General features: G+C 73.0%; 91 protein-coding genes, 2 tRNA genes and 1 pseudogene. 38 read left to right on the plus strand and 56 right to left on the minus strand.

Going from position 1 to position 83,875, the window contains the following annotated elements:
* The 6 genes from BAW75_RS13400 to BAW75_RS13425 all read right to left on the minus strand — a co-directional run.
* A partial coding sequence (locus BAW75_RS13400; protein ID WP_104113778.1) for a hypothetical protein occupies nucleotides 1-402 on the minus strand: 402 nt, incomplete at its 3' end.
* Nucleotides 403-475: 73 nt separating this feature from the next.
* Nucleotides 476-850, minus strand: coding sequence for a GntR family transcriptional regulator (locus BAW75_RS13405; RefSeq protein WP_104113779.1), 375 nt, complete (start codon nucleotides 848-850; stop codon nucleotides 476-478).
* Nucleotides 847-1,788: a YhjD/YihY/BrkB family envelope integrity protein gene (locus BAW75_RS13410; RefSeq protein ID WP_043326794.1), complete on the minus strand. Its 942-nt coding sequence runs from the start codon at nucleotides 1,786-1,788 to the stop codon at nucleotides 847-849. Before BAW75_RS13410 ends, BAW75_RS13405 begins: the two co-directional genes overlap by 4 nt.
* A gap of 56 nt (nucleotides 1,789-1,844) precedes the next feature.
* A complete protein-coding gene (locus BAW75_RS13415) occupies nucleotides 1,845-2,432 on the minus strand; it encodes a 2'-5' RNA ligase family protein (protein WP_043326796.1) in 588 nt (195 codons plus the stop codon).
* 17 nt (nucleotides 2,433-2,449) lie between these two features.
* On the minus strand, nucleotides 2,450-3,475 hold the full coding sequence (gene trpS, locus BAW75_RS13420) for a tryptophan--tRNA ligase (RefSeq protein ID WP_043326798.1): 1,026 nt from the start codon (nucleotides 3,473-3,475) through the stop codon (nucleotides 2,450-2,452).
* Between the two features lie 33 nt (nucleotides 3,476-3,508).
* Nucleotides 3,509-4,525, minus strand: coding sequence for a hemolysin family protein (locus tag BAW75_RS13425; RefSeq protein WP_208635244.1), 1,017 nt, complete (start codon nucleotides 4,523-4,525; stop codon nucleotides 3,509-3,511).
* A gap of 177 nt (nucleotides 4,526-4,702) precedes the next feature.
* On the opposite strand from BAW75_RS13425, the gene galE reads away from it, so the two are divergent.
* The gene (gene galE / locus BAW75_RS13430) at nucleotides 4,703-5,689 is read left to right on the plus strand and encodes a UDP-glucose 4-epimerase GalE (RefSeq protein ID WP_043326801.1); all 987 of its coding nucleotides are present in this window, start codon (nucleotides 4,703-4,705) and stop codon (nucleotides 5,687-5,689) included.
* Nucleotides 5,686-6,840, plus strand: coding sequence for a galactokinase (gene galK, locus BAW75_RS13435; protein WP_104113781.1), 1,155 nt, complete (start codon nucleotides 5,686-5,688; stop codon nucleotides 6,838-6,840). Before galE ends, galK begins: the two co-directional genes overlap by 4 nt.
* Nucleotides 6,841-6,940: 100 nt before the next feature.
* On the opposite strand, the gene BAW75_RS13440 is transcribed toward galK, so the two are convergent.
* The 10 genes from BAW75_RS13440 to BAW75_RS13485 form a co-directional block, all read right to left on the minus strand.
* On the minus strand, nucleotides 6,941-8,242 hold the full coding sequence (locus tag BAW75_RS13440) for a sulfate adenylyltransferase subunit 1 (protein ID WP_030501168.1): 1,302 nt from the start codon (nucleotides 8,240-8,242) through the stop codon (nucleotides 6,941-6,943).
* A complete protein-coding gene (cysD, locus tag BAW75_RS13445; RefSeq protein WP_030501167.1) occupies nucleotides 8,242-9,153 on the minus strand; it encodes a sulfate adenylyltransferase subunit CysD in 912 nt (303 codons plus the stop codon). Before cysD ends, BAW75_RS13440 begins: the two co-directional genes overlap by 1 nt.
* 79 nt (nucleotides 9,154-9,232) lie before the next feature.
* A complete protein-coding gene (locus BAW75_RS13450) occupies nucleotides 9,233-10,066 on the minus strand; it encodes an inositol monophosphatase family protein (RefSeq protein WP_069087186.1) in 834 nt (277 codons plus the stop codon).
* A gap of 39 nt (nucleotides 10,067-10,105) precedes the next feature.
* A complete protein-coding gene (pth, locus tag BAW75_RS13455; RefSeq protein ID WP_030501165.1) occupies nucleotides 10,106-10,696 on the minus strand; it encodes an aminoacyl-tRNA hydrolase in 591 nt (196 codons plus the stop codon).
* A gap of 100 nt (nucleotides 10,697-10,796) precedes the next feature.
* On the minus strand, nucleotides 10,797-11,492 hold the full coding sequence (locus BAW75_RS13460) for a 50S ribosomal protein L25/general stress protein Ctc (protein WP_013283957.1): 696 nt from the start codon (nucleotides 11,490-11,492) through the stop codon (nucleotides 10,797-10,799).
* 284 nt (nucleotides 11,493-11,776) lie between these two features.
* Complete coding sequence (locus tag BAW75_RS13465) at nucleotides 11,777-12,757, minus strand: ribose-phosphate diphosphokinase (RefSeq protein WP_030501163.1); 981 nt, start codon at nucleotides 12,755-12,757, stop codon at nucleotides 11,777-11,779.
* A gap of 116 nt (nucleotides 12,758-12,873) precedes the next feature.
* Nucleotides 12,874-14,379: a bifunctional UDP-N-acetylglucosamine diphosphorylase/glucosamine-1-phosphate N-acetyltransferase GlmU gene (glmU, locus tag BAW75_RS13470; protein WP_208635245.1), complete on the minus strand. Its 1,506-nt coding sequence runs from the start codon at nucleotides 14,377-14,379 to the stop codon at nucleotides 12,874-12,876.
* Nucleotides 14,380-14,442: 63 nt separating this feature from the next.
* Nucleotides 14,443-14,514 (minus strand) — tRNA-Gln (locus BAW75_RS13475).
* Nucleotides 14,515-14,529: 15 nt separating this feature from the next.
* A complete protein-coding gene (locus tag BAW75_RS13480) occupies nucleotides 14,530-15,282 on the minus strand; it encodes a helix-turn-helix domain-containing protein (protein WP_104113783.1) in 753 nt (250 codons plus the stop codon).
* Nucleotides 15,275-16,123, minus strand: a complete 849-nt coding sequence (locus tag BAW75_RS13485) for a helix-turn-helix domain-containing protein (RefSeq protein WP_104113784.1) — start codon at nucleotides 16,121-16,123, stop codon at nucleotides 15,275-15,277. Before BAW75_RS13485 ends, BAW75_RS13480 begins: the two co-directional genes overlap by 8 nt.
* A gap of 69 nt (nucleotides 16,124-16,192) precedes the next feature.
* Here BAW75_RS13485 and BAW75_RS13490 point away from each other — a divergent pair, with 69 nt between their 5' ends.
* The gene (locus BAW75_RS13490; RefSeq protein WP_174534858.1) at nucleotides 16,193-16,870 is read left to right on the plus strand and encodes a TetR/AcrR family transcriptional regulator; all 678 of its coding nucleotides are present in this window, start codon (nucleotides 16,193-16,195) and stop codon (nucleotides 16,868-16,870) included.
* Nucleotides 16,871-16,894: 24 nt separating this feature from the next.
* Here BAW75_RS13490 and BAW75_RS13495 read toward each other — a convergent pair whose 3' ends face one another.
* The 6 genes from BAW75_RS13495 to BAW75_RS13520 form a co-directional block, all read right to left on the minus strand.
* The gene (locus BAW75_RS13495; protein WP_104113785.1) at nucleotides 16,895-17,362 is read right to left on the minus strand and encodes a DUF4383 domain-containing protein; all 468 of its coding nucleotides are present in this window, start codon (nucleotides 17,360-17,362) and stop codon (nucleotides 16,895-16,897) included.
* A gap of 114 nt (nucleotides 17,363-17,476) precedes the next feature.
* Nucleotides 17,477-17,932: a DUF4383 domain-containing protein gene (locus BAW75_RS13500; protein ID WP_104113786.1), complete on the minus strand. Its 456-nt coding sequence runs from the start codon at nucleotides 17,930-17,932 to the stop codon at nucleotides 17,477-17,479.
* A 97-nt stretch (nucleotides 17,933-18,029) separates the two neighbouring features.
* The gene (locus BAW75_RS13505) at nucleotides 18,030-19,829 is read right to left on the minus strand and encodes an ABC-F family ATP-binding cassette domain-containing protein (RefSeq protein WP_104113787.1); all 1,800 of its coding nucleotides are present in this window, start codon (nucleotides 19,827-19,829) and stop codon (nucleotides 18,030-18,032) included.
* A gap of 63 nt (nucleotides 19,830-19,892) precedes the next feature.
* On the minus strand, nucleotides 19,893-20,846 hold the full coding sequence (locus BAW75_RS13510; protein ID WP_104113788.1) for a 4-(cytidine 5'-diphospho)-2-C-methyl-D-erythritol kinase: 954 nt from the start codon (nucleotides 20,844-20,846) through the stop codon (nucleotides 19,893-19,895).
* Nucleotides 20,847-20,930: 84 nt separating this feature from the next.
* Complete coding sequence (gene rsmA, locus BAW75_RS13515) at nucleotides 20,931-21,800, minus strand: 16S rRNA (adenine(1518)-N(6)/adenine(1519)-N(6))-dimethyltransferase RsmA (RefSeq protein ID WP_104113789.1); 870 nt, start codon at nucleotides 21,798-21,800, stop codon at nucleotides 20,931-20,933.
* Nucleotides 21,801-21,878: 78 nt separating this feature from the next.
* Nucleotides 21,879-22,784: a TatD family hydrolase gene (locus tag BAW75_RS13520; RefSeq protein ID WP_104113821.1), complete on the minus strand. Its 906-nt coding sequence runs from the start codon at nucleotides 22,782-22,784 to the stop codon at nucleotides 21,879-21,881.
* A gap of 81 nt (nucleotides 22,785-22,865) precedes the next feature.
* Between BAW75_RS13520 and BAW75_RS13525 the strand changes: the two genes are divergently transcribed.
* Both BAW75_RS13525 and BAW75_RS13530 read left to right on the plus strand, forming a co-directional pair.
* Complete coding sequence (locus BAW75_RS13525) at nucleotides 22,866-24,110, plus strand: hypothetical protein (RefSeq protein ID WP_104113790.1); 1,245 nt, start codon at nucleotides 22,866-22,868, stop codon at nucleotides 24,108-24,110.
* 61 nt (nucleotides 24,111-24,171) lie between these two features.
* Nucleotides 24,172-25,023 carry an alpha/beta fold hydrolase gene (locus BAW75_RS13530; RefSeq protein WP_043326820.1) on the plus strand — a complete coding sequence of 284 codons (852 nt, stop codon included), beginning with the start codon at nucleotides 24,172-24,174 and terminating at the stop codon, nucleotides 25,021-25,023.
* Nucleotides 25,024-25,080: 57 nt separating this feature from the next.
* Here BAW75_RS13530 and metG read toward each other — a convergent pair whose 3' ends face one another.
* The gene (gene metG, locus BAW75_RS13535) at nucleotides 25,081-26,883 is read right to left on the minus strand and encodes a methionine--tRNA ligase (RefSeq protein ID WP_043330658.1); all 1,803 of its coding nucleotides are present in this window, start codon (nucleotides 26,881-26,883) and stop codon (nucleotides 25,081-25,083) included.
* Between the two features lie 127 nt (nucleotides 26,884-27,010).
* Between metG and BAW75_RS13540 the strand changes: the two genes are divergently transcribed.
* Nucleotides 27,011-27,838 (plus strand): hypothetical protein, encoded by an 828-nt coding sequence (locus BAW75_RS13540; protein ID WP_244206111.1) that lies wholly within the window; start codon nucleotides 27,011-27,013, stop codon nucleotides 27,836-27,838.
* A gap of 60 nt (nucleotides 27,839-27,898) precedes the next feature.
* On the opposite strand, the gene rsmI is transcribed toward BAW75_RS13540, so the two are convergent.
* Entirely contained in the window at nucleotides 27,899-28,738 is an 840-nt protein-coding gene (gene rsmI, locus BAW75_RS13545) for a 16S rRNA (cytidine(1402)-2'-O)-methyltransferase (RefSeq protein ID WP_064447607.1), read from the minus strand.
* Nucleotides 28,739-28,830: 92 nt separating this feature from the next.
* On the opposite strand from rsmI, the gene BAW75_RS13550 reads away from it, so the two are divergent.
* From BAW75_RS13550 to BAW75_RS13560, 3 genes are all read left to right on the plus strand, one after another.
* Nucleotides 28,831-30,510, plus strand: coding sequence for a dolichyl-phosphate-mannose--protein mannosyltransferase (locus BAW75_RS13550; protein ID WP_104113792.1), 1,680 nt, complete (start codon nucleotides 28,831-28,833; stop codon nucleotides 30,508-30,510).
* A 286-nt stretch (nucleotides 30,511-30,796) separates the two neighbouring features.
* Nucleotides 30,797-32,092 carry a VWA domain-containing protein gene (locus BAW75_RS13555; RefSeq protein ID WP_043326826.1) on the plus strand — a complete coding sequence of 432 codons (1,296 nt, stop codon included), beginning with the start codon at nucleotides 30,797-30,799 and terminating at the stop codon, nucleotides 32,090-32,092.
* 2 nt (nucleotides 32,093-32,094) lie between these two features.
* On the plus strand, nucleotides 32,095-32,868 hold the full coding sequence (locus tag BAW75_RS13560; protein WP_043326828.1) for a hypothetical protein: 774 nt from the start codon (nucleotides 32,095-32,097) through the stop codon (nucleotides 32,866-32,868).
* A gap of 51 nt (nucleotides 32,869-32,919) precedes the next feature.
* Here BAW75_RS13560 and BAW75_RS13565 read toward each other — a convergent pair whose 3' ends face one another.
* Nucleotides 32,920-33,189: a hypothetical protein gene (locus tag BAW75_RS13565; protein ID WP_043326829.1), complete on the minus strand. Its 270-nt coding sequence runs from the start codon at nucleotides 33,187-33,189 to the stop codon at nucleotides 32,920-32,922.
* Nucleotides 33,190-33,318: 129 nt separating this feature from the next.
* Between BAW75_RS13565 and BAW75_RS13570 the strand changes: the two genes are divergently transcribed.
* The 4 genes from BAW75_RS13570 (at nucleotide 33,319) to BAW75_RS13585 (ending at nucleotide 36,439) form a co-directional block, all read left to right on the plus strand.
* Complete coding sequence (locus BAW75_RS13570; RefSeq protein ID WP_167435567.1) at nucleotides 33,319-33,975, plus strand: 4'-phosphopantetheinyl transferase family protein; 657 nt, start codon at nucleotides 33,319-33,321, stop codon at nucleotides 33,973-33,975.
* 75 nt (nucleotides 33,976-34,050) lie between these two features.
* Complete coding sequence (locus tag BAW75_RS13575; RefSeq protein WP_104113793.1) at nucleotides 34,051-35,283, plus strand: DUF4352 domain-containing protein; 1,233 nt, start codon at nucleotides 34,051-34,053, stop codon at nucleotides 35,281-35,283.
* A gap of 128 nt (nucleotides 35,284-35,411) precedes the next feature.
* Complete coding sequence (locus tag BAW75_RS13580; protein WP_104113794.1) at nucleotides 35,412-36,131, plus strand: VOC family protein; 720 nt, start codon at nucleotides 35,412-35,414, stop codon at nucleotides 36,129-36,131.
* Nucleotides 36,132-36,247: 116 nt separating this feature from the next.
* The gene (locus BAW75_RS13585) at nucleotides 36,248-36,439 is read left to right on the plus strand and encodes a hypothetical protein (RefSeq protein ID WP_043326835.1); all 192 of its coding nucleotides are present in this window, start codon (nucleotides 36,248-36,250) and stop codon (nucleotides 36,437-36,439) included.
* Nucleotides 36,440-36,664: 225 nt separating this feature from the next.
* Here BAW75_RS13585 and BAW75_RS13590 read toward each other — a convergent pair whose 3' ends face one another.
* Nucleotides 36,665-37,120 carry a hypothetical protein gene (locus BAW75_RS13590; RefSeq protein WP_146074840.1) on the minus strand — a complete coding sequence of 152 codons (456 nt, stop codon included), beginning with the start codon at nucleotides 37,118-37,120 and terminating at the stop codon, nucleotides 36,665-36,667.
* 103 nt (nucleotides 37,121-37,223) lie between these two features.
* On the opposite strand from BAW75_RS13590, the gene BAW75_RS13595 reads away from it, so the two are divergent.
* A complete protein-coding gene (locus tag BAW75_RS13595; protein ID WP_104113796.1) occupies nucleotides 37,224-37,688 on the plus strand; it encodes a DUF1579 family protein in 465 nt (154 codons plus the stop codon).
* A gap of 6 nt (nucleotides 37,689-37,694) precedes the next feature.
* Here BAW75_RS13595 and BAW75_RS13600 read toward each other — a convergent pair whose 3' ends face one another.
* Nucleotides 37,695-38,564 (minus strand): alpha/beta fold hydrolase, encoded by an 870-nt coding sequence (locus BAW75_RS13600; RefSeq protein ID WP_104113797.1) that lies wholly within the window; start codon nucleotides 38,562-38,564, stop codon nucleotides 37,695-37,697.
* Between the two features lie 109 nt (nucleotides 38,565-38,673).
* The gene (locus BAW75_RS13605; RefSeq protein WP_104113798.1) at nucleotides 38,674-40,779 is read right to left on the minus strand and encodes a cellulase family glycosylhydrolase; all 2,106 of its coding nucleotides are present in this window, start codon (nucleotides 40,777-40,779) and stop codon (nucleotides 38,674-38,676) included.
* Nucleotides 40,780-41,068: 289 nt separating this feature from the next.
* Between BAW75_RS13605 and BAW75_RS13610 the strand changes: the two genes are divergently transcribed.
* Complete coding sequence (locus tag BAW75_RS13610; RefSeq protein ID WP_244206112.1) at nucleotides 41,069-41,527, plus strand: lamin tail domain-containing protein; 459 nt, start codon at nucleotides 41,069-41,071, stop codon at nucleotides 41,525-41,527.
* Nucleotides 41,528-41,581: 54 nt separating this feature from the next.
* Here the strand turns inward: BAW75_RS13610 and BAW75_RS13615 are convergent, their stop codons facing one another.
* Nucleotides 41,582-42,589, minus strand: coding sequence for a saccharopine dehydrogenase NADP-binding domain-containing protein (locus BAW75_RS13615; RefSeq protein WP_104113799.1), 1,008 nt, complete (start codon nucleotides 42,587-42,589; stop codon nucleotides 41,582-41,584).
* Between the two features lie 94 nt (nucleotides 42,590-42,683).
* Here BAW75_RS13615 and BAW75_RS13620 point away from each other — a divergent pair, with 94 nt between their 5' ends.
* The 6 genes from BAW75_RS13620 to BAW75_RS13645 all read left to right on the plus strand — a co-directional run bounded on the left by BAW75_RS13620 (nucleotide 42,684) and on the right by BAW75_RS13645 (nucleotide 47,696).
* Nucleotides 42,684-43,622, plus strand: coding sequence for a helix-turn-helix domain-containing protein (locus BAW75_RS13620; protein ID WP_104113800.1), 939 nt, complete (start codon nucleotides 42,684-42,686; stop codon nucleotides 43,620-43,622).
* Nucleotides 43,623-43,694: 72 nt separating this feature from the next.
* The gene (gene rox / locus BAW75_RS13625) at nucleotides 43,695-45,128 is read left to right on the plus strand and encodes a rifampin monooxygenase (protein ID WP_104113801.1); all 1,434 of its coding nucleotides are present in this window, start codon (nucleotides 43,695-43,697) and stop codon (nucleotides 45,126-45,128) included.
* Nucleotides 45,129-45,161: 33 nt separating this feature from the next.
* Nucleotides 45,162-45,545 carry a hypothetical protein gene (locus BAW75_RS13630; RefSeq protein WP_208635246.1) on the plus strand — a complete coding sequence of 128 codons (384 nt, stop codon included), beginning with the start codon at nucleotides 45,162-45,164 and terminating at the stop codon, nucleotides 45,543-45,545.
* Nucleotides 45,546-45,597: 52 nt separating this feature from the next.
* Nucleotides 45,598-46,398 (plus strand): methyltransferase domain-containing protein, encoded by an 801-nt coding sequence (locus BAW75_RS13635; protein WP_104113802.1) that lies wholly within the window; start codon nucleotides 45,598-45,600, stop codon nucleotides 46,396-46,398.
* Between the two features lie 36 nt (nucleotides 46,399-46,434).
* Complete coding sequence (locus BAW75_RS13640) at nucleotides 46,435-46,878, plus strand: DUF3592 domain-containing protein (RefSeq protein WP_140946572.1); 444 nt, start codon at nucleotides 46,435-46,437, stop codon at nucleotides 46,876-46,878.
* Between the two features lie 122 nt (nucleotides 46,879-47,000).
* Nucleotides 47,001-47,696: an Ntn hydrolase family protein gene (locus tag BAW75_RS13645; RefSeq protein WP_069087203.1), complete on the plus strand. Its 696-nt coding sequence runs from the start codon at nucleotides 47,001-47,003 to the stop codon at nucleotides 47,694-47,696.
* A 57-nt stretch (nucleotides 47,697-47,753) separates the two neighbouring features.
* Here BAW75_RS13645 and BAW75_RS13650 read toward each other — a convergent pair.
* The 6 genes from BAW75_RS13650 to BAW75_RS13675 all read right to left on the minus strand — a co-directional run bounded on the left by BAW75_RS13650 (nucleotide 47,754) and on the right by BAW75_RS13675 (nucleotide 54,221).
* Nucleotides 47,754-47,827 (minus strand) — tRNA-Ala (locus tag BAW75_RS13650).
* Between the two features lie 193 nt (nucleotides 47,828-48,020).
* A complete protein-coding gene (gene sepX, locus BAW75_RS13655; protein ID WP_176722722.1) occupies nucleotides 48,021-48,803 on the minus strand; it encodes a divisome protein SepX/GlpR in 783 nt (260 codons plus the stop codon).
* Between the two features lie 169 nt (nucleotides 48,804-48,972).
* Nucleotides 48,973-49,614: a GNAT family N-acetyltransferase gene (locus BAW75_RS13660; RefSeq protein ID WP_030501124.1), complete on the minus strand. Its 642-nt coding sequence runs from the start codon at nucleotides 49,612-49,614 to the stop codon at nucleotides 48,973-48,975.
* A gap of 108 nt (nucleotides 49,615-49,722) precedes the next feature.
* A complete protein-coding gene (locus tag BAW75_RS13665; protein ID WP_104113803.1) occupies nucleotides 49,723-51,036 on the minus strand; it encodes a molybdopterin molybdotransferase MoeA in 1,314 nt (437 codons plus the stop codon).
* The gene (locus BAW75_RS13670; RefSeq protein WP_043326860.1) at nucleotides 51,033-52,022 is read right to left on the minus strand and encodes a UTP--glucose-1-phosphate uridylyltransferase; all 990 of its coding nucleotides are present in this window, start codon (nucleotides 52,020-52,022) and stop codon (nucleotides 51,033-51,035) included. Before BAW75_RS13670 ends, BAW75_RS13665 begins: the two co-directional genes overlap by 4 nt.
* A 9-nt stretch (nucleotides 52,023-52,031) precedes the next feature.
* A complete protein-coding gene (locus tag BAW75_RS13675) occupies nucleotides 52,032-54,221 on the minus strand; it encodes a GGDEF domain-containing protein (RefSeq protein ID WP_208635247.1) in 2,190 nt (729 codons plus the stop codon).
* An 83-nt stretch (nucleotides 54,222-54,304) separates the two neighbouring features.
* Here BAW75_RS13675 and BAW75_RS13680 point away from each other — a divergent pair, with 83 nt between their 5' ends.
* Both BAW75_RS13680 and BAW75_RS32890 read left to right on the plus strand, forming a co-directional pair.
* Nucleotides 54,305-54,952, plus strand: a complete 648-nt coding sequence (locus tag BAW75_RS13680; RefSeq protein ID WP_104113805.1) for a 5-formyltetrahydrofolate cyclo-ligase — start codon at nucleotides 54,305-54,307, stop codon at nucleotides 54,950-54,952.
* Nucleotides 54,949-55,155: pseudogene (locus BAW75_RS32890) on the plus strand (FmdB family zinc ribbon protein); the annotation flags it as partial. The gene BAW75_RS13680 and the pseudogene BAW75_RS32890, both read left to right, overlap by 4 nt.
* Nucleotides 55,156-55,169: 14 nt before the next feature.
* Here the strand turns inward: BAW75_RS32890 and BAW75_RS32895 are convergent.
* Nucleotides 55,170-55,436, minus strand: coding sequence for a hypothetical protein (locus BAW75_RS32895; RefSeq protein ID WP_244206113.1), 267 nt, complete (start codon nucleotides 55,434-55,436; stop codon nucleotides 55,170-55,172).
* Between the two features lie 296 nt (nucleotides 55,437-55,732).
* Here BAW75_RS32895 and BAW75_RS13690 point away from each other — a divergent pair, with 296 nt between their 5' ends.
* Nucleotides 55,733-56,212 carry a flagellar biosynthesis protein FlgA gene (locus tag BAW75_RS13690; protein WP_104113807.1) on the plus strand — a complete coding sequence of 160 codons (480 nt, stop codon included), beginning with the start codon at nucleotides 55,733-55,735 and terminating at the stop codon, nucleotides 56,210-56,212.
* A gap of 13 nt (nucleotides 56,213-56,225) precedes the next feature.
* Here BAW75_RS13690 and BAW75_RS32325 read toward each other — a convergent pair whose 3' ends face one another.
* Complete coding sequence (locus BAW75_RS32325; protein ID WP_166455806.1) at nucleotides 56,226-56,402, minus strand: hypothetical protein; 177 nt, start codon at nucleotides 56,400-56,402, stop codon at nucleotides 56,226-56,228.
* Between the two features lie 257 nt (nucleotides 56,403-56,659).
* Here BAW75_RS32325 and BAW75_RS13700 point away from each other — a divergent pair, with 257 nt between their 5' ends.
* Entirely contained in the window at nucleotides 56,660-57,292 is a 633-nt protein-coding gene (locus tag BAW75_RS13700; protein WP_409073733.1) for a hypothetical protein, read from the plus strand.
* A gap of 10 nt (nucleotides 57,293-57,302) precedes the next feature.
* On the opposite strand, the gene BAW75_RS13705 is transcribed toward BAW75_RS13700, so the two are convergent.
* Nucleotides 57,303-57,785 (minus strand): DUF2231 domain-containing protein, encoded by a 483-nt coding sequence (locus BAW75_RS13705; RefSeq protein ID WP_043330667.1) that lies wholly within the window; start codon nucleotides 57,783-57,785, stop codon nucleotides 57,303-57,305.
* Nucleotides 57,786-57,945: 160 nt separating this feature from the next.
* Between BAW75_RS13705 and BAW75_RS13710 the strand changes: the two genes are divergently transcribed.
* Nucleotides 57,946-58,374: a Fur family transcriptional regulator gene (locus BAW75_RS13710; RefSeq protein ID WP_030501115.1), complete on the plus strand. Its 429-nt coding sequence runs from the start codon at nucleotides 57,946-57,948 to the stop codon at nucleotides 58,372-58,374.
* Between the two features lie 73 nt (nucleotides 58,375-58,447).
* A complete protein-coding gene (locus BAW75_RS13715; protein ID WP_104113808.1) occupies nucleotides 58,448-59,299 on the plus strand; it encodes an oxygenase MpaB family protein in 852 nt (283 codons plus the stop codon).
* A 13-nt stretch (nucleotides 59,300-59,312) separates the two neighbouring features.
* On the opposite strand, the gene BAW75_RS13720 is transcribed toward BAW75_RS13715, so the two are convergent.
* The 11 genes from BAW75_RS13720 to BAW75_RS13765 all read right to left on the minus strand — a co-directional run bounded on the left by BAW75_RS13720 (nucleotide 59,313) and on the right by BAW75_RS13765 (nucleotide 67,554).
* Nucleotides 59,313-60,146, minus strand: coding sequence for a RecB family exonuclease (locus BAW75_RS13720; RefSeq protein WP_244206117.1), 834 nt, complete (start codon nucleotides 60,144-60,146; stop codon nucleotides 59,313-59,315).
* 123 nt (nucleotides 60,147-60,269) lie between these two features.
* Nucleotides 60,270-60,884 (minus strand): MarC family protein, encoded by a 615-nt coding sequence (locus BAW75_RS13725; RefSeq protein WP_043326872.1) that lies wholly within the window; start codon nucleotides 60,882-60,884, stop codon nucleotides 60,270-60,272.
* Between the two features lie 31 nt (nucleotides 60,885-60,915).
* Nucleotides 60,916-61,782 carry a PHP domain-containing protein gene (locus tag BAW75_RS13730; protein ID WP_104113810.1) on the minus strand — a complete coding sequence of 289 codons (867 nt, stop codon included), beginning with the start codon at nucleotides 61,780-61,782 and terminating at the stop codon, nucleotides 60,916-60,918.
* A gap of 10 nt (nucleotides 61,783-61,792) precedes the next feature.
* On the minus strand, nucleotides 61,793-63,010 hold the full coding sequence (locus BAW75_RS13735) for a TolB-like translocation protein (RefSeq protein WP_244206114.1): 1,218 nt from the start codon (nucleotides 63,008-63,010) through the stop codon (nucleotides 61,793-61,795).
* A 56-nt stretch (nucleotides 63,011-63,066) separates the two neighbouring features.
* Nucleotides 63,067-63,759 carry a SigE family RNA polymerase sigma factor gene (locus tag BAW75_RS13740; RefSeq protein ID WP_043326878.1) on the minus strand — a complete coding sequence of 231 codons (693 nt, stop codon included), beginning with the start codon at nucleotides 63,757-63,759 and terminating at the stop codon, nucleotides 63,067-63,069.
* A 93-nt stretch (nucleotides 63,760-63,852) separates the two neighbouring features.
* Nucleotides 63,853-64,707 (minus strand): PH domain-containing protein, encoded by an 855-nt coding sequence (locus tag BAW75_RS13745; protein WP_104113812.1) that lies wholly within the window; start codon nucleotides 64,705-64,707, stop codon nucleotides 63,853-63,855.
* Between the two features lie 6 nt (nucleotides 64,708-64,713).
* On the minus strand, nucleotides 64,714-64,872 hold the full coding sequence (locus BAW75_RS32330) for a hypothetical protein (protein WP_013283898.1): 159 nt from the start codon (nucleotides 64,870-64,872) through the stop codon (nucleotides 64,714-64,716).
* Between the two features lie 117 nt (nucleotides 64,873-64,989).
* Nucleotides 64,990-65,676, minus strand: coding sequence for a TFIIB-type zinc ribbon-containing protein (locus BAW75_RS13750; RefSeq protein ID WP_307189064.1), 687 nt, complete (start codon nucleotides 65,674-65,676; stop codon nucleotides 64,990-64,992).
* A gap of 99 nt (nucleotides 65,677-65,775) precedes the next feature.
* Nucleotides 65,776-66,399: a TrmH family RNA methyltransferase gene (locus BAW75_RS13755; protein WP_043326883.1), complete on the minus strand. Its 624-nt coding sequence runs from the start codon at nucleotides 66,397-66,399 to the stop codon at nucleotides 65,776-65,778.
* A gap of 34 nt (nucleotides 66,400-66,433) precedes the next feature.
* Nucleotides 66,434-66,925, minus strand: coding sequence for a hypothetical protein (locus tag BAW75_RS13760; protein WP_104113826.1), 492 nt, complete (start codon nucleotides 66,923-66,925; stop codon nucleotides 66,434-66,436).
* A gap of 95 nt (nucleotides 66,926-67,020) precedes the next feature.
* Nucleotides 67,021-67,554 (minus strand): MaoC family dehydratase, encoded by a 534-nt coding sequence (locus BAW75_RS13765; protein ID WP_338013367.1) that lies wholly within the window; start codon nucleotides 67,552-67,554, stop codon nucleotides 67,021-67,023.
* A gap of 528 nt (nucleotides 67,555-68,082) precedes the next feature.
* On the opposite strand from BAW75_RS13765, the gene trxA reads away from it, so the two are divergent.
* The 3 genes from trxA (at nucleotide 68,083) to BAW75_RS13780 (ending at nucleotide 69,931) form a co-directional block, all read left to right on the plus strand.
* Nucleotides 68,083-68,445 (plus strand): thioredoxin, encoded by a 363-nt coding sequence (gene trxA, locus BAW75_RS13770; protein WP_018789069.1) that lies wholly within the window; start codon nucleotides 68,083-68,085, stop codon nucleotides 68,443-68,445.
* Nucleotides 68,446-68,585: 140 nt separating this feature from the next.
* The gene (locus tag BAW75_RS13775) at nucleotides 68,586-69,026 is read left to right on the plus strand and encodes a hypothetical protein (RefSeq protein WP_064447585.1); all 441 of its coding nucleotides are present in this window, start codon (nucleotides 68,586-68,588) and stop codon (nucleotides 69,024-69,026) included.
* A complete protein-coding gene (locus BAW75_RS13780) occupies nucleotides 69,023-69,931 on the plus strand; it encodes an HTTM domain-containing protein (RefSeq protein WP_244206115.1) in 909 nt (302 codons plus the stop codon). Before BAW75_RS13775 ends, BAW75_RS13780 begins: the two co-directional genes overlap by 4 nt.
* Nucleotides 69,932-69,949: 18 nt before the next feature.
* On the opposite strand, the gene BAW75_RS13785 is transcribed toward BAW75_RS13780, so the two are convergent.
* Nucleotides 69,950-70,369: a thiol-disulfide oxidoreductase DCC family protein gene (locus BAW75_RS13785; protein ID WP_043326890.1), complete on the minus strand. Its 420-nt coding sequence runs from the start codon at nucleotides 70,367-70,369 to the stop codon at nucleotides 69,950-69,952.
* 91 nt (nucleotides 70,370-70,460) lie between these two features.
* Between BAW75_RS13785 and BAW75_RS13790 the strand changes: the two genes are divergently transcribed.
* Nucleotides 70,461-72,494 (plus strand): intein-containing Rv2578c family radical SAM protein, encoded by a 2,034-nt coding sequence (locus BAW75_RS13790; protein ID WP_104113827.1) that lies wholly within the window; start codon nucleotides 70,461-70,463, stop codon nucleotides 72,492-72,494.
* Between the two features lie 39 nt (nucleotides 72,495-72,533).
* Entirely contained in the window at nucleotides 72,534-72,941 is a 408-nt protein-coding gene (locus BAW75_RS13795) for a CoA-binding protein (protein WP_104113813.1), read from the plus strand.
* A 9-nt stretch (nucleotides 72,942-72,950) separates the two neighbouring features.
* Here the strand turns inward: BAW75_RS13795 and BAW75_RS13800 are convergent, their stop codons facing one another.
* Complete coding sequence (locus tag BAW75_RS13800) at nucleotides 72,951-74,147, minus strand: acyl-CoA dehydrogenase family protein (RefSeq protein WP_013283885.1); 1,197 nt, start codon at nucleotides 74,145-74,147, stop codon at nucleotides 72,951-72,953.
* A gap of 177 nt (nucleotides 74,148-74,324) precedes the next feature.
* On the opposite strand from BAW75_RS13800, the gene BAW75_RS13805 reads away from it, so the two are divergent.
* On the plus strand, nucleotides 74,325-74,726 hold the full coding sequence (locus BAW75_RS13805; RefSeq protein ID WP_043326898.1) for a DUF4190 domain-containing protein: 402 nt from the start codon (nucleotides 74,325-74,327) through the stop codon (nucleotides 74,724-74,726).
* Nucleotides 74,727-74,729: 3 nt separating this feature from the next.
* Here the strand turns inward: BAW75_RS13805 and BAW75_RS13810 are convergent, their stop codons facing one another.
* Nucleotides 74,730-75,620 (minus strand): SDR family NAD(P)-dependent oxidoreductase, encoded by an 891-nt coding sequence (locus BAW75_RS13810; protein ID WP_104113814.1) that lies wholly within the window; start codon nucleotides 75,618-75,620, stop codon nucleotides 74,730-74,732.
* Nucleotides 75,621-75,734: 114 nt separating this feature from the next.
* On the opposite strand from BAW75_RS13810, the gene BAW75_RS13815 reads away from it, so the two are divergent.
* On the plus strand, nucleotides 75,735-76,286 hold the full coding sequence (locus BAW75_RS13815) for a DUF4190 domain-containing protein (RefSeq protein ID WP_030501095.1): 552 nt from the start codon (nucleotides 75,735-75,737) through the stop codon (nucleotides 76,284-76,286).
* A gap of 44 nt (nucleotides 76,287-76,330) precedes the next feature.
* On the opposite strand, the gene BAW75_RS13820 is transcribed toward BAW75_RS13815, so the two are convergent.
* Nucleotides 76,331-77,287, minus strand: a complete 957-nt coding sequence (locus tag BAW75_RS13820; RefSeq protein WP_043326903.1) for an HpcH/HpaI aldolase/citrate lyase family protein — start codon at nucleotides 77,285-77,287, stop codon at nucleotides 76,331-76,333.
* A 124-nt stretch (nucleotides 77,288-77,411) separates the two neighbouring features.
* Between BAW75_RS13820 and BAW75_RS13825 the strand changes: the two genes are divergently transcribed.
* From BAW75_RS13825 to BAW75_RS32900, 3 genes are all read left to right on the plus strand, one after another.
* Nucleotides 77,412-78,236: an SDR family NAD(P)-dependent oxidoreductase gene (locus BAW75_RS13825; protein ID WP_167435568.1), complete on the plus strand. Its 825-nt coding sequence runs from the start codon at nucleotides 77,412-77,414 to the stop codon at nucleotides 78,234-78,236.
* A gap of 42 nt (nucleotides 78,237-78,278) precedes the next feature.
* Nucleotides 78,279-78,566: a hypothetical protein gene (locus BAW75_RS13830; RefSeq protein WP_043326906.1), complete on the plus strand. Its 288-nt coding sequence runs from the start codon at nucleotides 78,279-78,281 to the stop codon at nucleotides 78,564-78,566.
* A gap of 84 nt (nucleotides 78,567-78,650) precedes the next feature.
* Nucleotides 78,651-79,295, plus strand: a complete 645-nt coding sequence (locus BAW75_RS32900) for a hypothetical protein (protein ID WP_104113816.1) — start codon at nucleotides 78,651-78,653, stop codon at nucleotides 79,293-79,295.
* Between the two features lie 3 nt (nucleotides 79,296-79,298).
* Here the strand turns inward: BAW75_RS32900 and BAW75_RS13840 are convergent, their stop codons facing one another.
* Both BAW75_RS13840 and BAW75_RS13845 read right to left on the minus strand, forming a co-directional pair.
* Complete coding sequence (locus tag BAW75_RS13840) at nucleotides 79,299-81,434, minus strand: APC family permease (protein WP_244206116.1); 2,136 nt, start codon at nucleotides 81,432-81,434, stop codon at nucleotides 79,299-79,301.
* A gap of 66 nt (nucleotides 81,435-81,500) precedes the next feature.
* On the minus strand, nucleotides 81,501-82,493 hold the full coding sequence (locus BAW75_RS13845; RefSeq protein WP_104113818.1) for a DMT family transporter: 993 nt from the start codon (nucleotides 82,491-82,493) through the stop codon (nucleotides 81,501-81,503).
* Between the two features lie 108 nt (nucleotides 82,494-82,601).
* On the opposite strand from BAW75_RS13845, the gene BAW75_RS13850 reads away from it, so the two are divergent.
* Nucleotides 82,602-83,297, plus strand: coding sequence for an HAD family hydrolase (locus tag BAW75_RS13850; RefSeq protein ID WP_104113819.1), 696 nt, complete (start codon nucleotides 82,602-82,604; stop codon nucleotides 83,295-83,297).
* A 34-nt stretch (nucleotides 83,298-83,331) separates the two neighbouring features.
* Here BAW75_RS13850 and BAW75_RS13855 read toward each other — a convergent pair whose 3' ends face one another.
* A complete protein-coding gene (locus BAW75_RS13855) occupies nucleotides 83,332-83,865 on the minus strand; it encodes a hypothetical protein (RefSeq protein ID WP_208635250.1) in 534 nt (177 codons plus the stop codon).
* Nucleotides 83,866-83,875: the final 10 nt, after the last annotated feature.

Genomic DNA, 83,875 nt, shown 5'->3' on the forward strand with positions numbered 1-83,875 from the left:
CCCGGCCCGGATCTCCTCCCGGTCGGGCGCCTTCGCCGGCTCGGGCTCCGGCTCGCGCTCGGCGGCCCGTTCCAGCTCCTCGTCGATGACGTCCTCGAAGTCGCCGTACAGGTCAGCCTGGTCGATCTCGGCCGCCTCGTCCTCGGCGGCGATCTGCGCGGCGGCGATCTCACCCCGGATCTCCTCCGGCGTGAGCGCGGGCAGCAGCGGCTCCACCACCGCCATCAACTGCTCCTCGGCCACCACCGCCTCGGCCAGCGCCAGCGCGTGCGCCCGCTCGTACGGGCCGCATACCACCGGCTCCCACTCGTCGTCCGCGCCGAGCGGGCCGAACGTGATGATCCACGGCAGGCCGAGCATCGGCGAGTCGTCCGGCAGGTCGAGTGTCACGAGTGCGCCCACCGGCCCATCATCGTCGGACGGGATCCGCCCGGGGAACGCATCGGCTCGACTCTCCCCGCTCAGGGGACCACGCTCAGCCACGCGTGCCGGCGTCCAGCGCCGCGCGGACCAGGGCGACCGCCCGCTCCGACGGGACGCCCAGGCGGCGCGCCTCGGCGGCGTACCCGGCGGCGGCCTGCTGCAACCGGTCGACGGCGTCGTCCCGCCCCGGCGCGACCACCGTGCCGTGCCGGCCGCGCGTCTGGACCAGCCCGGCGGCCTCCAGCTCCCGGTAGGCCCGCGCCACCGTGTTCACCGCCAGCCCCAGGTCCGCCGCGAGCTGCCGGACCGCGGGCAGCCGGGTCCCCACCGGCAGCCGCCCGTCGCCGATCCGCGCCGCGAACTGCGCGCGCACCTGCTCGTACGGCGGCACCGCCGACGCGGCGTCGATCCGGATCCGCGCGCTCATCCCGCCCCTCCCGGCGTTCCCGGTTCGGTTTCCTCGTCGAGCACGTCCGCCTCCACGTCCACCTCCCGGGCGCCGCCCTCGGCCAGGTCCACCACCCGGCCGTACGGGCTGGTGGCGGCGAGCGCCGCGCCGAAGAGCACCAACTGGTTGAGCAGGTAGAGGTAGAGCAGCAGGCCCACGGCGGTGGCGACCACCGTGTACGCCGGGTTCCGCTCGGTGCGTACCACGTAGTAGCGCCCCACCGTGTTGAGCAGGGTGATGCCGATCGCGACGGCGAGCACCGCCGGGCGCAGCCGGCGCCGGCTCATCCGCAGCCGGGGCACTGCGAGCAGCAGCGCGGCGGCCAGCACGGCGTTGACGAGCACGCTCAGCACCGCGCTGACCGTGGTCAGGCCCACCGAGCCGGTGCTGCGCAGCAGGAAACGCAGCAGCGACTCCAGCGCGTCCACGGCGGCGACCGAGACGAACAGCAGCACGAAGACCGCGACCAGCACGCCCAGGTCGACCAGCCGCCGCATCACCAGGTTGCCGGGCTGCTGGTTGAAGCCGTACATCAGCCGCTGCGAGGAGCGGATCGCCTCCACCCAGCCGATGCCGGTGAACACCAGGATGACCAGGCCGACCACGCCGACGGTGTTGCTGCTCTCGGCGATCTGCGCCGGGTCGAGAAAGGGCAGGTTCTCTTCGAGGAAGTGGGCGGCCGCGCGGCTGACCTCCTCGTTGTCGCGCAGCACCGCGCCGAAGACCCAGTACGCGACGAGCGCGAGCGCGAACACGGCGAAGAAGCCGTAGTACGCGATGGCGGCGGCGAGCCGCCCGGCGAGCAGGTCGGCGTAGAGCGTCCCGGCCCGCCACACGTGGTCGAAGACCGACGACCGGCCCCGGGCCGCGTCGATGCGGCGCCCGACCGCCGCCTCGATCCGGCCGAAGACGTTCACCCCGTCATCCTCGCTGATCTCCGCCCGTGGCGGAGGAGCCCCGGCCGGTCGAATGTTCAGCTCGCCCCGCCGAGCCGGAAGTCGCGCCGGGGCTGCCACCGGGTAGCCCCGCTGTGCGAGAACAGCGTGAACGCCTCCACCTGGAACAGCGCGGAGAAGTCGGCCAGATCCTCGTACGCCTTGTCGAGCACCTCGGGTGGCACGTCCTGCGCCACTGTGACGTGCGGGTGGTACGGGAAACGCAGCTCGCGGCGCAGCTCGGGAGCGGAGTTGATGGCGGCGGCCAGCAGTTCGCACTCGCTGATCCCGGCCGCCACCGCCACGAAGACCACCTGGGTGACCGGGCGGAACGTGCCGGTGCCGCGCAGGTGCAGCGTGAACGGCAGGTGCGCGGCGGCGACCCGGTCCAGGTGCTCCTCGACGGCGGGCAGCGCGCGTACCGGAATCTCGGTGGGCCCGAGCAGGGTGACGTGCGCGGGGACGGCCGCCGGGTCGCCGGCCTCGACCCGGCGGCGGGTGAGCATCCCGCCCCACGGCTCGGGGATGTCGACGGCGATCCCGATCTGGATCGTGTCCGCGCCGCCCGGCGCCGCGTCATTGCCCGCCACGTCGCGCGCCACCCCTCCGGCCTCCGGCTGCGTCACCCGTCCCGCCCGGGCCGCTACTCGAACCGCACCGGCGGGAAGAAACCGACCCGCTCGTACGCCGCACGCAGCGTCGCGTCGGCCACCACGCGGGCCTTCTCCGCGCCCCGCGCGAGCAGCTTGTCCAGTTGGGCCGGGTCGTTCAGGTAGCCGTTCGTGCGTTCCTGGATCGGGGTGACGAACTCGCGCACCACCTCGGCCAGGTCCTTCTTGAGGTCGCCGTAGCCCTTGCCGTCGTACGCGGCCACCAGGTCGTCGATGGACCGGCCGGACAGCGCCGAGTAGATGGTGAGCAGGTTGCTGATGCCCGGCTTGCCCTCGGCGTCGAAGACGATCTCGCGGCCGGTGTCGGTGACCGCCGAGCGGATCTTCTTGGCCGAGCGGGCCGGGTCCTCCAGCAGGTCGATGATGCCGGCCGGGGAGGAGGACGACTTCGACATCTTCGCCGTCGGGTCCTGCAGGTCGGTGATCTTCGCGGTGTCCTTCACGATGTGCGGCGCGGGCACCGTGAAGGTGCGCCCGAACAGCGAGTTGAACCGCTGCGCCAGGTCGCGGGACAGCTCCAGGTGCTGCCGCTGGTCCTCGCCCACCGGCACCGCGTTCGCCTGGTAGAGCAGGATGTCGGCGGCCTGCAGGATCGGGTACGTGAACAGGCCGACGCTGGCCCGCTCGCTGCCCTGCTTCTGCGACTTGTCCTTGAACTGGGTCATCCGGCCGGCCTCGCCGAACCCGGTGATGCAGCCGAGCACCCAGGCCAGCTGCGGGTGCTCGGGCACCTGCGACTGGACGAACAGCGTGCTGCGCTCCGGGTCGAGGCCGAGCGCGAACAGCTGCGCGGCGGCCACCCGGCTGCGGTGCTTGAGCACCTTGGGGTCGTGCCCGGCGGTGATCGCGTGCAGGTCGACCACGCAGTAGTAGGCGTCGTGGCTGTCCTGCAACGCCACCCAGTGCCGCAGCGCGCCCAGGTAGTTGCCGAGGTGGAACGAGTCGGCCGTCGGCTGGATGCCGGAGAAGACGCGCGGGCGGGCGGGTACGTCGGACATGGCGGCAATTCTGTCAGCAAGCCCCGGCGTCCGTCATGACGGGCCGGTGGATCGGGCGGGTACGGGCGGAAGCGGACCGTTCACCTCACGCCGGGGCTCGGGCAGCCGCACGGCGGAGACCGCCAGGCGGGACACCCGCCGGCCGTCGAGCGCCAGCACCCGCAGCAGCCAGCCGGCCGGATCGGCGGGGACCGATCCGCCGTCCGGGTCGAGCGCCACCGGCACCTCGTCCCCGGCCACCGGCAGCCGGCCCAGCGCGGCCATCACGAACCCGCCCACCGTCTCGTACGGGCCGGCGGGCAGCGGCACCCCGGTACGTTCGGCGAAGTCGGTCAGGTTGAGCCGGCCGTCCACGACGGCGGGCAGCCCGGTGGATTCCGGTTCGGGCGGGCTGTGCTCCTCGTCGCGGATCTCCCCGACCAGTTCCTCGACCAGGTCCTCGCAGGTGACGATGCCGGCGGTGCCGCCGTACTCGTCGATGACCACGGCCAGGTGGTGGCCCTCCCGGCGCATCTCGGTCAGCGCCGCGAGCACGCGCTTGCTGTCCGGCAGGCGTTTCACCTCGCGGGTCAGCTCGCCGACCACCAGCGGCCGGTCGGGTTCCGGGCGCAGCAGCACGTCCCGCAGGTGCACCATGCCGACCACGTCGTCGTGGGTGCCGTCGACCACCGGGTAGCGCGTGTGCGGGTCGTCCCGGACCAGTCGCCGCGCCTGGGCCAGCGGCAGCGCCGCGCTGAGGAAGACCACCTCGGTGCGGGGCACCATGACCTCGCGGACGAGCCGGGCGCCGGCCAGCAGCACCTCGTCGATGATCCGGCGCTCGACGGCGTCGAGCAGCGTGTTCGCCGCGACCAGGTCCCGCAGCTCGGCCTCGCTGATCCGCTCCCGGCCGGCGACCGGGCTGGCGCCGAGCAGGTCGGTCACCAGGCGGGTGGCGCAGTCGGCGGCCCGCACCACGAGGCGGGCCACGGTGCGGGCCAGCGGGCCGGGTTCGCGTCGGAGCCGCCCCGGCGGACGCCGCCGGGGCCCGGGACCACCACCCTCCCGCATGAGAAGGATGGTAGACAGCGGCCACCGTAAGCTCGGGCCGATGTTCGGATCTGTTCAGTCATGAAGGATTGTGATGGAATGGAGGCGGGCTCAACTCGACAGCCGCGACACCGCCCCCGGCCGTAGGGTGATCGCGGGAAGGCCGCGGGACGCGGCCCAGGTAGGAGGACGACCGACGTGAAACTGCTCGTCACCGGCGGCGCCGGCTACATCGGCAGCGTGGTGACCCGGATGCTGCTCGACCACGGCCACCAGGTGACCGTGCTGGACGACCTGCGCACCGGTCACCGGGAAGCCCTCGCCCCCGAGGCGACCCACGTCGACCTGCCGGTGCACGAGGCCGCCCGGGTGCTCACCCCCGACGCCGGGTACGACGGCGTGCTGCACTTCGCGGCCCTCATCGCCGCCGGCGAGTCGATGATCCGGCCCGAGCTGTACTGGCACACCAACACCGTCGGCTCGATCGCGCTCATCGACGCGGTCCGCGCCGCCCGGGTGCCCCGGATGGTCTTCTCCTCCACCGCCGCCGTCTACGGCAACCCCACCGAACTACCCATCCCGGAAACGGCCGTCAAGGCCCCCACCAGCACCTACGGCGCGACCAAGCTGGCCGTCGACATGGCGCTCACCTCCGAGGCGATCGCGCACGACCTGGCCGCCGTCTCGCTGCGCTACTTCAACGTCGCCGGGGCGTACCTGCGCGACGGGCTGGCCATCGGCGAACGGCACGACCCGGAGACGCACCTCATCCCGATCGCGCTCGACGTGGCCGCCGGGCGGCGGGAGAAGCTCCAGCTCTTCGGCGACGACTACCCCACTGTCGACGGCACCTGCGTACGCGACTACATCCACGTGGAGGACCTGGCCCGCGCCCACCTGCTCGCGCTCGACGCCGCCACCCCGGGCCGGCACCGCATCTACAACCTGGGCAACGGCAACGGCTTCACCAACCGGCAGGTGGTCGACGTGGTCCGCGAGGTCACCGGCCACCCGGTGCCGGTCGAGGTGGCCCCCCGCCGCGAGGGCGACCCGGCCGAGCTGGTCGCGTCCTCCGCGCTGGCCCGCGACGAGCTGGGCTGGACGCCGGCCAAGCCCACCCTGCACGACATGGTCGGCGACGCCTGGGCGTTCTACCGGGCCCACGTCGCGGGGCAGCCCTCATGACCGTTGCCGACCGCGCCGCCGCCGGCTTCCGGCAGCGGTACGGCACCGAGCCGGCCGGCCGCTGGGCGGCACCCGGACGGGTCAACCTGATCGGCGAGCACACCGACTACAACGACGGCTTCGTGCTGCCCTTCGCGCTGCCACTGCGTACCGTGGTCGCCGCCGCGCCCGCCCCGGACGGACGCTGGACGGTCTGGTCGGAGCTGGACGACGAGCCGGTCGAGTTCGGCACGGCGGAGGCCGACGAACCCGGCGGCGTCGACGGCTGGGCCGCCTACGTGGCCGGGGTGGTGTGGGCGCTGCGCGCCGCCGGCCACGACGTGCCGGGCGCGCGGCTCGCCGTCGCCTCCGACGTGCCGGTCGGCTCCGGGCTCTCCTCGTCGGCGGCGATCGAGTCGGCGGTGCTGGCCGCGCTGGTCGACCTCGGCGGCCTCGACCTGCCCGCGCAGGCGTGGCCCCGGCTGGCCCAGCGGGCCGAGAACGACTACGTCGGCGCGCCCACCGGGATCATGGACCAGTCCGCCGTGATCCGCGGCCGGGCCGGGCACGCCCTGTTCCTCGACTGCCGCACCGAGGAGGTCGAGCAGATCCCGTTCGACCTGGACGCCGCCGGGCTGGCCGTGCTGGTGATCGACAGCCGGGCGCCGCACCGGCACGCGGACGGCGAGTACGCCGCCCGGCGCCGCAGTTGCGAGCGGGCCGCCGCGACGCTCGGGGTGACCGCGCTGCGCGACGTCGACGTGGCCGACCTCGACGCCGCGCTGGCCCGCCTCGACGACGACGAGACCCGCCGCCGGGTCCGGCACGTCGTCACCGAGAACCAGCGGGTGCTCGACACCGTCGCGCTGCTGCGCGCCGGCCGGGTCCGCGACACCGGTCCGCTGCTGACCGCCTCGCACGCCTCCATGCGCGACGACTTCGAGATCACCGTGCCGGAGATCGACACCGCGGTCGAGGCGGCGCTGTCCGCCGGGGCGTACGGCGCGCGGATGACCGGCGGCGGTTTCGGCGGCTGCGTGCTCGCCCTGATCGACGCCGAGGCCGCCGACCCGGGGGCCGCCGCCGTCACCGAGGCGTACGCGAAGCGCGGCTTCACCGCCCCCGGCACGCTCACGGTCCTCCCGGCCGACGGCGTCACCCGCCTGGGCTGAGGGTGTAAGGAAGGGCCCCTTATTAACGCCTGCGGTAGAGGAAGGGCCCCTTGTTAACAGCGCGCTGTTAACAAGGGGCCCTTCCTTACGAAGCAGGGGGTCAGCCGGCCTCGACGATCATGCCGGCGCCGACCGTACGGTTCGTGGCCTCGTCGATGATCACGAAGCCGCCGGTGGTGCGGTTGCGGCGGTACTCGTCGGCCAGCAGCGGCACCGTGGTGCGCAGCCGGACCCGGCCGATCTCGTTGAGCTTCAACTCGCCCACCGTCTCGTCCCGGTGCAGCGAGTTGATGTCCAGCCGGTAGTGCAGGCCGCGCACGATCGCCCGCGCCGAGCGGGTGGTGTGCTTGATCGCGTACCTGCCGCCGACCTGCAACGGGCGGGTCTCGTCCATCCAGCAGACCATCGCCTCGATGTCCTGCACGGCCATCGGGGCGTTGTTCGGCCGGCAGATCATGTCGCCGCGGGAGATGTCCAGCTCGTCGGTCAGCCGGACCGTCACCGACATCGGCGGGAACGCCTCGTCCACCGGGCCGTCGGCGGTCTCCACCGCCGCGATCCGGCTGGTGAAGCCGGACGGCAGCACCATGATCTCGTCGCCCGGCTTGAGCACACCGGAGGCCACCTGCCCGGCGTAGCCCCGGTAGTCGGTGACGGTGGTGGACTGCGGCCGGATCACGTACTGCACCGGGAACCGCACGTCGACCAGGTTGCGGTCGGAGGCGATGTGCACCCGCTCCAGGTGGTGCAGCAGCGACGGACCCTCGTACCAGGGCATGTTCTCCGAGCGGGTGACGATGTTGTCGCCCTTGAGCGCGGAGACCGGCACCACCGTCAGGTCCGGCACGTCGAGCTTCGCCGCGAACGCGGTGAACTCGTCGGCGATCCGCTCGTAGACCTCCTGCGACCAGTCGACCAGGTCCATCTTGTTGACACAGAGAACCAGGTGCGGCACCCGCAGCAGCGAGCAGAGGAACGCGTGCCGGCGGGACTGCTCCACCAGGCCCTTACGCGCGTCCACCAGGATCAGCGCCAGGTCGGCGGTCGAGGCGCCGGTGACCATGTTCCGGGTGTACTGGATGTGCCCGGGGGTGTCGGCGATGATGAACTTGCGCCGCGGCGTGGCGAAGTAGCGGTACGCCACGTCGATGGTGATGCCCTGCTCCCGCTCGGCGCGCAGGCCGTCGGTGAGGAGCGCCAGGTTGGTGTACTCGTCGCCACGCGCCGCGCTGACCGCCTCGACGGCGGCGAGCTGGTCGGTGAACAGCGACTTGGTGTCGTAGAGCAGACGGCCGATGAGCGTCGACTTGCCGTCGTCGACGCTGCCCGCGGTGGCGAACCGCAGCAGGTCCATCGGCCGCGCGGTGTCGCTCTCGGCCGGCGCCAGGGTCTCGACGCTCATCAGAAGTAGCCCTCTCGCTTGCGGTCCTCCATGGCGGCCTCGCTGACCCGGTCGTCACCACGGGTCGCGCCGCGCTCGGTGATCCGCGTGGCGGCCACCTCCTCGATCACCTTCTCCACCGTGTCGGCGTCCGACCGGACCGCCGCGGTGCAGGAGGCGTCACCCACGGTCCGGTACCGCACCTGGGCCTTGAACGGCTGCTCACCGGCGCGGGCCCGGAAGAACTCGTTCACCGCGTAGAGCATGCCGTCGCGCTCGATCACCTCGCGCTCGTGCGCGTAGTAGATCGACGGCAGCGGAATCCGCTCCCGCGCGATGTAGTGCCACACGTCCAGCTCGGTCCAGTTCGACAGCGGGAACACCCGGATCGACTCGCCCGGGTGGTGCCGGCCGTTGTACAGCGCCCACAGCTCCGGACGCTGGTTCTTCGGGTCCCACTGGCCGAACTCGTCGCGGAAGCTGAACACCCGCTCCTTGGCCCGCGCCTTCTCCTCGTCGCGCCGGGCGCCGCCGAACAGCGCGTCGAAGCGGTGCTTCTCCACCGCCTCCAGCAGCACCGGCGTCTGGATCCGGTTGCGCATGCCGTCGGCGGACTCGCGGACCAGGCCCTTGTTCAGCGCCTCCGGCACGCTCGCCACGATCAACTGCAGGCCCAGCTCGGCCACCCGCTGGTCGCGGTAGTCGAGCACCTCGGGGAAGTTGTGCCCGGTGTCCACGTGCATCACCGGGAAGGGGATGTTGGCCGGCGCGAACGCCTTCTGGGCCAACCGGAGCATCACGATCGAGTCCTTGCCGCCGGAGAAGAGCAGCACCGGCCGCTCCATCTCGGCGACCACCTCGCGCATCACGAAGATGCTCTCCGCCTCAAGGGCGTCGAGGTGCGACACCTGGTACGCGGCGGGGGACGTCATGACACGAACTCGATTCGCACGGATCCGTACATCGGATTCCAGACCTTTCAGGTCGGACTCGTGAAGAAGAACGCTCAGGTTACCCGGAATGCCGCTGCAACGCTGCAAGCAACCGACTCGCGAGATCCTTGCGGCAGACCAGCAGATCCGGTAGACGCGGGTCGGCCCCGTTGTATTTCAGCGCAGAACCGTCGATCCGGGAAGCATGCAGACCGGTGGCCGTCGCCACAGCGACCGGAGCGGCCGAATCCCACTCGTACTGACCGCCCGCGTGGATGTACGCGTCGACCTCGCCGGTGACCACGGCGGCGATCTTCGCGCCCGCCGAGCCCATCGGGACCAGATGAGCGCCGACGTCCTCTGCCAGATCGGTCAGGAAAACCGGCGGACGGCTACGACTGGCCGCCAACCGGATGACCCGCCGGCCGCCACCCACGGCCGCCTCCACTGTCATCGGCGGATACGCCGGCGGATGGTCCGTGCCGAGCACCCGGTGCTGGGCCGGCAGGCCCACCGCGCCCGCCACCAGACCGTGCGGCGTCGACGCGTGACGCGACCAGAGCGCCACGTGCACCGCCCAGTCCGAGCGCCCTTCCTCCGCGTACTCCCGGGTGCCGTCCAGCGGATCGATGATCCAGACCCGGTCCGCGTTCAGGCGCGACAACGCCGCGTCCGTCACCTCCGCCGTCCAGGCCAGCCGCGAACCCTCGTCCTCCTCCGACAGCACCGCGTCCGCCGGCCGCCACTTCGCCAGCTCGGTGCGGATCAGGTCGTGCGAGACCTTGTCCCCGGCCGACCGGAGCGCGCCCGCGTCGGCGAACCCCATCTCCGTCCGCAACGCCGTCAGCGCCTGACCGGCCCGCGACGCCAGCCACCGGGCGAAGCCGCCGTCGATCATCGGAGGACTGCCCATGATGCTCCCGTCGCCCGCCCTTCGGTCCCCGGCCACTGCTCAGCCCCCGTGGTACAGGTTCTGCGTCGGCTCCACGCCCTTGAGAACCACCGACTCCACCACGTCCGCCGCGCGGTCCACCAGGAACTCCAGCTCCTTGCGCTCCGACGGGGAGAAATCCGAGAGTACGTAGTCAGCCGGGTCCTGCCGCCCCGGCGGCCGGCCGATGCCGAACCGCACCCGCACGTAGTCCTTCGTGCCGAGCGACTTCGACATCGAACGCAGACCGTTGTGGCCGCCCTCGCCGCCGCCGCACTTCACCCGCACCTGCCCGTACGGGATGTCCAGCTCGTCGTGCACCGCGATCACGTGCGCCGGCGGGATCTTGTGGAACTGCGCCAACCCGGCCACCGGGCCGCCGGAGAGGTTCATGTACGTCAACGGCTTGAGCAGCACCAGCTTCGGCCCGCCGAACCCCAGCCGCCCCTCCGCGGCCTCGGCCATCGCGCGCTTGTGCCGCCCGAACTTCGCGCCCACCCGGGCCGCCAGCAGGTCGGCCACCATGAACCCGACGTTGTGCCGGTTGTTCGCGTACTCCCGGCCGGGGTTGCCCAGGCCGACCACCAGCCACGGCCCCGCCTCGTCCGTCACCCGACGCCCCTTCCCGCTCGCTTCCCCGACCAGCCGTCCCGATACGCCGACAGGCGCCCCCGGGAACCGGGGACGCCTGTCGCACAGCCTTGCGGACCGGTCAGGCCTCGGTCTTCGCCTCGGCCGGGGCCTCCTCGCCCTCGGCGGCCGGAGCGCCCTCGGCACCCTCGGCGGTCTCCTCGCCGACCTCGGCCTCGGCCTCCTCGGTGGCCTCCTCGACCTCGGGGAGGGTGGCCTCGAGCTGCTCGGCGGTCGGAGCGGCGGTCACCGAGGCGACAGCGGTCTCCTCGTCGGTGGCCAGCTCGACGCCGGCCGGCAGCTCGACGTCGGCGGCGGTGATCGTGGTGCCCGGCTCGGCGCCCTCGATCGACGCCTCCAGGTGGTCCGGCACCTTGGTCGCGTCGGCGGTCACCGACAGCGTGTCGTGGTCGTGCACGATCAGCGTGTCCTTGGCGGCCTCACCGGTCAGCTGGACCGGGACCTCGACGGTGACCTTCTCGCCCCGGCGGACCAGCAGCAGGTCCACGTGCTCGAAGGTGTCCTTGATCGGGTCACGCTGGATCGCCTTCGGCAGCGCCAGCACCTGGGTGCCGTCGCTGACCTCGATCGCGAAGAGCTGGTTCGCGCCGCCCTTACGGATCGCGGCGGCGAACTCCCGCGCCGGAAGCGCGATGTGCTTGGGCTTCTCGCCGTGGCCGTACAGCACGGCGGGCACCTTGCCGGCCCGGCGGGTACGACGGGCACCACCCTTGCCGAACTCGGTACGGGGCTCGGCGCTGATCTTTACCTCGGACACGGGGAAACTCCTGATGCTTCGCTGCGGCGGCTTGTCGTCTGGCGGTGCTGGGGCGAGGGGCTCGCTGGGGCTAGGGTCATGAACGACCGCCCGGAGCACCGCGTCGATGACGGCGCCTCCGTGCGGTGCTTGTCAGCAGCCCGCCGGGCACCCTCGCCGTGGCAACCGCACCAGTCTACCCGAGGGAATTCCCGGCTCTCCGGCAGTCCCCCATATCACCGCGCCGCCGGTTCCGCAGGGCATCGGCCCGGCCGCCGGAACACCGGCGACCGGACCGGCACTCCTCAGCTCAGGCCACCGAACAGGGTGGTCACCGAACCGTCGTCGAAGACCTCCCGGATCGCCCGCGCCAGCAGCGGGGCGATCGACAGTACGGTCAGCTTGTCCAACTGCTTCTCCGACGGCAGCGGCAGCGTGTTCGTCACCACGACCTCGCTGATCGGGCTGTTCTTCAGCCGCTCCGTCGCCGGGTCGGACAGCAGCGCGTGGGTCGAGGCGACCACGATCTCCGCCGCGCCCTGCTCCTTGAGGATGTCCGCCGCCTTGGTGATCGTGCCACCGGTGTCGATCATGTCGTCCACGATCAGGCACACCCGGCCCTCGACCTCACCGACCACCCGGTTCGCCACGACCTGGTTCGGCTTGAGCGGATCGCGGGTCTTGTGGATGAACGCCAGCGGGCAGCCGCCCAGCCGGTCGGTCCAGCGCTCCGCCACACGTACCCGGCCCGAGTCCGGCGCCACCACCGTCATCGGGCGGCCCGCGTACTTGTGCTCCACGTACTCCGCCAGCACGTCCATGGCGAACAGGTGGTCCACCGGGCCGTCGAAGAAGCCCTGGATCTGCGCGGTGTGCAGGTCGACGGTCAGGATGCGGTTCGCGCCCGCCGTCTTGAGCAGGTCGGCGATCAGCCGCGCCGAGATCGGCTCCCGGCCGCGGTGCTTCTTGTCCTGCCGCGCGTACGGGTAGAACGGCAGCACCACGGTGATCCGCTTGGCCGAACCGCGCTTCAGCGCGTCGACCATGATCAGGGTCTCCATGACCCAGGTGTTCACGCCGTGCGTCACGGACTGCACCACGAAGGCGTCCGAACCACGAACCGAGTCCTTGTACCGGACGAAGATCTCGCCGTTGGCGAAGTCGTACGCGTCGGCCGGCGTCGGCGCGACGCCGAGCACCTCACCGATCTCCTTGGCCAGCTCCGGAAAACCCCTCCCGGAGAAGAGCATCAGGCTCTTGCGGTTTTCGGCGACGATGCTGCCCATGGGCCCGTCTGCTCCCGTATGTCGGTGGTGCCCGGCGGCGGTGAGGCCGGGGAGTGTTCGGTTGCAGTATGCCCCCGGTTCAGCGATCCACCCACGGCCCGCCGATCCCCGTGGAGTCAGTCACCTTCCCTTGCGGCTGCGCCCGACTCCGGCGCATCCTCACCGGCCCGCCGCGCCGCCTCCGCGGCCTCCGTGCCGGCCCGCTTGCGCAGCACCCAGCCCTCCACGTTGCGCTGCTGGCCCCGCGCCACCGCCATCGCGCCCGGCGGCACGTCCCCGGTGATCACCGAACCCGCAGCCGTGTACGCGCCGTCGCCGACCCGCACCGGCGCCACGAACATGTTGTCCGCTCCGGTACGCGCGTGGCTGCCGATGGTGGTGTGGTGCTTGCGTACCCCGTCGTAGTTGACGAAGACGGTGGCCGCGCCGATGTTGCTGTGGTCGCCGATCGTCGCGTCCCCCACGTACGACAGGTGCGGCACCTTCGAGCCCTCACCGATCGACGTCTTCTTGGTCTCCACGAACGTGCCGACCTTCGCCTTGCGGCCCAGCCGCGACTCCGGCCGCAGGTACGCGTACGGCCCCACGCTGGCCTCCGGCCCCACCTCGGCGCCGAGCGCGTGGGAGCGCACCACGCTCGCGCCCGCGCCCACCACCGTGTCCACGAGCGTGGTGTCCGGGCCGACGAGCGCGCCCGCGCCGACCACCGTGGCGCCCTGGAGCTGCGTGTTCTGGTCGATCACCGCATCCCGTTCCACGGTCACCGTCACGTCGATCCACGTCGTGTGCGGGTCGAGGATGCTGACCCCGGTACGCATCCAGCCCTCGTTCACCCGGTCCCGCAGCAGCCGCCGCAGCGCGGACAGCTCCACCCGGTCGTTGCAGCCGAGCGTCTCCACGTGGTCGGCGGCGCAGTGCACCGCCACCGGCTCCCCGGCGTCGCGCAGCAGCGCGAAGACGTCGGTCAGGTACTCCTCGCCCTGGTCGTTGTCGGTGGAGAGCTTGCCCAGCGCCTCCCGCAGCCGGGCCACGTCGAACGCGTAGATGCCCGCGTTGATCTCCCGCAGCGCGCGCTGCTGGGGCGAGGCGTCCCGCTCCTCCACGATCTGCTCCAGCCGCCCCTGCACGTCCCGCACGATCCGGCCCAGGCCGGTCGGGTCCGGCACCTCGGCCGCCAGCACCGTCGCCGCCGCGGCGGCGTCCTCGTGCGCCTCGACCAGCGCCTGGACCGTCTCCGGCCGCAGCAGCGGCACATCCCCGTTGATCACCACGACGGTGCCGGTCGCGTCCGGCACCGCGTCCAGCGCGATGCGGACGGCGTGCCCGGTACCGAGCTGGCGCTCCTGGAGCACCGGCGTCGCCGCCGGGGCCACGTCGGTCAGGTGCGCCCGGACCTGGTCGGCGCCGTGGCCGACCACCACCACGGTGCGGTCCGCGCGCAGCGGCCCGGCCGCGGCGAGGACGTGACCGAGCAGGGTACGGCCGAGCAGTGGGTGCAGCACCTTGGGCAGGGACGACTTCATCCGCTTGCCCTCACCGGCGGCGAGCACGACAACGGTGCGGAGGTGGGGCTGGGACACGACGTGGCTCTCCCGTCGGGACGGCGACAGTCTCGCGGTCATGCTAACCAGACCAGCGGGCAGGTTGCCGCGTACCCCAAGAAGGACGCCTATACCTGGAAATTGCTCGGCCGCCAGGATTCGAACCTGAAACACAAGAACCAAAATCTTGGGTGTTGCCAGTTACACCACGGCCGAAGGGACGCAGACAGCTTAGCGGGTGTCGTCCGCCTCGGGAGGTCTCGGATCGGGGGCAGACGCCGCGACCATGCCCTCCACCGCGCCGGTCATCCACAGGTACAGGTCGCGCGACCGAGGCACTCTCACGACGAGACATCCCCGATACTCCGCCCCGACATTGGTCCGCGTGGTCCGGGGACTGTGTCTCTTCAGCGTCGGCCGCTGGAAGCAACCGAAGTCCACGCCCAGCTCGGCCGCCCACCATCGGCCGGCCGCCTCGGCGTCCGCGTTCTCGTGGATGGCCACGCGATACCTCAGCTCCTGGCGGCTTCGCCCTGTCGTCTCGACGAAGCGGACGAACAGTTCCACCAGGCGGATGTCGCTGTTGGTGAACGTCAGGTCGTATCGGGGGTTGCCCGGTTTGCTCTTCGTGCCCTCGCACATGTAGAGCACCGCACCGACGAGTAGCAGTTCCCGCGGCGCGAGCACCCCGACCCACTCGGCCGCCCGTCTCTGCGCCTCGCACTCGTCCGCCTCGCGCAGCGTCCGCTTCTTCGCCCAGCTGAGCGCCCGCCGCGCCCCGGCCGCACGACGGCGTTGCGCCGCGGCGCCCGAGGAGACGTCGAGCGGTATGTGCCTCACCCAGCGGTAGGCGGTCGACTTGGCGACGCCGAGCCGGCCCGCGATCTCGTCGACGGTGCAGCCCTCCTCGCGCAGCCGAATTGCGACGCCCTTCAGCGCCGCACCCCGACCACGGCCACCGGTGGCATCCGGTTGATCACTCATCTCGCCCCTGTTCCACCGCGCGCCCGACTCCGGTCATCACGCCCTCGATGCGCCAGTAGAGCCACCGGCTGCGCGGAACGGTGATCACCAGGCAGCCGCGGTAGTCCGCGCCGTTGTTCCGCCGCACCGTCGCCGGATTGTGCCGTTTGAGGGTCGCCCGACCGAACCGCTCCGGCGGAAGAGCCAGCCGTTCCACCCACCAGCGTTCCGCCGCCGCGACATCGGCGGACTCGTGGATCAGGAGCCGATAGGCCGGCCCGTCGCGTTCGATGCCGCAGCAGGCCAGGAACGCGAGGAAGAGGGCGAGCAGCCCGGGATCGCTGTTGACGAACTCCAACCGGCCCTGGGGCCGCCAGGGCTTCGACTTGGCGCCCTCGCACCAGTAGATCGCGGCGCCCAGCATCAGCAGATCCCGCTCACCGAGCCCGCCGACCACCCCGGCGGACCTGGCGTGTTCCGCGGCCTGCGCGGCGTCCCGCGACTCCCGGTACGCGCTCCAGCGCGCCTCCGTCATCGCTCGTGAATGGGCACGTCGCCGCTCGGCCGTCGCGTCGTCCGGGTTCAACGGCAGGTGCCGCACCCACTGGTACGCGGTCGACTTCGCCACGCCGAGCTGCTCCGCGATCTGGTTGACGGATCGGCCGGCCGCCCGCAGCCGCAGCGCCTCAGCGCGGGCGTCGTCGCGCGCACGGGGCCGGCGGGTCCACTCCGGCGGCGGGATGCCGCGCAGCAGCGCGTACACCCGATCGCGGCCGATGCCGAGGCGGGCCCGGATGTCGGCGACGGAGAGCTGCTCCTCGACGCGCAGGCGGCGCGCCTCGGCGGCGAGTGGGTCGACCATGGACAGAACTTAGAACGTACGTACGACAACCAGGCGTCCGGTCGGACCGCGTACGCCTCGCCTGGCAGGATGGGGCGGGTGACCGACGTTCCCGGCAGTGACCGCGCCCGGCGGCGGCCCGCGCCGGCGGCGAAGCCGTCCCGGGTGCGGATGTCCGCGACGCAGCGGCGCGAGCAGTTGATCTCGATCGCCCGGCAGATCTTCGCCGAGCGCGGCTTCGACGCGACCTCGATCGAAGAGGTGGCGGCGCGCGCCAAGGTGTCCAAGCCGGTGGTCTACGAGCACTTCGGCGGCAAGGAAGGGCTCTACGCGGTGGTGGTGGACCGGGAGGTCCGGGCCCTGCTGGACCGGATCACCACTGCGCTGACCGCGGGCAATCCGCGGGAGCTGCTGGAGCAGGCCGCGTTGACGCTGCTGACCTACATCGAGGAGGAGACCAGCGGGTTCCGGGTGCTGGTCCGGGAGTCGCCGCTGATGTCGGCGACCGGCAATTTCAGCAGCGTGATGAACGACGTGGCGCACCAGGTGGAGCACATCCTGGCGGGCGAGTTCTCCATCCGGGGGTACGACCCGAAGCTCGCCGAGCTCTACTCCCAGGCTCTCGTGGGCATGGTGGCGTTGACCGGGCGCTGGTGGCTGGAGGTGCGCAAGCCGCGCAAGGAGACGGTGGCGGCGCACCTGGTGAACCTGGCCTGGAACGGGTTGTCGCACCTGGAGTCGAAGCCCGGGCCGATCCCCCGGGGCTGACGCCGCGTCAGCGCAACAGCCGCGTCAGCGCTCGCCGATCGGGTGGTAGCGGCGCTGCCGTTCCTCCTCGGCGTGCTCGGCGGTGCCGACCTTGTCGTACAGGCCGGTGGCGAGCAGGACCAGCCCGAACAGCAGCGAGACGATGACCGTCGACATCGAGAAGTTGAGGAAGTTCGCCGAGGTCTGCAGCACCGACATCATCAGGATGCCGGTGACCAGGAAGACCACCCCGGCGGTGAGGTTCATGTAGTGGCCGAGGTTGTTGCGGCGGGACGCGCCGACCAGCAGGACCGCGCCGAAGACGACCGAGACCAGCGAGAAGGCCAGGTTGGTGCGCAGGCCCAGCGCCCAGTTGCTGCCCCGGCCGAACAGTCCCTCGCCCCAGGTCAGGAAGACGCCGTAGACGCCGAAGACCAGGATGTAGAGGCCGATGAGCCCGGACAGCACCCGGTAGAGGGGCCGCGCGGGGTGGTTCACCGGGAAGTGCGCCATGGTGCCCTCCAGCCGTGGGACTGATTCGGGGCAATTGTCGCCTGGGTTGTCCGTTCACGTCCGGAAAACACCGAAGGCCCGGCGCGCCGCGCCGGGCCTTCGTGGGAGGAGGGGTCAGAGCACCAGGCGGGCCTTCTGCCACGCCTCGTGCTCCTCGTCGGAGCCGACCTTGCTGTACATGCCGGCCATCAGGAGCACCAGCGCCAGGGTCAGGACCACGACGTCGGTCATGATCGAGAAGTTGAAGATGTTGACGTCGGTCTGCAGGAACGCCAGCGAGCCCAGGCCGATCACCATCAGGGTGTAGGCCAGCCACTGGTTGATCGCCACGTCGAGGTTGCGGCCGATCGCGGTGCCGACCAGGATCACCACGCCGACGAGCACCGACACCAGCGAGAACGCCATGTTGGTGCCCTGGCCGAGAACCTTGGTGTCGTCCTGGCCGAAGAAGTCGCCACCGGCGCTGGCGATGACGCCGAGGCCGCCGAAGACGACGAAGTACAGACCAACGATCCCGCCGATCGCCCGGTAGATCGGCCGCGCGGGGTGGTTGACGGGGGTGTGGGCCATCTCTGCGTCTCCAAAAGACCGTTCGGACGAGGGTTCCACCGGTGATTGTCCCGTACGCCGGTCAGTGACGCCGCACACCCCCCACCCCGGCGGCAGGTCAGCCGCCCGGCAGCTCCTCGGCCAGGGTCAGCCAGGTCTCCTCGGTGCGGTCCCGCTCGGCCCGTACCTCCTTGAGCTGTGCGTCCAGCTCGGCGACCCGGGCGTAGTCGGTGGCGTTCGCGGCGAGCTGCTCGTGCAGGGCCGCCTCCTTCTGTTCCAGCTTGGCGATCTGCCGTTCCAGCCGGTTGAGTTCCTTCTTCGCGGTGCGTACCTCGGCGGCGGACATGCCCTCGCGGGCCGGCGCCGCGGTGGCCGGGGTGAGGTCGGCGGGCGCCGGGCCGCCGGCCGCGGCGGCGCGCGCCAGGTACTCGTCGACGCCGCCGGGCAGGTGCACCAGCCGGCCGTCGCCGAACATGCCGTACGCGACGTCGGTGACCCGCTCGATCAGGTAGCGGTCGTGGCTGGCCACCACGATCGTGCCGGGCCACGAGTCGAGCAGGTCCTCCAGCGCGGCGAGCGTGTCGGTGTCCAGGTCGTTCGTGGGCTCGTCCAGCAGGAGCACGTTGGGTTCCCCGGCGAGCAGCCGCAGCATCTGCAGGCGGCGGCGCTCGCCGCCGGACAGGTCGCTCACCGGGGTCCAGAGCCGCCGGTCGTCGAAGCCGAAGATCTCGGCGAGCTGGGAGGCGCTGATCTCCCGGTCGCCGAACTGCACGCGCCGGGCCACCTCCTCGACGGCTTCCAGCACGCGCAGGTGGCCGGGGAGTTCGGCGAGTTCCTGGGACAGGAACGCCGGCCGGACGGTCTGCCCGGCGGCGAAGCGCCCGCCGTCGGGGCCGGTCACCCCGGCGAGCATCCGCAGCAGGGTGGTCTTGCCGGCGCCGTTGCGGCCGAGGATGGCCACCCGGTCGCCGGGCCCGACCTGCCAGGTGGTGTCGTGCAGGATCTCCTTCGGGCCGGCGTGCAGCCGCACGTGTTCGAGGTCGTACACCTGCTTGCCGAGCCGGGCGGTGGCGAGCCGTTGCAGCGACATTGTGTCGCGGGGTTCCGGGACGTCGGCGATGAGCGCGTTCGCCGCGTCGATGCGGAACTTGGGCTTCGAGGTGCGCGCCGGCGCGCCGCGGCGCAGCCAGGCGATCTCCTTGCGGAGCAGGTTCTGCCGGCGCGCCTCGGTGGCGGCGGCCACGCGCTGCCGCTCGACGCGGGCGAGCGTCCACGCGGCGAAGCCGCCCTCGTACGCCCGGACGGTCTGGTCGGCGACCTCCCAGGTGGTGGTGCAGACGGCGTCGAGGAACCAGCGGTCGTGGGTGACCACGACGAGCGCGCCCTTGCGGGTGACGAGGTGGCGGGCCAGCCAGTCGACGCCACCGACGTCGAGGTGGTTGGTGGGCTCGTCGAGGACGAGCAGGTCGGCGTCGCGGACCAGCAGCGCGGCGAGCGCGACCCGGCGGCGTTCCCCGCCGGACATCGGGCCGACCGGCGTGTCCAGGCCGAGGTGGGGCATGCCGAGGCCGTCGAGGATGGCGCGCACGCCCGCGTCGCCGGCCCACTCGTGCTCGGCGCCCATGCTCTCGCCGAGCCAGGCGGTGCCGAGCACCACGTCCCGCACGGTGAGGTCGGGGGCCAGGTCCAGGCGCTGCGGCAGCCAGGCGACGCGCAGGTCACGGCGGTGGGTGACGCGGCCGTCGTCGGGTTCCTCGGTGCGGGTGAGCAGCCGCAGCAGCGTCGACTTGCCGGCGCCGTTGAGGCCGACCACGCCGACCCGGTCGGCGTCGTCGAGGCCGAGCGAGACGTCGGTGAGCAGCGGCCCGGCGGCGCCGTACCCCTTGGACACCCGGTCCAGGTTGACGATGTTGGCCATTCCCCACCTTTCACGACTCAGGCGTCCCGGGGCCCGGGACGCCTGAGTCAAGGGTACGGGGCGTCAGACCACGCGGGCGCCGGCGACCGGTCCGTGCGCGACGCGGAACTCCCGGCACACCCCGGCGGCGGTCAGTTCGGCGGCGATCCGCCCCGCGTCGGCCTCGCCGGCGGCGAGGAAGACGCAGGTGGGGCCGGAGCCGGAGACGATGCCGGCGAGCGCGCCGGCGGCCTCGCCGGCCTTGAGCGTCTCGGCCAGCGACGGGCGCATGGTCAGCGCGGCGTCCTGGAGGTCGTTGCCGAGCGTGGCGGCGAGGACCCGCGGGTCGCGTTGGCGCAGCGCGGCGAGCAGCGCGTCGGTGCTGCCCAGCGGGGTGCCGGCGGCCCCGGCGTCGCGCAGCCGGTCCAGTTCCCGGTAGGCGGCCGGGGTGGACAGGCCGCCGTCGTGGATCGCCACCACCCAGTGCCAGGAGGTGGGGCGGGCCAGCACCGGGCTGACCGCCTCGCCGCGGCCGGTGCCGAGCGCGGTGCCGCCGTGGATGAGGAACGGCACGTCGGAGCCGAGGTCGGCGGCGATGCCGGCCAACTCGTCGCGGGACAGCCCGGTGCCCCAGAGCGTGTCGCAGGCGACCAGCGCGGCGGCGGCATCGGCGCTGCCGCCGGCCAGCCCGCCGGCGAGCGGGATCTGCTTGCGCAGGTGCAGCCGGGCGTGCGGGGCGACGCCCGCGTAGCCGGCGAGCGCGTGCGCGGCGCGCAGCGCCAGGTTGGTGTCGTCCAGGGCCAGCTCGCCTGCGCCCTCGCCCTCCATGGTGAGGGTGAGCGTGTCGCCGCGCCGCGCGGTCAGCTCGTCGTAGATGGAGATCGCGTGGTAGACGGTGTTCAGCTCGTGGTAGCCGTCACGCCGCAGCGGTCCCACCCCGAGATGCAGGTTGACCTTGGCGGGCACCCGCACCTTGACCGGGCCGCTGGCCCCGCGTCGCTGCCCGTCCTCGTCCTCCGGTCGCCATGCCTCGGTCACCGGGTGAGCTCCCCTGGACGCGGGCGGATGTCGAACGGCTTCTGCACGGTCAGCTCCTCGGCGGGGTCGGGCAACGGCGCCAGCCTACTGCTCGGCGGCGGAGCCGTCGGGGGCCGACGCGGCGATGGCGGCGAACTGCTCCACGGTGAGCGATTCGCCGCGTGCGCCCGGGTCGACACCGGCCGCGGCGAGCGCGGCGGCGGCCCGGTCCGCGCCGCCGGCCCAGCCGGCCAGGGCGGCGCGCAGCGTCTTGCGGCGCTGGGCGAACGCGGCGTCGACGACGGCGAAGACGGCCTTCCGGGGTACGTCCGGCCGGGGCGGTTCGCGCCGGGTGAAGGCGACCAGGCCGGAGTCGACGTTCGGCACCGGCCAGAACACGTTCGGCGGGACCTTGCCGGCGGCCCGGGAGCGGGCGTACCAGGCGAGTTTGACCGACGGGATGCCGTACACCTTGGAGCCGGGACCGGCGACGAGCCGGTCGGCGACCTCCTTCTGCACCATCACCAGGCCGTGCCGCAGTGTGGGCAGCTCGGCGAGCAGGTGCAGTACGACCGGCACGGCGACGTTGTAGGGCAGGTTCGCCACCAGCGCGGTCGGCGCCGGGTCGGCCAGGTCGGCGGCGGTGACCCGCAGCGCGTCGGCCGGGTGGACGGTGAGCCGCCCGGCGGCCTCGCCGGCGAAGCGGGCGGCGGTCTCCGGCAGCGCGGCGGCGAGCGCCGGGTCGAGTTCCACGGCGTGCACGTGCGCGGCGACCGGGAGCAGGGCGAGCGTGAGCGAGCCGAGCCCGGGGCCGACCTCCAGCGCCACGTCGTCGGGGGTGAGTCCGGCGGTGGTGACGATGCGGCGCACCGTGTTCGGGTCGTGCACGAAGTTCTGGCCGAGTTTCTTGGTCGGCGTGACGCCGAGGCGCGCGGCGAGTTCCCGGATCTCCGCCGGGCCGAGGAGTCCGGTCACGCCCCGTAGCGTAAGCGCCCCCGCCCGAGGGGAAGGAAGGGCCCCTTCTTAACGCCTCGCGATATGGAGGGGCCCTTCTTAACGCCACGGGCCGAACGCGCGCTCACCGTTGGTGGAGATGGCGGCGCAGAGGGTGTCCAGGTCGGCGCCGGTGGTCTCGGCGAGGAAGCGGACGGTCAGCGGGATCAGGTACGAGGCGTTGGGCCGTCCCCGGTGCGGCATCGGGGTCAGGTACGGCGCGTCGGTCTCCACCAGCATCTGCTCGGGCGGGGTGACGGCGGCGGCCTCGCGCAGCGCGGCGGCGCTGCCGAACGTGACGGTGCCGGCGAAGCTGAGCAGGAAGCCGCGCCGGACGCACTCGCGGGCGAAGTCGGCGTCGCCGGAGAAGCAGTGCATGACCACGGTGTCCGGGGCGCCCTCGTCGTCGACGACGCGCAGCACGTCGGCGTGCGCGTCGCGGTCGTGGATGACCAGCGCCTTGCCGTGCCGCTTCGCGATGGCGATGTGTGCCCGGAAGCTCTCCTCCTGCGCGGCCCGCCCCTCCTCGCCGGTACGGAAGAAGTCCATCCCGGTCTCGCCGACGCCCCGGACCCGGTCCCGGCCGGCGAGCGTCTCGATCTCGCGCTGCGCCTCGTCCAGGTCGGCCAGCCGGGGCGCCTCGTTCGGGTGCAGCGCGACGGTGGCGAGCACCGCTGCGTACCGGTCGGCGACGTCGGCGCCCCACCGGGACGAGTCGACGTCCACGCCGACCTGGACCAGCCGGTCCACGCCGGCCCGGGCGGCGACGGCGATCGCGGCGGCCACCGGGTCGTCGCCGGAGGCGCCGCCCGGCGGTGTGCCGAACTCGCCGACGGTGATGTCGAGGTGGGTGTGGCTGTCCGGCACGGGTACGGGCAGCGGCTCGGGTGCGGGCGGGAACTCCCCGGCCCGGCGGGCGGCGCGCTGCTTGCGGGTCTCGGTCTGCTCGGTCATCGCGGCCAGCATCACACACCGGCGCGGGCCGGCGTTCCCGGACCGCCACCGGCCGTTCACACGCCCCACATCTGGCGGGCTTAGCGTCCCGGAGTGACAGTCACCGACCATGCCGGTGGGCCCGCCTCCGACCGGGCCGGGTTGCGCGTGACGTACGCCGGCCGGGTGCACCCGGCCGAGGAGATCGCCCGGGGCGCGGCGTACGAGCTGTTCAGCGCCGACGAGGCGCCCGGCTTCGAGTGGTGTCCCCGGCCCGGGGGCGGCTATCCGTGGCGCCGGTTCGTGCACGCGACCGAGGTGGACGCGGTGCACGGGGGCCCCGGGACGGCCGACGAGACGGACGCGCCGCTGCTGATGCCGGTGCACCGGGACCGGGGTTGGGCGTACGTACACCGGCTCAGCCAGCAGCCGGGGGCGGCGGGTGACCCGACGCTGGCCGCGGTGCGGGCCTCGGCGGTGATCCGGCCGGGCACCCGGATGGTGAAGGTGCTCTCCGCCCGGCAGCTCGCCGGCTACGTGCGGGGGTGGCTGCCGCACGGCTTCTGCTACCGGGAGCACGACGTGGCGCACCTGCGGACACCGGCCGGGATGGCGGTGCTGCGGGGCGACTCCGAGGGCGGTGACGTGGCGTACGCGCTGCGCTGGCGGGCCGCCGACCCGGCCGACTACGACGTGCCGGTGGGCGAGGCGCACCGGGGGCTCATGGCGTTGCCGCCCCGGGACCGGCTCGGGCCGCCGGTGCTGGGCACCGGGTTCGTGCCGAGCAGCGCGCAGCTCGTGCCGGAGTTCGTCACCCGGGAGTTCGCCGACCTGCCGATGCCGGCGAACGCCACACTGCTGGCCTACCCGGCCGAGGGGGTGGAGGTGGTGCTCTACACCTACCAGGCGGAGCAGCGGGGCTGGCTGCGCCTGGCGGGTCCGCAGTGGCGGCAGCTGCTCGCCGCGGTGCCCGGCCTGGCCGCCGATCAGGAGTACGTGCCGACCGGCGAGGCGCCGCGCTCGACCCGGCTCGTCGGCACGTACGCGGGTTCGGAGTACGAGGCGGTGGCCGACCAGCCGGGCGGGTTCCGGGTGCTGGCGATGACCCGGGCGGCCCGCTACCCGGTGGACACGGCGGCCCGGCGGCTGCGCACGGCGACCTGGCGCGGGACGCCGTGCCTGGTGCTGCGGGAGGAGGGTGGCTGGCTGCGGTTGCGGCTGCGCCGCCCGGATCCGGACGCGGTGGCCGCGACCGGCGCTCAGTGTCTGGAACGCGGCGTGTACGAGGTCTGGGCGCCCGGCGGCGAGCTGACCGACGACCGGGTGGTGGACCTGCCCTATCCGGCCCGGCACGAATAGACGGGGGCAGGTCGGGAAGCCGTTGGGGTCCGAGAAGCCCGCGCTGAGGGGGAATCCCGACATGCCTTTCGTCACCGTCGGTACGGAGAACTCCGCACCCATCGACCTGTACTACGAGGATCACGGTTCCGGTCAGCCGATCGTGCTGATCCACGGTTTCCCGTTCAACGGGGCGACCTGGGAGAAGATGAGCGGTCCGCTGCTGAACGCCGGGTACCGGGTGATCACGTACGACCGGCGTGGGTTCGGCAACTCCGCGCAGCCGGCCATGGGCTACGACTACGACACGTTCGCCGCCGACCTGGACGTGTTGATGACCGAGCTGGACCTGCGCAACGCGATCCTGGTCGGGCACTCGATGGGCACCGGTGAGGTGACCCGCTACCTGGGCGCGTACGGGTCGGACCGGGTGGACCGGGCGGTCCTGCTGGCCCCGTTGGCACCGTACCTGCTGAAGACGCCCGACGACCCGGAGGGCGTCGACAAGAGCATGTTCGAGGGGTTCCAGAAGGCGATCATCCAGGACCGGTTCGCCTACCTGACCCAGTTCTGCGACGCGTTCTTCAACGCCAGTGAGAACCGGGGGAAGCTGGTCAGCGACGAGGCGTACCACGCGCACTGGCAGATCGGCGCGCAGGCGTCGGCCAAGGGCACCCACGACTCGGTGGACGCCTGGCAGACCGACTTCCGCGGTGACCTACCGAACATCGACGTGCCGGTGCTGATCATCCAGGGCGACAAGGACAACGTGCTGCCGTTCCCGGTGACGGGCCAGCGGCTGGTGAACATGCTGTCCGACGCCAAGCTGGTCACGCTGAAGGGTGCGCCGCACGGCACGCCGTGGACCCATCCCACCGAGGTCAACAAGGCCATCATGGAGTTCATCGGCAAGCCGAGCATGGCGACCGCCTGACCCGGCGGACGACCGCGGCCCCGGGGGAATCCCCGGGGCCGCGGTTCGCGCGTGTGCTCAGCCGGCCAGGCGGGCCAGCTCCTCCTCGACGATGGACGGGTCGAGCTTGCGGAACACCGGCTTCGGCGCCGCGAGCGGCCGGCCCACTTCCAGGGGTACGGACTCCCAGCGCGCCCCGACCGTGTAGTCACCGGTCAGCACCGGGTACGACGGCCCGCCGTCGAGGTCGTCGACCTCCTCGATCACCGGCATCGGGGCGTGCGTGCCGGTGCCGCCGAGCAGCTCGTGGATCTTCTGGGCGGAGTGCGGCAGGAACGGGGTGAGCAGCGTGTTGGCGTCGCTGACCACCTGGAGGGCGACGTGCAGGATGGTGCCCATCCGGGGCTTGTCGTCCTCGCCCTTGAGCTTCCAGGGCGCCTGCTCGGAGAGGTACTTGTTGGCCTCGGCGACGACCTTCATCGCCTCGCCGATGGCCTGCTTCTGCCGGTGCCGGGCGATCAGGTCGCCGACGGTGGCGAAGCCCGCCTTCGCGGTGTCCAGCAGCGCCTGGTCGGCCTCGGTGAGCCCGGCCGGGTCGACCGGCGGGACGGCGCCGAAGTTCTTCGCCGCCATCGACACCGACCGGTTGACCAGGTTGCCCCAGCCGGCGACCAGTTCGTCGTTGTTGCGGCGCAGGAACTCGGCCCAGGTGAAGTCGGTGTCGTTGCTCTCCGGGCCGGCCACCGCGATGAAGTAGCGCAGCGCGTCGGCGTCGTAGCGCTCCAGGAAGTCCCGGACGTAGATGACCACCTTGCGGGAGGAGGAGAACTTCCGGCCCTCCATGGTGAGGTATTCGCTGGAGACGACCTCGGTGGGCAGGTTGAGCCGGCCCAGCTCGCCCGGCTCGCCGTCGCGGGCCCCCTCACCGGAATAGCCGCCGAGCAGCGCCGGCCAGATCACCGAGTGGAAGACGATGTTGTCCTTGCCCATGAAGTAGTAGGAGCGGGCGTCCTTCCCTTCCCCGTCCGCCGACCACCACTTGCGCCACGCCTCCGGGTCGCCGGTGCGGCGGGCCCACTCGATGGACGCGGACAGGTAGCCGATGACCGCGTCGAACCAGACGTAGATCCGCTTGTCCGGCCGGTCCCGCCAGTCGTCCAGCGGGATCGGCACGCCCCACTCCAGGTCGCGGGTGATGGCCCGGGGCTGGAGGTCGTCGAGCAGGTTGCGGGAGAACCGCAGCACGTTCGGGCGCCAGCCCTCGCGGTTGTCCAGCCACTGCCGCAGCGCGTCGGCCAGGGCGGGCAGGTCGAGGAAGAAGTGCTCGGTCTCGACGAACTCCGGCGTCTCCCCGTTGATCTTCGACTTGGGGTCGATCAGGTCGATCGGGTCGAGCTGGTTGCCGCAGTTGTCGCACTGGTCGCCGCGCGCGCTGTCGTAGCCGCAGATCGGGCAGGTGCCCTCGATGTAGCGGTCGGGCAGCGTCCGGCCGGTGGACGGGGAGATCGCGCCGGTGGTGACCTTCGGGACGATGTAGCCGTTGCGGTACAGGCCGGTGAACAGCTCCTGCACCACCGCGTAGTGGTTGCGCGTGGTGGTGCGGGTGAACAGGTCGTACGACAGGCCCAGCGCCCGCAGGTCCTCGGCGATCACCCGGTTGTAGCGGTCGGCCAGTTCGCGCGGGGTGACTCCCTCGGCGTCGGCCTGCACCTGGATCGGGGTGCCGTGTTCGTCGGTGCCGGAGACCATGAGCACGTCGTGGCCGGCCATCCGCATGTACCGGGCGAAGACGTCGGAGGGAACGCCGAATCCGGATACGTGGCCGATGTGGCGCGGGCCGTTGGCGTAGGGCCAGGCGACCGCGGCGAGAACGTGACTCATGAGCAGCAAGCCTAGTGATTGCGGTGGGCGGGCCGCGAACCAATGGGCGGCAGGCGCCGGCCGTACGTCCGATTTGTCGCCGACACGCGGCGTGAGCTTCACCGCAAGCCGGGCGTACCGGTGTGAAATGAACATCGTGACCAACAGACCAGCGGCGCCGGAGCCGTCGGCGGCCACCACCCGGCGGTCGCGACCCGCCCCGGCGGGCGCGCCCGTCGCGCCGCAGCCCCGGCTCGACCCGGCGGACCCGCCGGTCGAGGTGGAGCCGACCACCGGCGCGCCGGTGGACGCGGTGCCGAGCCGGGTGCCGGTGCGGCAGCCCCGCTGGCAGCGCAGGGCCGCGCAGGCGGGCGGCTGGGCGCCGATCGAGGAGGTGCACTGGGACGGCACGCCGCTGCGCGACGAGCCGCACCCGCTCCCCGCCCGGCCACCGGGCCGGCGGGCGCCGGCCCGCCCGGTCCTCCCGCCGACCCCGCCCGTCGGCCTCGCCGTGCTGCTGGCGTTGAGCCTGCTCGCCGCGTTCTTCGCCTGGGTGAGCGCGGGGCCGTTCTGGCTGGCCGCGGGGCATTCGACAGGCGGCACCGTGATGATCACCGAGTGCGCGGGCGGCGGGCTCACCCAACGTTGCCGGGGGATCTTCCTGGCCGACGGCGACCGGTTCCAGGCCCACGGCGTACGGGTCAGTGGCGTACCGGCCGGGCGGACCGCCACCGGCACCCTGCTGCCGGCCCGGATGACCGGGCCGGACGGGTCGACCGCCTACACGGACACCGGCCCCGGACAGCACCTGCGCTGGCTGCTCGGGCTGGCGCTGGTGGCCGGGTGCGCCGCCGGGATCGCCAGGTGGACCGGCGCGACCCGGCTCGCGGACGAGCGGCAGCGGCGCTGGGCGGTCGGCCTGGCGCTGGCCGGGCCGGCGCTGATCACCGTCGGGTTCCTGGCCGCCGCCTGGTGAGGTGAGGTGTTAAAAGGGGGCCCTTCCTCTACCGCAGGCGTTAAGAAGGGGCCCTTCCTTTCAGCTGTGCACCACCGCGTACACCTCGCGCCGTCGCAGCCCGTACGCGGTGGCGACCTCGGTGATCGCGTCGCGCCGGGACAGCCCGGCCGCCTCGCGCTCGGCCACCGCGGCGCGCAGCGTGTCGTCGTCGGGCCGGACCGCAGGCGTGGCCGGCGCGCCCGCCACGACGAGCGTGATCTCACCCCGGGGATCGCCGTCGGCGGCCCACTCGGCCAGCTCGCCGAGCGGACGGCGGACCACCTCCTCGTACGTCTTGGTCAGCTCGCGGCAGAGCGCGGCGGGCCGGTCGGCGCCGAACGCCTCGGCCAGGTCGGCCAGCGCGCCGGCGATGCGGTGCGGCGCCTCGAAGAACACCAGCGTGCGGTCCTCGGCGGCGAGCGCCCGCAGGCGGGAGCGGCGGGCGCCGGGGGTACGGGGCAGGAAGCCCTCGAAGCAGAACCTGTCGCAGGGCAGCCCGGACAGCGCCAGCGCGGTGGTGACGGCGCTCGGCCCGGGCGCGGCGGTGACCGGCACGCCCGCGTCCAGGGCGGCCCGGACCAGCCGGTATCCGGGGTCGGAGACGCTCGGCATGCCTCCGTCGGTGACCAGCGCGACCGTGTAGCCGGCGACGAGCACCTCGGCCAGCTCCGGGGTGCGCCGCTCCTCGTTGCCCTCGAAGTAGGAGACGATCCGGCCGGGCACCGTCACGTCGAGGTCGCGGGCGAGCCGGGTGAGCCGCCGGGTGTCCTCGGCGGCGACCACGTCGGCGACGGCCAGCACCTCCCGGAACCGGGCGGACGCGTCGGCCGGGTTGCCCAGCGGCGCGCCGAGCAACACCAGCCGTCCGACCTCGGACATTTCCCCCACGGCGCGTGCTCCCTCATCGATGGTCGTACCAATTTCGGAGACGATGGACGCCACCGGGCACCCTCGCAGCCTACGATCGCCGGGTGACGAGTGCGTCGACAGCACAGAGCGCGAACCCGGACCCTTCCACCGCCGAGCGCGGCGACGGCAGCGGGGGCGGGCTGCCCGCCGCCGTGCGGCGCCGGCTCGCCACCGTCGACGACCGTATCGGTCGGGGGCAGGCGTGGCTGGCCACAGCCGTGGTGGTGGCGATCGCGGCGATCCTGCGTTTCGTGGGGCTCAGTTTCCCGCCCGGCAAGGTCTTCGACGAGACCTACTACGCCAAGGACGCGTACGGGCTGATCGACCGCGGCGTCGAGTGGAACTACAAGGACAACGGCCCCTCGTACGTGGTGCATCCACCGCTGGGCAAGTGGATGATCGGGATCGGCGAGTGGGCCTTCGGCTACCAGGACGCGGACAGCGGCGTCTCGGTGCCGGGCCACCTGATCACGACGTCGCCGGAGTTCGGCTGGCGGTTCGGCGCGGCGGTGGCCGGCACACTGTCGGTGCTGCTGCTGGTCCGCATCGGCCGGCGGATGTTCCGGTCCACGGTGCTGGGCTGCGCGGCGGGCCTGCTGCTCGCGCTCGACGGGTTCCACCTGGTGCTGTCCCGCACGGCCATCCTCGACATCTTCCTGCTGCTGTTCGTGCTGGCCGCGTTCGGCGCGCTGGTGCTCGACCGGGACGCCCGGCGGCGGCGCTGGACGCGGGCCCTGGAGGCCGGGCTCGACCCGACCCGGCCGGGGCGGGCCGGGCGGCCTCCGTCCGGTTGGCGGAACTGGCCGTGGTGGCGGCTGGCGGCCGGGGTGCTGCTCGGCTGTGCCTGCTCGGTCAAGTGGAGCGCGATCTACTTCGTGCCGGCGTTCGCGCTGCTGGTGCTGTTCTGGGAGGTGGGCGTCCGCCGTTCGGCAGGGGTTCGCCGTCCGTGGCGTGACGCGGTGCTGGACGAGCTGCCCTGGCTGCTCGCGGCCGGCGTGCTGATGGTGGTCACCTACGTCGCGACCTGGTCGGGCTGGCTGCTCAGCGACGAGGGCTACTACCGCCTGGCCGAGCGCTACCCGAACAACCCGGAGCTGAGCGACACCCCGTTCATCGGGGCGCTGAACAACCTGTGGGAATACCACAAGGCCTCGTACGGCTTCCACACCCAGCTCGACGACCCGCACAAGTACCAGTCCTGGCCGTGGCAGTGGCTGCTGCTCGGCCGCCCGGTGGCGTTCCACTGGTCCGGGGACGGCAGTTGTGGCGCGCCGAGTTGCGCGTCGGAGGTGCTGCTGCTGGGCACGCCGCTGCTGTGGTGGTCGTTCCTGCCGGCGATCGCCGCGACCGCCTGGCTCGGCCTGGCCCGGCGGGACTGGCGGGCGGGCGCGATCCTGCTCAGCGCCGCCGCCGGCCTGCTGCCGTGGTTCTGGTTCGCGCTCGACGGCCGGACGATGTTCTCCTTCTACGCCGCGCCCGCGGTGCCGTTCCTGGTGCTGGCGGTGGTCTATGTGCTCGGCGCGATCACCACTCCGGCGCCGGTAACCGCGACGACCGCTACGGCCGCGCCACCCGATCCGCAGCAGCTACGGGATCGGCGGATGGTGGGCGGGATCATCGCGGGCGCCTACGTGTTGCTGGTGGCGCTCTGTTTCGCGTACTTCTACCCGATCTTCGTGGGCCGGGTGCTGCCGTACGCGGAGTGGTCGGCGCGGATGTGGCTGGACGGCCGCTGGATCTAGAGGCGCGGGCGCCGGCACAAAGAAGCGCGCCCCGATCGCCTGCCACGGGGGAAGCGGGCGATTGGGGCGCGCAAGACAGAGCTTAACCACACTCCGGCACGGGCACAACGGGTGCGGGCCGGTCAGATTTGCGACGGGCACGCCACTGCCGAAAGGTTCACCTCCGGCATCTAACAGTGGGTCATCCTGCGGGAACATAACGGGTTCGATCTCCGGCGCCAGGCAGGAGCGGAGGGACGCCGGACCCGGATGATCTTCCAAAGTGGATCTCACTACACTTCGCCCGGTGATCAACAAGAGACGATCGACGATTGTCCTCTTCGGACTGCTGACGGCCGCCGCGCTGATCGGACCGAGCCCCGCCGGGGCCGACGACGAGACCTCCGAGCCCGTCGCCGAGCCACCCAAGGTGGAGCTGGTCCTCGACGTCAGTGGCTCGATGCGGGCCCGGGACATCGACGGGCGCAGCCGGATCTCCGTCGCGCAGCAGGCGTTCAACGAGGTGGTCGACGCCCTGCCGGACGAGACACAGCTCGGCATCCGGGTGCTCGGCGCCACCTACCAGGGCAAGGACAAGAAGCAGGGCTGCCTGGACACCCAGCAGATCGTGCCGGTCGGCCCGGTGGACCGTACCCAGGCCAAGGCCGCCGTCGCCGGGCTGCGCCCGACCGGTTTCACACCGGTCGGGCTGGCGTTGCGCTCCGCCGCGCAGGACCTGGGCACCGGCAGCACCGCCCGCCGGATCGTGCTGATCACCGACGGCGAGGACACCTGCGCCCCGCCCGACCCGTGCGAGGTGGCGCGCGAGCTGGCCGCCCAGGGCACCCGGCTCGTCGTGGACACGCTCGGTCTCGCCCCGGACGAGAAGGTACGCAAGCAGTTGCTCTGCATCGCCGGCGCGACCGGCGGCACCTACACGGCGGCGCAGAGCGCCGACGAGCTGACCGGCCGGATCAAGCAGCTCGTCGACCGGGCCCGGGACACGTACACGGCCACCCCGGCGGTGGTCGGCGGCGGCGCGGCGTGCCAGGGCGCGCCGCTGCTCGCCCCCGGCGTCTACAGCGACCGGGAGGCGTTCTCCGAGCACCGCTGGTACCGGGTGCCGGTGCGGCCCGGCCAGGAGCTGCGCGCCTCGGTGAGCGTCGCGCTGGACCGGCCGGTCAACCCGGACTACGGCGTGCTGCTGCGCGCCACCGCGCCGGACGGGCGGGAACTGGTCCGCGGCGTCGACGCCGGAAGCGGGCGCACCGACGTGGTCTCCGCCGGACTGCGCTGGTCGGCCGCCGAGGAGGAGGACGACGACGGCCCGAGCCCGGAGCCGAGCCCCGGCGCGGAGCAGGCCGTGCGAACCGTCTGCCTGGTGGTCAGCAACTCCTTCGCGGCCAAGCCCGGCACGCAGACCCAGCCGGGTATGCCGGTGGAGCTCACGGTCGACGTGGTCGCCGCCTCCCCCGCCCCGGACGGGCCGGACCTCGGCCGCGGCTGGGTGCTGCTGCTCCTGCTCACGCTGGCCGGACTGCTCACCGGGCTGGTCGCCGGACTGCTCACCCGCTGGTGGGTGCACACGTGGAGGGTGAACTGAGCATGCGTACGCTGATCCGCGCCGCGGCGGCGACCACCGCCGTCGGTCTCGCGCTCACCCCGGCGGCGGCCCTGGCCGCGCCCAGTCCGTCACCGGGCGCGACCACTGTGACCAAGGCCGGCACCTCGTTCCTCACCGCCACCACCGTCACCGCCGGGCAGCCGGTGCAGGTGGGCGCGTCGACCGGCGACCACCTGTACTGGTCGTTCCGGGCCGACGCCGGGCAGGTGCACGAGATCACCGCCACCGTCACGTTCCCGAAGCGACGCACCGGCGCGTCCACCTGGACCGTCGACGTCTTCGACGGGCTGCGCCGCCGGCAGGCGTGCACGGCCGGCGCGCAGACGCCGACAGCGGACGCGGCGGCCACGAGCGTGGCGCTCGGCTGCACGCTGCGCCGGGTACGCCCGTGGGCCGAGCCGTGGTCGGGCGACCCGCTGCCCGGCACCTACTACGTCCGGCTCTCCGTCACCGACCTGCCCGAGCCCGACCTCGGCCTGCCGGTCGAGGTGGAGATGCTCGTCGGCGCCACCGACGAGGGCGGCGCGTCCGGCGACGACGGCGAGCTGGCCGCGCCGCTGGTGCCGAACACCAGGGCCGGCACGGTGCTGGCCGCCGAGCCGACCCCCGAGCCGGTGGCCGAGGAGGAGACCGACCTGACCGGCTGGCTCCCCGACGCGGGCTCGCGCTGGGTGTGGACCGGCGTGGGCGGCGTGCTCGCCGCCGTGGCCGGCGTGGTGGGCTTCGCGCTCACCCGGCGGCCCCGCCGCGGCTGAAGGACCACTCCCGGTGGCCGTCGTGAACCCGACACGACGGCCACCGGGAGCTCAGATCGTCCTCGAGCCGCGCGGCACCCAGCCGATGAACCGGTCCTGGAGCGCGGTGACCGGCACGGAGCGCAGATCCTGCGTGGCCGCGGCCAGGCAGGAGCCGAGATAGACGCTCAACGACGCCCGATCCACCTGGTACTCGCTCAGCAGGTGGTGACGTTTCGTGGCGCAGGGCCATTCGTCACCGCACGAGCCGCAGGTCCAGTCGGGGGTCACCGGCACGTGCTCGCCGTCCCGCCTCCCCGGTGCCTCCGCGCCACGCGTCATCCGCCGCTCCTTCCCTGTTCGGAATCGTGGTCGTGATGGGCCGGTTGCCTCCCCGCAACACACCTTCAGCGCCACCGCACGCCCCAGCGTTACGGTACGTTCACCGCGTGCCTCCGTCATCCGTCGCACGTGCGTGATCTGCTGCCGGCCGTGGTCGCCGTGTCGGTGGCCGGCCCGGCCGACTGGTCCGGCGAGCTGCTCCCGGCCGAACGAGCCGCCCTGGGCGAGCGCGCGGTGCTCCACCGCCGCCGCGACTTCACCGCCGGCCCGGTCTGCGCCCGCCGGGCACTCGCCACGCTCGGCCTGACCGGCACGCCGGTGCCGGCCGGCGCGGACCGGGCCCCGGTCTGGCCGCCCGGCGTCGTCGGCGCGATCACCCACACCCGGGACTACTGCGCGGCCGCCGCCGCCCGCGCCGCCGACGTGCGCGCCGTCGGCATCGAGGCCGAGCGGCACCGCCCGCTCTCCCCCGGGGTACGGCGGAAGGTGTGCCGCCCCGACGAGGAGGCGGACCTGGCCCGGCTGCCGGCCGGGATGCCCTGGCCGACCGTGTTGTTCAGCGCCAAGGAGACCGTCTACAAGGTCTGGCACCCGCTCGTCGGGACCTGGCTGGGCTTCGCCGACGCGCGCGTCACGCTCGACCCGCAGGCGGGCACGTTCCACGCCGAGATCGAGCCGGCCCGGCTCGCCGCCGCCCCGGTGGCCGACCCGCCGTCGCGCGTGACCGGACGGTTCGCGGTGGACGACGATCTGGTCCGCACCGCCGCCGTCCTGCCACATCGATGACGCCCCGTCGGCCGGGTTGACCCCGGCTTGTACCGTCGTTCCGACTGAAATCCCGAAGGCGCCCCAAGGAGTACGGTGAGCCACCCTCAGCCTCCGTCCGGGTCACCGGACCCGAACCAGCAGCCGCCGGAACCGCCGACGCAGGCGTTCCCCACCGCGCCGATGCCGCCGAGCGACCCCTACGAGCCGCCGCCCGCCCCGGACGCGCCGACGGCCCCGATCTCGGGCGCGCCCTACCCGCCGCCTCCGGGCACGCCGCAGCCGCCGGTGTCGGGGCCGCCGCAGCCGTCGGTGTCGGGAGCGCCGTATCCGCCGGCCTCCGGGGCGCCGTACCCGCCGCAGCCGGGGCCGGGTGAGCAGTACCCGCCGCCCGCTCCCACCCAGGCGTTCCCGCCGGCGCCGCCGACCTCGGGCGCGCCGTACCCGCCGCCCGGCAGTGAGTACCAGCCCCCGGGCGCGGCGTATCAGCCCCCGGGCGGTGAGTACCAGCAGCCGGGCGCGGCGTATCAGCCCCCGGGCGGTGAGTACCAGCAGCCGGGCGCCGCGTACCCGCCCCCGGGCAGTGAGTACCAGCAGCCGGGCGCGGCGTATCAGCCGCCGGGGGGCTACCCGCCGCCGGGCGGTGGGCAGCCGTACCCGCCCGCAGGCGCGCCGTATCAGCCGGGAGCGCCGTTCGGACCGCCGGCCAAGAAGTCGAACAAGAACGTCTGGATCACGATCGGCATCGTCGCGGCGCTCCTGCTGCTGCTCTGCTGCGGTGGCGGCATCTTCGCCGTCTACAGCGGCGTGAACAAGGCCCAGGAGGCGGTTGACTCGCTGCCCACGCCGGGCGTCACCTACGGCGTCCCGGACGAGCAGACCCCGACCGGCGGCCCCACCGGCACGCCGCAGCCGGGCACCACCGACGACAAGACCTTCAACATGCCGGCCGGCGACAAGCTGATCGTCAACGACACCGACGGCACCATCGAGATCACCGTCGGCAACTTCCGGACCCGGAACTCCGCCTGCAACGAGATCATGCCCGGCCCGAAGAAGGGCATGTTCCTGATCGCCGACGTGACCGCCGAGATCACCAAGGGCACCGGTTCGATCAACCCGTTCTACTTCTCCTGGGTGGCCGAGGACGGCACCGAGGAGAACGGCATCGGTGGCGCCTTCTCGGGGTGCGGCAAGCTGATGACCTCGGGCAACAACCTGCCCGCCGGCTCCAAGCGCAGCGGTCAGCTCATCTTCGACGTCAAGGACCAGAACGGCGTCGTCGAGTACAAGCACCGCTTCCGTACCGCCGGGTCCTGGAAGCCCTGACCCGCGCCTGACCCCGCACCGGGGCCGGTCCGTCTCGGACCGGCCCCGGTGCCCGTTCGGACAATGCCCGTCGGCCGTTCGGGCCTTTCCATGTGCGCGTGGGCGCTCCCGGTGGCCAGGCTCGGAGCATGGCGAACGAGACGACCATCCCGCTGCTGCCCTGCCGCTCACTTGACGACGTGGCGCCCTTCTACCAGGCGCTCGGCTTCGAGGTGACGCACCGGCAGGAGCGCCCCAACCCGTACCTGGCCCTGCGCCGGGAGGACCTCAACCTGCACTTCTTCGGGATGCCCGGGTTCGACCCCGCCGACTCGTACGGCTCCTGCCTGGTGGTGGTCGACGACCTGACCGTCCTGCACCGCACCTTCGCCGACGGCATGCGCGCCACGTACGGCAAGGTGCTGGTCGCCGGCGTACCCCGGATGACCCGGCCCCGGCCCCGCCGCAACCAGGACGGGCATTCCGGGTTCAGCATCGTCGATCCGGGCGGCAACTGGATCCGGTTCGTGGCCCGGGCCTCGACGCCCGACGCCGACGACGACCGGGGCGGGCTCGCCCGTACGCTCGGCAACGCCGTGGTGCAGGGCGACTCGCGCGGTAGTCCCGCTCAGGCCGCGCGCATTCTCGACGGCGCGCTGGCCCGGCCCGACGCGGCCGACGAACCCGCCGTCCTGGTGGAGGCGCTGGTCTACCGGGCCGAGATGGCGCTGCAACTCGGGGAGCCGGAGGCCGCCCGGGAACGGGTACGGCAGGCCCGGTCGGTCCCACTGGACGACGAGTCGCGCGTCCGGCTGGCCGACACGCTGCGGCACGCCGAGGACATGATCCCGGCCCTGCCGACCGCATGACCGCCGGCCGGATGCGGGCTGACGCCGATCCGGTGGCGGCGGTTTGCCGTGCGGGTCAGCGGGGACGCGACGTGGCAGGCGGCGAGGGCCGCCACGCGACGATCCGGGGAGGCGGCATGAGCGTCGAACGGGCGAACAACGACCTGGAGAACCTGGCCGGTCCGGCCCGGGCCCGTCTGGGTGACCTGAACCAGGACGAACACGCCGAGGCCGACCGGGTGCGGGAACTGGACGAGATCCGCGGCAAGCGCCCCGGCGAGCACATCCAGGAGGACGCCCGCGACGCCGACGACAACTTCACCGCCTAGCCAGATCTTGGAAGCAAACGGCTGCCATAGGGGCCGAAATCTTCCAAGATCTCTCGGCGTCCGGTCATCCACGATGATCGGCTTGTGTCTCTCGACGGATCGGCGGCACGGGTCGCCGAGCGTCGATGCGAAACGCGCCAGTTGACCAATCGCAATAATTGATGACGCAAGCAGACTGAGTTGCGTGACCAAGCCATCACCGCAGAGATCATGGCCGATACCGAATCAGTCCTGGTGGCGCCGGCTTTCCGGCGGCACGAAAGCCGTGCTCGTGTCCGGCGGCGTGCTGGTGCTGTGCTGCTGCGGCGGCGGGATCGCCGCCGTCGGCGGCGCGACGGACGAGAAGCCCGCGTCGATCAGCGCCGCCTCGACCGCGACCGCGCGCAGCGCCGATCCGCCCCCTGCCGCCCACTCGTCCGGCTCGCCCTCGACCGTCGCCGCGCCGACCGACTCGCCGTCCGCTCCGCCGACGACGCGGGCCGCCGAGCCGTCGCCGCAGACCGCGACCGCGCGTCCGGCGCCCCGGCCGAAGCCGAAGCGGACCACGCCCAAGCCGACGCCGAAGCGGACCACGAGCGCGCCCCGGACCACCAAGCCGTCCACCGGCACCGTCCAGGGCGCCGTCCATCCTGGTGCCTTCTGCTCGCCGGTCGGCGCGACCGGCCGTACCGCCAAGGGCACGCTGATGCGGTGCACGCGCAAGGCCGGCGAGGACCGGGCCCGGTGGCGCGCCGCGTGATCCGCATCGGCGGGCGGTGTCGGGGGTGGTTCCTATCCTGGGGCGATGGTTCTCACTGACGTCACCGGGTCCTGGGCCGGCACCAGCGGTTTCCGTCTGATGCCCGCCGATCCGCTCGCCGAGTCGCCGGCCACCGCCACCGTCGCGACCGCCGCCGGTGGCCACCTGACCACCGTCTCGTACTCGTGGGCCCATCCGGACGACGGGCCGCAGGACGGCCTGCTGGTGATCGCTGTTGGCGAGCAGCCCGGCTCGCTCGTCGCGTGGTGGGGCGACTCGTGGCACCAGCAGCCGACGGCGATGACACTGACCGGCACGGCGGGCGGCGCGGCGGCGGTCGAGCTGAGCGCCGGGTACGGCGACGGATGGCAGTGGCGGATCACGGTGGACACCGCCGACCCGGCCACCCTGCGGCTGCGGATGGAGAACGTGGTGCCGGCCGACCAGGCGGGGGCCGACATGCCGGCCGGCCCCTACCCGGTCATGGTCACCGACGTGCGCCGCGCCTGAGTCCGGTCAGGCGGCGCCGTCGAGGATCTCCCGCAGCCGGCGCGCGAACGCCTCCGGCTGCCCGGCGTGGCCCATCTCCTCACCCAGGAATCCGCCGTGGTGGCTGGGGAAGACCGCGGCCTTGCCGCCGAGCAGCTCGGCCGCGGCCACCGACGTGCGTCCGGTGAAGGTGTCCGCCGACTCCTCGCCCACCGCGACGACGACCGGGGTACGCGCCGCGCGCAGCGCGTCCACGTCCGGCCGGAAGCGGGTGACCGCCGCGGCGCGGTCGGAGAGCAGCGGGTCGTCCCGGCTGCCGTCGTCCTCGGTCGGCATGCCGAACGCGGCGGGGTCGGGCAGCGGCTGGGCGAAGTACTCGTCGGTGAACTCGCCCCGCCACGACGTCATGGCGATGAACGCCGCCATACCCGCGCCCCAGCCGCTCTTCTGGTACGCCTCCTGGCAGGCGGCCATGGCCCGCCGGGCGGCCTCGGCGTCGGGAAGCACCTGCACCAGCGGCGGCTCGTGCGCCACGAGCGTGGCCACCGCGTCCGGGTACGCGGCCACCAGGGCGAGCGCGGTCACCGCGCCGCCGCTGCTGGCGAACATGTCCACGGGTCCCGTGCCGAGGGCGTCGATGATGTCGCGTACGTCCCGGGCCTGGACCTCGGGCACGTCGTCGCCGCGGCCGTCCTTGCGGACGCTGCGCCCGAGCCCGCGCGGGTCGTACGTGACGACGGTCCGGTCCGGGAAGTACGAGGCCAGCGTGGCGAAGCCGTCGGCGCACATGGGCTGGCCGATCATGAACAGCGGGCGGTGTCCGGCGTCGGCGGCGCTCGGCGTGCGAATGTCGTAGACGAGGTCGACCTCGGGCGTCTGCAGAGTAAGCGTGTTCATGCCTCTGTCGACCGTCGCCGGCCCGGGAACTCATCGGTCCGGCGGGGAACTCCGCCGGACCGGCTCGCGGCGGTGTCGACGCCCACCGCCGCGAGCCGTGCCGTCGCCGTCAGCTCACCGTGCCGGTGACGGTGCTGCCGGACTTCGTCACGTAGTAGGTCAGCTTCGTGCCGCTCCAGAAGTGGAACGTCAGGGTGACCCGCTGACCGTCGTTGACCTCGGCGAAGAACTCCGGCTTCAGCGCGATCGTGTTGCCGGTGTAGTCCGGCGCGAACGTCACGTCGAACTCCTTGTACGAGGTCCAGTTGTGCGGGCCGGCGTTGCTGCCGTCGGCGTACTTCGCCTCCATGGTGGCGAGCTGGTCGCCGCGGAACTGCGCCGGGAGCGTGAACGCCGCGGTGGTGCCGGTGGCGTTCGACAGCACCGGCGGGTCGTACGTGATGATGCTGATCCGCCACGGCACGCCCGCGGAGAAGCGTGCCTGGAGGTTGGCGTTCACGCCGTACGCGCGGGAGCCGACCAGCCGGGTGAGCGCCGACGCGGTGAGCGTCAGCGTGCTGCCGGAGACCGTGTAGTCGGTGCCGTTGACCAGGTCGGTGGCGCCCTGGCGCAGCCCCTGGAACGTGGTGCCGTTCAGGTTGAGCGTCAGGCTCTTGGCGGTGATCGTGCCGGTGCGCGGCACGTACACCTGGTCGCTGGACGCGGTGCCGGAGCGGGTGGTCCAGCTCGACTTGATCTGCGCGAACAGCTCGGGGTCCTTCCACACGAACGACGTGCGGTCGAAGTGCTGGCCGTTGTCCCAGAGCTGGGTGGTCAGCTTGCGGCTGCGCGCGTAGTGGCCGAGGAACTCGAAGAACTTCAGCTTCTCGCCCTGCTCGATGGTGCCGGTGTGCCGGTCGAAGCCGAGCAGCCCGTACTCGCCGATGATCACCGGGATGTTGCGGGTGACGAAGGCGTTGTAGACGCGGTCGAACTGGTCGGTCAGGTCCTGCTGGACCGTCGCGTCGAACTTGGTTCCGCCGGCGACGTTCACGCTGAACGGCCAGTACCCGTAGAAGTGCACGGTGGCGATCAGGTTCGGGTCGTTGAGCGTGTTGAACGTGCTGACCAGCTCGTCCACCCGGGCCTGCTCGGCGGAGGTGTGCAGGGTCGGCAGGACGAGCAACCGGGTGGCGTTGTTCCCGCCGGACTGGCGGACGATGCGGTGGAACGACGTGTTCAGCTCGTTGAGCAGCGTGGCGTTCTGCGCGTCGCCGGAGCTGCCGGTGAACTGCGGCTCGTTGACGCTCTCGAAGGTCAGCTTCGGCGAGGAGTCCTTGAACGCGGCGGCGATCTGGGTCCAGAGCGCGTTGTAGCGGTTCAGCACGCCTGTGCGGTCGGTGGGCATCGTGTTGATCCACTGCCACGAGTCGTGGTGGATGTTGAGCACCACGTAGAAGCCGTCGGCGAGCGCCCAGCCGACCACCTCGCGTACGCGGTTGAGCCAGGCGGAGTCGATCGTGTAGTTCGGCGCGGCGCCGTGGTGGTTGCTCCAGGTCACCGGGATGCGGATGCTGTTGAAGCCCTGCGCGCGGACGTTGTCCAGCAGCGCCTCGGTGACCCGCGGGTTGCCCCAGGCGGTCTCGTCGGCGCCGACCGCGTCGAAGGAGTTGCCGAGGTTCCAGCCGGGTTGCATGGCGGCGACGGCGGCCATCGCGTTGCCGGCGGGCGGCGGGGTCGTGGGCGGCGGGGTGGTGGGCGGCGGGGTGGTCGGCGGGGGCGTGTTGTTCGGCGGCGGGGTGGTTCCGCCGACGCCGCCGGTGCAGGCCACGCCGTTGAGCGTGAACGCGGTGGGCGCGGTGTTGGCGCCGGTCCAGGAGCCGTTGAAGCCGAACGAGACGGTGCCGTTCGTGGCGATCGCGCCGTTGTAGCCGACGTTCGTGGCGGTGACCTCGGCGCCGGAGGAGGTGACCGTGGCGCTCCACGCCTGGGTGACCCGCTGGCCGGACGGGAACGTCCAGCGCAGGTTCCAGCCGTTGACCGGGTCACCCAGGTTCGTCACGTCGACGTTCGCGGTGAAGCCGCCGGGCCACTGGCTGGCGGTGGTGTAGGTGACGCGGCAGCCGGCCGCCGCCTGGGCGTTCGTCGCCAGCAGTGCGGTGCCGGCCACGAGTGTGGCGGCGGTCGCCGCGACCAGGCCGACCCGCAATCGGGCGGTACGGAAAGAGCGGAACATGGTGGTTCCTTCGTGGTGGGGTGGGCGCGTGGACGGGGAGGGCGGGGCGCGCACCCGCCCAGCGCGAGAATAAGTTTGGATTCCAAACATTGTCAATCGGCGTATGTGGATGCGTAACCGTTCCGACGTCCCGGCCTCACCCCACCGACCGGGCCGGTTCGACGACCGGCCACACCGGACCCGCCAGCCGGTCCGAAACCCGCCGGACACGCCTCGTGGGAACAATTTCGGCCGGGAATCCTCGCTACGCTCTCGCCCGCCAACACCGCTCTGACCTCAAGGGGACATCGTGCGCAAAAGGCTTCTCGGCATCGCGTCGGCGATCACCATCGCCCTCGCCGGCACGTTCGCCGCCGCCGCTCCGGCCCAGGCCGCCACGCCGCCTTTCATGATCACCAAGGTGTACTACGACTCCCCCGGCAAGGACACCCGCTCGAACGCGAGCCTGAACGCCGAGTACGTCCAGCTGACCAACAAACGCAAGACGGTCCAGAACCTCAAGGGCTACTACGTGCGCGACAAGGCCGGCCACGTCTACTCGTTCACCGGCGACTTCAAGGTGGCCGCCGGGAACAGCATCGTCATCCACACCGGCAAGGGCACCAACAAGGGCACCCACCGCTACTGGGGCAGCGCCGCGTACGTCTGGAACAACGACGGCGACACCGCCTACCTGCGCAACCCCTCCGGCAGCCTGGTCGACAGCTGCAGCTGGGGCAAGGGCGGCCGCGGCTACACCAGCTGCTGACCACCCGCGAAACGGCCGGCCCACCCGATCCGGGGGGCCGGCCGTCTCCGTCCGTCACGCCGCGAGCGACCGCACGGTGAGGTGGTCCGACAGCGCGCGCAGGAAGTCCGGCGCGTCGAAGATCCGGCCGGCCGAGGCGACACCCTTGACCCGGGTACGCCCTGTGAGCAAACGGTGCACCGCCTCGACCGCGAGCGGCGCGCTGATCGCGTAGATGTCCCGCCCGTGGGCGACCACCCGCCGCCGGACGTCACCGGCACGCACGACCACGTCGACGGTGAACGTCTGCGCGGACCGGCCACGCTCGTCCACAGCGGCCGGAGCGTCCCCCGCCGCCAGGTCGCGGGCCGCGTCGGCGGTCATGTACGTGCACACCTCCGGGATGTCCAGGTGACTCGGCACGGTCACCACGTCGGCCATGGTGAACTCGCCGAGCACCGGCCGCACGCCCAGCGGCGCCGGGAACTCCCAGTCCAGCCGGGGCAGGTCGCCGTCGGCGTACACCAGTCGCCCGTCGGTGAAGCGGACCCGCCGGCCGTCGCGGCGCTCGCGCGACACGACGCCGGAGGCGACCGTCCCGGCCGTCGGGTGCCAGCTGCTCAGCCCGTACGCGACGTGCGCCTCGTCGGCCGCCGTCCAGTCCCGCATCGCGGCGGTGACCAGCAGGTCACCGAGTCCGCCGAAGAACGCCATCGCGGGCACCACAGCGACACCGGCCGCCTCGGCACGCTCGGCGTGGTGCGCGAACGTGTCCCGGTTCGCCTCGATCTCGGCCGCCACGTCGACGTAGGGAATCCCGGCGCGTAGCGCGGCCTCGATCAGCGGGCCCGCGGTCGAGGCGAACTGCCCGGCGCAGTTGACCACCGCCGCCGCCCCGGCCAGCGCCTGGTCCAGCGAGGCCGGATCGTCCACCGACGCCACCCGGTGCTCCCCCTCCGGGAACGCGGCCGCCAGCTTCCCGGCGTCGCGCCCGAGCGGCAGCGGCTCGTACCCCCGCTCGCGCAGCTCCGCCGCCACGAACCGCCCGGTGTGCCCGTACGCCCCGAACACCGCCACCCGCATGACGCCCCCTCAGAAGATCGACTGAAGTGATCCTCGCCGGGCTGGCCGGGGCGGGGCCAGTGTCGCAAACGCCAATGCCCGTACAGTTTCGGACATGGCCACCATCGCGCTCGCCGCCACCGACGGGATGCTGCACTTCGAGCTGGCCGCGGCCTGCGAGATCTTCGTCCGTGACCCGACCGGGCTGGCCGACCCCTGGTACGACCTGGTGGTCTGCGGCCCCGGCCCGATCGGCGTCGGCCGGTTCGCGGTCACGCCCGACCACGGGCTGGACCACCTGGCCCGCGCCGACACGGTGATCGTCCCGGCGATCGAGGACACCGACGCCGACCCGCCGTCCGACCTGGTCGAAGCGGTCCGCGCCGCCCACGCCGCGGGCGCCCGGATGGTCTCGTTCTGCACCGGCGCGTTCGTGTTCGCCGCCGCCGGCATCCTCGACGGGCTGCGCGCCACCACCCACTGGGCCCACACCGAGGCGCTCGCCGCCCGCTACCCCCGCGTGCTGGTCGACCCGGACGTGCTCTACGTCGACAACGGCACCGTGCTCGCCTCCGCCGGCAAGGCCGCCGCCATCGACCTCTGCCTGCACCTGATCCGCCGCGACCACGGCTCCACAGTCGCCAACGCGGTCGCCCGCCGCCTGGTCGTGCCGCCGCACCGCGCCGGCGGCCAGGCCCAGTACGTCACCACCCCGGTCCCGGCCCGCGAGGACCACCCGCTCGCCGCGCTGCTCCCATGGGCGATGGCGCGGCTGGACCGCCCGCTCACCGTCGCCGACCTGGCCCGCCAGGCGAACATGAGCACCCGCAACCTGGTCCGGCACTTCACCGCCGCGACCGGCGCCACACCGTCGCAGTGGCTGGCCACCCAGCGCATCCGGCGGGCGCAGGAACTGCTGGAGAACACCGACGACAGCATCGACGCCGTCGCGGAGGCGTCAGGCATGGGTACGGCGACGACGCTGCGCCGGCACTTCCACCGCACGGTGGGCGTGCCGCCGGACACCTACCGCCGGACGTTCCGCCGAGGCTGACCGGCACAACGGCTATGGTCGGTTCGTGCCGCCCGAGGGGACGGTCGCCTGACAATCGGCACGGGGGAAGCTGTGTTCGACGTGATCGTGGTCGGCGGCGGGCCGACCGGCATGATGCTGGCGAGCGAGTTGCGCCTCCAGGGCGTCGGCGTGCTCGTGCTGGAGCGGGACCCCGAACCGCCGCCGTACGTGCGCTCGCTCGGGCTGCACGTCCGCAGCATCGAGGTGATGGACCAGCGCGGGCTGCTGGAGCGGTTCCTCGAACACGGCGGCAAGCACCCGGTCCGGGGGTTCTTCGCCGGCATCGACAAGCCCGCGCCCGCCGACCTGGACACCGCCCACCCGTACGTGCTCGGCATCCCGCAGACGCTCACCGACCGGCTGCTCGCCGACCACGCGGCCGAGGTCGGGGCCGAGATCCGGCGCGGCAGTGCGGTGACCGGGCTGGAGCAGGACGACGACGGCGTGACGGTCCACCTCGACGACGCGAGCGTGCCGCCGCTGCGCGCGCGGTTCGTGGTCGGCTGCGACGGCGGACGCAGCACCGTCCGGAAGCTGCTCGGCGTCGGATTCCCCGGCGAGCCGTCGACAGTCGACACGCTGCTGGGCGAGATGGAGGTGACCGCCTCCCCGGACGAGATCACCACGATCATGACCGAGGTACGCCGCACCGAGAAGCGGTTCGGGCTCGGGCCGTCGGGCACGCCGGGCGTGTTCCGGGTGGTCGTGCCGGCGGCCGACGTGACCTCGGCGCCGCCGGCGCTCGACGACTTCAAACGGCAACTGACCGCGTACGCGGGCACCGACTTCGGCGTGCACTCGCCCCGCTGGCTGTCCCGCTTCGGCGACGCGACCCGCCTGGCCGAGCACTACCGGGTCGGGCGGGTCTTCCTGGCCGGTGACGCCGCGCACGTCCACCCGCCGCTCGGCGGGCAGGGGCTCAACCTCGGCATCCAGGACGCGTTCAACCTGGGCTGGAAGCTGGCGGCGACGGTGAACGGCTGGGCGCCGGACGGCCTGCTCGACACCTACGAGACCGAGCGGCGCCCGGTGGCCGCCGACGTGCTGACGAACACGCGCGCGCAGATGCTGCTGACCACGAACGAGCCCGGACCGCAGGCGGTACGGCAGGTGCTGACGCAGCTCATGGACTTCGACGAGGTCAACCGCTACCTGGTCGAGAAGGTCACCGCGATCAGCGTCAGGTACGACGTCGGCGAGGGTCATCCTCTGCTCGGGCGGCGGCTGCGCGACGTACCGCTGCCGCAGGGACGCCTGTACGAGCTGATGCGTACCGGCAGGGGGTTGTTGCTCGACGGGACCGGAAAGCTGTCGGTGGACGGCTGGGCCGACCGGGTCGGGCTCGTCGCCGGCACCGGCGACGAGCTGGACGTGCCCGCGGCGCTGCTGCGGCCGGACGGGCACGTGGTCTGGGTGGGCGACGGCCAGCGGACGCTGGAGGGTGCGCTGACCAGGTGGTTCGGCGGCGGGACAGTTCGCGGGTAGCGACGGCGCACGGACTCGGCAATGATCAGCTTCATGTCCGACGACAACCTGGCCGACACCTGGCGTCGCATCATCCTGGGAGACGGCAAGTCCTGGGTCGTGTTCGCGCACGGCACGTGCGTCGTCCTGCCGGACCCCGCGCCGGGCGTCGACCTCGCCGCACAGGCCGTCGAGATCCTGCGCGAGTACGGCCCCGTCCACGTCGGCTCGCCGTCTGCGGACTTCGGTACCGTCACGCTCGATCCCGGCCCCGGCTGGGCGGTCTACGGCCATCACAACGACGTGTTGACCTACGTCGGCCCGGACGAGGTCTCGGACGACAGCGACCTGGCTGTCGGTCTGTACGGGCGCAGCAAGCGAGATCGAGACGGCCATGAGCTGACCGTCGTCCACGTCGAGGACAAGCGGCCCCGCTGACGCGCGTCGGCGCTGCGGGATCAACCGACAGCGGCGCAATAGGCTCCAGTCCGTGCACGGATTCACCGATGTCGACCGGCAGCCGGACCCGAAATCGTGGGTGGGCGTGCTCGACCGCCTGACCGGCGAGCCCTTCTACCAGGCATACCAGCAGCGGGTACGCGAGTTGCTCCGCCCGTCGTCCGGCCGGCGCTACCTCGACGTCGGTGCGGGCACCGGGGCGAGCGCGGTCCGCCTGAGGGACGATCACGACGTCACCGTGCTGACGGTGGATCGCTCCCTGACCATGGCTCTGGCCATGCGAGCCCGTGGCTTGACCCGGTGCGCCGTCGCCGACGCCCACCGGCTGCCGTTCCTCGACGACTCGATCGACGGCGCCTGGGCCGACCGCACCGTGCAGCACCTCGCCGATCCCCGCGCCGCGATCAGGGAACTCGCCAGGGTCGTCCGCCCGGGTGGCCGGATAGTTCTCGCCGACCCCGACTACGACACGCAGGTACTCGACATCGCCGACCAGGATCTGGCCCGGCGCGTGCTGAGATTCCGGGCCGACGTCATGCTCCGCAACGGCACCCTGGCTCACCAGCACGCCGGCATTCTCGCCACGCTCGGCCTGGCCGAGGTCACCGTCGAGCCCCGGACGCTGCTGGTTCGGAACCCGAACGCCGCCGACAACGTTCTCGGCCTGCGCAGCTGGGCCGGTACGGCGGCTCAGCGCGGCGTACTCGACCCTGCCGAGGCCCGCGCGTTCGAGGAGCAGTTCGACGAGGCGGTCGAGGCAGGCCGGTTCACGTACGCGGTCACGTTCTTCCTCACCGCGGCCACCGTCTACTTCCACGAGCCGTCGTCGTAGCGCATCACCGTTGACGTCGGTGCTTAGCATCGCGACGTGGACGAAAGTTGGGAACAACTTCACCCGCGACAACGCAAGCTGATTGGCGCGTTGATCATCCTCACCGCTTCTTCCGCCTTCATGTGCTGCGCCGCCTTCTATAACGGCACGACCGCGATTGGCCTCGCGAACCGCGGCCTCACCACAGACGCCACAGTCGTCGACGTCGACCGTCATGGACGCGCCAGCAAGGTCACCGTGGAGTTCACACCTCGTAGCGGCGAACCCCTGAGCGCGGAGTGCACGAGCTGCAGCCCCGAGCTCGACGAGGGCGATCGAGTACGCATCCGCTACAACCCCGACGACCTCGCGCCGGGGGTGGAGGACGCCGAGAACCACGGCGCGCAGCGGGTCGCGGTATTCAACCTCGTGGCCGCCACCGCCCTGCTGTCGGGCGCTGGGTTTGCCGGGTGGCGCCTTCACCGGGACCGCCCAGTCTGATTCTGGGCACCGCCGGCTTGTGACCGGTGTCAGCCGCCACACGGACGTCCCTGCCGGGTGTAGGCAGGCGGGATGCCGGGTACCTCGCGCCCCAACCCCGCACCCCTGCACAGGAGGACCCCATGACCGTCGTACTCGCCGTTGTCTGCAGCGACGGGGTGGTGATCGGCGCGGACTCCCAGATCACCGAGAGCGACCGCGGTCTGAGCTTCCCCGCGCAGAAGCTGCACCCGCTCGGCGACTGCGCCGCCTGGGGCGGCAGCGGCGCGCGAGGAGTGCTGAACGACCTGCGCCCCCTCCTCCAGGACTCGGCCACCGCCATCCTCGAAGCGCCGGACATCGGCGGCGAGCTGCAGGAGCGCGTCCTGCCCGTCTTCAAGAAGCACTACGAGAACTACATCCCGGACGTGCCCGGCGAGGGCTCCGGCGGCGGGGTGTCGGCGTACCTGCTCGCGGCCGGCTTCAGCCAGGGCGGGCCGTGGATCGTGGAGATCAACCCGAACGGGCTCATCGGCCGCTACGAGGACGTGGGCTTCCACGCCATCGGCTCCGGCGCGCCGATGGCCCAGCAGGCCGGCGCGCTGCTGTCCCACTTCCGGATGACTACGCGCACCGTCGAGTACGGCGTGGTGGGCGTGGTACGGGTGCTGGAGGCGCTGGAGCAGACCTCGCCGTCGGTCGGCAGGCCGTTCAGCGTCGCGTGCATCCGTGAGGAGGGCGCCCACCACCTCGACGAGAAGGAGATCGCGAAGGCGCTCAAGGACGTCCAGCGCTGGCGTGACCTCGAACAGAAAGCGCTCGACCAGCTGTTCGACTGACGCGAGCGGGTTCGAAAAAGGCCGTCTCCCATCACGGGAAACGGCCTTTGAACTGGGTGGAGCTGAGGGGATTTGAACCCCTGACCCCCTCGATGCGAACGAGGTGCGCTACCGGTCTGCGCCACAGCCCCTCCGCCGGCGAACCGGCGTCGGTCCCACCCAGCTTTCACCGGGTGGGCCGGCGACAAGGCTAACAGGTAGCGCCCCCACGACGCGAACCGCCCCACCGCCCACGTAGATCTTGGAAGAAAGCGGCTCCCAGAGCGACCCATTTCTTCCAAGATCGCCCGCCGCGGGCGACGAAGGCCGCGCCGGGCGAGGGCGTCAGGCGCCTCGGCCGGACTGGTAGGGGCGTCCGCGCAGGCCACCCGCCCGCCGGTAGGACACCGAGCCGCCGCTCGCTGCGGGCGGCAGGTCCGCGGGACGGTCCAGCCCCATCGCCGTACGCCGGACCGCCTCGCGCTGGGCGGCCAGCCGGCGCTGCGCCTCCCGCCGGGCCGCCGCGCGCCGGGCCTGCTCGCGGCGCACCTCGGCCTGGCGGGCGGCCAGCCAGGCCGCCTCCCGGGCGTCCGCGCGCCGCCGCCGACGTTCGGCGAGGGCACGCTGCCGCAGGTGTACGACGTACGCCACGAGCAGCGTGCCGGTGACCGAGACGCTGATCCAGAACCCGGGTCCGACAAGTACCACGCCGCCCAGCTCCACCAGGTTGAGCAGCAGCAGCGCGGCGAGCACCCGGCGCCGGCGGTAGATCGCCGGGGTGTGCCGCCGCCGGGGCGAGTTCCGTCGGCGGGACTGGGCCGGGACGGCGGAGACGGGCCGGAGCCGGCCGGAACGGCGGCGCAGCGGTGGCGCGGAGACCGGGCGGGCGAGACTACCCGTGTCGGAGTCTTCACTGAGGGTCACAACGAGGGAGCGCGGCGGGTGCAGCGGCCGTCGCCCGGGCACGGTGCGCCGTCGACGCTGGCGCTGGAGCACCCGCGCCGTCGACTGCGCCCGCTCCGCCACCAGCCGCTCGGTGGCGTCGTACCGGCGGACCAGCGCCGGAGCGAGGGCGAGCAGACCGGCGGCGGCGAGGACGGCGAGGAGCACCGACGTGGGCACCCTCACCCCTCCCGTCACCAAAGTTCTCCGGCGAGCGCCGCCCGCCGCAACTTGTTCCGTCGGCCGTCGTTTACGGCGCACTTCATGCGGGCGGGCAGCGCTTGCCGCAGCTTGCAGTTACTTGAGGTTACGGGCCGTCGACCCAGTTCACAGTGCGCCGCGCCGTGCGGGCGCGTCAGCGGCGGTTGTCACGTACGCGGTGCCACCGCGCCAGCAAGCCGCCCTCGGCGACGACTTCCTCGCCGGTCATCGCGTATCCGATGTGGTCGCGCCACGCGCCGTCGATGTGCATGTAGCGCACGTGATAGGCCTCCTCGCGGAAGCCGAGCTTCTCCACGACCCGGCGGGACGGCATGTTCTCCGGCCGGATGTTCACCTCGATCCGGTGCAGGCCACCGGGTCCGAAGGCGTGGTCCACGGCGAGCGCGACAGCGGTCGGGATCACGCCCCGGCCGGCCACCCGGGAGTCCACCCAGTAGCCCACGTACCCGGAACAGAACGCCCGCCGCACGATGCTGCCGATGTTGACGTGGCCGACCAGCCGCTCGCGGCCGTCCTCCCGCAGGCACACCGCGAACGGCATGCCCTCACCGCTGCGCGCGGACTTGCGCTGGTCCGCGTGGACCAGCCGGAACGCCGCCGGCGAGTTGGTCTCGTACCAGCCGCCGGGTACGTGCGACTCCCACGGCGCCAGCCACTCGCGGTTCGCGCGCCGGATCTCCGACCAGGCGCCGGCGTCCGAGCGCCGGTACGGCCGCAGCACCACCGGGCCGTCCACGAGCACCGCCGGCCACCCCGGAGCCCGCCAGAACCTCACCGAGCTTGCCTTTCGCTCGCGACTGCAGGGCTCGCAAGCTCACTCCTCGCGCTCACCGAGCCGGCCTTTCGCTCGCGACTGCGGGGCTCGCAAGCTCACTCCTCGCGCTCACCGGCGCCGGTCCAGCAGGAGCACGTCGACGGTGGACCCCGCGGCGGCGGTGGTGACCCGCTCGCCCAGCACCAGCAGGCCGTTCGCGTCGGACAGGCCGGACAGCGTGTACGGGCCACCGGCGAGCGGCTGCACCGTGTACCCGCCGCCACGCCGCTCGGCCACGTGCGCGGGCCGGAACTCGCGCAGCCCCACCGGGGACGAGACCGTCTCCAGCAGGTGCGCGCGGACGCTCGGCCGGAACACCGGCTCGGCGCCGGCCAGCAGCTGGATCGCCGGGCGGGCCAGCACCTCGAAGCCGATCAGCGCCGCGCCGGGCTCACCGGGAAGACACACCACCGGCACCTCCTCGGCGCCGACCGTACCGAACCCGAGAGCCGTTCCCGGATAGAGGGCCACCTCTGTGAAGGTGACCGGTCCGGCCCGGCCGCCCTCGCGGCGGGACAGGATGCGGCGGACCATGTCGCCCGGGCCGGTGCCGGTCACGGCGGTGGTGATGATCAGGTCGGCCCGCAGCGTCTGGTCGTCCAGCAGGCCGCGCAGCGCCTCCGGGTCGTCGTCGCAGATCCCCACCCGGTACGCGAGCCCGCCCGCCTCGGCCGCCGCAGCGGTGAGCGCGTGCGAGTTGGTGTCCACCACCTGCCCGGGCTGGCTGCCCCGGCCCACGTCGACCAGTTCGTCGCCGGTGGCCACGATGACCACGCGCGGACTGGGCCGCACCACGACGTGCCCGATGCCGGTGGCGGCGAACACCGCCACCAGCGCCGGTGAGACGTACGCGCCGGCGCGGGCGAGCAGTGTGCCGGCGACCAGTTCCTCCCCGGCGCGGCGCAGCCCGTACCCCCGTTTGGGGGCGCGGAAGATCTCGACGGCGGCCATGCCCTGGTCGGTCCACTCCACCGGGACGACCACGTCGGCGCCGATCGGCAGCGGCGCGCCCGCCGCGACCGAGAAGCACGATCCGGGGGTGAGCCGAACCGGCCGCCAGCTCGCCGCGCCCAGGTCACCGACGACGTTGAGCCGGATGCTGCGGCCGCCGGGCATACCGGAGGGGGCCGGGACGTAGCCCGGCCCCCGACTCCCACCGGAGATGTCCTCCCAGCGCGCGGCGTACCCGTCCACCGCCGCCTGGTCGAAGGCGGGGTACGAGTGCGGGGCGACCACGTCCTCGGCGAGCACGTTGCCGTACGCCTGGGTCAGGTCGAGGTCGAGTGGAGGCAGCGCGCGTAACCTGCGCAGCACACTGCCCAGGTAGTCGGCGAGCGGCGTCAACTCGTTCGCGGCCGCCTCGGCGTCGGCCGTCGCGGTCATGTATCGGCACCGCCGGACGCGTCACGCATGCCGTTGAGGACCGCCGCCGTGACCGTCTCGTCGCCGTTGTTGACGAACTCGGCCAGCCACTTGCGGAACTCGGCGCCCAGGTCCTCCCGCTCGGCCGCGATCTGCACCACGGTCTGCAGGTAGCCCAGCGGCATGCCGGTGTCGTAGCGGGTGCCCCGGTAGACGATGGCGTGCACCGGCACCCCCTCGGTACGCAGCAGCTCCATCGCGTCGGTCAGCTGGATCTCGCCTCCGCTGCCCGGGTCGGTACGCCGGATCGCGTCGAAGATCTTCCCCGGGAGCACGTATCGCCCGAGGACCGCCAGGTTGCTGGGCGCTTCCTCCGGACTGGGCTTCTCCACCATGCCGGTGACCTTGACGACCTCGGCGATGTCGCCGTATTCCGACTCGGCGGGCTCGACCGACGCGATGCCGTAGCGGCTGGTCTCGGCCGGGTCGACCTCGAAGAAGGCGAGCACCACGCCACCGGTGCGGGCCTGGAGCTCCAGCATGGCCGGCAGCAGCGGCTCGGACGGCTTGACGAACTCGTCGCCGAGCAGCACCGCGAAGGGCGCGTCGCCGACGTGCGACTCGGCGTACCCGACGGCGTGGCCGAGGCCGAGCTGCTCCGGCTGGCGGACCGTGTAGATCGCTGCGAGTTCCTCGGTGCGCTTGACCTCGGCCAGCAGCTCGGGCTTCTTGGCGAGCCGTTCCTCCAGGTCGGGCCGGCGGTCGAAGTGGTCGACCATCGAGGTCTTGCCGCGACCGGTGATCAGCAGGATGTCGTCGATGCCGGCCTGCGCGGCCTCCTCGACGATGTACTGCAGCACCGGCCGGTCGACGACCGGCAGCAGTTCCTTGGGAACCGCCTTGGTGGCCGGCAGGAACCGGGTGGCCAGGCCGGCGGCCGGGATCACGGCCTTGACCGCGCGGGAGCGACCGCGGGTCGCTGAGGGGTTCGCTGAGTGCTCCGACATGTCGCGAGACTATCGGCCACGGCTCTGCCGCGGCGGGTGAGGACCGGAAGACGCGCCGCCCTGGACGGTGCCCGGCGCGTCCGCCGTGCCCGCCTGGGGCAGCCCGTCCGGCGGGCTGACGGTCACGGCCACCACCGGGATCTCCTGGGTGGGAACCGGATCGGGCGCGGGGTCCAGCCGGTAGCCGTCGCGTCCGGCGGCCTTCGCCGCGTACAGCGCGTCGTCGGCGGCGTCGAGCACCTGCTGGCCGTCGACGGCGTGGTCCGGGTAGACGGCGATGCCGATGGAGACGGTCACCGGCACGTGCACCGGTTCGTCGGTGCTTCCCTCGACAGTCACCGGCTGGTCCCGTACGACCGCGCCGAGCCGCTCGGCGACGATCGTGGCGCCCCGCGCGTCGGTCTCCGGCAGCAGCACCACGAACTCCTCGCCGCCCTGCCGGAACGCGAGGTCCACCTCGCGGATCACGCCGCGTACCCGGCGCGCGAACTCGACCAGCACGGCGTCCCCGGCGGCGTGCCCCCAGGTGTCGTTGACGCGCTTGAACCGGTCGAGGTCGAGCGCGAGCACGCTGAGCATCCGGCCGAACCGGTTCGCCCGCTCCACCTCCCGGCGGATCGACTCGCGCAGGTAGCGGTAGTTCCACAACCCGGTCAGCGGGTCGGTGAGGGAGAGCCGCTGCGCCTCCTCGTGCACCCGGACGTTCTCCACCGCGACCGCCGCGTGCCCGGCGAACGTCCGCAGCGTCACCACGTCGTCGTCGTGGAACTCGGGACCGCCGAGCCGGTCGTAGAGCACGAGCACGCCGAGCGCGGCGCAGGCCGAGCCGGGCGGGTCGCCGTCGGCGGGCGGGTGGCCGGGACGGTCCGGGCCGCGCGACTCGGCGCCGCCGGGCGTGGCGAACGGCACCGCCACGTACGTCTCGCAGGACGGCTCCCCGGTCGGGGCGTCGGGTGGGGTCCACCTGCCGCGCAGCGGCTCACCGGTGGCGGCGACCGCGCCGAGCACCCCGGCGCCGACCGCGACCCGCAGCGTCGCCGGGTCGGCCGGGTCGCTCGTGGGCCAGCGTCCGGTCAGCCCTTCGACGCACCGGCCGACGAGCACGCCCTCGGCGTCGACGAGCAGCACCGCGCCGGCCCGGGCGCCGGTGGCGGCGATCGCGCTGTCCAGGATCACCCGCAGGATGCGTTGCAGGTCGTGCGTGCTGGCGAGCGTGTCGCCGAGCACGGCGAGGTGGTTGCGCAGCTGGTCCCGGCTGCTGGTCAGCGCCGCCACGTAACTGCCGGTCTCCCGGGCCATCCGGTTGAACGCGCTGGCCAGCCGCCCGATCTCGTCCCGGCTGCGCACCGGGACCCGGGCGCTCAGGTCGCCCTGCGCCACCCGGACCACCGCCCCGGCCAGCTCGCCCAGCGGCCGGGTGGTCACCCGGGCTAGCCGCCACGCGGTCAGCACAGCCAGCAGGGCGGCCAGCGCCACCGCCGCGATCAGCGCGCCGTACAGGCCGGGTGGGCGCTCGCCGGGAATCGAGAGCACCAGCGGCAGCGGTTGACCGGGCATCGGGCCCACCCGGCGCACGTACCGGCCGTCGCCCGTCCCGGCCACGCCGTTCCCGCGCGCCTTGCCGGCGGCGGCCAGCACCGCTGCGCGTACCCCCTGCTCTTCGGTCGTGTGGGTGATCTGCCCGGGGGCGTCGAGGAGGGTGACCGCGACGCCGGTGACGGCGGCGAGCCGCGCCACGAAGGCCCGGTCGACGGGCTGCGCGGCGGCGACCGCGCCGAGGTCGGCGCCGGCCGGGTCGCGCAGCCGCACCTGGGCGGAGAGCGCGCCGATCGGGGTGGCGGGGGCGCCGGCGCAGTCCTGCCAGCGCCCGGGAGGACCGCCCGCCGTGGCGTAGCTGGTGCGGCCGGCGGCGTCGGCGATCAGCACGCCGGCGGCGAGCCCCCGGCCGACCACCTGGTCGGCCGCACGCGGCCGGGCGACCGGGTCGGCCACCAGCGCGGCCGCGTCGGCCGCCGCGCGCAGTTGCTGGCAGAGCGCGTCGATCGAGGTACGCACACCGGCCGCGGCCAGACCCAGTCGCTCGGTGGCGCGGCTCCGGTCGACGGCGCTCAACGTCGCCCCGACGAAGAGCGCGCCGAGCAGGACGGGGCCGAGCACCACCGCGAGGAAGGCTGCCGTCAACCGCCCGCGTAGCGTCAAGCTTCCCCCCGGAAGTTCCGCGCCCCTTGGTGCGATGCTGACACAGAGCGACCATTAGGCAAGCGTTGCGTCAGGAGTGTTGCGTGCCGGAATTTTCGGATGAAGCGCACGATGCGAAGCAGAAGATGCGCGTCGCGCTGCTCGCCGCCCGCCGGTCGCTGTCCGCGCCCGAGCGCGCGGTCGCGGCGGCCGCCGTCCAGGCCGAGCTGGTGACCCTGGTACGCCGGCTGCGACCGGCCAGGATGAGCGCGTACGTGCCGGTCGCCTCCGAGCCCGGCGGGGACGACCTGCCCGAGGTGCTGCGGGCCGCGCTGCCGCCCGACGCCGAGCTGCTGCTGCCGGTGCTCTGCGACGACCAGGACCTGGACTGGGCCCCCTACACCGGGCGGGAGTCGCTGCGCGCCGCCGGCCGGGGCATGCGCGAGCCGACCGCGTCGACCCGGGGCCGCGCCGCAGTGGCCGCGGCGGGACTCGTAGTGGTGCCGGCGGTAGCGGTGGACCGCCGGGGCATCCGGCTGGGCCGCGGCGGCGGCTCGTACGACCGGGCGCTCGCCCGGGTGCCCGCCACCGTGCCGACGGTGGCTCTCCTGCACGACGGCGAGCTGGTCGAGGCGGTCCCCGCCCAGCCGCACGACCGCCCGGTGCACTGTGTGATCACTCCGGCGGACGGGTTGGTGGCCGTCCCGGGTGTGGGCCCGGGCGCTTCCGCTGGACGAACCCGGGGGTCATGACGCACCATTGGCACTCGAATACCACGAGTGCCAACAGGCCGTGCCAAGATCCGGAGGAGAACGTGCCCACGTACCAGTACGCCTGCACCGCGTGCGGCCACCAGCTCGAGGCGGTGCAGTCCTTCTCGGACGACCCGCTGACCGAGTGCCCGGCGTGTGAGGGGCGGCTGCGAAAGCTCTTCAACTCGGTGGGCATCGTGTTCAAGGGCTCCGGCTTCTACCGCACGGACTCCCGTACGTCCGGGTCCGACAACGGGAGCAGCGCCGCGAACAAGCCGGCCAAGTCCGAGTCGTCCTCGTCGTCCGGTTCGACGTCGTCTGGTTCGTCCTCGTCCTCCTCATCGGGGTCGTCCGGTTCCGGCCCTGGTTCGGGTTCCGGCTCTGGTTCGGGTTCCGGGTCGACGGCGAGCAAGGCGCCGGCGGCGTCCAGTTCCTCCTGACCAACGCTTTCGCGCTCGTGGCCGTCCCGTTCGGGGGCGGCCACGTTGCGTATGGCCGCCCCGCACGATGGAGCGCCCGCTCCCGACCACTCGCGCGCTGCTCACCACCTCGGCGAGGTTGCTGCATCAGCTCGCCCGGATAGCGCCACTTCCCCGAACTGGCGGCCCCGGCCACTCCGGATGTGACCACCTCCCCGAAGTGGTGGCGCCGGACCCCGCCCGGGCAGCGGTTGTGCACAGGACGGCGGGTTATCCACAGGGGCAAGCGGTGGGGCCGCGGGCGACGATGGCTCGGCCCTAGCCTGCGGGTCGGATGGTTGGCCGACGGTGGGAGGCAGCGGTGGCGGATGGCGAGGCGACGTTACGTCCGGTCCGCTGGCGCGGGTTGCCGCAGCGCCGGACGCTCCTGCGGGTGGCACTCGTCGCGGTGCTGCTGGGACTGGCCGCGGCGGTGCTCCAGACACCTCCGTCCTGCCAACCCGGGGCTCCCCCGGCCGCCTCGACGACGCCGGCCGGTCCGCCGCCCGACGGGCCACGCGCGTTGCCGGCCGGTGCGGTCGGTGTGCCGATCCGGCTGGCCGAGCCGGCCGCCCTCGCGGTGCTGCGTCCAGGTGCCCGGGTCGATCTGATGGTGGTGCCCGCCGGCGGGTCGGCTGACCCCACGCTGCTGGCGCCGCGTGCGCTGGTGCTCGACGTGGTCGGCGCCGCCGGGGCGGTCGACGGGTCCTCCGCGCTCTACCTGGCGCTGCCGCCCGAGCAGGCGCGCCGGGCGGTCGGGTTGCCGGAGGGCAGCCGCTTCGCCGTGGTCGTACGCGGGTGACGCGGAGCCGCGGTCAGTCCCAGTGCGGCGGGCGCTCGGCGAGCAGCCAGTCGTCGTTGCCGCCGGGGCGCTCGCCCCAGCCGCGGTCGGTGTCGTCGGTGGTCTGTTCGGGCAGCACCACGAAGTCTTCGCTGAGGTCGACCACGCGGTCGTCGTCGCCGCGCGGTGCCCGGATGCCGGGGTCGGTCACGAGCAGCAACGATACCGCCGGAACGGCGGCCACCTCGACCCCGCGACGTCCGGCGCCGCCAGGGCTGCGATCGGGAACAGCCCGGCGCGGACTGCACTGTGATCCCGAACAGCCAGACAAAGACCGGGGGCAACCCTGAACGGCCACTCGATCTCGTCGGGCCCGGCAGCGGGTCGGAGCCCCGCCGCCAAGAGGTACGCGCCGAGGTGTCGGTGTCGGGCGGCCGACCGGCCGGGGCGTTGGTAGCGTCGGACGGCGTGACGACGCCGAGCGGTGGCAGCCCCGACGACGAGACCTGGCGACGCCCGGAGCAACAGGCCACGGGCGAGGAGAACGACGCCGGGGCGTCCCGCCCGGGCGGGTCGGGCTCCGGCCAGGCCGACCCAGGGCCTGTGGGCGACCCCGCCGATTCCGGACCCGTGGGCCGCCCGGCCGACCACGCCGGGTGGGACGCGCCCGGACCCGGCGAAGCCGGGAGCCAGCCGACCGGGGTCGGCGCCGCTGGAACGGGAGTCACCGCCGCCGACACCTCCGGGGCGTCCGGGCCGAACAGCCCGTGGTCGCGCGAGGCGGCCACCGAGAGCCCGTGGGCCAAGCCGGAGTCGACCGGCGGCTGGACGGTGGCCGGCGGGCCCTGGCCGGGCCGGTCCGCCGGTGACCCGGCTGCCGGTGGCTACGCCGGACCGCCGCCGAGCACGCCTCCGCCGCCCGGCTGGCGGCCACCGGTGCACGTCCAGCCGGCGCCGCCCCGCCGGCTTCCGCCGCAGGACATGGCCGCGATGGATCAGGCGGAGCAGCGCGCGCAGCGGCTCACCTACGGCGTCGGGGCAGTCGTCGCCGTGGTGCTGGTGCTGCTCACCTGCCTGCTCTGCTCGCGGCTGCTGTTCTGAGCGGCAACGCTCAGACGATGCCGTCCCACACCATCTTGGCGCCGCTGTCACCGGTCAGGTAGACGTACACGAGCGCGAAGCCCGCCAGCACCGCCACCGCGACGGTGAGCACGATCGGCAGCCAGCGGGGCAGGTTCCGGGCGCGGGCGAACCTGCTCGCCGACAGCACCAGCAGCAGCGCCGCGGCGCCGAGACCGAGCGAGAACCAGAACAGGGTGTCGCCGTACTCGGCGTGCTCACTGATCTGCTGGAGCCGGTCCGGCGGGTAGCCCTTCGCGCGCAGGATCCCCTCCAGCTCCTCGCCGGACTCGGTCGCGACCCAGGCGACCGCCGGGGTGATCACGGCCAGCGCGGCGACCGCCCAGTCCAGCCGGTGCCGCCAGCGCGGCAGCAATCCGTACGCGATGGCGAACAGCGCCAGCAGCGGCACGAGCACCACCACCGCGTGAATGACGAGCACGTGCAGCGGCAGACCGTTGAATTCCCTGAACACCGACACCTCCGGCGAGTGGGTGGTTAGGCGCGCACAGCGTACGTCGCGAGGCTGTGTAACCCCACACACGCAGACGCGGCCCCGCCGGTTCACCTGTGGCCCCGGCCACCCGCGAGCACGCTCGCTTGTCGGCCTGTCACCTGCGTGCTGTCATGGATTCATGTCCACGGGTGAGGAACTGCTCCGGTCGAGGGGCCTACGGGTCACGCGACCGCGTCTCGCCGTGCTGGACGTGCTCTCCGCCGGTGGGCACCTGGAGGTCGACGAGATCACCCGCCGGGTCCGTCAGCGGATCGACTCCGTGTCCACCCAGGCCGTCTACGACGTGCTCGGCGCGCTGTCCCGAGCCGGGCTGTCCCGCCGGATCGAGCCGGCCGGCAGCCCCGCGCGGTACGAGGCGCGGGTCGGCGACAACCACCACCACGTGGTGTGCCGGGGCTGCGGCGAGATCGCCGACGTCGACTGCGCGGTGGGCAGCGCGCCGTGCCTCGACCCGAACGTGGCGCACGGCTTCGAGCTGGACGAGGCCGAGGTGACCTTCTGGGGTCTCTGCCCGGCCTGCCAGTCGCGCCGCTCCGCCGACGACTGAGCGAGCACCGAGGGCGCCGCACCGAGGACACCGACCCGGGGGTGACCGGCGAACGCCGTGGCACTCTTGATCGGTGGACACTGACGACCTCGGCCTGTTCGGTCCGGATTCGGTCACGTGGAAGGTGCACGAGGAACCGATCCTGATCGTCGCCGGCCTGCGCTCGCTCTACCTCCAGGCGCTGCATCCGCGTGCGATGGCGGGCGTCGCGCAGAACAGCAACTACCGCTCGGACGCCTGGGGCCGGCTGGTCCGCACGGCGACGTACGTGGGGACGACGATCTACGGCACCACGGCCGAGGCGCAGGCGGCCGGGCGGCGGGTGCGTGCGCGGCACGCCCGGATGCGCGCCACCGACCCGTTCACCGGCGAGGAGTTCCGCGTCGACGAGCCGGAGCTGCTGCGCTGGGTGCACGTCACCGAGATCGAGTCGTTCGTGAGCACCGCCCGGCGTGCCGGTCTGGCGCTCACCGACGACGAGGTGGACGGCTACTACACCGAGCAGCGCCGGTCGGCGGCCCTGGTGGGGCTGGACCCGGACGACGTGCCGGGCACCGCCGCCGAGGTGGCCGACTACTACCGGGACGTACGCCCGCAGTTGCGGATGACCCGGGAGGCGGCCGAGACGGCGCTGTTCCTGACCGCGCCGCCGATCCCGTGGAAGGTCAGCCTGCCGGCGCGGGTCGGTCTGAACCTGGGGCCGCCGCGCTGGGCGTACCTCGGTATCGCCGCCACCGCGCTGGGGATGCTGCCGCCGTGGGCGTTGCGGCTCTACGGCGGGCTGGGCCTGCCCACCACCGCGCTGTCGGCGGACCTGAGCGCGCGGGCGCTGCGGCTGGCGCTGGCCGCGGTGCCCCGGCGCTACCGCGAGGGCCCGTTGCAGCAGGCCGCGAAGGAACGCGCCGCGCGCCTGGCCGCGGCCTGACGGCGACGCGCGCTCAGTCCTGGTCGGCGAATCGCTCGACGGCGGACCAGGGCTCCTTGCCGGGGGTCTGCGCGCCGGTCGGGCAGGTGCGCCGGTAGTCGCACCAGCCGCACCGCGGCCCCGGCTCGGTGGGGAACGCCGCGTCGGGGTCGGTGCCGTCGGCCACCGCGCGTTCGGCGGCCATGATGTCGCGGGCGGTGTCCTCGGCGCGGGTGAGCTGCCGGTGCAGGGACTCCGGCGTGTGCTCGTGCGCGACGACGGTGCCGGTGGGCAGGTGGTGCAGCTCGACCCGGCGGCACGGCTTGCGGAACACCCGCTCGGCCGCGTACGCGTAGAGCGCGAGCGCCTGCGAGCCGCGCGCGTCGTCGGTGTCGAGGCCGGTGCGACCGGTCTTGTAGTCGACGATGACCAGCTCGGGCCGCCCGTCCGGGCCGGGACGCGAGTCGATCCGGTCGGTGCGGCCGTTGAACGCGAGCACCGCGGTCTTCACCGCGACGACCCGTTCCACGCCGACCGGCTCGTCGGCCGGGTCGAGGCCCGCCACGTAGCTCTCCAGCCAGGTCAGCGCCCGCCGGAAGGCGTCGCGTTCCTGCTCGTCGTCGCGGTAGCCCTCGCGGACCCAGGTGCCCTTGAGCAGCGTGCCGAGCACCTCGGGGCGGCGGCGGTCGGGGGCCAGCGCGTACCAGTTCTTCAGCGCGGTGTGGACGCTCGCGCCGAGCGAGTTGTGCGCCCACGGCGGGCCCTTGGGCGGCGCGGGCCGGTCCACGTAGGCGTAGCGGTAGCGGCGGGGACAGTCCGCGTACGCGCCGAGTTTGCTCGGTGTGCAGACGAACAGGCGCTCCGGCATGCCCTCGAAGCCGAGCTGCTCGGACTGCTCGGCGCGCGGTCGGGGAGCCCGGGAGCCACTGGCTGCTGACTGTCGTCGCACCCCTGAGATCCTGCCACCCCGGTACGACAGCGGACGAAGCGCTCAGGCGTTGTTGAGGTACTGGGTCACGAATGCGGCGATCGCGTCGGCGATGAGCTGCACGGCGATGGCGGCCAGCAGCAGGCCGGCGATGCGGGTCAGCACCTCGATGCCGCCGGGGCGCAGCACCTTGACGATCCCGCCGGAGAAGCGCAGCACCACCCAGACGGTGACCATCACGGCGACGATGGCCAGCCCGATGGCCAGGTAGTCGACGGCGCCGCCGGCCTGCTGGACGAAGAGCATGGTGGCCACGATGGCGCCCGGCCCGGCCAGCAGCGGGGTGCCGAGCGGCACCAGCGCGATGTTGGAGGTGACCTGCTGGCTCGGGTCGTCCGACTTGCCGGTCAGCAGTTCCAGCGCGACCAGGATCAGCAGCAGGCCGCCCGCGGCCTGGAGCGCGGGCAGGTCGACGTGCAGGTACGCCAGGATCGTCTGCCCCGCCACCGCGAAGATCACGATGACCCCGAGCGCCAGCGCCACGGCCTGCCAGGCGGCCCGGTTCCGGTCGCGCGCCGTCAACGGCCCGGTGAGCGCGAGGAAGATGGGCATCATTCCGGGCGGGTCGACGATCACCAGCAGGGTCACGAAGACCTCGCCGAAGAGCTTGAGATCCACGCGGACACGGTAGCCGTGCCGCCGGAGCGCTTCAGCTCGAAGCGACAGGGGTCACCCCGCGGGCCAGCGCGACGATCCGCTCGTACGCCTCGGGTCCGGTGGTGTGCGCGCCGAGCCGGACGGTCTTGTGCGTGCCGTGGAAGTCGGACGAGCCGGTGACCAGCAGCCCGAGCTCGGCGGCGAGTCGGCGGACGTGCTCCCGCTCGGCCGCGTCGTGGTCCTCGTGGTCGGCCTCCAGGCCGGCCAGGCCGGCCACGGCCAGGTCCGCGATCAGCTCGTCCGGCACGATCCGGCCGCGCCGGCTGGCTCTCGGGTGGGCGAAGACGGGCACGCCGCCGGCCGCCCGCACCAGCGCCACCGCGCGGAACACCTCGATGTCGTCCTTGGGCAGCCGGTACCGCTCGCCGAGCCAGTCCGGCCCGAACGCCTCGCTCGTGGTGGCGACCAGTCCGGCCCGGATCAGCGCCTGCGCGATGTGCGGGCGGCCCACGGTGCCGCCGTCCGCGCCGGCCAGGATCTCCGTCCAGCTCACCTGGATGCCGTCGGCCTGGAGCAGCCGCACGATCCGCTCGCCGCGTTCCTCGCGGGCCTGCCGGACCCGGGCCAGCTCCGCGGCCAGTTCCGGCTCGGCCGGGTCGAAGAGGTACGCGAGCAGGTGCAGCGGGATCGCCGGCTCGACGCCGAACCAGCGGCAGGAGATCTCCGCGCCGCGGATCAGGGTGAGGCCGGGCGGCAGCGCGGCGACAGCCGGCGCCCAGCCGGCGGTGGTGTCGTGGTCGGTGAGCGCCACCACGTCGAGCCCGGCGTCGGCGGCGGCCCGGACCAGCTCGGGCGGGGTCAGCGTGCCGTCGCTGGCGGTGGAGTGGGTGTGCAGGTCGATGCGGGCCGGATCGCTCACCCGCCCGACGCTACGCGCCTTCCGGAGCGGTGGGGACGTCGGCCACCACCACCGGCCGGTCCCCCGGCGCCAGCCCTTCGACAGGCGACGCCGTGGGCCGGTCCCCGGCCAGCACCCGCTCCGGCTTGACCCGGACCAGCCCGCCGGTCGCGTCCACGTGCAGCGCCACGCCCGCGTGGGTCCAGGCCACGTCGCCGGCCAGCACCGGGCCGGCCGGGTGCGCGGCCGGCGCCGCGCCCGGGTCGGCCAGGTCGACCAGCAGGGCGGAGCGGGCGTTGCCGTTCGCGAGCAGCCACCGGCCGTCGGCGGACACCCCGCCGAGTCCGTCGGCGGCCAGCTTCACCCCGCATCCGGTACGCACCGGCGCGAGGTCGCGGGCCGGGTCGAGCAGGGCCAGGCAGTGCTGCCCGGGCCGGTCGGCGGTGATCAGGCCGACCAGGCGGCCGTCGGGCCGGGTGCCGTAGACGGCGCGCACGTCCGGGTTCGCGGGCGCCGGCTGCCCACCGAGCGCGCGTTCCCAGACGCTCACCCCGCCCTCGCCGGGCTGCTGGATCAGCACGGCGTCGCCGGCGAACCCGACCGGCACGGCGCCGTCGGGCGCGGGGGTCCGGACCGGCGCGATGAGCTGCCCGGCGACCACCCCGGCGGCGATCACCTCGGGGCCGTCCCGCCAGGCGACCTGCCGCCCGTCCGGGGAGATCGCGACCGCCTCCGCGGCGGCGAGCATGACCTGCGGCGCGGTGCCGTTGGCCGGAACCCACCAGAGGGTACGACCGGCGGCGGTGGCGGCCGAGGTCATCAGCCAGCCCTCGCGGTCGTGGACGCGCTGCGCCCGTTCGACGCCGCTGACCCCGGTCAGCTGCCGCCGTTCGCCGCCGCTGGTGTCCAGCCGGTCGCCGACGAGCAGGTCGAGTTCGGCGCGGACCGGCCCGAAGCGGGTGATCGGGGGCCCCGAGGCCAGCGGGGACGGGGTGAGCCCGGGCGGGTCGCCGAGCACGACTGTGGGGGTGCCGCCGTCGCCGCCGGAGGCGCTGAACTGGGCCACGCCGGTGGTGACGAACACGGTGGCGACGCCGGCCAGGGCCAGGCCGGTGAGCGTACGCCGCCGGCCGGTGCGGCGCGCCCGGCGCAGCACCTCTCCGGCCGGGTCGACTGGTAGCGGCCGGGACGTGGCGACGCGGCGGGACAGCGTCTCCCGCAGCGCCCGTTCCAGCTCGTCGTCGCTCACGGCCAATGGACGCTCCGGGCCACCGGTCCGGTTGTCACAGTCGTGCCGGATGCCGGTCATCGGCTCTCCGCCGGGATCGGAACGGCGGGGCGGACCGGGGCCGCCGGTGGCGGTACCGGCTGCGGCACCCGGGCTGCGGGTCGCGGCGCCGGGGTCCGGGGCACGGACTGCTCGTTTCCGCGCGCGGGCGGCCCCGGCCGGCCGGCCGGGGCGGGCGGCGGAGACGCGGGCTCGGGCAGGCTCAGGGCCGCCTCGGAGCCCAGGCGGCGACGCAGCGTGTTGAGCGCCCGGGAGGTCTGGCTCTTGACGGTGCCCGGGGAGATCTCCAGCAGCGCGGCGGTCTGCGCCTCGGACATGTCCTCGTAGAAGCGCAGCACCAGTACGGCCCGCTGCCGGGCGGGCAGCGCCTGCAGGTGCCGCCAGAGCGCGTCCCGGTCGAGTTGCTGCTCGATCTCGTCGACGCCGGCGTGCTCCGGCAGCACCTCGGTGGGGCGCTCGCCGTGCCAGCGGCGCCGCCACCAGCTGGTGGACGTGTTGACCAGGACCCGGCGGGCGTACGGCTCGATGGCCTCGATCCCGCCGAGCCGCTTCCAGGCCAGGTAGGTCTTCGTGAGCGCGGTCTGGAGCAGGTCCTCGGCGGTGGCCCAGTCACCGGCGAGCAGGTAGGCGGTGCGCAGCAGCGCGCCGGACCGGGCCGCGACGAATTCGCGGAACTCCTCCTCCAGCGGATCTCTGCTCACCACGCTCATCTCCCCCCGTCCTGCCTGGCAGGATGCCACGGCCCGGTCGGTCAGGTCGATGGCGGAAGGTGTGCAGTTCATCCGATGTTCGGACGAAAACTTTCAAGCTCCGTCGTCGGCCTTCGCCTCGTCGGCCTCCTTGCCCAGCCGTGCCTCGACCGCCTGCGGCTCGTACATCTCCTCGACCACGCGCAGGTAGAGCTCGTTCGGGTTGGGCAAGTTCTTGATCACCCGGAGTGCCTGTTCCTGGCCGGCGGACTCCAGCACGAACGTGCCGTAGTTGAGCGCGCGGCCGGTCGGGCTCTGCTCGTACTTCATGTCGGTGACCCGGGTGAGCGGCATCATCGCGACCTGGCGGGTGATGATCCCGTTGACCACCATCACCCGCTTGTTGGTGAGGATGAACCGGTCGTACCACCAGTCGGCGACCTTCCAGGCGACCCAGCCCATCACGCCGAACCAGAGCAGCACGGCGACGGTGGTCAGCGCGCCGACGTCCCGCCCGGCGAGGAAGCCGGAGAGGTAGCCGAGCACGAACGTGGCCGCCACGCCGACGATGATCGGGGTGGTGAGGTGGATCCAGTGCCGCTTCCACTCGCCCCGGTAGCGCTCGGTGGGGAAGAGGTAACGCGCCACGAGCGAGCTGGGCTCGTCCTCCAACGGCAGCACCCGGCGGGGTGCCATGCCGGTGGCGTCGGACCGCAGCCCGGCCAGCTCCTCCTCGGAGATCGGCTGGTCCGGGAAGCCGTCCGGATCCCGTGCCCAGGCCCGGCCGGACCGCCCCTCACCGGTGTACGCGCTGCCGTAGCCGGCGTCGTCCGCGTCCGCGTACGGGCCGGGGCCGTAGGTGCCCGTCGGCTCGTCCGGGTCGATCCGGGGGATCGGCTCGGTGTCGCGCTCCCGGCGTGCCCGGTCGGGGTCGTCCGGGTCGAAGGGTGGACCGGAGGGGCTTCCCATGGGCGGCTAGGCGACGAGGTTGGTGAAGAAGTCGCCGAAGCCCTGCGCGATGTCCATGATGCCGCCGCCGAGAGACTTGAAGACGTCGGCGGCGGAGTTGGGCCGGTACGCAACGAAGAAGATCAAGAATGCGATGCCGGCCCAGGTGAGGACCTTCTTGACCATAGCGGGCCATCCTCTCGCGCGGCGCCGGGTCCGTTTACCGCAGCGGCACCCAGAGTATCAGCATGGTGTCTTACCGTGAATATCTGCGTCCGCTCTCCGACTCACCGGTGCGGGCGGTCAGGCCCGTCCGTGCAGGTACGGAGACGGTGCGCCGTACACGAGTTCGGGCGGTGTCCACTCGGTGAGGTCGTGCAGCACGACTTCTTCCGCGAGGAGGTGACCCGCACTCGCCGGCCAGGCTATCGCATGGAGCCACATTCCCCGAGCCTCGCCGGCGTACGCGCTTCGATCCGTTTCGGAGCGTACGAGCCACAGTGGAGTCGGATGGCCGCCCACGCGGATCTTCGCGTGCGGCAGCCGCTCGGGATGACCAGGGCCGGGATCGGTCAACGCCTCCTCCACCTGGGGACCGGGATCGGGGCCGGGCAGTCCCGCGAAGCGGGAACCGAGACCGATGCCGGGTTCCTCGGCGACGAAGATCAGGTCGGCCGGTCCACCGTCCAGCGGGGCCGGTCCGGCGCAGGCGACCAGCGTGGCCCGGACTCCAGCGCGTTCGTCGCCCGCCCAGGCCACGCCGGTGAGCGTCCAACCCGGTGGGAGCGGCCACGGGCACCACAGCGGCATCCGGAGCCGGCCGGTCGGGTCAGGGTCGGCCGCCATCCGCTCGACCACGCTGGCCATGATCTCGTCGTTGATGCGCTCGGGCACGTGCAGCGGCGCGACCGGGCCGCAGCGCAGGCACCGGTGCTCGGCGTGCATCAGGTCCGGCTCGCGTACCGGCCCGGCGCATCTCGGACAACTCACCGCGACAGTCACACCCTCACCGTCGCCCCCGCACGGCGGGGCGTCAAGCGGGGCGGGCCGACCGGCGTGGGATTTCCGTCCGGTGGTGGAACCGCGGCGTCAGTCCGGCGGCGGCCCGGCGTACGACCGGATCCAGGCGTGCATGGCGATGCCGCTGGCCACGCCCGCGTTGATGGACCGGGTCGAGCCGTACTGGGCGATCGAGAAGAGCGCGTCGCAGGCCGACCGCGCCACCGGGGACAGGCCGGGTCCCTCCTGACCGAAGAGGAGCACGCAGCGGCGCGGCAGCACGGCGGTCTCCATCGGCCGTGAGCCGGGCAGGTTGTCGATCCCGACCACCGGCAGGCTCTCGTCCCGCGCCCAGGCGACGAACTCCTCGATCGTCGGATGGTGCCGGACGTGCTGGTAGCGGTCGGTCACCATGGCGCCCCGGCGGTTCCACCGCCGCCGCCCGACGATGTGCACCTCGGCGGCGAGGAAGGCGTTGGCGTTGCGGACCACGGTCCCGATGTTGAAGTCGTGCTGCCAGTTCTCGATCGCCACGTGGAACTCGTGCCGCCGCCGGTCCAGATCGGCCACGACCGCCTCGCGCCGCCAATAGCGGTACCGGTCCACCACGTTGCGCCGGTCACCGGCGACGAGCAGCTCCGGGTCGTAGCGCGGGTCGTCCGGCGGGTCACCGGGCCACGGCCCCACACCCACGTCGAGCTGGTCGTCGGTCACGGTTGCCGAGGGTACGGCCCGGCCAGCCGCGCAGTCAGCGCAGGTCGAGCGCGCCGCCCAGCCGGTCGAGGAAACGCCGGTCGGCGGGACTCGGCGTGGTCTGCCCGGCGCGGCACACGCGGGCGGCGACCGACTCCACCCACTGCCGGTACGCCGCCGAGTCGGCCGGATCGGCGCGGCGGCGCAGCACCCGTACCGCGGCCCGGGCGGCGGCCAGCAGGTCGACCAGGTCGGTCAGGCGCTCGTCCCGCTCGGTTGCGCCGTCGTGGCGGGCGTAGATGGCGGCCACCACGGCGCGGACGAGATCGCTGTCGAAGGCGCGTCCGGCGGCCACCGCGTCCAGACCGGCGAGGCCGGCGGCGACACCGCGCGGCGGACGCCCGGGCCCGGGCGCCGCGGCGGCGACCAGCACGCGGCCGGGCAGGTCGGTGAGCAGGTCCCACTCCGTCGCGGAGTACGCGGCGGTGGTGAGCGGCGCGGCGCGGCGACCGGCGGAAGGCGGCTCTGCGGCTTCGGAGTGGCTCATGGGCACCTCCAGCCCGAGCATATGCCTCCGGACGAGATCCGGGCCCCGTCCCCGCCGAACGGAGAACGAGGCCCGGTGAGCCGGACGGACGCGGGTCAGCGCGGCTCGGGGAAGCTGGGACGCTCCGGGTCGACGCCGTCCGGGACGGCGGCGGCCGCGTACTCCTTCTTGGGGACCATGACCTTGCGGCGGAACACGCAGACCAGCGTGCCGTCCTGGTTGTAGCCGCGGGTCTCGACGGCGACCACGCCCCGGTCGGGCTTGGAGGCCGACTCCCGCTTGTCCAGGACCGTCGTCTCGCCGTAGATGGTGTCGCCGTGGAACGTCGGCGCGACGTGCCGCAGCGACTCGATCTCCAGGTTGGCGATCGCCTTGCCGCTGACGTCCGGCACGGACATGCCGAGCAGCAGCGAGTAGATGTAGTTGCCGACCACCACGTTGCGCTTGAACTGCGAGGCGGACTCGGCGTAGTGCGCGTCCATGTGCAGCGGGTGGTGGTTCATGGTGAGCAGGCAGAAGAGGTGGTCGTCGTACTCGGTGACCGTCTTGCCCGGCCAGTGCCGGTAGACCGCGCCGACCTCGAACTCCTCGTAGTAGCGGCCGAACTGCATCCTTGTCCCCTTCGACAGGCGGCGATGGAGTTCGGCACAGCATGCCTTATCGCTTGTTAAGGCGAGGTGCGGGGCGCTCGCGCGGCGGAAATGTCACACCGGGGGCCACCGAGGTCCGGACGCAATGAGCGGCGGGGCCCTCCCCGGCACCCGCCGCCCACGCTCTGATGCGAAGAATTCTGCCGTACGGCGCACCACATCAACAGAGACGGAGGTCACATTTACCTTTTCGTAACACTACGGAAAGTCACCGACGCACTGTCGGTAAGCGATCTCCGCAGGCTGGATAGATGCTCGTCAAGCCCGAAGTTACTGATTCGTAGCCAGAACTGTGCGTGATCTCCTTGGAAACGCTCCCATCACGTCCCGTCACGCAAGTGCGGCATGCATTTGCGTTCCGCACGAGCGGCCCGCACAGATAGAGTTCGATGTGCCCAGGGTCACCGTCCGGGCGCTGTGCGTTTCGCCCCCACCGTGCCGGGAATTCGGACGGACTGACCCTGGTTCCACCGGGCGTACGACAATCCGCGGTGATCGGAGAGAGCAATGGCAACGGTTGAGCTGACCACGGCCAACTTTGACGAGGTGACCGGCCAGGACGGGATCGTCCTGCTCGACTTCTGGGCGGACTGGTGCGGCCCGTGCAAGCGCTTCGCCCCGGTCTACGAGCGGTCCTCGGAGAAGCACCCGGACATCGCCTTCGGCAAGGTCGACACCGAGGCGCAGCAGGAGCTGGCGGCGAAGTTCAACATCAGCTCCATCCCGACGATCATGGCGATCCGTGACGGCGTGATCGTGTTCGCCCAGCCGGGCGCGCTGCCGGAGTCCGCGCTGGAGAACCTGATCGAGCAGGTCCAGGCGCTGGACATGGACGACGTCCGCAAGAAGCTGGCCGAGCACAACCACTGACGTACCCGACGCCGCCGGACGACCCCGCCAGGGGCCGGCCGGCGGCGTTTCCACGCCCGCCGCACCGCCGGGACGGACAGTGAGGAATGGCCGACTGAGGGACACTTTCGGCCGCTTCACTCCCGTATCGTCACCATGCGATGGAGACCTTGACCGCCCGCGGGCGCGCGGTCCGAGTGGGCGCCACCCTGCTCGGCCTGGCGCTGCTGCTCCTGGGCACCGTGCGCGGCACCGACGACGACTTCCCGTTCGGGCCGTTCCGGATGTACTCCACCTCCGACCCGCCGAACGCGCCCGCCCCGGACACCCGGGTCGAGGGCGTGGACCGCACCGGCGCGGTGGTCCCGCTCGGCCAGGACGCCACCGGCATCCGCCGCGCCGAGATCGAGGGCCAGCAGAACCGCTACGCCGCCGACCCGAGCCTGCTGCGGACCGTCGCCGACGCGTACGCCGAACGCCACCCCGACGCCCCCGACCTGGTCGAGGTGCGCATCGTGGTCCGCTGGTTCGACATCCAGGGCGGCCGCCCGACCGGCAGGTGGACCGACGAGACGGCCGTGCGCTGGGAGACCGGCGGATGACCGCCTGGCTGACCGAGGCGGTCCCGCGCGGCCGGATCGCCGCGTTCCGCACCCTGGTCTACCTCTTCGTCGCCGCCGACCTGGTGGTGTTCACACCCTGGGTACGCACCCGGGTCGACGTACCCGGCGACCTCTACCAGCCGCTGCTCATCGGCCGGCTGCTCCCGCTGCCCACCCCCACCCCCGCCCTGGTCGGCGTGGTGTTCTGGGCGCTGCTGGTCACCGCGCTGCTCGCCGCCACCGGCCGGGCGCACCGGCTGCTCGGCTGGACGGTCTTCGCGCTGTACTTCGAGTGGATGATCGTGGCGATGAGCTACGGCAAGGTCGACCACGACCGCTTCGCGCTCCTCGTGGCGCTGGCCGTGCTGCCCACCGCCGGCCGCGCCCGGCACGGCGACCCGACCCGTACCGAGGCGGGCGGCTGGGCGCTGCGGGTCACCCAGATCTCGGTCATCTGCACGTACTTCCTCGCCGCCTGGGCCAAGTTCCGCTTCGGCGGCCTGGACTGGGCGAACGGTTCGGTGCTGGCCCGCGCGATCATCCGGCGCGGCACCGACCTCGCCGACCTGATCGCGCAGGTGCCGCACCTGCTGATCGTGGCGCAGTTCGGCATCCTGGCGTTCGAGCTGCTCAGCCCGCTGGTGTTCGTGCTGCCGGCGCGGTGGCGGACGATGACCGTCGGCTTCTTCTACTCGTTCCACCTGGTGACCATCGCGACGATCACCATCTCGTTCGCGCCGCACCTCGTGGCGATGACCAGCTTCCTGGCGCTGGAGAAGGTCCGTCCGGTGGTGTTCGTCCGGCGCCTGCTCGGCCGTCCGCCGCCGCGCCCGCCGACGGCGCCCGCGACGGCGCCCCTCTCGCCGGCACCGGCCCCCGACCCGTCCTCGACCGCGCCCGCCTGACCACGGCCACCCGGCCGGTCAGGCGGTCGGGCCCGGGCGTCCGGTCGGGCCGTACAGCCGTTCCCGGGCCTCCTGCGGCAGCGCGCACGCGGCCGTGCCGCCCGGCAGCCGGTGCCGGTTGCGGGCCACCCAGCGGTACGCGGGCCAGGCCGCCGCGCGTACCGGGGGAAGGCGCAGTCCGGCCCCGGCGAACCGCCAGAGCGGGCCGCTGTCGCCGAGCAGCCGGGCGATGGCGTCCGGCCCGGCGGCGCGGGAGCCGTCGGCGCCCACCCACTGGACCGCCTCCTCGCACTCGGCCTCCGTCAGGCCCAGCGCCGCCAGGTCGGCGAACTGCCACGGGACCACCCGGGCGCCGGTCGGGATCCGACGCTCGATGAACTGCGCGCACCGGGTGCAGAAGGCGCAGTCGCCGTCGTAGACGAAGGTCGACGTCTCCATGCCCCCATCCTGCCCCGCCCCGGGGCACGGCGGCGCGCGGTGTCCGCAGCGTCACTTGCGCTTTGTTCGTACACATGTTCGAATGAGCTCCATGCGCTGGGACAAACTCTCCGCTCCCCCGGACGAGGGGACTCCCGATCGGGCGGCGCCGGCGGCTCCACCCCTGCCGCTGGCGCTGCCCGGCGCCGTCGCCCGCACCTTCGACACCCCGGGCTTCGCCGGCATGACGTTCTACGAGGTCCGCGCCAAGTCGATCATCAACCGGGTGCCCGGCCAGTCGCGTGTGCCGTTCGAGTGGACGATCAACCCCTACCGGGGCTGCTCACACGCCTGCGTCTACTGCCTGGGCGGGGACACGCCGATCCTGATGGCCGACGGGCGCACCAGGGCGATCAGCGAGCTGGAGCCCGGCGACCGGATCTACGGCACCCGGCGGCGCGGCGCCTACCGCCACTACGTCGTCACCACGGTGCTCGACAAGTGGTCCACTGTGAAGCGCGCCTACCGGGTCACCCTGGCCGACGGCACCACGCTCGTCGCCAGCGGCGACCACCGGTTCCTGACCGAACGCGGCTGGAAACACGTCACCGGGAGCATGCGGGGCGGCGGCCGCCGTCCCCACCTGACCACCCGCAACCGCCTGCTGGGCACCGGCCGGTTCGCGGTGGCGCCGAAGCGCTCGGCCGACTACCGCCGGGGTTACCTGCACGCCCTGCTCCGCGACGACGACCGGGCCGGTGCCCGGTTCCGGCTGGCCACCGCCGAGGCGGAGGCGCTGGAGCGGGCCGAACGCTACCTGGCCGACGCGGGGGTCACCGTCGAGCGGGCCACAGTCACCCGGGTCGGCCGCCGGCCGACGACCACGGTGGTACGCACGTCCGGCCCGGCCGAGGTCGTCACCGGCCTGCTGCGCCCGCCGGGCGAGACGACAGACGACTGGTCGCTGGGCTACCTGGCCGGCATGTTCGACGCCACCGGCACCTGCCACCGGGGCGTGTTCCGGATCAGCGTCGCGGACGACGGGAGCCAGGCCCGCACGTCCGGCGCGCTGGAGCGTTTCGGCTTCCGGTGGGCGCTCGACGTGCCGGGCGTGCCGGGCGCGGCGCGTCAGCTCCGGCTGACCGGCGGGCTGCCCGAGCGGCTGCGCTTCTTCCACCTCACCGATCCGGCCGTCACCGCCCGGCGCTCGATCGAGGGCATGGCGCTCAAGTGCGCGGCGCACCTCCAGGTGACTGCGGTCGAGGATCTCGGCCTGGAGCTGCCGCTGTGGGACATCACCACCGGCACCGGCGACTTCATCGCCAACGGCGTGGTCAGCCACAACTGCTTCGCCCGCAACACGCACACCTACCTCGACCTGGACGCGGGCGCCGACTTCGACCGCAAGGTGATCGTCAAGGTCAACGCGGGCGAGCTGGTCCGCCGCGAGCTGGCCGCCCCGCGCTGGCGCGGCGCGCACGTCGCCATGGGCACCAACGTGGACTGTTACCAGCGGGCCGAGGGCCGCTATCGCCTGATGCCGCCGATCATCGAGGCGCTGCGTGACTTCGCGAACCCGTTCTCCATCCTGACCAAGGGCACGCTGCTGCTGCGTGACCTGCCGCTGCTGCGCCAGGCCGCCGAGGTGACCCGGGTCGGGGTGTCGTACTCGGTGGGGTTCGTCGACGAGGCGCTCTGGCGGGCGGCCGAGCCTGGTACGCCGAGCCCCCGCCGCCGCCTCGACGCGGTCCGTCAGCTCGCCGACGCCGGCTTCGAGGTGGGTGTGCTGATGGCGCCGATCCTGCCCGGCCTCAGCGACGACGAGGAGTCGATCGACGCCACCGTCGCTGCCGTCGCCGCCTCCGGCGCGGCAAGTGTGACGCCGTTGCCGCTGCACCTGCGGCCCGGCGCGCGGGAGTGGTACGCCCGCTGGCTGGCCCGGGAGTTCCCCCACCTGGTGCCCCGCTACCGGCGGCTCTACCAGGCCGGCTCGTACGCCCCGCAGGCGTACCAGCGGGAGGTGACCGCGCGGGTGCGGATGGCGGCACGCCGGCACGGGCTGCACCGGGGCGAGACCGGCGACAACAGGCGGCTGCCCGAGACCCCGCCGCCCGCGCCTGCCGCCGAACAGCTCTCCCTGCTCTAGCGACCGGGGCACCAGCGCCGGCGGGGCTACGCTCGGGGAATGCGTTCCGCTCAGCAGATCCTCGCCGACTCCGCCGTGATCGCCGTCGTGGGCGCCTCCCGCGATCCGGGCAAGGCCGCGCACCGCGTACCGCTGGAGATGCAGCGGCACGGCTGGCGGATCATCCCGGTCAACCCGACTGTGGACGAGCTGTTCGGCGAGAAGGCGTACCCGACGCTGGCCGACATCCCGCACCCGGTCGACCTGGTCGACGTGTTCCGCCCGACGCGGGACGCCGTCGACGTGGTCCGGCAGGCGGTGGCGATCGGCGCCCCGGCGGTGTGGTTGCAGCTCGGCATCTTCTCGGACGAGGCGCGCCGGATCGCCGAGGAGGCGGGCCTCGACTACGTCGAGGACAGGTGCCTCATCGTGGAGCGGGCCGCCGCCGGACTGACCCGGCGCGCCTGACGCCCCGACCTACTGCTTGTACTGCTTGAGCAGGCCGCGCGAGATGATCGTCTTCTGGATCTCCGAGGTGCCCTCGCCGATCAGCAGGAACGGCGCCTCGCGCATCAGGCGCTCGATCTCGTACTCCTTGGAGTAGCCGTAGCCGCCGTGGATCCGGAACGCCTCCTGGACCACCTCGGCGCAGTACTCGGAGGCGAGCAGCTTGGCCATGCCGGCCTCGACGTCGTTGCGCTGGCCGGCGTCCTTGAGCCGGGCCGCGTTGACCATGAGCGCGTGCGCGGCCTCGATCTTCGTACCCATCTCGGCGAGCTTGAACGCGACGGCCTGGTGCCGGGCGAGCGGCTGGCCGAAGGTGTGGCGCTGCTGGGCGTACGCGACGGCCAGCTCGAACGCCCGGATCGAGATGCCGCAGGCGCGGGCCGCGACGTTGACCCGGCCGACCTCGATGCCGTCCATCATCTGGTAGAAGCCGCGGCCGACCTTCTCCTCGCCGCCGAGCACGGCGGAGGCGGGCACGGTGACGCCGTCGAGCACCATCTCGGTGGTCTCGACGCCCTTGTAGCCCATCTTGTCGATCTTGCCGGGGATGGTGAGGCCGGGCGCGGTCTCACCGAAGCCGGGCTCCTTCTCCAGCAGGAAGGTGCTCATGTTGCCGTAGACCGAGTCGGCCCCGGTGTCGGTCTTGACCAGGGTGGCCACCACCGACGAGTACGCGCCGTTGGTCAGCCACATCTTCTGGCCGTTGAGGACGTAGTTGTCGCCGTCGCGGACGGCCTTCGATTTGATCGCCGAGACGTCCGAGCCGCACTCGGGCTCGGACATCGAGAACGCGCCGCGCACCTCGCCGGTGGCCATCCGGGGCAGCAGCCGGGCCTTCTGGTCGGCGGAGCCGTGCTGCGAGATCAGGTACGCCACGATGAAGTGCGTGTTGACGATGCCGGAGATCGACATCCAGCCCCGGGACAGCTCCTCGACCACGAGCGCGTAGGTCAGCAGGGACTCGCCCAGCCCGCCGTACTCCTCGTCGATGGTGAGGCCGAACAGCCCCATCTCGCGCATGCCGTCGAGGATGTCGCTCGGGTACTCGTCGGCGTGCTCCAGCCGCTGCGCGTGCGGAATGATCTCTTTGTCGGCGAACTCCCGGACAGTTTCCAGGATCGACCGCTGCACGTCGGTCAGTCCGGGCGTCTGGGCGAGTCGGGCCATCTCAGCCTCCGGGGTCGTCGGCGCATTACTCAGGGGTAACTGAACGCTCGGTCAGTATCGGCCCCGGGACCGGCGCAGCCAAGGTGACCAGTCCCTACAACCGCTGTGAAAAGGTTCACCGCTACGGGTAGCGTCCGCAAGAGAGAGGGCCCGTTCACCTGGGGAAAAGGGGCGCGCGTGACTGACGAGCAGCCACCCTCACCGTACGAGCCGCCGCCGCACGGCCAGCCGTACGGGCAGCCGCAGTACGGCCAGCAGCATCCGCAGTGGGGCCAGCAGCCCCCGTACGCCCCGCAGCCGCCCTACGGCCAGTACGGCCCACCCGGGCCGGGGCCACGCCCCGGCGGCACGAACGTGCTCGCCATCCTGTCACTGGTCTTCGCGTTCGTCTTCGCGCCCGCCGGCATCGTCTGCGGCCACCTGGCGAAGCGGCAGATCCGGCAGACCGGCGAGGACGGCGACCAGCTCGCCACCTGGGGACTGATCCTCAGCTACATCTTCACCGCGATCGGCCTGGTGGCCTGCTGCGGCTGGATCGGGCTGGCGATCTGGGCCAACTCCGACAACGGCACCTACTGAGGCTCAGCGGAACTGCGCCTCCCGGACGCTGTTGCCACCGTCGACCACGAGCATCTGCCCGGTGATGTACGACGCGGCCGGCGAGCAGAGGAACGCGATCGCGGCGGCCACCTCGTCCGGCGTGCCGGGACGCCCGACCGGCGTACCCAGGCCCTGCTTGATCTCGGCCATGGTGGACGCCGCGGTGTGGATGATGCCCGGCGCCACCGCGTTCACAGTCACCCCGTCGGCGATCATCTCCATCGCCAGCGCCCGGGTCAGCCCGACCACGCCGGCCTTGGCCGCCGCGTAGGCCGCCTCGGTGGGCAGCGCGTTGACCGGCCCGGCGGTGGCGGCCAGGTTGACGATCCGGCCCCAGCCCCGCTCGGCCATGCCACCGATGAACGCCCGGCTGCACAGGAACGCGGTGGTCAGGTTCCTGTCGATCTCGCCGCGCCACTCGTCGTACGTCAGCTGGGCCACCGGCCGCAGCACCTCCGGGCTGGCCCGGCTGGCCAGGCCCGCGTTGTTCACCAGCACCTCGACGTCGCCGAGCTGCTCGGCCACCGCGTCGGCGAGCGCGCCCACCTCCGACTCGTCGGTGAGGTCGGCGACGAAGCCGGTGACGCCCAGCTCGCCCGCGCGCTCGTGGATGCGCCGGGTGGTGGAGACGATCGCCACCCGGGCGCCCAGGTCGGACAGCCGGCGCGCGGTCGCGTACCCGATGCCGTCGGCGCTGCCCGCGCCGGTGACCAGCGCGACCCGGCCGTCCAGCCGCATGGTGGCCGGTTCCGGCAGCGGCGCCGACCGTTCGGAGTCGGCGGCGCCGACCGGCTCGCCGCCACGCGGGCGCCGCACCGACCCCGGCCGGCTCATGTCCCGTCGCGACCGACCCCCACGCGCGTCAAGTGCCATGCCGAGGATCCTGCCCGGTACCGACCCGCCGGGCAACGCGCGCCCGGAAAGAGGGTGCTCCGTGTCGCGAGCCGGTGGCTACCCTGAGCCGACCACGTACCTGGAGATGATCAGATGAGCTATCCCCCACCGCCCGGTGGTTGGCAGGACCCCTCGGCGGCCGGGCCGCACTCGGCGCCGCCGGCCGACCCGATCATGCCCGCGATCCCGAACCAGCCGGGCCAGGCCGACCCGTACGCGCCGGTCGCCGATCCCTACGCGCCGGTCGCCGACCCGTACGCGGGCGCGAAGTCCCCGTACGCCCCACCCGGCGGCGACCCGTACGCCGCCGCGATGCCCGGCTACCCGCCCCCGGGCACCTACCCGCCGCCGGGGGCCTATCCCGGCTACGCGATGCCGCCGGCCCGCACCAACACGATGGCCATCGTGGCGCTGGTCCTGTCGCTCGTCGGCTTCGCCTCGTGCATCACCGCGCCGATCGGCGCCATCATGGGCCACGTCGCGCGCAAGCAGATCCGGGAGACCGGTGAGCAGGGCGAGGGCATGGCCACGGCGGCCATCATCGTGGGCTGGATCCTGACCGCTCTGCTGGTCGCCGGCATCATCTTCTACATCGTGATGATCGTGATCGCGATCGGCGCGTCCAGCGCCAGCAGCAGCTACTGACGCCACCGGGCCGCCCCCGGGCGCGGGGGCGGCCCGACGCGCGATCAGGCCGAGGGCGGCGTGAACGAGGACGTACGGGACATGCCGGCGGCGCGGCCCTTGGCGGCGATCACCAGGGCCATCTTGCGGGACGCCTCGTCGATCATCTCGTCGCCGAGCATCACCGCGCCGAGCTTCCCGCCCGCCTCCGAGGTGTAGTAGTCGTAGGCGTCGAGGATCAGCTCGGCGTGGTCGTAGTCGGCCTGCGCCGGCGAGTAGACCTCGTTCGCCGCGTCGATCTGGCCGGGGTGCAGCACCCACTTGCCGTCGAAGCCCAGCGCCGCCGAGCGCTTCGCCACCTCGCGGAACGCGTCCACGTCGCGGATCTGCAGGAACGGGCCGTCGATGGCCTGCTTGTCGTGCATCCGCGCGGCCATCAGGATGCGCATCAGGATGTAGTGGTACGGGTCGCCCGGGTAGTCCGGGATCAGCGCGCCGACCACCAGCGACTTCATGTTGATCGAGGCCATGAAGTCGGCCGGGCCGAAGATGATCGTCTCGACCCGGGGCGAGGCGCCCGCGATGGCGTCCACGTTCACCAGCCCGGCCGCGTTCTCGATCTGCGCCTCGATGCCGATCCGCCCCACCTCCAGGCCGAGCGTCTTCTCGATCTGGGTGAGCAGCAGGTCCAGCCAGTGCACCTGCTCGGCGTTCTGCACCTTCGGCAGCATGATGCAGTCCAGGTTCGCCCCGGCGCCCTCGACCACCTCGATGACGTCCCGGTAGGTCCACGGCGTGGTCAGGTCGTTCACCCGGACCACGCGGGTCTTGCCCGCCCAGTCGCCCTCGTTCAGCGTCGCCACGATGTTCTTGCGCGCGTCCGGCTTGGCCAGCGGGGCGACCGCGTCCTCCAGGTCCAGGAAGACCTGGTCGGCGGGAAGGCCCTGGGCCTTGCCGAGCATCTTGACGCTGGAGCCGGGCACCGCCAGGCAGGATCGGCGGGGACGACCGACAGCGGTCATGGGTGCGCTCCTTCCAGCGTCCGGCGCAGGCGCCGTCGCAGCGGTGGATTTCGAGAACTTAACGATCCCAAAGGGCGTGGTGACGCCACGGTAACCTCGTGCCGTGACCGGGGTGAATGGACCTGTGGAAGATCTCACTGAGCGTCGGATCGTGGTGCTGACCGGGGCGAGCTCCGGCATCGGCCTGGCCGCCGCGGAGGAGCTGGCGCGCCGCGGTGACCAGGTGGTGCTGGTCGGCCGGGACCCGGCCCGGCTGCGCGCCGCGGGCGAGCGGGTCCGCGAGTGCTGCGGCGAGCAGCCGGAGCTGTTCCGCGCCGACTTCGCGGTGCTCGACGACGTACGCGGGCTCGCCGAACGCCTGCGCGAGCGGTACGACCGGATCGACGTGCTCGCCAACAACGCCGGCGCGATCGTGCTGGAGCCGATCACCACGGTCGACGGTTTCGAGCTGAGCATGCAGGCCAACCACCTCGCCCCGTTCCTGCTCAGCAACCTGCTGCGAGACCGGATCGGGCGGATGGTGGTCACCGGCTCGGACGCGCACCGCAGCGGCGTGCTCGACCCCGACGACCTCAACTCCGCGCTGCGCTCGTACCGGCCGTTCCGCGCGTACGGCACCAGCAAGCAGGCGAACATCCTGTTCACCGCCGAGGCGCCCCGGCGCTGGCCGGAGGTGCCCGCGCACGTGTTCCACCCGGGCGTGGTGCGGACCCGCTTCGGCAACGAGAGCCGGATCGTGGCGCTCGGCATGCGGCTGCTGCCGTTCCGCAGCCCGGAGAAGGGTGCCGAGACGCTGGTCTGGCTCGCTTGCCAGGATCCGTCCCGGCTGACGAACGGCGGCTACTACGCCGACCGCAAGCCGCACCGGCCCCGGCCCAAGGCGGCCGACCCGGCGCTGGCCGCGCGGCTCTGGACGGCCAGCGCGAAGGCCGTCGGCGTCGACGCCTGAGCGGGTCACCACGACCGCCGGTCCGCTGGGACACTCGACGCCATGACGACGGGAAACGAGGTCCTGCTGGTCGCGCTGGTCGACCTGAGCGCCGACGCGGACGCCGGGCGGCGGTACGAGGACGCGGTGCTGGCGCTGCTCGGCCGGCACGGCGGCGAGTTGCAACGGCGGCTGCGTACCGGCGACGGGGAGACCGAGGTGCACGTGATCCGGTTCGCCGCCCGCGCCGGGCTGGACGCGTTCCTGGTCGACCCGGACCGCGTCGCGCTGCGCGCCGAGCTGGGCGATGCCGCGCCCGCCACCCGCGTGCTTGAGGTACGCGACGTCTGAGCTGCGCCTTCTCACTCACTTCATCACGCGGGGACGCCGAGAACAAGACTTGATCTTGGGGCTGGCGAGGCGCAGTGTCGGGGCATGGACTTCGATCCTCTGGCCACCGCCCGCCGCGCACTCTGGATCGGCGGCGCGCAGTGGGCCGGCAAGACGACACTCGCGGTCACGTTGGCACTGCGGTACGGGCTGACCGCGTACCTCTACGACCGCCACGACGCGCGAGGGCACGACGACCGGCGGATCGCCGACCGGATCCGACGGGGTGAGCCGCCGGACGGCCCGGACGCGGAGGCGACCTGGGTGACGACGAACCCGGAGCGGATGGCAGCCGAGACCCTCGCCGGATTTCCGCGCCGCTTCGAGTGGGTGCTCGACGACCTGAGCGCGCTGGTGAGCGGTCGCCGGGTGGTCGCCGAGGGCTGGGGGCTGCGGCCCGAACTGGTTGCCCCGATCGTCGAGTCGACAGGGCAGATGGTGGTGCTGGTGCCGACGCCGGAGTTCCGCGCGTACCAGGTGGAACGGCTGCCGCGGGCGACGGCCCGGCATCCCGGTGTGAGCGACCCGGAGCGGGCGTGGCGTCATCGGATCGCGCGCGACGAGTTGGTCGCCGCCGACGCGGTCGCCGCTGCCCGGGCGCTCGGGGTACGCGTGATCGAGGTGGACCTCGACCGGGACGCCGAGGCGGTCGCAGCGCTGGTCGCCGACCACTTCGCCGGATACCTCTGAGCGTCACCGCGACACGTGCACCGGGACGCTCGTCACCACCACGCCGGGCAGCGCCCGCAACGCGGTCCGCAGCCGCTGCTCGGCGCGGCTGTGCAGCAGCCGGTACCGACGTCGGCGCAGCACCACCTCCGGCACGATCACGGTGAGCGTCAGGTCCGGGCTCGCGGCGTGCAGCGCCTCCAGGTAGTGCGCCAGCGGGCCGATCACCGACCGGCCCGGCGACACGATCGTCTCCAGCTTCAGGTGGTCGCCCCAGGCCCGCCACTGGTCCCGGAACCGGTCCGCCTCGTCCTGCGCCGGAGCGAGGTGCACGGCGAGCGTCGGCCGCCCGAGCGAGGTCGCGTACGCCAGCGCGCGCAGCGACGCCCGGTTCAGCCGGGCCACCGGCACCACCACCAGGTGGCGTACCTGCTGGGGCAGCTCGTCGCACTCGGCGGGCGGCGCGGACGGCGGCGAGTGCAGCGCCAGCGCGCGGTGCAGCCGGTCGTAGTGCCCGTGGATCCGGCGGAACAGCAACACCAGCAGTGGCACCGCGAGCACCACCACCCAGGCGCCCTCGGCGAACTTGGCTACCGCCGCGGTCAGCAGCACCAGGCCGGACAGCGTCGCGCCGACCGCGTTGACCGCTAGCCGGCGACGCCAGCCCGGCCCCCGGCGGCGTCGCCAGTGCACCACCATGCCGGTCTGGGACAGCGTGAAGGCGAGGAAGACGCCCACCGCGTAGAGCGGGATCAGCCGCTCGGTGTGCCCGCCGAACGCGACGAACACCACCGCCGCGGTCAGCGCCAGCGCCACCAGCCCGTTGCTGAACGCCAGCCGGTCGCCCATGTGCAGGAACCGGCGCGGCGCGTGCCCGTCCCGGGCCATGAAGAACAGCAGCCGGGGAAAGTCGTTGAACGCCGTGTTCGCCGCGAGCAGCAGGATCAGCGCGGTCGTGGCCTGCAGGATCGCGTACCCGGGACCGCTGGGGAACGTGACCCGGCCGAGCTGGGACAGCAGCGTCTCGTCCGCGCGGGGCGCCAGGCCGTCCAGGTGGATCAGCCCGATCAGGCCGGCGAACAGCGTCACCAGCATGGCGACCATCCAGCCCAGCGTGGTGCGGGCGTTGCGCCACTCGGTCGGGCGGAACGCGGGCACCGCGTTCGAGACCGCCTCGATGCCGGTCATCGACACCGCCCCGGAGGAGAACGCCCGCAGCACCAGCAGCAGGCCCAGCCCCTCGGCCGCGGGCGCCGAGGGCGGCGGCAGCGGCGCGAAACCCCGCGAGGCGGCCTTCGCGTACCCGACCGCCAGCACCACGAGCAGCACCACCACGAACGCGTACGTGGGCAGCACGAAGATGTTCCCGGCGGTGCGTACGCCGCGCAGGTTGCCGGCGAGCAGCACGGCGATCACCAGCACCCCGAGCGGCACGGTCCACCGGCCGAGGCCGGGCAGCGCCGAGGTGACCGCGTGCACCCCGGCCGCGATCGACACCGACACGGTCAGCACGTAGTCGAGCATCAGCCCGGCCGCGGCGGCGAGTCCCGGCGTACGCCCGAGGTTGTCCCCCGCGACGATGTACGAGCCGGCGCCGTGCGGATAGGCCGGGATGGTCTGCCGGTAGGACAGGCCGACCGCGACCATCAGCACCACCAGCACGGCGGCCAGCGGCAGGGCCAGCCCGAGCGCGGCGCTCCCGGCCAGCACCAGCACCGCGAGCATCGCCTCCGGCCCGTACGCGACGGAGCTGAGCAGATCCGAGGAGAGCACCGGCAGCGCGACCAGCTTGCGCATCCGCTCGTAGAGCACCGACGCGCTGGACAACGGCGGACCGATCAGGGTCCGGCGGACCCGGGCGACCGACCGGCCGGCCCGGTTGCCGGGCAGGTCCGCCGCGCCGGTGGCGACCAGTTCCCCCGGCTGCGCCACGGTGAACATGTCGATCGGCGCCAGCCGGCCGAAGCGGGTGGGCGCCGGATGGTGGTCGTGCCGGCCCAGCGTCGGGTCGACCGGCAGGTCGTCGGCGCGGCGCGGGCCGCGCCACCGCTCGCCGATCCGGCCGAGGGCCGCCCGTTCCTCGTCGCCGAGCGGCGGGAACTCGGCCGAGGGCGTGACGACCGTGCCCGCCTGTGCCGCGTCGTCCCGCTCCGCCCCCACCCTGAGCACTTTCGTGCAAACGGGACCGTCCAGGGGCCGGAACGGCGCGACTTCGCCCCGACCGGCTCAGTCGGGCGCGTCGCCGGGTCGCAGCGCCCGCTCCGCGTCGCCCAGCGGGTCCGGGTCGGCGGGCGCCGCGACCGGCGTGGCACGGCGACCGGCCCGCGCCCCGCCGAGCACCACCACCGCCACGCCGGCCAGCAGCAACGCCAGGCCGGGCAGGGCCAGCGGCCGGGGCAGCTGGCCCAGCCACACCCAGCCGATCAGTGCCGCGCCGGGTGCCTCCAGCAGGATCAGCACGCTCACAGTGGTCGCGGAGACCCGGTGCAGGGCGTAGTTGAACATCGAGTGGCCGAGCAGTTGGGCGCCGGCCACGAGGCCGAGGATCGCCAGCCAGGTCGTGCCCTCGAAGCCGTGCAGGCGTACCCCTCCGACCAGGCACACCACCAGCAGGACCAGCGCGCACACGCCGTAGCAGACGGTGGTGTAGGTGGTGGTGCTGATGCTGGCCCGGGCCCGCTCACCGAAGGCGGTGTAGACGGCCGCGAACAGGCCGCCGACCACCGCGAGCAGGTCACCGGCGAACGCCCGGCCCGAGACGCCGAAGTCCGCGCCGGTGGCGAGCGCCGCGCCGAGCACGGCCACCGCGATGCCGGCCCACACCGCCGCCGGCAGCCGCCGCCCCTGCCAGCGGGCGATCAGGCCCTGCCAGACCGGCTGCGTCGCGCCGAGCGCGGTGGCGGCCGCGACCGAGGTGAGCTGCGCGCTCGGCATCCAGGTGGCGAAGTGGGCAGCCAGCGCGATCCCGGCGAGTACGCAGTAGAGGCCCTCACGCCGGCCCGGCCCGACCGTCAGGGCGCGCAGCTCGGCCCGTCGACGGGTCAGCGCCACCGGCCCGAGGACCGCAGCCGACAACGCGGTACGCCAGAACGCGACAGCGAGCGCCGAGGCGGCGGCGAACGCCACGAGCGGTGCCGAGGACGACACCGAGGCGACAGCCAGGGCGAGCGCGCCCACCGTCAACACGTCGAGCGGCGGGCGATGCGGAACGGTCGGCACGAGCGGTAATCCTCACACGAACACCCGACCGACACGGAAAGTCAGCACTCCGTTACGATCATGCGTCCCGGCGATCTCCCCCCCCTCGACGTCCGGAGGCGTTCCCTCATGCCCAGATTCCAGGCCGTGCTGTTCGATTTCTTCGGCACCCTGACCCACGGCGCGCGGCGTGGAGCCGCCCACATCGCCACCGCCGAACTGCTCGGCTGCTCCCCCGAGGCCCTGATGGAGGTGCTGGACAGCAGCTTCTACGAACGGGCCAGCGGCTCCTTCGGGAACGCCGAGTCCACCATGCGCCGGGTGTGCGCCCGGCTCGGCGTCCACCCGTCCGACGCGGCGGTACGCGCCGCCGTCGCCTCCCGGCACCTTGCCGTACGCGCCGACACCCGGCTGCGCGCCGAGGCGGTCCCGGTGCTGGCCGCGCTGCGTGGCCGGGGCGTCGGCACCGGGCTGGTCAGCGACTGCACGCACGAGCTGCCGGCGTTCCTGCCGCAGCTCCCGGTCGCGCCGCTGCTCGACGCCCAGATCTTCTCGGTACGCCTCGGGCGCTGCAAACCGGACCCGGAGCTCTACCTCGCCGCGTGTTACCGGCTCGGCCAGGCGCCGGCCGACTGCCTCTACGTCGGCGACGGCGACAGCCAGGAACTGACCGGCGCGGAACGGGCCGGGCTGAGCGCGGTCCGGCTGGCCGCGCCGGATCTGGCCGGCCATGTGGTCCTCAACGCCGACCACGGCTTCGACGGGCCGTCGCTGACCTCGCTGACGGACGTGCTCGACCTGCTCGACCCGGTCCCCGTCGCCTGACCGGGCGCGTCGAACGCGGCCCGGCGGTTCGCGGTCAGCGGCGGCGGACGCGGTGCAGGCGGAACGGCTTGCGGACGGCCCGCACCACGGGGGCGGGCCGGGGCTGCTCACTCAGCGAGCCGTCCGGCAGATCGGTGCCGGTCACGACGGCGCCGACGGGCGCGAGCCGGTTGAGCGCGCATCCCTGCGCCACCCATCGCTCCACCAGCTCGGCGGCAGCCCCTGAGGCGTTGAGCCGCTTCGCCGCGACCAGCGGCGCGGCGGTGTCCCACTCCTCGGTGCCGGGTCGCAGCCGGGTCACCCGCGCCGACCAGGTGACGATCCGTCCGCCGTGGTCGCCGCGCAACGTGACCTCGGCGGTCTCGCTGTCGGCCAGCCCGGGGGCGGCCTGCTCACCGGGGCCGGTGACCACCAGCAGCGTGCCGTCCAGCGGGAGGCACCACAGCGCGTACGCCGGGCCGCCGCCACTGCTCACCCAGCAGACGGCGGCCTTCTTCACCGCCTCGTCCACCAGCGGAGGAGTCACCCGCTCGTCCACCTCGTCACTCACCCCGCCATCCTCCCCCATTCCGGCCCGT

This window comes from Micromonospora chalcea (assembly GCF_002926165.1).
In the GTDB taxonomy this organism is placed as follows: Bacteria; Actinomycetota; Actinomycetes; order Mycobacteriales; family Micromonosporaceae; genus Micromonospora; species Micromonospora chalcea.

Excerpts from the sequence above, each read along its gene's own strand:
- BAW75_RS13775 (WP_064447585.1), top strand. The coding sequence starts at position 68,586 with ATGGAGACCTTGACCGCCCGCGGGCGCGCGGTCCGAGTGGGCGCCACC.
- BAW75_RS13425 (WP_208635244.1), bottom strand. The coding sequence starts at position 4,525 with ATGCGGGAGGGTGGTGGTCCCGGGCCCCGGCGGCGTCCGCCGGGGCGG.
- BAW75_RS13665 (WP_104113803.1), bottom strand. The coding sequence starts at position 51,036 with ATGACCGCGACGGCCGACGCCGAGGCGGCCGCGAACGAGTTGACGCCG.
- BAW75_RS13780 (WP_244206115.1), top strand. The coding sequence starts at position 69,023 with ATGACCGCCTGGCTGACCGAGGCGGTCCCGCGCGGCCGGATCGCCGCG.
- BAW75_RS13585 (WP_043326835.1), top strand. The coding sequence starts at position 36,248 with ATGAGCGTCGAACGGGCGAACAACGACCTGGAGAACCTGGCCGGTCCG.
- BAW75_RS13800 (WP_013283885.1), bottom strand. The coding sequence starts at position 74,147 with ATGGCCCGACTCGCCCAGACGCCCGGACTGACCGACGTGCAGCGGTCG.
- BAW75_RS13595 (WP_104113796.1), top strand. The coding sequence starts at position 37,224 with ATGGTTCTCACTGACGTCACCGGGTCCTGGGCCGGCACCAGCGGTTTC.
- BAW75_RS13790 (WP_104113827.1), top strand. The coding sequence starts at position 70,461 with ATGCGCTGGGACAAACTCTCCGCTCCCCCGGACGAGGGGACTCCCGAT.
- BAW75_RS13465 (WP_030501163.1), bottom strand. The coding sequence starts at position 12,757 with ATGGGCAGCATCGTCGCCGAAAACCGCAAGAGCCTGATGCTCTTCTCC.
- BAW75_RS13580 (WP_104113794.1), top strand. The coding sequence starts at position 35,412 with ATGGCGAACGAGACGACCATCCCGCTGCTGCCCTGCCGCTCACTTGAC.
- BAW75_RS13495 (WP_104113785.1), bottom strand. The coding sequence starts at position 17,362 with ATGGCGCACTTCCCGGTGAACCACCCCGCGCGGCCCCTCTACCGGGTG.
- trpS (WP_043326798.1), bottom strand. The coding sequence starts at position 3,475 with ATGTCCGACGTACCCGCCCGCCCGCGCGTCTTCTCCGGCATCCAGCCG.
- BAW75_RS13490 (WP_174534858.1), top strand. The coding sequence starts at position 16,193 with ATGGGGCGGGTGACCGACGTTCCCGGCAGTGACCGCGCCCGGCGGCGG.
- BAW75_RS13810 (WP_104113814.1), bottom strand. The coding sequence starts at position 75,620 with ATGGCACTTGACGCGCGTGGGGGTCGGTCGCGACGGGACATGAGCCGG.
- BAW75_RS13480 (WP_104113783.1), bottom strand. The coding sequence starts at position 15,282 with ATGAGTGATCAACCGGATGCCACCGGTGGCCGTGGTCGGGGTGCGGCG.
- BAW75_RS13855 (WP_208635250.1), bottom strand. The coding sequence starts at position 83,865 with ATGGGGGAGGATGGCGGGGTGAGTGACGAGGTGGACGAGCGGGTGACT.
- BAW75_RS13600 (WP_104113797.1), bottom strand. The coding sequence starts at position 38,564 with ATGAACACGCTTACTCTGCAGACGCCCGAGGTCGACCTCGTCTACGAC.
- BAW75_RS13440 (WP_030501168.1), bottom strand. The coding sequence starts at position 8,242 with ATGAGCGTCGAGACCCTGGCGCCGGCCGAGAGCGACACCGCGCGGCCG.
- BAW75_RS32900 (WP_104113816.1), top strand. The coding sequence starts at position 78,651 with ATGGACTTCGATCCTCTGGCCACCGCCCGCCGCGCACTCTGGATCGGC.
- BAW75_RS13605 (WP_104113798.1), bottom strand. The coding sequence starts at position 40,779 with ATGTTCCGCTCTTTCCGTACCGCCCGATTGCGGGTCGGCCTGGTCGCG.
- BAW75_RS13820 (WP_043326903.1), bottom strand. The coding sequence starts at position 77,287 with ATGACCGCTGTCGGTCGTCCCCGCCGATCCTGCCTGGCGGTGCCCGGC.
- BAW75_RS13670 (WP_043326860.1), bottom strand. The coding sequence starts at position 52,022 with ATGTCGGAGCACTCAGCGAACCCCTCAGCGACCCGCGGTCGCTCCCGC.
- BAW75_RS13450 (WP_069087186.1), bottom strand. The coding sequence starts at position 10,066 with ATGGGCAGTCCTCCGATGATCGACGGCGGCTTCGCCCGGTGGCTGGCG.
- cysD (WP_030501167.1), bottom strand. The coding sequence starts at position 9,153 with ATGACGTCCCCCGCCGCGTACCAGGTGTCGCACCTCGACGCCCTTGAG.
- BAW75_RS13530 (WP_043326820.1), top strand. The coding sequence starts at position 24,172 with ATGCCTTTCGTCACCGTCGGTACGGAGAACTCCGCACCCATCGACCTG.
- BAW75_RS13485 (WP_104113784.1), bottom strand. The coding sequence starts at position 16,123 with ATGGTCGACCCACTCGCCGCCGAGGCGCGCCGCCTGCGCGTCGAGGAG.
- BAW75_RS13500 (WP_104113786.1), bottom strand. The coding sequence starts at position 17,932 with ATGGCCCACACCCCCGTCAACCACCCCGCGCGGCCGATCTACCGGGCG.
- BAW75_RS32330 (WP_013283898.1), bottom strand. The coding sequence starts at position 64,872 with ATGGTCAAGAAGGTCCTCACCTGGGCCGGCATCGCATTCTTGATCTTC.
- BAW75_RS13830 (WP_043326906.1), top strand. The coding sequence starts at position 78,279 with ATGACGACGGGAAACGAGGTCCTGCTGGTCGCGCTGGTCGACCTGAGC.
- BAW75_RS13560 (WP_043326828.1), top strand. The coding sequence starts at position 32,095 with ATGCGTACGCTGATCCGCGCCGCGGCGGCGACCACCGCCGTCGGTCTC.
- BAW75_RS13645 (WP_069087203.1), top strand. The coding sequence starts at position 47,001 with ATGACCGTCGTACTCGCCGTTGTCTGCAGCGACGGGGTGGTGATCGGC.
- BAW75_RS13615 (WP_104113799.1), bottom strand. The coding sequence starts at position 42,589 with ATGCGGGTGGCGGTGTTCGGGGCGTACGGGCACACCGGGCGGTTCGTG.
- BAW75_RS13505 (WP_104113787.1), bottom strand. The coding sequence starts at position 19,829 with ATGGCCAACATCGTCAACCTGGACCGGGTGTCCAAGGGGTACGGCGCC.
- BAW75_RS13745 (WP_104113812.1), bottom strand. The coding sequence starts at position 64,707 with ATGGGAAGCCCCTCCGGTCCACCCTTCGACCCGGACGACCCCGACCGG.
- rsmI (WP_064447607.1), bottom strand. The coding sequence starts at position 28,738 with ATGTCCGAGGTCGGACGGCTGGTGTTGCTCGGCGCGCCGCTGGGCAAC.
- BAW75_RS13720 (WP_244206117.1), bottom strand. The coding sequence starts at position 60,146 with ATGCCGGAGCGCCTGTTCGTCTGCACACCGAGCAAACTCGGCGCGTAC.
- metG (WP_043330658.1), bottom strand. The coding sequence starts at position 26,883 with ATGAGTCACGTTCTCGCCGCGGTCGCCTGGCCCTACGCCAACGGCCCG.
- BAW75_RS13795 (WP_104113813.1), top strand. The coding sequence starts at position 72,534 with ATGCGTTCCGCTCAGCAGATCCTCGCCGACTCCGCCGTGATCGCCGTC.
- BAW75_RS13785 (WP_043326890.1), bottom strand. The coding sequence starts at position 70,369 with ATGGAGACGTCGACCTTCGTCTACGACGGCGACTGCGCCTTCTGCACC.
- BAW75_RS13520 (WP_104113821.1), bottom strand. The coding sequence starts at position 22,784 with ATGCTGGCCGCGATGACCGAGCAGACCGAGACCCGCAAGCAGCGCGCC.
- BAW75_RS13815 (WP_030501095.1), top strand. The coding sequence starts at position 75,735 with ATGAGCTATCCCCCACCGCCCGGTGGTTGGCAGGACCCCTCGGCGGCC.
- BAW75_RS13760 (WP_104113826.1), bottom strand. The coding sequence starts at position 66,925 with ATGAGCCACTCCGAAGCCGCAGAGCCGCCTTCCGCCGGTCGCCGCGCC.
- BAW75_RS13540 (WP_244206111.1), top strand. The coding sequence starts at position 27,011 with ATGAACATCGTGACCAACAGACCAGCGGCGCCGGAGCCGTCGGCGGCC.
- BAW75_RS13405 (WP_104113779.1), bottom strand. The coding sequence starts at position 850 with ATGAGCGCGCGGATCCGGATCGACGCCGCGTCGGCGGTGCCGCCGTAC.
- trxA (WP_018789069.1), top strand. The coding sequence starts at position 68,083 with ATGGCAACGGTTGAGCTGACCACGGCCAACTTTGACGAGGTGACCGGC.
- BAW75_RS13565 (WP_043326829.1), bottom strand. The coding sequence starts at position 33,189 with ATGACGCGTGGCGCGGAGGCACCGGGGAGGCGGGACGGCGAGCACGTG.
- BAW75_RS13850 (WP_104113819.1), top strand. The coding sequence starts at position 82,602 with ATGCCCAGATTCCAGGCCGTGCTGTTCGATTTCTTCGGCACCCTGACC.
- BAW75_RS13740 (WP_043326878.1), bottom strand. The coding sequence starts at position 63,759 with ATGAGCGTGGTGAGCAGAGATCCGCTGGAGGAGGAGTTCCGCGAATTC.
- glmU (WP_208635245.1), bottom strand. The coding sequence starts at position 14,379 with ATGACCGCGAGACTGTCGCCGTCCCGACGGGAGAGCCACGTCGTGTCC.
- BAW75_RS13710 (WP_030501115.1), top strand. The coding sequence starts at position 57,946 with ATGTCCACGGGTGAGGAACTGCTCCGGTCGAGGGGCCTACGGGTCACG.
- galK (WP_104113781.1), top strand. The coding sequence starts at position 5,686 with ATGACCGTTGCCGACCGCGCCGCCGCCGGCTTCCGGCAGCGGTACGGC.
- BAW75_RS13630 (WP_208635246.1), top strand. The coding sequence starts at position 45,162 with ATGTCCGACGACAACCTGGCCGACACCTGGCGTCGCATCATCCTGGGA.
- BAW75_RS13620 (WP_104113800.1), top strand. The coding sequence starts at position 42,684 with ATGGCCACCATCGCGCTCGCCGCCACCGACGGGATGCTGCACTTCGAG.